100 protein-coding genes, 2 tRNA genes and 1 pseudogene (1 of these 103 running past the window's edge) are annotated in these 115,343 nt (G+C 43.7%); 59 read left to right on the forward strand and 44 right to left on the reverse strand.

From position 1 onward, the window contains the following. Nucleotides 1-262: 262 nt before the first annotated feature. From ACW6QF_RS08410 to ACW6QF_RS08425, 4 genes and pseudogenes are all read right to left on the reverse strand, one after another. Nucleotides 263-1,528: an ATP-binding protein gene (locus ACW6QF_RS08410; protein ID WP_456087469.1), complete on the reverse strand. Its 1,266-nt coding sequence runs from the start codon at nucleotides 1,526-1,528 to the stop codon at nucleotides 263-265. 274 nt (nucleotides 1,529-1,802) lie between these two features. Next, nucleotides 1,803-2,084: pseudogene (locus ACW6QF_RS08415) on the reverse strand (Arm DNA-binding domain-containing protein); the annotation flags it as partial. Between the two features lie 273 nt (nucleotides 2,085-2,357). After that, nucleotides 2,358-2,430: transfer RNA gene (locus tag ACW6QF_RS08420), tRNA-Lys, on the reverse strand. 77 nt (nucleotides 2,431-2,507) lie between these two features. Next, nucleotides 2,508-3,656, reverse strand: coding sequence for an AI-2E family transporter (locus tag ACW6QF_RS08425; protein WP_298553032.1), 1,149 nt, complete (start codon nucleotides 3,654-3,656; stop codon nucleotides 2,508-2,510). A gap of 88 nt (nucleotides 3,657-3,744) precedes the next feature. On the opposite strand from ACW6QF_RS08425, the gene dacB reads away from it, so the two are divergent. After that, complete coding sequence (dacB, locus tag ACW6QF_RS08430) at nucleotides 3,745-5,202, forward strand: D-alanyl-D-alanine carboxypeptidase/D-alanyl-D-alanine endopeptidase (RefSeq protein WP_456087470.1); 1,458 nt, start codon at nucleotides 3,745-3,747, stop codon at nucleotides 5,200-5,202. A gap of 17 nt (nucleotides 5,203-5,219) precedes the next feature. On the opposite strand, the gene ACW6QF_RS08435 is transcribed toward dacB, so the two are convergent. The 14 genes from ACW6QF_RS08435 to ACW6QF_RS08500 all read right to left on the reverse strand — a co-directional run bounded on the left by ACW6QF_RS08435 (nucleotide 5,220) and on the right by ACW6QF_RS08500 (nucleotide 19,138). Further along, nucleotides 5,220-5,933, reverse strand: a complete 714-nt coding sequence (locus ACW6QF_RS08435) for a LytR/AlgR family response regulator transcription factor (protein WP_456087471.1) — start codon at nucleotides 5,931-5,933, stop codon at nucleotides 5,220-5,222. Between the two features lie 42 nt (nucleotides 5,934-5,975). After that, nucleotides 5,976-7,043 (reverse strand): sensor histidine kinase, encoded by a 1,068-nt coding sequence (locus ACW6QF_RS08440; protein WP_456087472.1) that lies wholly within the window; start codon nucleotides 7,041-7,043, stop codon nucleotides 5,976-5,978. 246 nt (nucleotides 7,044-7,289) lie between these two features. Then, a complete protein-coding gene (locus tag ACW6QF_RS08445; protein WP_456087473.1) occupies nucleotides 7,290-8,510 on the reverse strand; it encodes an ABC transporter permease in 1,221 nt (406 codons plus the stop codon). A 108-nt stretch (nucleotides 8,511-8,618) separates the two neighbouring features. Then, on the reverse strand, nucleotides 8,619-9,359 hold the full coding sequence (locus ACW6QF_RS08450) for an ABC transporter ATP-binding protein (RefSeq protein ID WP_456087474.1): 741 nt from the start codon (nucleotides 9,357-9,359) through the stop codon (nucleotides 8,619-8,621). 40 nt (nucleotides 9,360-9,399) lie between these two features. Beyond that, the gene (locus tag ACW6QF_RS08455) at nucleotides 9,400-10,629 is read right to left on the reverse strand and encodes an efflux RND transporter periplasmic adaptor subunit (protein ID WP_456087475.1); all 1,230 of its coding nucleotides are present in this window, start codon (nucleotides 10,627-10,629) and stop codon (nucleotides 9,400-9,402) included. 135 nt (nucleotides 10,630-10,764) lie between these two features. Further along, nucleotides 10,765-12,120 carry a TolC family protein gene (locus ACW6QF_RS08460; protein WP_456087476.1) on the reverse strand — a complete coding sequence of 452 codons (1,356 nt, stop codon included), beginning with the start codon at nucleotides 12,118-12,120 and terminating at the stop codon, nucleotides 10,765-10,767. Between the two features lie 215 nt (nucleotides 12,121-12,335). After that, a complete protein-coding gene (locus tag ACW6QF_RS08465) occupies nucleotides 12,336-12,887 on the reverse strand; it encodes a chromate transporter (RefSeq protein WP_456087477.1) in 552 nt (183 codons plus the stop codon). Nucleotide 12,888: 1 nt separating this feature from the next. After that, nucleotides 12,889-13,419 carry a chromate transporter gene (locus tag ACW6QF_RS08470; RefSeq protein WP_456087478.1) on the reverse strand — a complete coding sequence of 177 codons (531 nt, stop codon included), beginning with the start codon at nucleotides 13,417-13,419 and terminating at the stop codon, nucleotides 12,889-12,891. A 1-nt stretch (nucleotide 13,420) separates the two neighbouring features. Further along, nucleotides 13,421-13,711 (reverse strand): helix-turn-helix domain-containing protein, encoded by a 291-nt coding sequence (locus ACW6QF_RS08475; protein ID WP_456087479.1) that lies wholly within the window; start codon nucleotides 13,709-13,711, stop codon nucleotides 13,421-13,423. Next, nucleotides 13,689-14,036: a type II toxin-antitoxin system RelE/ParE family toxin gene (locus ACW6QF_RS08480; protein WP_456087480.1), complete on the reverse strand. Its 348-nt coding sequence runs from the start codon at nucleotides 14,034-14,036 to the stop codon at nucleotides 13,689-13,691. The genes ACW6QF_RS08475 and ACW6QF_RS08480 overlap by 23 nt, the downstream gene beginning before the upstream one ends. A gap of 50 nt (nucleotides 14,037-14,086) precedes the next feature. Further along, the gene (locus ACW6QF_RS08485; protein WP_456087481.1) at nucleotides 14,087-15,679 is read right to left on the reverse strand and encodes a S41 family peptidase; all 1,593 of its coding nucleotides are present in this window, start codon (nucleotides 15,677-15,679) and stop codon (nucleotides 14,087-14,089) included. A gap of 12 nt (nucleotides 15,680-15,691) precedes the next feature. Then, nucleotides 15,692-16,165, reverse strand: coding sequence for a pantetheine-phosphate adenylyltransferase (gene coaD / locus ACW6QF_RS08490; RefSeq protein WP_298553013.1), 474 nt, complete (start codon nucleotides 16,163-16,165; stop codon nucleotides 15,692-15,694). Beyond that, the gene (locus tag ACW6QF_RS08495; protein ID WP_298553012.1) at nucleotides 16,152-18,017 is read right to left on the reverse strand and encodes a DNA topoisomerase IV subunit B; all 1,866 of its coding nucleotides are present in this window, start codon (nucleotides 18,015-18,017) and stop codon (nucleotides 16,152-16,154) included. The genes coaD and ACW6QF_RS08495 overlap by 14 nt, the downstream gene beginning before the upstream one ends. After that, entirely contained in the window at nucleotides 18,005-19,138 is a 1,134-nt protein-coding gene (locus ACW6QF_RS08500; protein WP_456087482.1) for a hypothetical protein, read from the reverse strand. Before ACW6QF_RS08500 ends, ACW6QF_RS08495 begins: the two co-directional genes overlap by 13 nt. Nucleotides 19,139-19,354: 216 nt before the next feature. Between ACW6QF_RS08500 and ACW6QF_RS08505 the strand changes: the two genes are divergently transcribed. Beyond that, the gene (locus ACW6QF_RS08505; RefSeq protein ID WP_456087483.1) at nucleotides 19,355-19,648 is read left to right on the forward strand and encodes a type II toxin-antitoxin system HigB family toxin; all 294 of its coding nucleotides are present in this window, start codon (nucleotides 19,355-19,357) and stop codon (nucleotides 19,646-19,648) included. 10 nt (nucleotides 19,649-19,658) lie between these two features. Continuing rightward, entirely contained in the window at nucleotides 19,659-20,024 is a 366-nt protein-coding gene (locus tag ACW6QF_RS08510; RefSeq protein WP_301704610.1) for a helix-turn-helix domain-containing protein, read from the forward strand. 155 nt (nucleotides 20,025-20,179) lie between these two features. Here the strand turns inward: ACW6QF_RS08510 and ACW6QF_RS08515 are convergent, their stop codons facing one another. Beyond that, complete coding sequence (locus ACW6QF_RS08515; protein ID WP_456087484.1) at nucleotides 20,180-20,362, reverse strand: hypothetical protein; 183 nt, start codon at nucleotides 20,360-20,362, stop codon at nucleotides 20,180-20,182. 630 nt (nucleotides 20,363-20,992) lie between these two features. Between ACW6QF_RS08515 and ACW6QF_RS08520 the strand changes: the two genes are divergently transcribed. The 31 genes from ACW6QF_RS08520 to ACW6QF_RS08670 all read left to right on the forward strand — a co-directional run bounded on the left by ACW6QF_RS08520 (nucleotide 20,993) and on the right by ACW6QF_RS08670 (nucleotide 45,982). Beyond that, a complete protein-coding gene (locus tag ACW6QF_RS08520) occupies nucleotides 20,993-22,306 on the forward strand; it encodes a UDP-glucose dehydrogenase family protein (protein ID WP_298551926.1) in 1,314 nt (437 codons plus the stop codon). Nucleotides 22,307-22,415: 109 nt separating this feature from the next. Continuing rightward, a complete protein-coding gene (locus tag ACW6QF_RS08525; RefSeq protein ID WP_456087485.1) occupies nucleotides 22,416-22,619 on the forward strand; it encodes a hypothetical protein in 204 nt (67 codons plus the stop codon). Between the two features lie 265 nt (nucleotides 22,620-22,884). Then, the gene (locus ACW6QF_RS08530; RefSeq protein ID WP_456087486.1) at nucleotides 22,885-24,435 is read left to right on the forward strand and encodes an ATP-binding protein; all 1,551 of its coding nucleotides are present in this window, start codon (nucleotides 22,885-22,887) and stop codon (nucleotides 24,433-24,435) included. Next, nucleotides 24,432-25,271 carry a BRO-N domain-containing protein gene (locus ACW6QF_RS08535; RefSeq protein ID WP_456087487.1) on the forward strand — a complete coding sequence of 280 codons (840 nt, stop codon included), beginning with the start codon at nucleotides 24,432-24,434 and terminating at the stop codon, nucleotides 25,269-25,271. The genes ACW6QF_RS08530 and ACW6QF_RS08535 overlap by 4 nt, the downstream gene beginning before the upstream one ends. Before the next feature lie 3 nt (nucleotides 25,272-25,274). Continuing rightward, nucleotides 25,275-26,714, forward strand: a complete 1,440-nt coding sequence (locus tag ACW6QF_RS08540; protein WP_456087488.1) for a lipopolysaccharide biosynthesis protein — start codon at nucleotides 25,275-25,277, stop codon at nucleotides 26,712-26,714. Next, a complete protein-coding gene (locus tag ACW6QF_RS08545) occupies nucleotides 26,711-27,649 on the forward strand; it encodes a hypothetical protein (protein WP_456087489.1) in 939 nt (312 codons plus the stop codon). Before ACW6QF_RS08540 ends, ACW6QF_RS08545 begins: the two co-directional genes overlap by 4 nt. A gap of 2 nt (nucleotides 27,650-27,651) precedes the next feature. Beyond that, nucleotides 27,652-27,972 carry a hypothetical protein gene (locus ACW6QF_RS08550; protein WP_456087490.1) on the forward strand — a complete coding sequence of 107 codons (321 nt, stop codon included), beginning with the start codon at nucleotides 27,652-27,654 and terminating at the stop codon, nucleotides 27,970-27,972. Continuing rightward, the gene (locus ACW6QF_RS08555; protein ID WP_456087491.1) at nucleotides 27,920-28,540 is read left to right on the forward strand and encodes a hypothetical protein; all 621 of its coding nucleotides are present in this window, start codon (nucleotides 27,920-27,922) and stop codon (nucleotides 28,538-28,540) included. Before ACW6QF_RS08550 ends, ACW6QF_RS08555 begins: the two co-directional genes overlap by 53 nt. A gap of 3 nt (nucleotides 28,541-28,543) precedes the next feature. Further along, nucleotides 28,544-29,428 (forward strand): FkbM family methyltransferase, encoded by an 885-nt coding sequence (locus ACW6QF_RS08560; RefSeq protein WP_456087492.1) that lies wholly within the window; start codon nucleotides 28,544-28,546, stop codon nucleotides 29,426-29,428. Nucleotides 29,429-29,438: 10 nt separating this feature from the next. After that, complete coding sequence (locus ACW6QF_RS08565; RefSeq protein WP_456087493.1) at nucleotides 29,439-30,137, forward strand: IspD/TarI family cytidylyltransferase; 699 nt, start codon at nucleotides 29,439-29,441, stop codon at nucleotides 30,135-30,137. Continuing rightward, complete coding sequence (locus ACW6QF_RS08570; RefSeq protein ID WP_456087494.1) at nucleotides 30,127-31,170, forward strand: galactitol-1-phosphate 5-dehydrogenase; 1,044 nt, start codon at nucleotides 30,127-30,129, stop codon at nucleotides 31,168-31,170. Before ACW6QF_RS08565 ends, ACW6QF_RS08570 begins: the two co-directional genes overlap by 11 nt. A gap of 3 nt (nucleotides 31,171-31,173) precedes the next feature. Continuing rightward, nucleotides 31,174-31,842, forward strand: a complete 669-nt coding sequence (locus ACW6QF_RS08575; protein WP_456087495.1) for a ribulose-phosphate 3-epimerase — start codon at nucleotides 31,174-31,176, stop codon at nucleotides 31,840-31,842. 46 nt (nucleotides 31,843-31,888) lie between these two features. Further along, nucleotides 31,889-33,187, forward strand: a complete 1,299-nt coding sequence (locus tag ACW6QF_RS08580) for a CDP-glycerol glycerophosphotransferase family protein (RefSeq protein WP_456087496.1) — start codon at nucleotides 31,889-31,891, stop codon at nucleotides 33,185-33,187. A gap of 3 nt (nucleotides 33,188-33,190) precedes the next feature. Then, nucleotides 33,191-33,595 carry a sugar 3,4-ketoisomerase gene (locus ACW6QF_RS08585; protein ID WP_456087497.1) on the forward strand — a complete coding sequence of 135 codons (405 nt, stop codon included), beginning with the start codon at nucleotides 33,191-33,193 and terminating at the stop codon, nucleotides 33,593-33,595. Then, nucleotides 33,592-34,020 (forward strand): sugar 3,4-ketoisomerase, encoded by a 429-nt coding sequence (locus ACW6QF_RS08590; protein ID WP_456087498.1) that lies wholly within the window; start codon nucleotides 33,592-33,594, stop codon nucleotides 34,018-34,020. Before ACW6QF_RS08585 ends, ACW6QF_RS08590 begins: the two co-directional genes overlap by 4 nt. Continuing rightward, complete coding sequence (locus ACW6QF_RS08595; protein WP_456087499.1) at nucleotides 34,001-34,588, forward strand: acyltransferase; 588 nt, start codon at nucleotides 34,001-34,003, stop codon at nucleotides 34,586-34,588. The genes ACW6QF_RS08590 and ACW6QF_RS08595 overlap by 20 nt, the downstream gene beginning before the upstream one ends. A 2-nt stretch (nucleotides 34,589-34,590) precedes the next feature. Then, on the forward strand, nucleotides 34,591-35,526 hold the full coding sequence (locus ACW6QF_RS08600; RefSeq protein ID WP_456087500.1) for a GNAT family N-acetyltransferase: 936 nt from the start codon (nucleotides 34,591-34,593) through the stop codon (nucleotides 35,524-35,526). Further along, on the forward strand, nucleotides 35,527-36,264 hold the full coding sequence (locus tag ACW6QF_RS08605; protein ID WP_456087501.1) for a class I SAM-dependent methyltransferase: 738 nt from the start codon (nucleotides 35,527-35,529) through the stop codon (nucleotides 36,262-36,264). A 2-nt stretch (nucleotides 36,265-36,266) separates the two neighbouring features. Continuing rightward, nucleotides 36,267-37,367: a DegT/DnrJ/EryC1/StrS family aminotransferase gene (locus tag ACW6QF_RS08610; RefSeq protein ID WP_456087502.1), complete on the forward strand. Its 1,101-nt coding sequence runs from the start codon at nucleotides 36,267-36,269 to the stop codon at nucleotides 37,365-37,367. Continuing rightward, nucleotides 37,364-38,320: a glycosyltransferase family 2 protein gene (locus ACW6QF_RS08615; protein WP_456087503.1), complete on the forward strand. Its 957-nt coding sequence runs from the start codon at nucleotides 37,364-37,366 to the stop codon at nucleotides 38,318-38,320. The genes ACW6QF_RS08610 and ACW6QF_RS08615 overlap by 4 nt, the downstream gene beginning before the upstream one ends. Nucleotides 38,321-38,372: 52 nt before the next feature. Next, nucleotides 38,373-39,104 carry a class I SAM-dependent methyltransferase gene (locus ACW6QF_RS08620; RefSeq protein ID WP_456087504.1) on the forward strand — a complete coding sequence of 244 codons (732 nt, stop codon included), beginning with the start codon at nucleotides 38,373-38,375 and terminating at the stop codon, nucleotides 39,102-39,104. 150 nt (nucleotides 39,105-39,254) lie between these two features. Then, nucleotides 39,255-39,437, forward strand: coding sequence for an AlbA family DNA-binding domain-containing protein (locus ACW6QF_RS08625; RefSeq protein WP_456087505.1), 183 nt, complete (start codon nucleotides 39,255-39,257; stop codon nucleotides 39,435-39,437). Between the two features lie 11 nt (nucleotides 39,438-39,448). Continuing rightward, nucleotides 39,449-39,928 carry a hypothetical protein gene (locus ACW6QF_RS08630; RefSeq protein ID WP_456087506.1) on the forward strand — a complete coding sequence of 160 codons (480 nt, stop codon included), beginning with the start codon at nucleotides 39,449-39,451 and terminating at the stop codon, nucleotides 39,926-39,928. 19 nt (nucleotides 39,929-39,947) lie between these two features. Further along, nucleotides 39,948-40,304 carry a winged helix-turn-helix transcriptional regulator gene (locus ACW6QF_RS08635; RefSeq protein WP_456087507.1) on the forward strand — a complete coding sequence of 119 codons (357 nt, stop codon included), beginning with the start codon at nucleotides 39,948-39,950 and terminating at the stop codon, nucleotides 40,302-40,304. Between the two features lie 116 nt (nucleotides 40,305-40,420). Continuing rightward, entirely contained in the window at nucleotides 40,421-40,717 is a 297-nt protein-coding gene (locus ACW6QF_RS08640; RefSeq protein WP_298551947.1) for a DUF7724 family protein, read from the forward strand. Nucleotides 40,718-40,776: 59 nt separating this feature from the next. After that, nucleotides 40,777-41,079, forward strand: a complete 303-nt coding sequence (locus ACW6QF_RS08645) for a hypothetical protein (RefSeq protein ID WP_298551948.1) — start codon at nucleotides 40,777-40,779, stop codon at nucleotides 41,077-41,079. A 13-nt stretch (nucleotides 41,080-41,092) separates the two neighbouring features. Beyond that, a complete protein-coding gene (locus ACW6QF_RS08650) occupies nucleotides 41,093-41,332 on the forward strand; it encodes a hypothetical protein (RefSeq protein WP_298551950.1) in 240 nt (79 codons plus the stop codon). Nucleotides 41,333-41,358: 26 nt separating this feature from the next. After that, nucleotides 41,359-42,588, forward strand: a complete 1,230-nt coding sequence (locus tag ACW6QF_RS08655; protein WP_456087508.1) for a glycosyltransferase family 4 protein — start codon at nucleotides 41,359-41,361, stop codon at nucleotides 42,586-42,588. Further along, nucleotides 42,585-43,463, forward strand: coding sequence for a UbiA prenyltransferase family protein (locus ACW6QF_RS08660; protein WP_456087509.1), 879 nt, complete (start codon nucleotides 42,585-42,587; stop codon nucleotides 43,461-43,463). The genes ACW6QF_RS08655 and ACW6QF_RS08660 overlap by 4 nt, the downstream gene beginning before the upstream one ends. Next, the gene (locus tag ACW6QF_RS08665) at nucleotides 43,456-44,745 is read left to right on the forward strand and encodes a DUF6080 domain-containing protein (protein WP_456087510.1); all 1,290 of its coding nucleotides are present in this window, start codon (nucleotides 43,456-43,458) and stop codon (nucleotides 44,743-44,745) included. Before ACW6QF_RS08660 ends, ACW6QF_RS08665 begins: the two co-directional genes overlap by 8 nt. Nucleotide 44,746: 1 nt before the next feature. Then, nucleotides 44,747-45,982 carry a hypothetical protein gene (locus tag ACW6QF_RS08670; protein ID WP_456087511.1) on the forward strand — a complete coding sequence of 412 codons (1,236 nt, stop codon included), beginning with the start codon at nucleotides 44,747-44,749 and terminating at the stop codon, nucleotides 45,980-45,982. 138 nt (nucleotides 45,983-46,120) lie between these two features. Here the strand turns inward: ACW6QF_RS08670 and ACW6QF_RS08675 are convergent, their stop codons facing one another. Together ACW6QF_RS08675 and ACW6QF_RS08680 are read right to left on the reverse strand one after the other, a co-directional pair. After that, on the reverse strand, nucleotides 46,121-46,303 hold the full coding sequence (locus ACW6QF_RS08675; protein ID WP_456087512.1) for an STAS-like domain-containing protein: 183 nt from the start codon (nucleotides 46,301-46,303) through the stop codon (nucleotides 46,121-46,123). 20 nt (nucleotides 46,304-46,323) lie between these two features. Beyond that, nucleotides 46,324-46,668, reverse strand: coding sequence for a hypothetical protein (locus ACW6QF_RS08680; RefSeq protein WP_456087513.1), 345 nt, complete (start codon nucleotides 46,666-46,668; stop codon nucleotides 46,324-46,326). A 758-nt stretch (nucleotides 46,669-47,426) separates the two neighbouring features. Between ACW6QF_RS08680 and ACW6QF_RS08685 the strand changes: the two genes are divergently transcribed. Both ACW6QF_RS08685 and ACW6QF_RS08690 read left to right on the forward strand, forming a co-directional pair. Then, nucleotides 47,427-48,188, forward strand: a complete 762-nt coding sequence (locus ACW6QF_RS08685) for a glycosyltransferase family 2 protein (RefSeq protein WP_456087514.1) — start codon at nucleotides 47,427-47,429, stop codon at nucleotides 48,186-48,188. 25 nt (nucleotides 48,189-48,213) lie between these two features. Further along, nucleotides 48,214-50,733, forward strand: a complete 2,520-nt coding sequence (locus ACW6QF_RS08690) for a YfhO family protein (protein WP_456087515.1) — start codon at nucleotides 48,214-48,216, stop codon at nucleotides 50,731-50,733. Nucleotides 50,734-50,860: 127 nt separating this feature from the next. On the opposite strand, the gene ACW6QF_RS08695 is transcribed toward ACW6QF_RS08690, so the two are convergent. Next, nucleotides 50,861-51,859, reverse strand: coding sequence for a glycosyltransferase (locus ACW6QF_RS08695; RefSeq protein ID WP_456087516.1), 999 nt, complete (start codon nucleotides 51,857-51,859; stop codon nucleotides 50,861-50,863). 75 nt (nucleotides 51,860-51,934) lie between these two features. Between ACW6QF_RS08695 and ACW6QF_RS08700 the strand changes: the two genes are divergently transcribed. Further along, on the forward strand, nucleotides 51,935-53,290 hold the full coding sequence (locus tag ACW6QF_RS08700) for a hypothetical protein (RefSeq protein WP_456087517.1): 1,356 nt from the start codon (nucleotides 51,935-51,937) through the stop codon (nucleotides 53,288-53,290). Nucleotides 53,291-53,651: 361 nt separating this feature from the next. Here ACW6QF_RS08700 and ACW6QF_RS08705 read toward each other — a convergent pair whose 3' ends face one another. Continuing rightward, nucleotides 53,652-54,086 (reverse strand): UPF0158 family protein, encoded by a 435-nt coding sequence (locus tag ACW6QF_RS08705; RefSeq protein WP_456087518.1) that lies wholly within the window; start codon nucleotides 54,084-54,086, stop codon nucleotides 53,652-53,654. A 2-nt stretch (nucleotides 54,087-54,088) separates the two neighbouring features. Beyond that, complete coding sequence (locus ACW6QF_RS08710) at nucleotides 54,089-54,667, reverse strand: plasmid pRiA4b ORF-3 family protein (RefSeq protein ID WP_456087519.1); 579 nt, start codon at nucleotides 54,665-54,667, stop codon at nucleotides 54,089-54,091. A 107-nt stretch (nucleotides 54,668-54,774) separates the two neighbouring features. On the opposite strand from ACW6QF_RS08710, the gene ACW6QF_RS08715 reads away from it, so the two are divergent. Then, a complete protein-coding gene (locus tag ACW6QF_RS08715; RefSeq protein WP_298551967.1) occupies nucleotides 54,775-54,945 on the forward strand; it encodes a hypothetical protein in 171 nt (56 codons plus the stop codon). 82 nt (nucleotides 54,946-55,027) lie between these two features. On the opposite strand, the gene ACW6QF_RS08720 is transcribed toward ACW6QF_RS08715, so the two are convergent. From ACW6QF_RS08720 to rpsO, 7 genes are all read right to left on the reverse strand, one after another. Then, nucleotides 55,028-56,602, reverse strand: coding sequence for an NAD(P)/FAD-dependent oxidoreductase (locus ACW6QF_RS08720; protein ID WP_456087520.1), 1,575 nt, complete (start codon nucleotides 56,600-56,602; stop codon nucleotides 55,028-55,030). Nucleotides 56,603-56,606: 4 nt separating this feature from the next. Then, complete coding sequence (locus tag ACW6QF_RS08725) at nucleotides 56,607-57,035, reverse strand: GtrA family protein (protein ID WP_456087521.1); 429 nt, start codon at nucleotides 57,033-57,035, stop codon at nucleotides 56,607-56,609. Next, nucleotides 57,028-58,365 (reverse strand): hypothetical protein, encoded by a 1,338-nt coding sequence (locus ACW6QF_RS08730; protein WP_456087522.1) that lies wholly within the window; start codon nucleotides 58,363-58,365, stop codon nucleotides 57,028-57,030. Before ACW6QF_RS08730 ends, ACW6QF_RS08725 begins: the two co-directional genes overlap by 8 nt. A gap of 239 nt (nucleotides 58,366-58,604) precedes the next feature. Further along, nucleotides 58,605-60,023, reverse strand: coding sequence for an adenosylhomocysteinase (gene ahcY, locus ACW6QF_RS08735; RefSeq protein ID WP_456087523.1), 1,419 nt, complete (start codon nucleotides 60,021-60,023; stop codon nucleotides 58,605-58,607). 45 nt (nucleotides 60,024-60,068) lie between these two features. Continuing rightward, entirely contained in the window at nucleotides 60,069-61,724 is a 1,656-nt protein-coding gene (locus tag ACW6QF_RS08740; RefSeq protein ID WP_456087524.1) for an AMP-binding protein, read from the reverse strand. 12 nt (nucleotides 61,725-61,736) lie between these two features. Next, entirely contained in the window at nucleotides 61,737-62,321 is a 585-nt protein-coding gene (locus ACW6QF_RS08745) for a helix-turn-helix domain-containing protein (protein ID WP_298551980.1), read from the reverse strand. 158 nt (nucleotides 62,322-62,479) lie between these two features. Continuing rightward, the gene (rpsO, locus tag ACW6QF_RS08750) at nucleotides 62,480-62,749 is read right to left on the reverse strand and encodes a 30S ribosomal protein S15 (RefSeq protein WP_456087525.1); all 270 of its coding nucleotides are present in this window, start codon (nucleotides 62,747-62,749) and stop codon (nucleotides 62,480-62,482) included. A 171-nt stretch (nucleotides 62,750-62,920) separates the two neighbouring features. On the opposite strand from rpsO, the gene typA reads away from it, so the two are divergent. Both typA and ACW6QF_RS08760 read left to right on the forward strand, forming a co-directional pair. Then, nucleotides 62,921-64,717 (forward strand): translational GTPase TypA, encoded by a 1,797-nt coding sequence (typA, locus tag ACW6QF_RS08755; protein WP_186929464.1) that lies wholly within the window; start codon nucleotides 62,921-62,923, stop codon nucleotides 64,715-64,717. A 455-nt stretch (nucleotides 64,718-65,172) separates the two neighbouring features. Next, the gene (locus tag ACW6QF_RS08760; RefSeq protein ID WP_456087551.1) at nucleotides 65,173-66,783 is read left to right on the forward strand and encodes a dipeptidase; all 1,611 of its coding nucleotides are present in this window, start codon (nucleotides 65,173-65,175) and stop codon (nucleotides 66,781-66,783) included. A 14-nt stretch (nucleotides 66,784-66,797) separates the two neighbouring features. On the opposite strand, the gene ACW6QF_RS08765 is transcribed toward ACW6QF_RS08760, so the two are convergent. Beyond that, entirely contained in the window at nucleotides 66,798-67,718 is a 921-nt protein-coding gene (locus tag ACW6QF_RS08765; protein WP_456087526.1) for an AraC family transcriptional regulator, read from the reverse strand. Nucleotides 67,719-67,916: 198 nt separating this feature from the next. On the opposite strand from ACW6QF_RS08765, the gene ACW6QF_RS08770 reads away from it, so the two are divergent. Next, nucleotides 67,917-71,075, forward strand: coding sequence for a SusC/RagA family TonB-linked outer membrane protein (locus tag ACW6QF_RS08770; protein WP_456087527.1), 3,159 nt, complete (start codon nucleotides 67,917-67,919; stop codon nucleotides 71,073-71,075). A gap of 12 nt (nucleotides 71,076-71,087) precedes the next feature. Next, a complete protein-coding gene (locus ACW6QF_RS08775) occupies nucleotides 71,088-72,929 on the forward strand; it encodes a RagB/SusD family nutrient uptake outer membrane protein (protein ID WP_456087528.1) in 1,842 nt (613 codons plus the stop codon). A 62-nt stretch (nucleotides 72,930-72,991) separates the two neighbouring features. Here ACW6QF_RS08775 and ACW6QF_RS08780 read toward each other — a convergent pair whose 3' ends face one another. Further along, nucleotides 72,992-74,677 (reverse strand): DUF6057 family protein, encoded by a 1,686-nt coding sequence (locus tag ACW6QF_RS08780; RefSeq protein WP_456087529.1) that lies wholly within the window; start codon nucleotides 74,675-74,677, stop codon nucleotides 72,992-72,994. 13 nt (nucleotides 74,678-74,690) lie between these two features. After that, complete coding sequence (locus ACW6QF_RS08785) at nucleotides 74,691-75,623, reverse strand: hypothetical protein (RefSeq protein ID WP_456087530.1); 933 nt, start codon at nucleotides 75,621-75,623, stop codon at nucleotides 74,691-74,693. A gap of 657 nt (nucleotides 75,624-76,280) precedes the next feature. Here ACW6QF_RS08785 and ACW6QF_RS08790 point away from each other — a divergent pair. Genes ACW6QF_RS08790 through ACW6QF_RS08805 form a run of 4 tightly spaced genes read left to right on the forward strand, consistent with a single transcriptional unit; the run spans nucleotide 76,281 to nucleotide 82,948 of the window. After that, nucleotides 76,281-77,759, forward strand: a complete 1,479-nt coding sequence (locus tag ACW6QF_RS08790; protein ID WP_456087552.1) for a glycoside hydrolase family 28 protein — start codon at nucleotides 76,281-76,283, stop codon at nucleotides 77,757-77,759. An 18-nt stretch (nucleotides 77,760-77,777) separates the two neighbouring features. Beyond that, nucleotides 77,778-78,530 carry a glycosyl hydrolase family 28 protein gene (locus ACW6QF_RS08795; RefSeq protein WP_456087531.1) on the forward strand — a complete coding sequence of 251 codons (753 nt, stop codon included), beginning with the start codon at nucleotides 77,778-77,780 and terminating at the stop codon, nucleotides 78,528-78,530. A gap of 15 nt (nucleotides 78,531-78,545) precedes the next feature. Beyond that, complete coding sequence (locus tag ACW6QF_RS08800) at nucleotides 78,546-81,428, forward strand: glycosyl hydrolase (protein ID WP_456087532.1); 2,883 nt, start codon at nucleotides 78,546-78,548, stop codon at nucleotides 81,426-81,428. Between the two features lie 50 nt (nucleotides 81,429-81,478). Then, on the forward strand, nucleotides 81,479-82,948 hold the full coding sequence (locus ACW6QF_RS08805; protein ID WP_456087533.1) for a glycoside hydrolase family 28 protein: 1,470 nt from the start codon (nucleotides 81,479-81,481) through the stop codon (nucleotides 82,946-82,948). Between the two features lie 249 nt (nucleotides 82,949-83,197). Here the strand turns inward: ACW6QF_RS08805 and ACW6QF_RS08810 are convergent, their stop codons facing one another. From ACW6QF_RS08810 to ACW6QF_RS08830, 5 genes are all read right to left on the reverse strand, one after another. Further along, nucleotides 83,198-83,449 (reverse strand): DUF6722 family protein, encoded by a 252-nt coding sequence (locus ACW6QF_RS08810; RefSeq protein ID WP_456087534.1) that lies wholly within the window; start codon nucleotides 83,447-83,449, stop codon nucleotides 83,198-83,200. Between the two features lie 91 nt (nucleotides 83,450-83,540). Beyond that, on the reverse strand, nucleotides 83,541-85,193 hold the full coding sequence (locus ACW6QF_RS08815; protein ID WP_456087535.1) for a hypothetical protein: 1,653 nt from the start codon (nucleotides 85,191-85,193) through the stop codon (nucleotides 83,541-83,543). Nucleotides 85,194-85,311: 118 nt separating this feature from the next. Further along, nucleotides 85,312-85,968: a hypothetical protein gene (locus tag ACW6QF_RS08820; RefSeq protein WP_298552008.1), complete on the reverse strand. Its 657-nt coding sequence runs from the start codon at nucleotides 85,966-85,968 to the stop codon at nucleotides 85,312-85,314. 111 nt (nucleotides 85,969-86,079) lie between these two features. Then, nucleotides 86,080-87,771 (reverse strand): tetratricopeptide repeat protein, encoded by a 1,692-nt coding sequence (locus ACW6QF_RS08825; RefSeq protein ID WP_298552010.1) that lies wholly within the window; start codon nucleotides 87,769-87,771, stop codon nucleotides 86,080-86,082. 243 nt (nucleotides 87,772-88,014) lie between these two features. Then, on the reverse strand, nucleotides 88,015-89,667 hold the full coding sequence (locus ACW6QF_RS08830) for a trypsin-like peptidase domain-containing protein (protein ID WP_456087536.1): 1,653 nt from the start codon (nucleotides 89,665-89,667) through the stop codon (nucleotides 88,015-88,017). Nucleotides 89,668-89,995: 328 nt separating this feature from the next. On the opposite strand from ACW6QF_RS08830, the gene ACW6QF_RS08835 reads away from it, so the two are divergent. The 3 genes from ACW6QF_RS08835 (at nucleotide 89,996) to ACW6QF_RS08845 (ending at nucleotide 97,593) form a co-directional block, all read left to right on the forward strand. Then, a complete protein-coding gene (locus tag ACW6QF_RS08835) occupies nucleotides 89,996-90,799 on the forward strand; it encodes a KilA-N domain-containing protein (RefSeq protein ID WP_456087537.1) in 804 nt (267 codons plus the stop codon). A gap of 278 nt (nucleotides 90,800-91,077) precedes the next feature. After that, nucleotides 91,078-92,718, forward strand: a complete 1,641-nt coding sequence (locus ACW6QF_RS08840) for a fumarate hydratase (protein ID WP_456087538.1) — start codon at nucleotides 91,078-91,080, stop codon at nucleotides 92,716-92,718. 876 nt (nucleotides 92,719-93,594) lie between these two features. After that, the gene (locus ACW6QF_RS08845; RefSeq protein ID WP_456087539.1) at nucleotides 93,595-97,593 is read left to right on the forward strand and encodes a DUF6383 domain-containing protein; all 3,999 of its coding nucleotides are present in this window, start codon (nucleotides 93,595-93,597) and stop codon (nucleotides 97,591-97,593) included. Between the two features lie 716 nt (nucleotides 97,594-98,309). Here the strand turns inward: ACW6QF_RS08845 and pnp are convergent. Continuing rightward, nucleotides 98,310-100,541 carry a polyribonucleotide nucleotidyltransferase gene (pnp, locus tag ACW6QF_RS08850; RefSeq protein ID WP_298548270.1) on the reverse strand — a complete coding sequence of 744 codons (2,232 nt, stop codon included), beginning with the start codon at nucleotides 100,539-100,541 and terminating at the stop codon, nucleotides 98,310-98,312. Nucleotides 100,542-100,739: 198 nt separating this feature from the next. Between pnp and ACW6QF_RS08855 the strand changes: the two genes are divergently transcribed. From ACW6QF_RS08855 to ACW6QF_RS08865, 3 genes are all read left to right on the forward strand, one after another. Further along, nucleotides 100,740-101,897 (forward strand): DUF4369 domain-containing protein, encoded by a 1,158-nt coding sequence (locus ACW6QF_RS08855; protein WP_456087553.1) that lies wholly within the window; start codon nucleotides 100,740-100,742, stop codon nucleotides 101,895-101,897. A 189-nt stretch (nucleotides 101,898-102,086) separates the two neighbouring features. Then, on the forward strand, nucleotides 102,087-102,557 hold the full coding sequence (gene greA, locus ACW6QF_RS08860; RefSeq protein ID WP_005645641.1) for a transcription elongation factor GreA: 471 nt from the start codon (nucleotides 102,087-102,089) through the stop codon (nucleotides 102,555-102,557). Between the two features lie 12 nt (nucleotides 102,558-102,569). After that, a complete protein-coding gene (locus ACW6QF_RS08865; protein WP_298548274.1) occupies nucleotides 102,570-102,965 on the forward strand; it encodes an HIT family protein in 396 nt (131 codons plus the stop codon). Between the two features lie 222 nt (nucleotides 102,966-103,187). Here the strand turns inward: ACW6QF_RS08865 and ACW6QF_RS08870 are convergent, their stop codons facing one another. From ACW6QF_RS08870 to ACW6QF_RS08880, 3 genes are read right to left on the reverse strand one after another with little or no spacing between them, the layout of a single operon-like run. Then, the gene (locus ACW6QF_RS08870; RefSeq protein ID WP_456087540.1) at nucleotides 103,188-103,919 is read right to left on the reverse strand and encodes a head GIN domain-containing protein; all 732 of its coding nucleotides are present in this window, start codon (nucleotides 103,917-103,919) and stop codon (nucleotides 103,188-103,190) included. Nucleotides 103,920-103,938: 19 nt separating this feature from the next. Then, the gene (locus ACW6QF_RS08875; protein WP_456087541.1) at nucleotides 103,939-105,033 is read right to left on the reverse strand and encodes a PspC domain-containing protein; all 1,095 of its coding nucleotides are present in this window, start codon (nucleotides 105,031-105,033) and stop codon (nucleotides 103,939-103,941) included. Nucleotides 105,034-105,045: 12 nt separating this feature from the next. Further along, nucleotides 105,046-105,372: a PadR family transcriptional regulator gene (locus ACW6QF_RS08880; protein WP_005635619.1), complete on the reverse strand. Its 327-nt coding sequence runs from the start codon at nucleotides 105,370-105,372 to the stop codon at nucleotides 105,046-105,048. A gap of 186 nt (nucleotides 105,373-105,558) precedes the next feature. On the opposite strand from ACW6QF_RS08880, the gene ACW6QF_RS08885 reads away from it, so the two are divergent. The 4 genes from ACW6QF_RS08885 to ACW6QF_RS08900 all read left to right on the forward strand — a co-directional run bounded on the left by ACW6QF_RS08885 (nucleotide 105,559) and on the right by ACW6QF_RS08900 (nucleotide 110,508). Next, nucleotides 105,559-107,394: an AMP-dependent synthetase/ligase gene (locus ACW6QF_RS08885; protein WP_298548285.1), complete on the forward strand. Its 1,836-nt coding sequence runs from the start codon at nucleotides 105,559-105,561 to the stop codon at nucleotides 107,392-107,394. Between the two features lie 76 nt (nucleotides 107,395-107,470). Further along, nucleotides 107,471-108,596 (forward strand): peptide chain release factor 2 gene (gene prfB / locus ACW6QF_RS08890; protein ID WP_456087542.1). Its coding sequence is split into 2 segments (ribosomal slippage): nucleotides 107,471-107,533 and nucleotides 107,535-108,596, totalling 1,125 coding nucleotides; the frame shifts between segments, so codons are not numbered across the junction. Nucleotides 108,597-108,673: 77 nt separating this feature from the next. Continuing rightward, nucleotides 108,674-108,747 (forward strand) — tRNA-Ile (locus ACW6QF_RS08895). A gap of 360 nt (nucleotides 108,748-109,107) precedes the next feature. Then, nucleotides 109,108-110,508, forward strand: a complete 1,401-nt coding sequence (locus ACW6QF_RS08900; RefSeq protein ID WP_456087543.1) for a hypothetical protein — start codon at nucleotides 109,108-109,110, stop codon at nucleotides 110,506-110,508. 135 nt (nucleotides 110,509-110,643) lie between these two features. On the opposite strand, the gene ACW6QF_RS08905 is transcribed toward ACW6QF_RS08900, so the two are convergent. After that, nucleotides 110,644-111,471: a hypothetical protein gene (locus ACW6QF_RS08905; protein WP_456087544.1), complete on the reverse strand. Its 828-nt coding sequence runs from the start codon at nucleotides 111,469-111,471 to the stop codon at nucleotides 110,644-110,646. A 151-nt stretch (nucleotides 111,472-111,622) separates the two neighbouring features. Between ACW6QF_RS08905 and ACW6QF_RS08910 the strand changes: the two genes are divergently transcribed. The 3 genes in view from ACW6QF_RS08910 to ACW6QF_RS08920 are tightly spaced (at most 18 nt apart) and all read left to right on the forward strand, a layout consistent with a single transcriptional unit that may run on beyond the window. Beyond that, nucleotides 111,623-112,819: a DUF4272 domain-containing protein gene (locus ACW6QF_RS08910; protein WP_456087545.1), complete on the forward strand. Its 1,197-nt coding sequence runs from the start codon at nucleotides 111,623-111,625 to the stop codon at nucleotides 112,817-112,819. Nucleotides 112,820-112,837: 18 nt separating this feature from the next. Continuing rightward, nucleotides 112,838-115,123, forward strand: coding sequence for a glycosyl hydrolase (locus tag ACW6QF_RS08915; RefSeq protein ID WP_456087546.1), 2,286 nt, complete (start codon nucleotides 112,838-112,840; stop codon nucleotides 115,121-115,123). A gap of 12 nt (nucleotides 115,124-115,135) precedes the next feature. Then, a protein-coding gene (locus tag ACW6QF_RS08920; RefSeq protein WP_456087547.1) for a hypothetical protein crosses the window boundary here: on the forward strand, nucleotides 115,136-115,343 show its 5' portion. Its footprint extends 758 nt past the window's final position; the window shows 208 of its 966 coding nt (coding positions 1-208); its start codon is at nucleotides 115,136-115,138; the stop codon falls past the right edge of the window.

Genomic DNA, 115,343 nt, shown 5'->3' on the forward strand with positions numbered 1-115,343 from the left:
TGTGAAAGAAACACAAAAAATGTTGAAATCCAATGAAAAATAACTATATTTGAACCGTCTAATCAGACGCACTTAGTGGTATACTTTTCAATTACTAAGTGGAGTACTTTTCAGTTATTATCTACATATCACTATTGACAATCACCGACTTATCTTTTCTTTCATCGGGAAATCCACACGATTTAGCACACGATTATTTCCCATCGTTCTGCCCGTGATTTAACACGATTGTTGTTGAAAATATATTAATTCTTTCTTGTTATTACAAACTTAACAGCCATTTCCATACCGGAACGACTTCAATTGTTTTACCGTTCATTTCTACCACCCGCTCCGTATCACGGGTAATAATCAGCAGTTTCTTGCATTCTAATACTTCGGTAATTTTTAGCAAAGCTTTTACTTCCCTGTCAAACGTGCCGTCGCTATTGTCGAGATTGTAGCATACCTGAATCGCTGTGTAATCATCAGGAATGTAGAAGTCTACTTCAATGCTTTGATTATAGAAATAAACGGCATCATTTCGCCCGTATTTACGCAATAGATTTACGGCTACCATGTTCTCCAACAAAGAAGTGTTTCCGTCCAATAAAAAGAGGTTGAGAATACCGTTATCCGTGAAATAGTACTTCGGTGAAGTTTCCTTATCGACCAATTTACCTGCTATGTTTTGCACGGGATTGATAAGCCAAGCATCTTTGGCGTATTCCATATAATTAATAACGGTCTGTGTTCCTACCTTTGCTCCGGTTGAAGATACGATATTCGCTATGCGGGTAAACGATAAGGGTTGTTTTACGCTTTCAGCCAGTTTCTTGAACATGATACGCAAAGCGAACGTATTATCTACTGTATGACGGGCTGCAATATCTCCCAAATGAATTTTCTGATAAACACTGGTCAGGTAATCCCGTTTGGCAGAAAACTCTGCTCCTTCCGGGAATCCACCAAAGTAGAAATAATCGTTGAATTTTCGTAATATTTCGGCTTTGCCTTCCGTAGATAGGAGATGATTAGCAGTTGCAGGAACATTGTTTGCTGTCAAAAATTCTTTGAAAGAATACGGATAAACATCTACTGGGATATAACGCCCTCCTAAAGTCGTTTGGATATCCTGACTTAACATTTTGGCATTACTTCCCGTGATGTAAACCCGATGTTTGGTGTCAGCCATTCGACGGGCAAATTTTTCCCATCCGGAAACGTTTTGTATCTCATCCAAAAACAGGATAGGCTTCTTTCCGTACATTTCCAGATGAACTTCTAACAGCAGATTCAAATCCTCCGCTTTCATTCCTGTAAGGCGTTCATCTTCAAAATTGATATAAAGTATTTCATCCCACTGCACACCTTGCGCCAGTAGTTGTTGCATCCGTTGATATAGCAGGTAAGACTTTCCCGCTCGCCGGATACCTACAAAAACGTAGTTCCCAAATTCCTCAAAAGTGAAATCGCGAGGAATTACCTTGTATCTTGGGACTTCCAGTTGATTGTCGGCTATAACCGCTTTCAGAATATTCTTGTCCATATCTTCCCGTTTTTATTCTACTAACAGTACAAAGATAGCGTATTTTTATTTTATGTGCAAAACAAAAATGGCAATTTATCATTTTGTTCGCAGAATAAAAAATCTTCTATTCTAAAGTTGGTATCTCTTAAAAAGAAGTTTTACCCTGTGGAAAAGAGCTTTACTCTGGAATTTGTCGCAATAGTCCATCAACAAATCTTTGTTCAAATCATCTTGCATGTAATCTTCATCCAAGCGTAATTCTTTTAACTCTTGTTCGCTATTGTAGAACGGATAAAGGTATAACAACATAACCGTCCATCTCTAATAAAGAGTGGTAATGTTGGTGTACGGAACTGCGGATACTGTCTAACATGGAATTGATACTCACCGCTTCCGCACTTCTTCCTGCTGCCTTTCCTGCGCTGACACTCCAATTAATAGGGTTTATTTCCAATTTGGTGTTGAATTGTGCCACGATTTGGTCGATGGTGATGCGTGCGATAATCGGTGCATTGCCGTTTTTCTTTGCTGCATTTCGTTTTACGAAAAACAAGACCTTAAAAGTACTTCTCATAATCTCAATTTTTTTAGTTACAAAATTACTTTGATTGATTGAAAATGAGATATTTGCAGACCGGACAAATATGGACATCGGTTAGCCAATTTTGGACATTCTGTGACCTGTTTTGCCAAAGATTGGATTGGTCACGAATTGGTCATGAAAGTATGTCTTTTTGTGACCTTTTGGTGTCTTTGGTCACGGACATTATACAAAGAAAAAACTCCTGCAATACCTTGATATTGTAGGAGTTGTCTTCTTTAAGTCTTGTTCTGACTTGTCTTTCAGTGATCCGCCTGGGGTTCGAACCCAGGACCCCATCCTTAAAAGGGATGTGCTCTACCTGCTGAGCTAGCGAATCATCCTGTGCGTTACTTCTGTAATGCGGGTGCAAAGGTAGGGCTTTTTTTTATATATGCAATAGCTGGTGCGGGTTTTTTATTCTTTTGGGGGTGTTTTTTTCTTTTGAACTTTTGATAACTCGTGCTTCTCTACGAGAGATTGGTCTTCTTCCATAAGTATAAAACGTTTATAATAAGAAAGAAAGAGAGTGGTCAGGGGGAGAGCGATGATTAGACCGATAAAACCTAACAAAGTGCCCCAAATGGATAAAGAAAGAAGGATGATAGCCGGATTCAGACCCATTGCCTTTCCCATGATGCGGGGAGTGAGATACAAGTCTTGTATGCACTGCACGATGCAAAGGACAAGAATTCCCGCTCCGAAGATCAGCCAAAAGTTTTCTCCGGTCTCCGCAGATTTGAGGAGACTCAGCAAGATCATCGGGATAATGCCGATTGCTTGCATATAAGGGATAAGGTTGAGGACACCGATGAATAGTCCCAGGATGACGGCCAGCGGGAAGCCGACGATCTTGAATCCGATGGCGAGGAGGATACCGACACATAAGGCAATCAACGACTGCCCGCGGAAATAGCGGTTCATGCTGTATTCGACATCATCGGCCAATCCTTGCACAAAGGGACGGTAACGTTCGGGGATCAGGCGGATCCAACCGTTGGCAATCCGTTCGTAATCCAACAGGATAAAGATGAAATAGAGTAAGATGACGAACACGATCGTAATGCTGAAAAGGATAGAGAAGGTGTTGGTCAGGACTATCCACATTTTAGGAGCGATCTGTTTGACCGCCTTTTCTATGTTTTCCTTGCTCAGAAGCTGTGCCAACTGATCCGGGTCGATATTCTTTTCCAGGTATTCCGCCCATGACTGGGGAATCATCGGGATATGCCCGTAGCCGCTGTTATGTTCCTGCATCAACTCCAAGGTCCGGTTGAACTCCTGGGTGACGGAGGGGACGATTACGACACCCACCAGCGAGATCACCAGAAGGATGGACACGAGAACGGCCAGGATAGACAGCAAGCGACTTTTCAGCTTGACTTTATACTGGAAGAACTTGACGAACGGTTGCATCATATAAGCCAGCAGCCAGGCAATCAGGAAAGGTAACAAAGCATTTCGAAGGACGGCGATCAGATAGATGATGCCGCTGATAACAGCCAGGCCGAACAGAATACGTGCCACCCTGTCGAATGTGAATGGTTTATCAAACAATGGGTTCATATTAAATTCATATCTTTGTGGACAAAGATAATGCAAACCGACTTATCTTCGCCTTTATGGCAAAGATAAAAAAAGTTGAATAGAAAAGATGATACGAAACAAAATAGTGCCGCTTTGCCTGTTGATTTGCTTCCAACTGATGGCGGATGCCCAGACTCCCGCTTCCATTAAACGCCTATTGCAGGCTCCTTATATGCGGGGAGCCTCTTTCTCCTTGATTGTGAAAGATGTGCAGGATGGGAGAACGGTCTACAGTTATGATACGGATCGTTTGCAGTCTCCCGCCTCGGTATTGAAGACGGTCGCCACGGCGACAGCGCTTGAGATATTGGGAGAAGACTACCGCTACCCGACCACGTTGGAATATGACGGGATACTGGAAAACGGCACGTTGAAGGGGAACCTCTATGTAAAAGGCAGTGGCGATCCCTCCCTGGGCTCTTCGCATTTCGCTCCGGGGCAGAACAAGTTCCTGGCTACCTGGATAGCCGCTTTGCAGAAGGCCGGCATCCGGCATATAACCGGTTCTGTAATATCCGACGAGAGTATTTTCGATACGGAAGGCGCCTCCGTTAAATGGCTCCGGGAAGATATGGGGAATTATTACGCTTCAGGAAGTTACGGCCTTTCCATCTTCGACAATATGTATAAGTTATCGTTGCAAACGGGGGCTGCCGGGACGCGGCCAACCTTGAGGGGCACGGAACCGGATATCCCCTTTATCCGGTTTAAAAACTATCTGAAGGCCGCTCCGGTTTCTTCGGACAGCGCCTATATTATCGGTGCTCCGCTCGATGATGTGCGCTACCTGTATGGTGTCCTGCCTGCTAACCGGGAGGCGTATGTCTTGAAAGGAGATATTCCCGATCCTGCCTTGTATTTGGCTCGCTATCTGACGGACCAGCTTCAGCGGAAGGGAATCCGGGTGGATGGCCCTCCTTCCTGTTACCGTATCGAGGCGGAGGAAAACCGGTGGAAGAAGGGAGAGAGGAAAGAGGTTGTTACGACCTATTCGCCCACCCTGCGGGAGATAGCAAGCGTATGTAACCATGTCAGCCATAACCTCTATGCGGATGCTTTGGTCAAAACGGTCGGGTTGCAATACAAACCGCGCAAGAACGAGGTGATCTCTTCGTTCGGCCGTGGCGTGCAGGTCGTGAAAGAATATTGGAAGAAGAAGGGGCTGGATGTCTTTCCGCTCCGGATGAACGATGGCAGCGGCCTTGCTCCGGCAGATAAGGTGTCGGCCGGATTTATGGGAGAGCTGTTGGTCTATATGGCGACGGAATCCGTCGTTTCGGATGCCTTCATTGCCTCTTTGCCGCAAGCCGGGATAGAGGGATCGGTGCGCAATTTCCTGAAAGGATCGAAGTTGCAGGGAAAAGCCCGCCTGAAAAGCGGCGGCATAACGGGTGTCAGGAGCTATGCCGGCTATATCACGAAAGATGGAAAGACGTATGCGGTAGCTGTTTTCTCGAATAACTATTCTTGTCCTATGAGCCGGATGACGGGCGCTTTGGAACAGTTGCTGCTGCAACTTTTTTAATGGACAATTGTCTATTGTCAATTGAAATTGAGTGAACGTTGTGCCAAGAACTCGGTAAACTTTGCCTTGTAGTTGTCGGAGATCGGGATATATTCTTTTCCGAACACGATCCGGTTCCGTTCGATCACCTTGATCTTTTCAGGCTGTACGATAAAGGAACGGTGTACGCGGATAAAGCGGCTTGCCGGCAGCATCTCCTCCAGCGACTTCATGCTCATCAGTGAAAGGATAGGATGCGGTTCATCCTCGACGAATATCTTGACATAGTCTTTCAGCCCTTCGATGTAGAGTATCTTGCGCAGTTCGACCTGTACGAGTTTATATTCCGTCTTGATGAAGATCGAATCGATCTCTGCCGCAGGCGCCTGCATATGCTCGTACCATTGCAATGCCTTGTTGGCCGCCTTGAGGAAATCCGGGTAACTGATCGGTTTCAGCAGATAGTCGAGGGCGTTCACCTTGTAGCTGTCGAGGGCGTACTGTTCGAAAGCCGTCGTAAAGATGATGCGGGTGTCCGCCTCCAGTATCCGTGAGAATTCCATGCCGCTCAGCTCCGGCATCTGGATATCGAGGAAAAGCAACTCTACCGGCTGTGCGCTCAATACGGGCAATGCCTCAAGGGCGCTGTTGAACTTTGCCGTGAGGCGGAGGAACGGAGTCTTGTCCACATAGCTTTCCAGCAGACTGATGGCCAGTGGTTCGTCATCGATGATTGCACATGTTAACGTCATAATTTGTTGTATTGATGTACCGGACAAAAATACAATAAATCCTTATGCCTGCAACTCTAACAGGCAAACATATTCATCCCCTTTTTGCCCGTACGTGAAGATATGATGTGACGGATACAGCAATTCTAACCGCCGGCTGAGGTTTTGCAGTCCTATGCCGGAGCCGCTCTTGTCCTGTCCGTTGTCTTTCGGGAAGTGGCTGTTGCGGATGGAGCAGACGATCCGTGTCCCTTCCTGGTGAATCTTCAGGTCGATAAAAGAGGGCTTGTTGTGGCTCACCCCATGCTTGAAAGCATTCTCGATCAGGGAGATGAAAAGGAGAGGCGCTACTTGGGCTTCAGATGTGGCGGACGATATGTCGGTCGTGAGTTTCACATGTTCCGGCAGGCGGATGCGCATCAGTTCCACATAGTTCCGGATGAAATCGAGTTCCTTCTCCAACAGAACCATCGGCTGGCTGCTGTCGTAGAGCACGTAGCGGAGCAGGCGGCTCAGGTCGTGCACCGCCTCCTGCGCCTTCTCCGGGCTGAAAGCGATCAGGCTGTAGATGTTGTTCAGCGTGTTGAAAAGGAAATGGGGGTTCAACTGGCTTTTCAGGTTCTGCAATTCCGCTTCGGCACGGCTTTTCTCCAACTCCCGGCGCGATGATTCCATCTCGTACCAGCTTCCGGTCATCTTGATGGCGACGCTTAGCCCTGCCACCAACATATACAGCATGGCGTTCACCATGAAGAAACCGACCGTCTCCTGCCATTCCCTTTCCGGCCTCGGATGCTCCCATTCGGGATGCGGGAGCAGTTCGAACATCAGATGGACGGCCCCCATCGAGGCAGCAATCAGTACGACGTTGCATAGCAAGAACTTCCAGGGACGCTTGGCGAACAGGAAATGGTCGATCAGCACGAAATAGTTGGCATAGAACACCAGCATGAATGACAGCGGGACGATCATGGAGCGGACGTAGCTCAGGACCGTCACCGTCTGCGACTCGCGTCCGGTGAAGAAGAACGGCAGCCCGAAGAGGATGGCCCAGGCTGCGATATGGATCAGCTTCCCCATGCCTTTGAAGGGGGGAGCCGGTAATGTGTGCATTGTCTCTGTTGTTTCCATTTATGCAAAGATACTGTTTATTATATATCAGAGAAACATCGGGCATGGAAGAAGTGTTGCTTCTTTGTCGAACGCCAGGCGGCATCGGTCATGGAAGAGGCTCTGCATCGAGCATGCCTCATAGCTATGAGGTATATCGCCTCGTACCTATGAGGTGAGTTGCCTCATATCTTTGAGGTACGTTGCCTCATACCTATGAGGCATACTCGACGCAGAGCGTCTTCTTCCCTCGATGCTTCCCGCCTGCTATTCGTAACGTATCGCCTCTATCGGGTCGAGCTGTGCCGCCTTCTTGGCCGGATACCATCCGAAGAATACACCGGTGACGGTACATACGGCAAACGACAGGACGACGCTCCAGGGCTGGATGTAGATCGGAAAGTGGGCGACCCCGTTCACGACAAGGGCCGCGCCCACTCCAAAGACTACACCTATCAAACCGCCTGTCACACTGATCAGGATGGACTCGATCAGGAACTGTGCCAGGATGTCGATGCCTTTTGCCCCGATACTCATACGGAGGCCGATCTCGCGTGTACGCTCCGTCACGCTGACGTACATGATATTCATGATTCCTATACCGCCTACGAGGAGCGAAATACCCGCCACAGCCGCCAACAGCACGGTCATCATATCCGTAGTGCTTGTCAACATCGTGCTCAACTCCTGCTGACTACGGATGGTAAAATCATCATCGTCACTTTCCTTCAACTTATGGTTGCGGCGGAGTATTTCGGTAATCTCGTCGATGGCCTGGTCGGTGTATTCCTCCTTGAGGGCCGAACAGGTAATGCCTTGCAGATGGGTGATGGCCAGGACCTTTTTCTGAATAGTTGTGTATGGAGCTAAGATTAGGTCGTCCTGGTCCATTCCCATGCTGTTGTATCCTTTGCTTTCCAGCACGCCTACGATGCGGAAAGGCAGTTTCTGAAAACGTATGACCTTGCCTACCGGGTTGCTGCCGTCGGGGAAGAGGTTGTTGACGACGGTCTTGCCGACCACGCATACTTTGGCGGCCGTCTGGATGTCCTGTTCGGTGAACATGTCACCGTCTCCGACTTTGTAGCGCCGTATCTCCAGGTAGTCGGGACTGATGCCGTAGACCGTGGTCGGGGCGTTGTTGGCGCCGTAGATCGCCTGTCCGCTACTGTTGACCGAGGGGGAGACGGCCGAGACAAAGCGTGTTTCGTCCACCATGTCTTCGTAATCCTGTAGTTTCAGGGTTTCCATCGCGGAGGCATCCTGCCGGACACCGCCACGCACGTCGGCGCCCGGGTGTATCATGATCATGTTGGAACCCATCTCGCTGATCTGTGCCTGTATGCTTCGCTTCGAGCCTTGTCCGATGGCAAGCATCGTGATCACGGAGGCCACGCCGATGATGATGCCCAGCATCGTGAGGAAGCCGCGCAGCTTGTTGTTGGCGAGGGCCCGGACGGCTATTTTTATTAGGTTTGTTCCGTTCATTGTTTTTGTTGTTTTATAAGTTACTCTCTAAACACCTTTGCCTCCTTCCGCTTGTATCGGATGATTCCGGTATTCGCATAAAGGGGCACCCACGGAAGGGTGGCAAGATCAATCATCGTTCTTCGGCAGCCGCGCCAAAGCTTCCGCCGCGTTCAGGATATTCCGGTTGACCGTGTCGGAGGTGACATGCCCGTCGCGCAGCGTGATGTTGCGGCTGCTGTATTGGGCGATCTCCGGGTTGTGGGTCACGAATATGATGGTACGTCCCTCGGCATGCAGTTTCTGGAAAAGCACCAGTATCTCGAAGGAGGTACGGGTATCGAGGTTTCCGGTCGCTTCATCGGCGAGGATGACGGCGGGGTCGTTTACCAGTGCCCGGGCGATGGCGACGCGTTGCATCTGTCCGCCGGACATCTGGTTGCTCTTATGCATCAGGCGGTCGCCCAAGCCTACGGCAACCAGCGATTCGACTGCTTTCCGGTGGCGGGCGGAGGCGCTATAGTTCGGATTGTACATCAGGGGAAGCTCCACATTCTCGACCGCAGTGGTCTTGGGGAGCAGGTTGTAGCTCTGAAAGACGAATCCGATCTTGCGGTTGCGCAGGGTGGCGCGGGCGTTCTTGCCCATCGTGCGGACCGATGTACCGTCGAGGTAATATTCCCCGCCGGTCGGTGTGTCGAGGCAACCCAACGTGTTGAGCAGGGTGCTCTTTCCGGAGCCGGATGTCCCCATGATGGTGACAAACTCGCCTTCGTAGATCGTGAAGGAGACGCCACGCAAGGCATGGACCGTTTCGTCTCCGACCTTGAAGTCACGCTTGATGTTTTCTAATTTGATTATCTCTTTCATATTGTTGTACTCCTTGTTTGGAGGGCAGGTAAGCCTGCCCCTACTTGGCACTCTTCTTGTTCTTATTGTTTCCCGGAGGGCCTGGCATGAACGGGCTTCTTTCCGTCTCGGCTTCGGCTGCCGGGGCAATGGAGGCGGCTTCGAAATCGACTGCCAGCTCTTCACCTTCGTTCAGGCCGTCGGTGATCTCGATCATGTTTCCGCTGGTGGAACCGACGGTGACGGCTTTCGGCTTCAGTTCCTGTCCGTTCTTGATCCATACGAGACGTTTCCCGGCAGGGGCTTCCGCACCGGCTTCGGAGACGATGTAACCCAGCTGTGTCAACATCCCGGCATCCGGCACGAAACGGAGCGACTTGGTCGGGACCGTCAGTACGTTGTCGCGTTCCAGCGTGAAGATCGTCACGTTGGCTGTCAGGCGCGGTTTCAGCTTCAGGTCGGGATTGTCGGCCGATATCACGACTTCGTAGGTGACGACCGTCGAGGTCGAGGCAGAAGTGGAACTGCTGCTTTCGCTGTCGCCGAGGCGGATCTGCATGACCGTGCCTTCGAAAATGTCGTTCGGGTAGGCATCGACGGTGAAGGAGACACGTTGCCCGTTTTCCACGTTGCCTATATCGGCTTCGTCCACATCGGCGATCACCTGCATCTTGGTCAGGTCGGCCGCGATGGTGAACAGGGTCGGGGTCTCGAAGCCGGCGGCCACTGTCTGCCCTTCTTCAACGGCGCGGTTGATCACGACGCCGTCGATCGGGCTGGTGATCGTCGCATATTCGAGGTTGCGTTTCACCTTGACCATTGCCGCCTGGTTCTGTTCGTAGGCGGCTTTTGCCTTCTCGTAGTTGTAAGTGGACGTCTCGTAGTCCGCATCGCTGATCAGCTTCTTTTCGAAGAGGATCTTGTTGCGGGCGTAGTTCTTCTGCTGGTATTCGTATTCGCTCTTGCTGCTTGCTAACTGTGCTTCGGCGGAGGCGAGTTCGGCTTTTAGGTTGACCTTGTCCATTTCGGCAATCAGCTGCCCTGCTTTGACCACATCGTTGTAGTCGGCGTACAACTTGTCGATGATGCCGGACACCTGCGTACCGACTTCTACTTCCGTTACCGGTTCGACTGTTCCGGTTGCCGTTACCGTGTTCGAGATGGAACTGCGTCCCACTTTGGCGGTTTCGAGCCGGATGCCGCCTTTCGACGTTTTGCCTGTGAAGAGCCAGATGCCGCCGGCTACGGCCAGTACGCCTACTATACCGATGATTAGTTTCTTCTTGTTCATATATCTTTATCTGTTTTTATTTCTTCTTTGATAGCGGTTCCTTTTGTGGGGTCCCTGCCGGAGTGAACCGGAGCAGGGACCGAAACAAAAAGAGAGTGAATATATTCATTAGCGGTTCACCCCTAATGTCATGTTTCAGAATAAATTGATCTCTTCTCCCTGATAGAAGCGCAACAAGCCTGCGTTCAGTATGGCCGTGTATTTGGCCTGGAGCGTTTCCTGTTGTGCGCTGAGGAGGTTGTTTTTCTCTGTAAGCAGTTCGACCGTGTTTTTCATACCTACGTTGAACTGTTCGCTGACGAGGGAGTAACTTGTTTCGGTACTCTTTAGCTTCTGGGCGGCAGCCACATATTGCTGTTGTGCGCTGTTGGCAGCCAGCCAGAGGCTTTCGATCGTTTTATAGAGTGTCTTTTGGTTGTCCAGCAGGTCCAGTTGGCTGGTCTGCTTTTGCAGCTTGGCCTTGTTGATGGAACTTTTCGTCTGCCGTTTGTCGAAGATCGGGATGCTGAGGGTCAGTCCCAATGAGTTGTTCCAGTTCCGCTTGACCTGTTCGCTGAAGCTGAAGTCGTTGCCGTTGGCATTCGTGCTTCCGATACCTGCGCTGAGGCTTAGAGTCGGGAGGTAGCCTGCGCGTGCCATCTTGATGCCCAGATCCGAAGTTTCCACATTCAGCTTGCCCGCCTCTATTTCGGGGCGCAAGCCGAGGGCGGTGTTGTAGACCTCGTCTTTCGTGGGAAGCGGGATCAGGACGTTGCTGTCGCTCAGTTGCGGCAGGTAGAGGTCCATTTCGATGTCCCCGTCCAGTTCGAGAAGCTGTTTCAGTTGCAACTTATAGTCCTGAAGGGTCGCCCGGGAAGTCACCAGCTGGTAGTTGTCGCTGCTTACCTGCGCTTCCAGTTGGGCGAGGTCGCTTGAGGCGATGCTGCCGACGTTGAACAATTCCTGTCCCCGTTCAAACTCTTTCCGGCTTACTTCAAGTGTCGATTCGTTTACTTTGACGGCTTCGGCCGAATAGAGGATCTGCACATATAGTTGGGTGATGCTTTCCTCGATGGAGTTTTCGCTTTCGTCCACGTTCAGTTCGGCGATGCGGTTGTTCAGCTTCTGCTGCTTGACGGTGTTCACCCGCTTGCTGCCGTTGTACACGGTCCAGTTGGCGTCGATGCCGTAACTGCCGTTGTACGAGGTCTTGCTTTCGCTTGTCGTGATGTTATCGCCGCTGATGATGGTGCCGCTTGCACTGTTCGGACGGTTGACGACGCGCTGGCTGATGTTCCCGCTCAGGGAGGGCAGGAAATCCGCCTTGGCTGTCTTTACGTCTTCTTGGGCACTCTCGGCGCTGATACGGTTCCGCTGGATGGTGATGTTATGCTCCAGTGCATAATCGATGCAATCGCGAAGCGTCCATTGCTTGGGTGCGTCTTCCTCCGCTTTCATCCCGGCGGGCAGGAGAAGCAGGCAGGAGAGGAGTATGGAAGAAATCTGTTTCATGATGCTTTCGTTTTGTAACCTGACAATCTTTTTACCTTTTTACGAAAGCAAAACTACAACAGGATGAAAGCCTATACAATCAGATTAGAAAAAGAGGAGCGTTTCCTCGACAAAGGAGGACTTTCTATCGATGAAAGCCTGACTTGAAATAAGGGTGTTTATTTATAGAAAGCCCTGAATATTGATTGTGAAAGTCCTGACTTTTGCAGTGAGATTTACCAATAGAGAACCATCCCGGCGATTCCTGCCAGGATAATCATCAGGATCGGGTTGATCTTGAACTTCCAGGTGAGGATGAACGCAGCCCCGAAGATCAGGAAACTTTTATAGTCGATGAAGTTCTCGCTATTCATCAATAGCAAAGCCGCCGCCGCAATCAGGCCGACCGTAGCCGGACGAAGGCCGTAGAAAGCGGCCGCTACATATTTGTTGTTCCTGAATTTGGCAAAGGCGTATGAGATGGCCAGCACTAACAGGAAAGAGGGCAGGCAGACGGCAAATGTCGTCAGGCAGGAGCCTAATATGGCTATCGCGGGCGAATAGCCGGCATTGTGGATGGCTGTATATCCGATATAGGTAGCGCTGTTGATCCCGATCGGGCCGGGTGTCATCTGCGAAATGGCGACGATATCCGTAAATTCCTGCGACGAGATCCAACCGTAGCGGTCCACCACGTCCGCCTGTATCAGGGAGAGCATCGCGTAGCCGCCACCGAAACCGAATATCCCGATTTTCAGATATACATAGAATAATTGCAACCAGATCATATCAGTCTTTCTTTATTTTCAGTCCGTAAACAAGTCCTCCTATGATGGCTGCCAGAATGATCCACACGGGAGACATTCCTCCCTGCCAGATCAGTAGTGCGGCAGCGATAGGGATAATCAGTTCTTTGTAACTCATCTTGATCGAACGTGCCGTTGTCAGGCAAGGCACGGCAATCAGGGCGACGACTGCCGGACGCAATCCTTTGAACGCTTTCTCTACCCATACGTTGTCCTGTACCTGCGTGAAGAACAGTGCGATAGCTAAGATGATGAAAAAGGAAGGAAGGATGCTTCCCAAAGCGCACACGACGCCACCCGGCACTTTTTTCAGTTTATATCCTACAAAAATAGAGATGTTCACGGCGAAGATGCCGGGCAAGGACTGGGCTACGGAGAAGAGGTCGATGAAATCTTCTTTCGAAAGCCATCCTCTATCGACCACCTCCCGCTGTATCAGGGGCAGCATCGCATACCCACCCCCGATAGTGAAAGTCCCTATTTTGACGAATGTCAGAAAAAGCGTCCAGTACATTTTATGCAAATTGAATGTCGAAGTTAATTTTACCACCAAGTGCTTCTACTAACTGAACGATGGTGGAGATTGTTAGGTTTCGTCCCTTTTCAATCCTGGAAATTTGTGTTTTATCTTTGCCAACCAGCTTTGCAAGTTGGGCTTGTGTCAGATTTCTACGAATGCGCATTTCTTTAAGCTTGGAGGCAATGATTTCAGCCCTCAATTCTGCTTCAAACTTATCTCGTTCGGGAGTCCCTTTCTCCCCGATGAATTCGTCTAATAATTCGCTATGTGATGTCAACTTTTCCATTGTTGTCAAAATATTTTTTCCTTAACTCTTTTGCATGTTCCAATTCAAAAAGAGGTGTTTTGCCGCTCTTTTTAATGAAACCATGTGTACAAACGATAACTGTTTCAGATGTAGAATCCCAAAATGCAAGCAGTCTATAATATGTTTTGTTATATAGGGTTCTGAATTCCCATATATCTTCGTCCAGCTTTTTGAATAGCTCAGTATCTTTGATATATTGTACTTTGGATATGTTGTATAAAATTTTCAATCTTGCTTTACTATCCAGAGAACGAAGAAAGTCTTTAGCCTCTTGCATATATTTTACATCTTCATAGTATTTCATAATGGCACGGTTTATACAAAGATAAGGTTAATTGTTATATAATGCAACTTTTATCGTCCCAATTCTTTTTCGTACCGCTGTTCGTCGTTGATGAGGCGCAAGGCTTCCTGGAAGCTTTCGTTGTCGTCGTTGATGACTTGGAAGTATTCGGCCATGTCGTACAGGTCGCGTGCGATAAGCGCCTTGATCTGGAGCATGATGAGCGGCTTGGAACGATTGTATTGTTCTTCGTTGAATTCGATCTTGTCGTCTTTGGCCAATGTGACCAGCTCCTGCATCATATCCTCTGTCACGTTGAAGTTCTGCTTGTATTGGGCGAACTTCGGATACTTCTTGTTCAGTTCGGCACGATGGCGGTCCAGATAATTCATGGCGATGCGGTTCACAAGGCTCGCTGCCACGATACTACGGTGATAATCCGTGTAGCGGGACGTGTCGACCGGAATAAATACATCCGGCATGATGCCCCCGCCGCCATAGACGATGCGTTTTGTTTCCAACGTATTGTACTTCATCGAGTCGGGGAAATGGATGCTGTCCGCGCTCATCAGTTCGCCCCGGTTGTAACGGTCGATCAGGTCATGGTTGTATTGCTCCTGGTTACCGTTTACATACGGCTTCTGGATAGAACGGCCTGTCGGGGTGTAATAGCGGGCAACCGTCAGGCGGATCATCGAGCCGTCGGGCATCGGGATCGGTTTCTGTACCAGCCCTTTTCCGAACGTACGGCGACCTACGACGACGCCGCGGTCCCAATCCTGTACCGCACCGGAAAGGATTTCACTGGCGGATGCGGATGTTTCGTCTACTAATACGACCAAACGTCCCTCTTCAAAGCCTCCGCGAGCCGAAGATTTGGCTTCTTCGCGCGGCTGCTTGTTCCCTTCGGTGTACACGATCAGCTTGTCTTTGCCTAAAAACTCGTCGGCCAGGTCGATCGCGATATTCAGATATCCCCCGCCATTTCCCTGCAAATCGAGGATCAGGTTCTTCATGCCCTGTTTCTTCAGTTTCTCCAATGCTTCCCGGAATTCGTCGGCCGATGAAGCGGCGAAGCGGTTCAGCTTGATATATCCGGTCGTTTTATCCGCCATATAAGCGGCATCGAGGCTGTACACCGGAATTTTCCCGCGTGTGATCTTGAACTCGATCAGGTCCGGGACCTTATTGCGCAACACCTTTACCCGTACTTCCGTATTCTTCGGGCCGCGAAGACGCTTCATCACATCGGTATTTTTCATCTTGACGCCTGCAATCAGCGTATCGTCTACCATGATAATACGGTCGCCAGCCATCAGACCTACCTTCTCCGAAGGCCCGCCGGGAATTACCTGGATGACATATAATGTATCCGTCAGCATATTGAATTGGATGCCGATCCCGTCGAAGTTCCCCTGCAACGGCTCTGTCATCTCTTTTGTTTCTTCCGGGTCCGTATATGTAGAGTGAGGGTCCAGCTTCTCCAGCATGCCGACAATCGCATCTTCTACCAACTTCGTCTCGCTTGTAGAATCTACATATAAATTGGAAATGGCATACAAGGCCAACTGAAGCTTGCGGGCATCCGTATTGTTACCACGCTGTGCCGACATCGAAGCGGCAAACACACTCAATATAAGGAGTGGCAGGAAAATTCGTTTCATTGTTCTGTTTTTTTAATATAGGTTTGTCCCTTTCGGCACAAACTGGGAAATATCTTTGCCGTAACGCAGCAGCTCCCGCACAATGCTGGAACTGATATGCGTATGTTCCGGTTCCGTAAAAAGAATAAATGTCTCTATGCCGCTCAACTTACGATTCACGTCGGCTATGCTCTTCTCATATTCGAAATCGTTCACCGTACGGATGCCGCGCAGGATAAAGCCGGCATTCATCTGTTGGGCGAAGTCGACCGTCAGCGAGTCGTACGACATGACCTGTACGCGCGGTTCGTCCTTGTAGAGCTCCCGGATTGCCTCCAGCCGCCTTTCCAGCGAGAAATGAGTCCGCTTCGTGTCGTTGATACCGATCGAGATAATGATCTCATCCACCAGTTCGAGCCCGCGGCTTACCAGTGATGCGTGTCCGATCGTGAAAGGGTCGAACGTTCCGGGGAAAAGAGCGATACGCTTATTTTCAATTGACGACATCTTCTTCTACAACTAAGTTATCGATAATAAAGTTCTGGCGTTCCATGGTATTCTTGCCCATATAGAACTCCAGCATATCTTTGACGAGATCCTCTTTCTTCATCGTGACCGGGTCCAGGCGGATATCCTTTCCGATAAAATGCTTGAACTCGTCCGGAGAAATCTCTCCCAAACCTTTGAATCGGGTGATCTCGGCATTTTTCCCGGCGGCAGCGATCGCGTTTACACGTTCTTCCTCGCTGTAGCAATACCAGGTCTTCTGCTTGTTGCGCACGCGGAACAGCGGTGTTTGCAGGATATACACATGATTCCGCTTGATCAGGTCCGGAAAGAACTGGAGGAAGAAGGTAATCAGCAACAGGCGGATATGCATACCGTCCACATCGGCATCGGTCGCAATGATCACTTTATTGTAACGTAAGCCTTCCAGTCCGTCCTCTATGTTCAATGCGGCCTGTAGCAAGTTGAATTCTTCGTTCTCGTACACGATCTTCTTCGTCAGTCCGAAACTGTTTAACGGTTTACCGCGAAGACTGAATACGGCCTGCAGGTTCGGATCGCGGCTTTTGGTGATGGAACCGCTTGCCGAGTCTCCCTCGGTGATGAAGATGCAGCTGTCTTCCAGATTGTCGCCTTTCGTGTCGTTCAGGTGGATACGGCAGTCGCGCAGCTTCTTGTTGTGCAGGTTTGCCTTCTTCGCCCGTTCGCGGGCCAGCTTTGTCACGCCGGCGATCGCCTTGCGCTCTTTCTCCGATTCCTGGATCTTACGCATCAGGGTATCCGATGTCTCGGCATTCTTGTGCAGGTAGTTATCCAGTTCTTTCTTGATGAAGTCCCCGATGAACTTGCCGACCGAAGGACCGTCCGGACCCATGTCTTTCGAACCTAACTTGGTCTTTGTCTGGCTTTCGAAGACCGGCTCCTCCACCTTGATGCTGATGGCCGCCACCACTCCGGCGCGAATGTCCGAGTATTCGAAGTTCTTGCCGTAATATTCTTTTATGACACGTCCCAATGCTTCGCGGAAGGCGGAAAGGTGGGTACCCCCCTGTGTCGTATGCTGGCCGTTGACGAACGAATAATATTCCTCCCCATACTGGTTGCTATGGGTAATGACTACCTCTATATCTTCTCCTTTCAGATGAATGATCGGGTATAAAGGCTCTGTCGTCATGTTCTCGTTCAACAGGTCTACGAGGCCGTTCCGCGAATGAAATTTCTTACCGTTAAAGACAATGGTCAACCCGGAGTTCAGGAACACGTAATTCTTCAGCAGGCTCTCGATGTATTCGTCTTTATACTGGTAATCCTTGAATATCTCCTTGTCCGGAATAAAATAGGTAAGCGTTCCGTTCGCTTCTTCCGTCGGACAGATCGGAGCGTCATCCGTAACGATCGCCTTGCTATATTCCACCCGCTTGCATTCTCCGTCCCGATAACTGGTGATCAGGAAATAGCTGCTCAGCGCATTTACGGCTTTGATGCCGACCCCGTTCAATCCGACAGATTTTTTAAAGGCCTTGCTGTCGTACTTCGCTCCGGTATTCATCTTACTGGAGACATCGACTACCTTGCCCAACGGAACGCCACGGCCATAGTCGCGTACGGAAACGGTGCCTTCTTCAACGGTCACTTCTATGGTTTTACCATACCCCATCATATATTCGTCGATGGAGTTGTCCAGCACCTCTTTCAGCAATACATAAATACCGTCATCGGCATAACTGCCGTCTCCTAACTTCCCGATATACATACCGGGGCGGCGACGGATATGTTCCATCCAGTCAAGCGTCTTGATGTCATCATCGTTGTACGCTGTCGGCTGTTGCATTGTTGAATTTAGTTCGTCCATTTTTTAATATATGCTCTTCTTGTTTTATGATGTTCGCGTTTGAAATAATCCCACTGTGCCTGTACGGCATTGTTTGTTTCCAGTTCCGGATTGCTTTCCGCATAAACGGCTCCGACACTTTTGTAAACAGGGATCAGATCGTTGAACAGCAACGCGTTCACACCCTTGCTCTGATATTCCGGCAAGACTCCCGTCAGGTATAGGTCGATCACTTTCGGCTTGCTCTTCAAAGCTTTCAGCAGATGAATCCAGCCGAAGGGGAAAAGATGCCCTTTCGCTTTCTGCAAGGCCTTGGACAGATTGGGAAGCGAGATGCCGAAGCCGACCACTTCGTCATCCTCCTCGCGGACGATAAGCGTCACCAGGTCGTAGCGTAGCATCGGAATATACATATTGATGTAGTAATCGATCTGCTTTTGGGTCAAACGGGCGAATCCGTATAGCGGCGCGTACGACTCGTTCAGAGTCTGAAACACCTTCTGTGCGTACGGCATAATCGATTTCGCGTTCTTGAACTTCATCACCTTCAGCCCGTATTTCTTCTTTACGATCTCACCGATACGCAAATGTTTTTCCGGCACGCCGTCCGGGATATAGATTTTAAATTCGTGCCAGTCCTGGTCTTTCGTATATCCCATACGCTCCATTTGTTTCGGATAGTAAGGATAATTGTAGATGGTCGCCATCGTCCCGATCTGGTCGAATCCTTCTATCAACATTCCCTCATGGTCCATATCGGTAAACCCCATCGGCCCTTGCAAAGCTTCCATCCCTTGTCCCTTCGCCCATTTTTCTACGGCGTCGAACAAAGCATCCACTACTTCAACATCGTCAATAAAGTCGACGAACCCGAAGCGTGCATGTTTCTGGTTCCAGGTCTCATTGCTCCGGCGATTGATCATCCCTGCAATACGCCCCACAACTTTCCCGTCTCTGTAGGCCAGAAAATAGATCGCATCACACACTTCGAACGCCGGATTCTTCTTTTTATCCAGCGTCACCATCTCTTCTTCGATCAGGCCGGGCACGTGATATGGGTTGCCTTTATATAATTCGATATTGAATTTTACGAACTTCTTCAGTTCCTTCTTACTGGTAACTTCTTTAATTACTACGCTCATCGGTCATTTAGTTTGAACGGCAAATTTACACAATTAATTCATTTTTAGTGCCGGTTGGCGGGAAGAAAATGTTTGGAGGGACTTTTTGTACGAGCTGTAAATCTGAAAAGTGGGCTTTCTATCGGACGTTTTTTATATTGTGATTGTAAATAACGAAATATTATTTTGAAAAACAGAATTACGTTTTTATCTTTGTAAACGAGAAACGAGTAGGCAATGAAAATATTTACAGAACAGGCACTAAAAGAATATTCAGAAAAGCATCCTGATTCAAGGGGCGCCTTACAAGAATGGGTTGCTATAGTCAAAAAGAGTGACTGGACATGTTTTACTGATGTAAAGAGAGCATTCAATAGTGTGGATAGCGTAGGCAATCAGCATTATGTCTTTAATATCAGAGGTAACAACTATCGTTTAGTTGTTGTTATAAAATTCACTATTAAGTTTGTGTATATACGTTTTATTGGAACTCATAAAGAATATGATAAAATAGATTGTTCAAAAGTTTAAAATGAAATTTATGACGAAGATAGAGAATAAAGTTCAATATGAATGGGCAATAAAAAGAGTAGAGGAACTTCTTCCATTGGTAGATGACAACACTCCGCTCGATGATCCGAATAGTATAGAGTTGGAGCTTTTGTCTAACCTTGTAGCTGATTATTCGGATGAGCATTTTGCGATAGGAGAACCAACGTTGGTTGATGTATTAAAACTGCGTATGTATGAAATGGGACTGACACAAAAAGCATTGTCATCCTTGATTGGTGTTAGCCCATCCAGGCTTAGCGATTATGTTTCAGGGAAATGTGAGCCTACCTTGAAGGTTGCCAGAGAAATGAGTCGAAAATTGAATATTGATGCTAATATTGTATTAGGTGTGTAATTCGGGTTTCTACCTTCCCCCCCCCCTTATTGTGCAATTAAGCTTCCTTCGCAATTAAACATATTTTTTACGCATTACGGTAAAATCCGACTTTTTAGCATTAAAAACGGCCGTTCAGCCATGAAGTGCGCAGTTTTTTGCCATGAACGCGGTCGTCATTGCCGTGAGGTGCCGAGAGTATCCACCATGAAGACGGTCGTCATGGCAACGAAGACGGTCGTCGTGGCTATGAAGACCGTCTTCATGCCGGCAAATCCCCGGATTTGTTTTGCGATATTCGGGTTCGCCACCGTCTTCCCTTTGCTATAGGCGATTCTCCGGGAGTTGAGGTTTTCCAAAATGTCTGTTTTTTATGTCTTTTTTGTAACAAAAAAGCCTTGATCTTCTATTTTCTGCCTGTCTCGTTTTTTTATTGTCAGTATATCGTGGGTTGGAGAATCAAAATGACGGACTTGGTTGAACCGGGATTTTGTCTGAAATAGAAATTGTCTGAAAAGGAGGTTATTGTAAATATTTATTTTACCTCCATGATAGGGTCACTTATAAACTCTGTTATGTCTTTGGCAACAAGATCCCGTTGTGGCTCTTCGGTTTCCTTTATTGACATTCTGCCATCTTTATGCGGGTAAAGCAATACATTCTGAAACGTTAAAAAATATTATCCGCTATACTAATTCCAAATAGATGCCCTACTAATCCGATTTAGACGGGGTGGTAGTGACATTTTGATAAAAACAGAATCCGGATTTATGAATGTGGCAACTGGCTGTTTCGGACTGATTATAGCCGCTGGTGATCCTTAGATCAGACAGATTCGTACAAATAACTCGATTTTAAGATGTGTAATGATTTCAATTTCTTATCTTTGTGGCGTTTTCGTGATTCCCTGTGTGGGAGTGACGAACCTTTGTGTGCCCCAAACCCTGTTTGGCGGCACTGATATATAACATTTATTTGATTATAAAATCATGAAAATAGCTATCGTCGGGACAGGTTATGTGGGACTTGTCACCGGTACTTGTTTCGCAGAAATGGGAACCGAAGTTTTCTGCGTCGACGTAAATGCCGAAAAGATCACAAACCTGAAACAAGGTATCATCCCTATCTACGAGCCCGGCCTTGAAGAGATGGTTCACCGTAACCAGCAAGCCGGCCGTCTCCATTTCACAACCGATTTGACAGAATGCCTGAACGAGGTCGAAGTCCTCTTCAGCGCCGTAGGTACTCCTCCCGACGAAGATGGCAGTGCCGACCTGAAGTATGTGCTCGAAGTGGCCCGTACTGTCGGCCGCAACATGACCAAACATCTCCTTGTCGTGACGAAGAGCACCGTTCCGGTAGGTACAGCCCGTAAGGTTCGTGAGGCGATCCAGGAAGAACTGGATAAACGGGGGGTGTCGATCGAGTTCGATGTCGCTTCGAACCCCGAATTTCTGAAGGAGGGTGCGGCCATCAAGGACTTTATGAGTCCGGACCGTGTGGTCGTAGGTGTCGAATCGGACCGTGCAGAAGAGTTGATGACTCGTTTGTACCGTCCTTTCCTGTTGAATAACTTCCGTGTGATTTTCATGGATGTCCCATCCGCCGAGATGACGAAATATGCAGCCAATGCCATGCTGGCTACCCGCATCAGTTTTATGAACGATATTGCGAACCTGTGTGAGATTGTCGGAGCCGATGTGAATATGGTGCGCAAAGGAATCGGATCGGATGCCCGTATCGGCAACCGTTTCCTGTATGCCGGTATCGGTTATGGTGGTTCCTGTTTTCCCAAGGATATAAAAGCGTTGATCAAAACAGCCAAGTCGAATGGTTACCACATGCGTATCTTAGAAGCGGTCGAAGAGGTCAACGAAGATCAGAAATCCATCTTGTTCCGCAAGTTAGGCGATTATTTCAAGGGGGATCTGAAAGGCAAGCGTATCGCTATGTGGGGCTTGGCTTTCAAGCCGGAAACGGACGATATGCGCGAAGCCCCTTCTCTGGTTCTGATAGATAAATTATTGGCTTCCGGTTGCGAAGTGTATGTCTACGACCCTGTCTCGATGGAAGAAACCCGTCGCCGTTTGGGAGATGCCGTCCACTATGCCAAAGACATCTATGACGCGGTAGTGGATGCCGACGCCCTCCTGCTTGTCACGGAATGGAAAGAGTTCCGCATGCCTTCCTGGTCGGCTGTCAAAAAACTGATGGCAACGCCGCTGATATTGGATGGCCGTAATATTTATGATGTGAAGGAGTTGGAGGAGAATGGGTTTGTTTATCATTGCGTAGGAAGATAACGGATAAGCCGAGCTATCCGGAACAAAAGTATGTATCAGTCGGATAACAATGGTTTATTGTTGTTTGTTATAATAAAAAGGTTTATTAGAAATGAAGTCGAAATTTACTATGGAAGAAGAGAAGACGGTGATTGTAAATGCATTAAAAATTGCAGGTCGTCAAGCCTATGATGTGGCACGTGCACAAGGCCTTCCTGTAACAGTTCTAAGAGGAAATAATGTTTGCCGTATAGAAGCTGAAGGTAAAGTGTCGATTGTTTCTAAAGGTCGTCAGGCAAAATATAAGGTCGTAAAGAGAAAATATAGTCTGTAGTGGCTACTAAAAGGCTCCGAATATTTGCAGGTCCGAATGGTTCGGGAAAGTCTACTTTGTTAAAAGTGGTTTCGGATAAAGGCATTTTTTGTTTGATAATAGTTATTCTGAACCTAAATTATTTGCAACAGTTGAGGCAAATGAGATATCGATTGAAGATTCAGTAGATTTTGTACCTGGTTGGTTTCAATTATATGTATTGGATAAGTTATTATGATGTTGAGGAGTTGGAGGAGAATGGGTTTGTTTATCATTATGTAGGAAGATGACAAAAGAAGAAATCTTGCAACTGATCCGTCAGGGAGAAAGTTTTCGGCTGGAAGCGAAGAAGGCCGAAAAAGAAGTCCCTGTATCTGTATGGGAAAGTTATTCCGCTTTCTGCAATACGGATGGAGGCATCATCTTGCTTGGCGTGTCGGAAGATAAGAAAAATAAAGAGCTTTATGTGTCCGGCGTTGAAGACAGTGGCAAGATTATCCAATCTTTCTGGAACCAGATTAATAATAAACAGAAAGTGAGCGACAACCTGTTGTTTAATCGTCAGGTTTATGCCCTTTCCATTGAAGATAAAGACATTGTAGTTATTGAAGTACCTCGTGCAGACCGTCATTATAAACCTGTTTTTATTAATGACAATCTGTTTGCCGGTACATACCGGAGGAATGCCGATGGCGATTATCACTGCCAGCGAGAAGAGGTGAAGGCGATGCTTCGCGATCAGGCGGATATTACGTTGGATAGCACAATCGTAGAAAATGTCGATTGGCAGGAACTGGATAAAGATACGATTCGTCGTTTCAGGATGCGTTTCCGTAATCTGAAACCCGATCATGTCTGGAATACGTTGGATGATGTCGAGTTCCTATTGAAAGTCGGTGCGCTCAAACGTAGTAGTGACGTTCCTGAGATTCACCCGACTTTAGCCGGTATTCTGATGTTTGGAACGGAAATGTTGATCACCAACGAATATCCGAATTATTTCTTGGACTATCGGGAGATTGAAGACGGGAACCGCTATACGGACCGTGTCTTTTCTGCTTCCGGAGATTGGTCGGGAAACCTTTTTGATTTTTATTTCAGGATCATCGATCGTCTGACATCCGGTTTGAAAGTTCCCTTTCAATTGCGTAACGGATTAGACCGTATTGACGATACGCCTGCTCACGGTGCTGTGCGCGAAGCCTTGGCAAATGCGTTGATCCATGCCGATTATCATGGCAGGCGGGGTGTTGTCATCGAAAAATATAAAGACCGGCTGGTCATTTCCAATCCGGGAGCTTTGCGCATCACGATGGACGAAGCTCTTGAAGGCGGTATCAGTGACCCCCGCAATGCAAGTATCTTCAAGATCTTTGTATTGGTGAATGTGGGTGAGCGTATTGGCAGTGGTTTGCAGAACCTTCGTTATGTTTGGGAACAGATGGGATTGGAAATCCCTGTTCTGCGGGAATCTTTTTCTCCTGACCGGATACGGCTGGATGTCGTTTTGTGGAATGAGGAGAATGCAGATGGAGAAGGTGTGGATCGCTTGGAACTTACCCCCCCAGTCACCCCCCCAGCTACCCCCCCAGCCACCCCCCCAGCCACCCCCCCAGTCGAGAGTGATTTGACGGAACTGGAGGAACGTTTTTTGGCTCTCTTGTCAGCCGAAGCCACTTTGTCCCGCACTCAAATGGCCGAACGTTTGGAAATGGGGCTTGATACAGTCAAAGAATACTTGCGCAAACTACGCGAGAAAGGTTATATTGAACGTCTCGGAGGAAACAGGCGGACGGGGCGTTGGGTGGTAAAAAATAATCAAAAAACAAGACTATGACAAAGAAAGAAGCAATCAAAATCTTTGAGGAAAAGAAAGTACGCACCCTTTGGGATGACGAGACGGAAGAATGGTATTTTTCTGTTGTGGATGTGGTGGGTGTGTTGACGGAAAGCGTGGATGGTCGGAAGTACTGGAACAAGCTCAAACAAAGGCTGAAAGCCGAGGGAAGTGAGTTGGTGACAAATTGTCACCAACTGAAACTACCGGCAGCAGACGGTAAATATTATAAAACCGATGTCGCCACTACTGAACAGTTGTTCCGCCTGATCCAATCCATCCCGTCCCCTAAAGCCGAGCCGTTCAAACTCTGGATGGCGCAGGTTGCCAAAGAACGTTTGGACGAAATGCAGGACCCGGAACTGACGATTGACCGGGCAATGAGGGAGTATAAGGCATTAGGATATTCCGATCATTGGATCAACCAACGTCTGAAAAGCATCGAGATCCGTAAAGATTTGACAGACGAATGGAAACGGCACGGGCTGCAAGAAGGTGTACAATTCGCTACTTTGACAGATATTATCTACAAGACATGGTCCGGTAAAACCTCCAAAGAATACAAACGTTTCAAAGGCCTGAAAAAAGAAAACCTCCGCGATAATATGACGAATACCGAGCTTGCCCTCAATATGTTGGCAGAAGCGGCTACTACGGAGTTGTCCAAAGAAAAAGACCCGCAACAATTTGAAGAACATGCACAAATCGCCCAACAAGGCGGGAAAGCTGCTGATGCCGCTCGCCGACAATTGGAAAGCGACTTGGGGCATTCGGTTATCTCTCCGCTGAATGCGAAAAGTGGATTGAGATTAGAAAAGAAAAAAGACAAAGAATAATAGATGGCAGAACAGACACTGAAAGAAAAGACGGCAAAGGGACTTTTTTGGGGAAGTATCAATGGCGGTATTCAGCAAATTTTGAATGTAGTTTTTGGTATTTTTCTTGCTCGTTTACTTTCTCCTGGTGATTATGGTTTGATTGGAATGTTGGGGATCTTTATGGGAGTAGCAACTGTATTACAAGATAGTGGGTTTAGTACAGCACTAATAAATCGCAAAGGAATTAAACATGAAGACTATAATTCTGTATTTTGGTTTAGCTTTTCTGTTGGATTGATTTGTTATGTAATTTTATTTTTTTGTGCTCCATTGATTGCAGACTTTTTTGGTCATCCTGAATTAACAAATTTATCGCGTGTTCTTTTTCTTTGGTTTTTAATAGGTTCGACCTCTATTGCCCATTCAGCGATGATGACTAAAAAATTGATGGTTAAGGAGCGGACCAAAATAGAAGTTAGTGCAATGATTGCATCAGGAATAGTTGGTGTAGTGTTAGCATATAAAGGGTATGCTTATTGGGGTATTGCAATTCAAACTGTTACAAATGCATTTGTAGGTGCAGTATTACGTTGGTATTATGTAAAATGGAGACCAACTTTTACTTTTGCGTTGAGACCTTTGAAGGAAATGTGTTCTTTTGGAGTAAAAATTTTGTTTACCAGTATTTTTGCTCAAATTAATGCGAATATATTTGCTGTATTATTAGGACGATTCTATAAAGAAGATCAGGTTGGATACTATACTCAGGGTAATAAATGGATGAATATGGGGTATACTTTTATTTGGGGGATGATTGGAAATGTTTCTCTTCCAGTTTTATCAGAAGTGGCTTTGGATGTGAAGCGTCAAAGGCAAGTCTTTCGTAAAATGTTGCGCTTTGTGTCATTTATATCATTTCCTGCAATGTTTGGACTCGCTTTAGTTGCTCCTGAGCTTATTGTTATAGGAGTCTCTGATAAATGGTTACCTTGTGTTCCTGTTATGCAACTATTATGTATATGGGGAGCTGTGACCCCAATAAATAATTTATATATTCATGTTTTATTAAGTCAAGGAAAGTCTAATATATATCTATATAATACAATTGCATTAGGTGTTGTTCAATTGCTTGTAGTTGTCAGTATGTTGTCTTTAGGCATCTATTATATGGTTTTGGCATTTGTTGTTGTTAATGTGTTATGGATATTTATTTGGCATTATTTTGTAAATAAATATGTCGAAATTTCTATTTTAGATGTTGCGAAAGATATTTTATCTTTTTGTCTTATCTCTTTAATTGTATTATGTATTACATATTTTGTTACAAAACTAATATTTAATATATATATGCTTTTTATTGCTAAAGTTCTATTAGCGACGTTTTTATATACTTTTGTTATGTATTTATCGGGTTCTGTAACCTTTAAAGAGTCTTTTACTTTTTTACTAAAAAGAAAATGAATATAGAAGAATACCAAAAAATTAATTGTTCTTTTAGAAAAAAATTGATCTATAAAGTAGGTTTAGATTGTGGTTTTTTTTCGGAATATAATAATATGATATTGGCTATGGCTTATTGCCTGATGCATAAAATACAATTTATTCTGAGTTCTAATAATGCAAATTTTGACAAAGAGAATGGTTGGTGTGGCTTTTTTGAACCTTTTTGTGAGGATGTTGTGACAAATAAAGATCAACATTATAAGACTGTTAATTGGAAATATATGCTTAAGATCCTTCTGAGACAGAAGGATCTTAAGATATTACGTAATATCTTGCCTTACATATCTTTTGGTAAAAAGATATTGTATACACAAGATGTTTTTGGAAGAAGTCGAGATAATGGTTTGTTAAAAAAGAAATTTTATATTGATCCTTTGAAAACTAAGTTGTCATATCAGGAGCTCTGTTCTATTCTTGTAAACTTAACTTGGAAATATAATTTAGATGTAAAAAAAGATGTTCATGATTTGATTTCGTCTTTAGGATTGCCTCCAGAATATCTCGGATTTCATATTCGTGGAGGTGACAAATTTTTAGAACATCAGATTGAACCAATTGAAAGTTATTTTGCTAAAAATAAAACAGAAATTAAAAATGTATTTGTTTTAACTGATGACTTTACTGTGATTTCTGATATTAAAAGAAAATATCCTGACTATTCAGTGTATACTTTATGTGAAGAATCTGAACATGGGTATTTTCATGGAGATTTTATGAATCAAGATGAAGTGTATAAGCGTTATAAATTGATTAGATTGTTTGCATCAATAGATATACTTGCTAATTCAAAATTATTTGTTGGAACATTCAGTTCAAATCCCGGTATGTATATGGGGATGAGGGCTCCTTCTACTTCCAAAAGTATAGATTTTGATAATTGGATAATTTGGTAAATATGAAAACATTAACATTAGTTCCGATAGGGGGATTGGGAAATAGGATTAATGCTATTTGTTCTGTAATTGTTTATTGTCAACAACAACATCGTCAATTGAAAATATATTGGTTTAAAGATCCAACTCTCAATTGTTCTGTTAAAGATTTGTTTTCATTAGATCCAAGATTGAAAAATGTTGAATTGATAGATGGAAACTTTTGGGACTATTATAAAATAGATAGACCACGTAGGCGGAATATATGGTTGCCATATATTTATCAAAAGCATGCTTTTGATAAATATATGGTTGCCATATATTTATCAAAAGCATGCTTTTGATAAAAGAATCTTAGATAAGGACGTTTATAAAGTTGTTTCAAGTAAAGAACTTCCTGATTTTGGAGATTTGGAAATGTATGAACATATCTATATGGTTAATTATTGGCGTTTCTGGACTCATCCTGAGATGTGGAGTGTTATAAAAATAAACTCTTCCATACAAAAAGAAGTCGATTATTTATGTTCTCAGTTGAAAATGGGACGTAAAGTAGGAATACATTTTCGTGGAACAGATAATATTTATTCGAAAGATATTCCTATTGAATATTTTGTTAAGAAAATTAATGAAGAAATAGAAAAATATGGAGAAAATATCTCTTTTTATTTAGCGTCTGATGAAATCAAGGTGAAAGAATATCTAAAAAATCGATTTGAAAATCATATTACTATGATGAATAAACCTGTTTGTAGAAATAGCAAACAGGGAATCGTAGATGCTTTTATAGAAATGAATGTTTTATCTCGAATGGATAAAATATATGCGTCAGCAAGAAGCTCTTTTTCAGAATTAGCTCATTTATTTACTAACAACGAATTTGAGGAATTGAAAAATATTAATAATGTATAAATTATGATGATTGACTTTTTGAAATCAGCTTGGCACTTTTGTTTGATAAATAAGGTGAGAAAAAATAATTATTTTTTAGGAATTCAAAGTCTTAGTTCGGATAAGACTTTGAATGATTTGTATAGAGCTTCTATTTCTTGTTCGATGGAGTTAACTTATTACAGTTCTGAATCTGATTTGATTTATTTAAAAAGTGATAATGTTAATGTAGTTACGGATCGTTCTTACTATATATTGTTGGAAATTTTTTGTCAAAAAATATATGCTTTGCCTCCTTTTATATTGAATCAGAAACATTATGTATTTGATATTGGCATGAATAGAGGATATGCATCTCTTTATTTTGCGAATAATAGAAACTGTTCAAAAGTATTTGGATTTGAGTTAGATCCTGATACTTTTCGTTTCGCATTGAAAAATATAAATTTGAATCCGAATTTAGCTGCAAAAATTGAACCTTTTAATTTTGGACTTTCAAATTGCGAAGGGAATGTCGAGTTTGAATATATCCCAGGCCGAGATGGTCTAGCTTCTTTGGATAGAAATTGTATAAGTAAGTTTAATCATAATGTGAATACTGATATAATAAAAAAGACTGCTTTAGTAAAAAAGGCCTCTGCGGTTTTTGAAGATCTTTTTTGTAAATGTGAAAAGAAGTTATTGAAAATTTTAAAAATAGATTGTGAAGGGGCTGAATATGATATTTTTGATGATTTAAATTCAATTCATTTGTTAGAAGAATTTGACGTTATTATTGGAGAATGTCATAATGGATTTGATGGCTTAAGGGAAAAAATGCGCAATTTTACTTTAATTAATATCCTTTCTGAAGGAGATGGATTGTTTTTGTTTTGTTGCGTAAATAATCGATACAAATATGCTTTTTAATTAATAGTTCATGAATATTGCAATAATATTGTCAGGAGGCATTGGCTATAGAGTAGGAAAAGTAGTGCCTAAGCAATATATTATAGTAAAAGGAAAACCTCTTATTTTTTATTGTTTGGATACTTTTTCTAAAAACTCGAATATAGATTTATTAGTTGTTTGTTTAGCAGATGAGTGGAAAGATTTTTTTAATAATTACGTTAATGTATTGCAAATATCTAAACCTATTGTTTTTTCTACTCCTGGCTCTACTAGACAACATACGATTTATAATGCTTTAAAAGTATTAGAAAGTATGGATTGTAAAAAGGATGATGTTGTAATTATACATGATGCAGCTCGTCCATTAGTGACAGATGTAATTATAAATGATTGTATAGAAGGATGTAAAATGAATGATGGGATTTTGCCCGTAATTCCAGTAAAAGATACGATTTACGAGAGTGAAGATAGTATAAATATTACGAATTTACTTAATCGTAATAAACTATTTGCAGGACAGTCTCCTGAGAGTTTTAAGTTTGGTAAGTATTTAGCTGCTCATTATATGATGAATGATGATGAGATATCTAAAATAAGCGGAAGTACTGAAATAGCTTATAAGTGTGGTCTTAAGATATCATTAATAAGAGGAGATGAAATGAATTTTAAAATTACTACTTTAGATGATTTGTATAATTTTGAAAACATTATAAATAATGAAGGCTAATGTGCTTTTTGCAATAGGTGATTTGCGCTATATTGATGTAGATAAGCCTATCTTAAAAAAAAACGAAGTGTTAGTTAATGTAAAAGCTGCAGGTATTTGTGGTTCTGATGTGCCTCGCGTATTTACTACAGGTACTTACCAATTTCCCACTATTATAGGACATGAGTTTGCAGGTGAGATAGTAGATACATTTTCAAGTAAGGATAAAAAATTAATTAGAAAACGTGTTTCAGTTTTTCCTTTGCTGCCATGTATGGAATGTGATAATTGTAAACGTGCTGATTATGAAACTTGTGATCATTATAGCTATTTAGGATCACGTTGCAATGGAGGATTTGCTGAATATGTTGCGGTTCCAATGTGGAATTTGAGTTTTTTGCCTGATTCTATTAATATTGAAGATGCTGCAATGTTAGAACCGGCTTCTGTTGCTTTCCATGCATTAAGGCGTTCTGGTTTTAAGATAGGTGATAGTATAGCTATTGTTGGTCCGGGGACTATAGGTATGATTATGTCTCAATTAGCATATTTGGCTGGCGCAGAAAAAGTCTTTTTGATTGGGAGGAGTCAGACTAAACTTGATTTTGCAAAAAATATAGGCATTACAGAATATGTTTGTAATTCGGTGTCGGATGATGTGTTGCAATGGATTAGTAAAAATACGAATGGAAAAGGAGTTGATGTTGCTATTGAAGGAACTGGAGCAGAACAATCAATGGATATATGCATCAACATTGTCCGTACATTTGGAACAGTACTTGTGTTAGGTAATCCAATAACGGATATGAATATAAAAAAGAATAGTTATTGGAAATTACTACGTAAACAATTAACATTAATTGGTACATGGAATTCTAATTTTGGTACGTCTAAAACGGATTGGTTACCGGTAATTTCTCTATTGCAAAAAAAACGGTTGAAACTTAACTCTTTAATTACTCATCGTTTCCCTTTAGTTGATCTTATTAAGGGATTAGAAATAATGAAGACTGGTAGTGAATATTTTAATAAGATCATGATAATAAATGATTAAGCTATGAAGGAACGAAAATTATCAGCATCATTGATGTGTGCGAATTTAGTTAACTTAGAAAAAGACATTCGTATATTAGAAGACTTGAATGTTGATTATCTACATATTGATTTAATGGATAGTAGTTTCGTTCCGAATTTAACTTTTGGACCAGATACTGTAAATGCAATTCGTGAGATTTCAAATCTGCCACTTGATATTCATTTGTTAATGAATTATCCTCATGTTATTATTCGATCTTTGAATCTTCATGAAAATGATATAGTTACGATACATAGTGAATGCCGTGAGAGTATTATGGAAAATGTTGCTTTTGTAAAGCAAAAAGGTGCTAAATTTGGGCTTGCTTTAAATCCTGATACAACAATAGAAGAAGTTAAAAAATATTTATATTATACTGATGTTATTTTATTAATGATGATTGTGCCAGGGTTTGCAGGTAGTACTATGATACATGGAATGATGGAAAAGGTTGCTGAAACCAATAAGTATTTATTAGATCATAATTACAATAATATAGAAATAAGTGTGGACGGTAGTGTTAGCATTGAGAAAGCTATAAAGATGAGAAGAATGGGAGCCTCTATATTCATAGGAGGAACATCTGCTATATTTAAAAAAGATAAGCCTCTTAATGTTACTATTAAAGAATTCTATACTTTTGTTAAATAAGAGATTCATGTGAACTATATTTTGATAATAAAACAACAAACTAGTTATGTTACGTTATTTTTACAATAAATATGCTTCAGAAAAAACAAAGAATAGAGTTTCTATTGTGAGAGCATGGATAAGAAGATTACTAACTGATCGTTTTGTGATTAATAATCAACAGAAAAGAAATAATCTTTTACAATTTCAGTTGAAAAATAAAGAACAAATACGTGTCGCTTTTTTTATATTCTCTGAAAGTGAATGGAAATATGGAGACTTATATAACTTATTAAAACAAAATAAGAGGTTTTTATTGTCGATAGTGATTTGTCCCGAATGTAAGAAAGAGCAAATATCATTAGTTGATGAAATGGAAAAGACTTCATCCTTTTTTCAAAAGGAAGGGTATAATGTTATTTCGACATATGACAAAAAAAATAATAGATGGATAGATGTTAAAAAAGAATTTAAACCAGATATTATATTTTGGGGTTTCCCATATCCAGAAATAACGAAAGAAATTTACCGTATAACAAATTATACTAATTCTTTGTCTTGTTATGTCCCCTATTTCTGGGGTACGACAGATGGAAGGTGGGTTTGGGATTTACTTTTTCATAATATGTTGTGGATACTTTTTTGTGAAACGCAGTTTCATAAAGAATTTTATAAAAAGAAGTCAAGGATGCATGGGAATAATGTTTATGTAAGTGGCTATCCTCCATTTGATTTTTTTTTGAAAAATCAGAATGAATTTAAATCTAACTTCAAATGGAAAGTTAATGACAGTCGCTTCCGTAAAGTGATTTGGGCTCCTCATCATATAATATCAGATGGGGGACAATCTACTTTTTTGCGTTATTTTGATGTTATGTTGGAAGTCGCAACGATATATAAAGATAAAATACAATTTGTATTTAAACCTCATCCGTTATTGAAATCTAAGTTATATAATTTGAAAAATTGGGGAAAAGAAAGAACTGATAATTATTATTATTGCTGGGATTCATTGCCTAACACAATGTTATGGGAGGGGGAATATTCAAGTTTATTTAGAGAATCTGATGCATTGTTACATGATTGTGGGTCATTTATGGTTGAATATTTGTTTACTTTAAGGCCTGTATTGTATTTTGCAAGTGAGAATCGATTAAAAACATTAAATGAATTGGCGGTAGAAGCTTATAATTTGCATTATATTGGGAATAGTAAGGATGATATATATAATTTTATAGAACTTGTTGTTCTTAATGGAGAGGATCGCTTGTATCCTCTAAGGAAAGATTTTTGTAAAAAAATATTGCCGCCAAATGAACTAACTGCAGCAGAAAATATTTATAAAAAAATAATTTCTTATATATAATTGATGGAACCAAATTTTGTTAGTTTAATAGATTTACCTGCAATTAGAGATAAGCGTGGAAATTTATCTTTTATAGAAGAGAGGAATCATCTTCCGTTTGCTATTAAACGCGTTTATTGGATATATGATGTTCCAGGTGGCGAAATTCGTGGTGGACATGCGTATAAGCAAAATGAAGAGTTTATTATTGCTTTGTCTGGAAGTTTTGATGTTGTGATTTCAGATGGTGAACAATCTAAAGTTTATCATTTGAATCGTTCCTATAAAGGAGTTTATATACCTAAAATGTATTGGCGAGAGTTGGAAAACTTTTCAACAAATTCAGTGGCTTTTATTGCATCATCAACACTATATGATGAAGCTGATTATATTCGGGATTATGATGAATATAAAAGAATGGTAGAATGAAAAGGACATCGGTTTTTGATTGTACACTTGTTACATTAGATAAACATCATCATGATAATGGAAATTTATCGGTAGTTGAAGGAAATGCTACACTTCCTTTCTCAATACGTCGTGTTTATTATTTGTATGATGTTCCTGGAGGTGAATCCAGAGGGGGGCATGCACACAAAGAACTTTATCAATTGATTGTTGCCGTTAGTGGTAGTTTTGATGTAACATTAGATGATGGTTCTGTAAAAAGAACTTTTTCTTTGAATCGCTCTTATCAAGGACTTTTGGTTGTTCCGGGGATTTGGCGTGAGTTAAATAATTTTTCATCTGGATCGGTTTGCTTGGTTTTGGCTTCGTTACCTTATGATGAGAATGACTATATAAGGGATTATAATAATTTTATTTTGTATAAAAATGATACATCCAACTTCTGATGTTAGATGCTCTTGTGTACCTCCAAATACTAATATTTGGCAGTATTGTGTTGTTTTGCCAAAGGCTATAATTGGCAATAATTGTAATATTTGCGCGCATGTGTTTATCGAAAATGATGTGGTAATTGGAGATAATGTTACGATTAAAAATGGTGTGCAAATTTGGGATGGTGTACATATTGAAGATAATGTTTTTATAGGTCCAAATGTTACTTTTACTAATGATTTTATTCCACGTTCAAAGATTTTCCCTGATTCTTTTTTAAGAACCATCGTGAGATGTGGAGCATCAATAGGAGCTAACGCTACTATTATTGGTGGATGCATTATTGGTGAGAATGCATTAGTTGGAGCGGGTAGTGTAGTCACATCTGATATTCCGGCTGGTACTGTTTGGTATGGTAATCCTGCAAAAATGAAGGGATATATAGATGAAGATAATAAAATTACACATATTGATGTTAATAAAGATAAAATAGGAGGGGGGGGGGTAAAACTTTATATTATAATTTACTATTATTTCCTCTTATATCTGCTGTTGAATGCAGTGTTGCATAGGAGGAAATAAAGATGTTTGAAGTCGTAAGATACAATGTAAGGTTAAAGGCTGCTTGGAATCAGTTTGTTTCTAATTCGAGAAATGGTACATTCCTTTTTTATCGGGATTATATGGATTATCATTCTGATCGTTTTGAGGATTATTCGTTGATGATATATCGTAAAGGAAATCTTTGCGCTCTGTATCCAGCTAATAAAGTTGATAATATATTATATTCTCATCAAGGACTAACATATGGAGGATTATTGTTTTCATTCAAAATATCGGCAGAAGATGTTCTTTTGATATTTCAATATATAAATAGCTTTTTGAAAGATCAAGGAATAGTAAAGGTTATTTATAAAGCGATGCCTTGGATTTATCATATTTGCCCAGCAGAAGAAGATTTGTATGCATTGTTTAGACTGCGAGCAAAATTAATAGGACGTAATTTATCTTCAACAATTTGCCGTTCACATGTATTGAAGTTTACCGAATCTCGTAAAAGTGGTTTAAGAAAAGCAATCAAAAATAATATAATAGTAAAGGAATCTGATGATTTTGATTCTTTTTGGCATATATTATCAGATAACTTGAATCAGAAATATAGTACTTCTCCTGTACATAGTATTGATGAAATAAAATTGTTACATGAGCGATTTCCTGATGAGATCAAATTGTTTGTGGCATTATTAGGACAAAATATAATTGCAGGGACTGTTATTTATGTTACAAGGCAAGTTATTCACACTCAGTATATTTCTGCAAATCCGATAGGAAAAGAACTTGGAGCACTTGATTTATTGTTTGATCATTTGATTAATCATGAATTTCAGTCTTATCCGTATTTTGATTTTGGTCAGTCTACAGAAAATAATGGATCTTTTTTGAATCAGTCTCTTATTTTCCAGAAAGAAGGTTTTGGAGGAAGAGGTGTCGTTTATGATATTTACGAATATGATTTATAGATGGAGCGAGATATAGAAAAGTACATACAGGATTATAGGTCTTCTGATTTTGAAAAAGTGATGGTTCATTATAGAAGAAAGCAAGTTTTACAATCTATTAATAAATATCCTCATTGTCGGATTTTAGAGATCGGTTGTGGTGAACAACCCTTGTTTACTGATATTGCGGATTTTGAGGAATATGTTATAGTAGAACCTGCCTCTTCTTTTTGTGAAAATGCATTTGCCGTTGCTAACGGCAAATCTTGTATAACTGTTATACAAGATTTTTTTGAAAATAGGGTCGAGGATTTATTGAATAGGCAATTTGATTTTATAATAGTAAGTGCATTATTACATGAAGTTGTAGATCCTAAAAGTTTGTTAGATGGCATATATAAGTGCTGTACTGATGAAACAGTAGTTCACATAAATGTGCCAAATAATCAATCTTTTCATATGTTGTTGGCTTATGAATCTGGTATCATACCAAGAGTTGGAGAACTTAGTGATCGCGCAAAGACTTTACAGCAACATACAAGTTTTGATTTGGAGTTATTAAAGAATTATGTAACTGCTAACCAGTTTGAAATATTGGATGAAGGTTCATATTTTATTAAATTGTTTAATCATGGAAAGATGCAACAACTGGTTGATGTTGGGATTTTAGATTCATCTATTTTAGATGGATTGGATCATCTGATAAAATATATGCCGGGTTTAGGAGCTGAGATATTTATTAATGCAAAAAAGAAGTAGCGATGGTGAAATTCTTGGAGTTAAAAAAAATAACAGATAAATATTCGAGTGAAATCCATGAAGCTGTTGCAAAAGTAATAGACTCTGGGTGGTATTTGCAAGGAGAAGCTGTTGCTTCCTTTGAAACGAATTATTCTCGATATATCGGAACTGATTATTGCATAGGTGTAGGTAATGGCTTGGATGCTTTAATTTGGATTTTTAGGGCATACATCGAATTAGGGGTTATGAAGAAGGAAGATGAGATTATTGTCCCAGCGAATACTTTTATCGCTACTATATTAGCGATTACAGAAAATGGATTAGTTCCTGTGCTAGTAGAACCTTCTATAACTACATATCAGATTGATGAAAATCGGATTGAAGCAGCTATAACAGAGAAGACTCGTGCTATCATGGTTGTTCATTTGTATGGACAATGTGCTTATACGGAAGGAATTCGTGTATTATGCGATAAATATCAATTGAAATTGATAGAAGATAATGCACAAGCTCATGGGTGTAAATTTGGAAATAAGCGAACAGGTTCTTTAGGTGATGCTGCTGGTCATAGTTTTTATCCTGGTAAAAACTTGGGGGCGTTAGGTGATGCTGGTGCTGTTACAACAAATGATCAGAAATTGGCAGAAACAATACGTTCATTGGCTAATTATGGATCTTCTCAAAAATATGTATTTCAATTTACAGGTAGGAATAGTCGTTTGGATGAAATACAAGCTGCTGTATTGGATGTGAAACTGAAACATTTGGAGGATGATATTCGTTTACGAAAAGAAGTAGCTCGATATTATGTTGAACAAATTGTTAATCCATTAATAACTACGCCTTGTGTAGTTGATTGGGATGCACATGTTTTTCATATTTTCCCTGTTAGATGTTCACGTAGGAATGAATTGCAAGCCTATTTAGAGGAAAATGGTATACAGACGACTATTCATTATCCAATCCCTCCTCATAAACAGAAATGTTATAAGGAGTGGAATAATTTGTCTTTACCGATTACAGAGCAAATCCATCGAGAAGAACTAAGTTTGCCTATGAGTCCTTGTTTAAGTAAGGAAGAAGTTTCTTATACAGTTGAAAAATTGAATCAATTTTCATGAATGCTGCTATTCGTATATCAGTCTATATTGTTTCTTACAATCAGGAGAAATATATAAGGCAAGCTATAGAATCTGTTTTGAATCAGTCTATATTACCATTTGAACTTTGTATTTTTGATGATCATTCTACAGATAAAACTTGGAGTATCATTCAAGAGTTTGCAGAAAGATATCCATCTATTATAAAGGCTCATCGCCATGAGAGAAATCAAGGTATTTTTAAAAATTTCAATTATGCAGAAAATCATCTTCAGGGAAATGTCATAACGGCTGTTGCAGGAGATGATTATATAATGCCGGGGTATTTTGAAGAGGTTATTAACTGTATAGAAAGAAATAGCCTGAATCCAGATACGGATAGTTTTATTATTATACCTAATATTATTAATCTGATTGGTGGTATAGAAACACGTTATGATAATACCCGTTTTAAAAATGGGAATATATTGTCGCTTAGAATAAGGGGGGTGATCGATGATCGTTATGGCGTAGTCAGCCGTGCCTTGTTTGACAAGACAGCACCTTATATTGAAGATATAGGCGTGCATGCCGATTTTGTTTGGGGAGTGGATCGTTATCTTCAAACAGAGAAAGTGTTGTTTTTAGGTGGATATTATCCTGTTTATCGCATGGGTGTCGGTATTGTCAGTCGCACAAAAGAGGTAGATTTTGCAAAATCAATGATAAAGGCAGTCGATATTATCATCGGTCGTTACGAAAAGGACTTAAAGGTTAAAGATCTTCGTTTTTTGAAGTATTTGCAGGTGAAAAGCAATTATCAAGTTAATAAATCTGTGCGTACCTACTTTTGCCTATGTTGGAATACTTTTTTGAATATTGGTAATTTGGGTAGTTTGAAGAAACATTTAAAATCCTTTTTGTTTTTGCTCCTACCTTATAAATTGAAAGTGTTTTTGGTTAAGTGGAAATTTTTTGAATCGTTGTCGAAATAGATTGTGGAAGAAATATTATCTTTACTATAATTAAGAAAATAGAAATATTATTATGAGTCGTTTGAAATATTTATACCTTAGACAGAGGTTTTATCCAAATTTGTCAAGTGTTTTTATCAATCCTTTTTATTTTACCCGTAGAAACTTGTTGAAACGTTTGCTTAAGATCGCACCTTCTCTTTCAGGACGTCTTTTAGATTTTGGGTGTGGATCCAAACCCTATAGATCATTGTTTACAGAAGTTTCCGAGTATATCGGTGTAGATATCGAAAATGAAGGGCATAATCATGGTACTGAAGATGTGGATTTTTATTATGATGGAATGACCTTGCCTTTTGAAAAAGAAATGTTTGATTCGATTTTATGCAGTGAAGTTTTGGAACATGTTCCAGATATTGATACTACATTAAACGAGTTAAATCGGGTTTTAGTTTTGGGAGGGAAGCTATTGATAACTGTCCCTTTTGTTTGGCCAGAACATGAGTTGCCTTTTGATTTTAGGCGATTTACAGTGAATGGATTGTCACAAATTGTAAAAGATCATGGCTTTGAAATTCAAACAGTGAATACTTCCGGGACATTCATTGAAGTTATTATGCAAATGTGGATAATGTATTTGCATAATGGATTATATACGCAGAACCGTTATCTGAATATTTTGATAAATACAATTTTTATATTCCCTTTTACATTATCGGGTATTATCCTTTCTGCGATATTTCCTAATATAAAGGGACTATATCTTAATGTTACTTTATTGGCAGAAAAGAAAGTCTGTGTTTGATTTTGTTTTAAGGATATGAAGGTCCCTCAGAATGTGTAGGTACTGTCATCTTCCTGATAATCTTGTCGGGTTAGCCCAAATCATCAAGTATGTAAATCCGAATTACAAAATTGTCCAAATGCGGCATAAGCTTTTTGCTGCTGTTGTATAATGAAAGAAAACCAAACCACCGAATTTAAAGAATCCTGGCATGACGAATATGTCCGTTACGTTTCTGCTTTCTGCAATACGGATGGGGGAACGTTGTATATCGGCATTGATGATGAGGGTAGAGTCGTAGGAGTAAAGCAGACCGGGAAATTAATAGAGAAACTCCCGAATTTCATTGTCTAAAGATAGGAATCATGCCTGTTGTCCGATTGTGTGAAGCGGAAGGGAAGGAGTATATTGCAATCGAACTTCAACCGTCAGCTATGCCTATATCGGTTCATGGAGGGTACTATATGCGGAGCGGGAGTGTCACGTCTGAGTTGCAAGGGAACCAGTTGAATATGTTCCTTTCGGCTAAGATGGGATTGGCTTGGGAGAGTGTAGTGGAAGAGGGCTTTACTGCGGATGAAATCGATTTGGAAACGGTGGAACGGTTTAAGTTTTTGGCAAAAGACCGTGTATCTTCAATTGAAAGAGAAATCGATACGGCAGTTTTGATGGAACGGCTGAATTTGCTTGTTGGCGGTCGTTTTAAAAGGGCGGCTATCGTCCTGTTTGGTAAGAATGTGCAAAAATATGTTTTGCAAGCCCGTATTAAAATCGGGAGTATGAAGGTATTCACCGGAGGGAGAAACTGGTTTATCCGTATGAGGCGTTGCGTGAAGCATTGTTGAATGCGATTATCTATATAAATTGATTGCGGATGTCTTTTATAAAGCCGGCTTTATTGAAAGTTGGGGACGGGGAACGCAACGAATTATAGATAAATGTGTGGCAGAGGGTTTGCCGGCTCCTGTTTATGAATATAAAATGGTTTTTTTATATTTGAACTTCTCAAATGAGTGGATAAATGAGTTTACGGAAATGGAGCAGAAAATATATGACTTGATTCGCTTGGAACCTCAAGTTCGTCAATCGGATTTGGCCGTCCGTTTAAATTTGACGGAACAATATGTCCGTAAGATAATAAAACGATTGAAAGATATAGGTTTTATTGAAAGATTCAGAGCGCGTAAGAATGGATATTGGATTGTAAAGCCTGGAGAATGAAAATTGTTATCTAAAACACATCTGAAGAGAAGTTATTATTATTTGCTGCGGCCAAGTTGTTGGATCGGAGGAAAAATTATTATCTTAGTGCTGTCAATAATTAAGAAGATATGGCTATGAAACCTAATATTGTACATCCTGTTCCTGCATTGTTGTCAAGTGCCGGTGAAATGACTTCCTTTTGTTATGGCAACCAAGTCATTCGTTTTCGTACGTCTCCAAAATTGGAACGATATATTTCTGTGAAAGAATGGGAGCATGGATATATTGTGGTGACAGCGAAATATCATGGAATAGGAGAAATTGAAGATTATATCGATCTGATACCGATACTTCGCAATTTGTATATAGATGAAGAGTCGTTTTTGAATCCTATAAAATCAGTGGAGGTTAGTTATGATAAGAATCAGTGACATCGTGCGAAGTGCTTTTATGGTCGTAGGGGGATTATAAAAATTGAAATTAGGAAATTATGGGAAAATTGGCGTTGATATTGTGTTTTATATTATCTGTTTTTCCTGCAGATGCGAACGAGAACAGAAAACATATTCATGTGGTTCGTAAAGGCAGTAAGAAATCTCATAGAGGTAATACTGTTGCAAAAATATGGATAGAGAAAAATGGATTGAAAAATATTGAAGTGGCTTGGTCTGAATTGTCGGCAGGTGAAGAGGCCATGATAGTACAAGCTATTGATAAATATTGGAATGATTTGAATAGTCGTATAGATAAAGTTTTTGCGGGAAAGAAAATCCGTATAATGAAAATAAAATAATGGAGGAGTGGATATGTGTAAATTCAAGGATACAAAATTGGGAATCAAGAAGCTTGATTTTGGTTTGAAGAGAGGTGCAATGGCAGTGTTTCTTACGGATGGGCGTGAGGTGATTGTGCCTGTAGCCATGTTCCCTGAGATAAAGCGTCTTAGTGTGGAACAACGTAAGGATTATATGATTATGGATGACCAATATTTTACATTTGAGGCGATTAGTAAGATTTTCTCGATAAAGGATATATTGCATTGTTGATTATTTAGTACTGCGAATATTAAAGTATGAAAATCATCATTTTGAACACATCCGAACGTACCGGAGGTGCGGCTGTTGCTGCCGGACGTTTAGGCAAGGCTTTAAAACAAGCCGGAATACAGGTCGATAAGCTTGTACGTGATGATACTTGGTTGAACCGTTTCCGATTCTATTGGGAGCGGTTGATTATTTTTTTATGTAACCATTTAAACCGTAAGAATCTGTTTGCGGTTTCCATCGCCAATACCGGAACGGATCTGTCCGGGAATCCTTCGGTAAAAGAAGCTGATATTATCCATCTTCATTGGATTAATCAGGGATTTCTTTCTGTGTCCGATTTGGGGAAATTGGTAGATTCTGGTAAACCAATCGTTTGGACGCTTCACGATCTTTGGCCTGCAACAGCTATATGTCATTATCCTGATGAGTGTGAGAAATATCGATCTAAATGTAGTCAGTGTGCATTACAAGTGGCTAATCCTTTTTTTGATTTGGCAAACTGGACATATAATAGAAAAAAGCAGATAGGGTTGAGTAAGATTCATTTTGTCGGATGTAGCAAATGGATTACGGAGATGGCTCAAAAAAGTTCTTTATTGGAGGGGGCTTCGTTTACATCGATACCAAATCCGATAGATACTTCTGTTTTTAAACCGTTAGTAAAGAATGATTCAAGAGAACGATTTCAACTGCCTAAAGATAAGTTATTACTCTTATTTGCTGCAGCCAGGTTGTCGGATAGGAGGAAAGGTGCTGCTTATTTAATAGAGGCTTGTTCTATTTTAAAACAATACTATACGGATAAAATAGAAATCGTTTTAATGGGGAATGGATCAGAAGAACTGTGTCAGGCGTTGCCTTTTAAGGTAAATTCTTTGGGGTATATTTCAGATACATCAACAATGGTTGCAGCTTATTCTTGTGCAGACTTGTTTGTTATTCCTTCATTGGAAGATAATCTTCCCAATACGATTATGGAATCGATGGCATGTGGAACTCCTTGTGTCGGATTTGAAATTGGCGGTATCCCGGAGATGATCAACCATCGTGTGAATGGGTATGTCGCCAACTATAAGGATTCCAATGACCTTGCCAACGGTATCCAATGGATTTTGGAGCATGAAGATCGGCAGGCTCTTTCGGATGCTTGTGTGAAGAAGGTACAGGAGAATTATACGGAAGAGGAGGTTGCTAAACAATATATCCAATTATACAAAAAGTTATTAGGCCATAAAGGGAAGGTAGAATTGTTATGAGTGAGTTATTGAGAGGAGTAATTTTATTGCTTCGTCCAAAACAATGGGTGAAAAATGGGTTTGTTTTGTTGCCTCTGTTTTTTGGGCATAAGCTGATGGAATATGATCTGTTAGTAAATTCGATTATTGCGTTATTGCTATTTTCTTGTATGTCAAGTGCGATATATTGCTTTAATGATATAGAAGATTTAGAATTTGATAAGGTGCATCCGAAGAAATGTAATCGTCCTTTGGCGAGTGGAGTGATATCTTTGAAATTAGGATGGTTTCTTTTTTTGCTTTTAGCTTTATTTTCCTGTATATCAGCATGCGTTATAAATCAAGGGTTGTTTTTGATATTAGCAATATATTTGATATTGAATTTGTTTTATACATTAAAATTAAAGCAATTTGCGATTATAGATGTATTTATCATAGCTGTAGGTTTTGTTCTTCGTGTGTATGCTGGTAGTGTTGTCACAAATATAGCTTTATCAGAGTGGATTATCTTGATGACTTTTCTATTGGCATTATTTTTAGGTTTTGCAAAACGAAGGGATGATGTTATTATTTTTGAGAAAACTCATATACAATCTCGTAAGAACACGTCTCTGTACAATAAGGACTTTTTAAATTCTGTATTATCTATTGTAACAGCAGTAATAATTGTCGCTTATATGATGTATTGTATGTCTGATGGAGTGATTAATCAAATGGGAAGTCGGAAAGTGTATTTTACATCAGCTTTTGTTATTTTGGGCTTGTTTCGTTATTTGCAGCAGACATTTATTAATGAACAAACGGGATCGCCTACACAAGTTTTGTATTCGGATCATTTTTTACAATTAATACTTATAGGTTGGATATTAACATTTACTTTGATTATTTATGTCTAAAATAAAGTCTATTGCATTGTGTTTATGGAAGGCTTTTATTAGTATAATAAGAGCTACCTTACCACAAAATAGAAATGAAAAAAAGGTTTTTGTATTTTCTTTTGTATTTTATTTGTTTTTGGGATGCTTTTGGTTGTTTCATGTTAATCAGGATGGCGGATTCACTTTATTAGGCTATGATACATACGAATATACAATAGGAGAATTTTTGATTCCTTATAAAGTCTTGTTTTTTAAATTAAGACATCCGTTAATGGCTTTTTGGCTATTTCCGATATCGGTAATTGCTTATTTACCTGAATGGTTGTTAGGGGTGGCTTCGGTTCTGCCTGTATTTACTGTTGCTGCTAATCTGGCGATGGCCTTGTCTACGTCATTGGTCTGGCGTATTTGTAGATTGATTAATCCTTCTTCGTGTTATGGAAATTTGATTTGTACAGGTGTTTATTTTTCTTTTGCTCAGATAATTATCATTTCTTTTGCTGTAGAATCTTTTCCTTTCTCTTCCTTGGCTCTATTATCTTATATTTCTTATGATTGTTTTCACCATAAAAAAACAGATATATATTCGGATAATTTATTTTTTGCGATTATTTCCGGTATTACGATTACAAATGGTTTGAAGTTTGTGTTGGCGCAATTCTTATGGAAAGGAAGGTGTCTTGATTTTGTGAAAAAGATGATTAAGAGTTCTTTTTTGTTCCTTTTTTTAATCGGTATAGCCATTTTTGTAGCAGTTGTACGTTGGGAATTTTTGATTCGTCCTGTTTCTCCCGATGTTCCTTTGATTAGTTTATTATTGGGGGATTCTATGAATTATGTGATACATTATGATTTCTTTCAATGGCTGAAAGTAGTAGGATATAACTTTTTTGTTTCTCCTATATTGTTGTGTGTCGATGCCATTAATTTTGAGGGATTTGACTTTTCAAAAAAGGTTTTGAGAAATTTGTCTATTTGGATTATACCTTTGTCTCTTTTTTATGGTAGCCTTTTGTTATCGTTATGGATAAATCGTAAAAAACAATTGGTTCATGTTTTTCTCTGCTTTTTAGTAGTAGATATGCTAATTCATTTGATTTTAGGTTATGGGCTGAATGAAGGACATATTTTCTCTGCTCATTGGTTGTTTATGTTTCCTATTTTGTTAGCTATGCTGTCAAATTTATTTAGGAGTGCTATTGTCAAAAATATATACTATTTATGTTTGTTCCTTTTTAGTGGAATATTGTTTATCCATAATATGTCATATATTGTAACAGGAATTATAAATATGAATTAATATGAAATGGATATTGAGTTTCTTGCCGATTCTGTTTTTAGGATGTATTAGAAATCAATTGAATGAATATGAAGTTCGGAAAGATTGTTCAGAATCGGAATATTTGTCAGAGATAAAACATTTACAGTCCGTTTTTTTTGAGGAGGATTTGTCTGCTCCTCGTTTTTTTCTATTTGGAATGGGACGGAATGATAAGTTTATTTATAAAAACGGACATTTGTATGATTTGAATGGAGCTATTCTCTATTCTTGGAATATTTTAAGTGAAGATATTCGTCCGAGTAAGTACGAGGTTTGTTTATATTTGGATGGTGGGAAGGATTCTCTCCTTTTAAAAGAGGATCAATTGGGAATATGGATGATACAGGATTCTATAAAATCTCGTATAGGAAGTGATAGTGTAGATCAGGAAATAATCAATTTACCGGATTTTAAAGGGTATCGTTACCCTGAAGTTCTTAAAGTTTTGTTGCATGAGGTTCTCTTTAATGTGAAAGGTGGAGTACCGTATCCCAATGTATTAGTTTATCGTACTCCTTGGTATAGGGATGCTTTTGTTATAGCGATGTGTCTACGTGCAACGAATAACGAGAAATTGATTTTGCCATGGATAAAAAGTTTGGAAGATGTTTATGATTGTAATGTCAAAGAGAAAGAAGCTGATAATTTGGGACAATTATTATACTTGATTTCCTTGTGTCCTAAGGATGAGCGCAATGAAGATTTAATACAAAAGGTGCTTCATGAAGCATCAGGTATTTCAGTTAAGAATGCAACTGAAATACCTGATCAATATATTCAAGGATATACGGATGGGGCCATATTGCCAGTTTATCAGACCTTATTGTTGAAGTATGGAATGGATAATTTGGCAATAAAGGATGATTATCACATTTCTCTATCGGCAGATTATTATACCGACCTATTATGGATGTATAAAGAGAAAGATGTTAGCTTCGTCAAATATGTCGTAAAGAGTATCTATAAGAAAGCTATAAAACGAGATTTTTCATATCCTTATTTAGATTGGGCTAAAGCGCATTATCATTATTCTGTGTTTGCTCCGGTCAGTACTCAGGCTTACCCTCTTTCATGGGAGTATGGTGGTAATAATGCAGATTTGGAGAAAATGCTTGTAATAGACAAAGCTGCTATGAGAAAAAATGTTCTTTATCCACATGCTTGGCATGCGGCTGAGATGTTTCTTTATTTGTTGGAATTTAAAGATACTATATAGCTACTTTTTTTCGGAAAGAAGGATTGAAGCCAAAAGTGAATAGTAGATAAAAAATCGATAACAACAAGGAGAGGCTGAATGTATCAAAATAATTACGACTGCCTCTTAAAAAGACTGGTGAAAATAGCTAATTATCTTTTACCTACTGATATAATCAGTCAGTCGTTCAGCTTGTAATTTTGTTATCTTTGCAAATGAAATCTTCTTTTTAAGTGTTTCAAAACCAAACTCATCGATAAACTTACCAATTGAAACAGTCAAAAACATGGAAGGCAAAGAAAACACATCTTCCATCACATCATAAAGTTTAATTGTACACATAGTATCCTCTTTTTATTTAGTTAAAAATCAAACTCGTCTAAAATTTCTTCTTCCTCCAAATCTCCTAAATATAATTCGAAATATATCAACGTCCCATTAAAATCAAAATTATCAATTTTAACTTCATGCTTTTTTAATAAACGAGCTTTATTACAAATTATTCTTATCGCATCAGCACACGATAATATATTATCCAGGCCTTTTCCTCTATTATGAACCTTAGATTCAACTGTAAAATCAACTTCGATAGACTTTTTCAAAGCATCGCTATCTGATGTTATGGTCGGATCGAAATTTCTGACAGATTTCGATATACTTTTCCCAAAATCACAAATAGCTACATGCAGGACTTGTTTGATATCCATGTAATCCCTTTACATTACGGTTGTTTTTCAGGAGGGAGAGAAGGATAAGGACGCCCCAATCGATACTTTTGCCTTTTAACTGGAACAAGACGTAACGTATGTTGTTTACCTAAATATGTTTTCAAACATATCACTTTCTAAATAATAACGGTATTAAAAATAGGATATACGGTTATAAGTGCGTTACTTTGCCATGTTTTCCAATGAAAATCATCATAAGGGAAGACTGGTGTCGGTTTGTCGATACAAATCCAAATTTTTTGGTGTTCTTGTTACGATAAACACGAACATGGCAAAGCTTTAATTATGAAAAAAGGTGAGAAATGGGAGTGTCACTTGTTGCAGGCGACACTCCCTTGCCGCTTTATATAAAGAGACTCCAAGATAGTACAAACTTCCCGTTAACTGGCCATGTTTTCCATTGTGATTTTTTTGTCTTTTGCTCCCTTGTCGGTATAGGGTTCGGGAGTAATAGGAAGTGTCCGGCTGACCAGCCGCGGATGATTCTGGAGATATATTCCGGAATATAGGTGAATGTGAAGCCGTTTTCGTCTTCAACCAAAAGGCCGGCCAAAAGGGTATAGGCGTCGTAATGCTTAAAACGATTTATCTCTCTGTCTTTCATGTGAAGACCGAATATCTTTGTTATCTTTGCTCGCAAAACAAAAATCCCGCCTCTCACGTGTGACGGTGCGGTTGGGGAGGAATTACTCGCGGAAAATGGATTGTTAAGTTAAATAGAACAGAGTCATAATTATATGCAGTTACAACCTACATTTTCAATTATAACGATTACCTATAACGCCGTGCGCCTGGTGGAGCAGACGTTGCTGAACGTGCTGAGCCAGTCCTATCCGAACATCGAGTATATCGTGATAGACGGAGGTTCGACGGACGGGACGGTGGATATCATTAAACGGTATGAATCAGGGCTGGCTTATTGGGTGAGTGAGCCGGACAAAGGGATATACGATGCCATGAACAAGGGACTTCAAAAGGCAACGGGTGATTATGTCTGGTTTATCAATGCCGGCGATTCTCTCTGTTCGTCCGATACGGTCCAGTCGGTCGTTTCCAAGCTGCAGAAGAGGAAGGCTTTGCCGGATATCATCTATGGGGAGACGAATATCGTGGACGAGGAAAGGCGGTCGTTGGGACTGCGCCGTCTCAGGGCTCCGCGGAAGCTTTCGTGGAAGAGTTTCAGGATGGGAATGTTGGTTTGCCACCAGTCGTTCGTACCGAAACGTGCGATTGCCCCGTTATATGATTTGCAGTATCGCTATTCGGCCGATTTCGACTGGTGTATCCGTTGCATGAAACAGTCTCGTTCGTTTTGCAATACGCATCTCACCCTGTCCGACTTTCTGGATGGCGGTACGAGCACGACGCAAAGAAAAGCATCCTTGCGAGAGAGATATGCGATTATGTGCAAATATTATGGTACTTTTGTTACGGTTTTGCTCCATGGGTGGTTCGCTGTCCGTTTTTATGCGGCGAAATGCTTGAAGGGGCGGGTTTGATAGTATGAATTTTAATGAGACATATATGAAGGATTTGCTAAAGCAGTGGGGGAAACATGTTGTTGCCCTGATCTTGTTTTTGGGACTGGTGATGGTTTATTTTTCACCGGCGGTGTTTGATGGGAAAGTAATCATGCAGGGTGATAATATCAAGGCGACCGGAATGGGATCAAGCCAGATGGAGCAATATGCCAAGACGGCACAGCCAGGTGAGTTCAGTGAATGGTCGGATGCAATGTTCGGAGGGATGCCTTATGTTTCGGGATATGGCCGGCCTGCTCCGAGTATGCCTTCTTATACGATTGTGGATGGATGGTTGAAAAAGGTCGGATACAGTGATGCGGCCATGGTTTTTGTCGGTTTGGTAAGTTTCTATCTGCTGATGTGCGTCATGGGAGTAAACTGGTGGCTCGCGATTGCCGGGGCGTTCGCTTTTGCATTCGCATCCTATAATATCATTATTATTGAGGCGGGGCATATCGTGAAGGCTTATGTGATCGGATATATGCCGGTAACATTGGCAGGGATGGCCTTGCTTTTCAGGCGCTCCTATCTGTGGGGAGCCGTCTTGTTCCTGTTAGGGGTAGCTTTGTCTCTGGCGAACGGACATATCCAGATCACTTATTATCTGGTATTGCTTTGTGTACTGATCTATTTAGGGTATGCGATTAAGAAGATCAGGGAGAAAGCATATGGCGAATGGCTGAAAACTTCCCTGATTATGCTGGCTTGTGTCGTATTGGCTGTATTGCCTAACGCGCAGGGAATGTATTCCAATTGGGATCTGGGACAACATTCCATCCGTGGAGCTTCGGAGCTGACGCCGAAACCGGATGCATCGGGGAAAGTGGAAAAGGCTTCTACCGGTTTGGATAAGGATTATGCTTTTCAATGGAGTTACGGTTGGAAAGAGTTGATGACCGTCTTGGTTCCGAATACCTATGGAGGTAGTTCCGGAGGTACGTTGGACAGTTCTTCCGAGTTATACAAGGAGTTGAAGAAAAACGGGGCCCAAGTGGGGAAAGAAGTACAAACCTATACCTATTGGGGAGATAAGGTATTCACTTCCGGGCCGGTCTATTTCGGGGCTTTGGTCTGCTTCCTGTTCGTCTTGGGAATGTTCGTGATCCGGAACCCGATGAAATGGTGGCTGTTAGCAGGATCGGTGTTCCTGACGTTCCTTGCGTTGGGACGTAATTTCGATTCTTTTAACGACTTGATGTTCCATTATCTGCCTTTGTACAATAAGTTCCGTACGGTCGAGATGGCGTTGGTGATACCGGGATTGGTATTTCCGATCGTCGCTATTTGGGGATTACGGGAAATTTTGGCTGAAAAAGTGGAGGAGGCTCGTTTGAAAAAAGGATTCCTTTGGGCTTTGGGGTTGACCGGAGGACTTTGTGTGATTCTTTGGCTGATGCCTTCCTTGCTGTTGGATTTCCGGTCTGCATACGATGCGCAGTTCCAAAACCAGGTTCCGGAGTGGTATTACACGGCTTTGTTGATGGACCGTGCTTCGCTGGCCTCGGCTGACGCGTTGCGTTCTTTGGTCTTTATCCTGTTGGGAGCCGGGTTGCTTGTCTGGTTCTGGAAAGCGAAAAATAAGAAGACTGCGGCGACTTTCGTAAGTGCAGGGGTGGCGGTACTTATTTTGATCGATCTTTGGACGGTGGACCGCCGTTATTTGAATGACGATAATTTCGTCAAGCAGCAACCGGCGGAGATGTATAAGGAAACGGTTGCCGACAAGGCGATTTTGCAGGATACGGGTTCGACTTTCCGTGTGTTGAACATCAATAATCCGTGGCAGGAAACGAATACTTCCTACTATCATCATTCTATCGGGGGGTATCATGCCGTCAAACTGCGCCGTTACCAGGAGCTGATCGACCATCGGCTGGACGGTGAGTTGCGTGGGATTATCGGTGCTTTGCAGAAGGCACAGACGGCCGAAGACGTGATGTCCGCATTAGCTGCCTGTCCTTCATTGAATATGTTGAATACCCGCTATATCATCTATAACCCGGAACAGCAGCCGTTGAAGAATCCGTATGCATTCGGGAATGCTTGGTTTGTGGATAAGCTGGACATGGTGGAGAATGCGGATGCCGAGATAGAAGCCTTGAATACGATCGATCCGCTGGAAACGGCGGTTGTGGACAAACGTTTCAGGAAAGAGCTGGAAGGATTTGTTCCGCAGAAAGATTCTACCGCAACGATCGTGTTGGAAGAATATCGCCCGAATCGTCTGACCTATAAGAGTAAAGCGGATAAAGAACAATTGGCTGTCTTTTCCGAAGTCTATTACCAGCCGGGTTGGAAGGCAACGGTCGACGGCAAGGAAGTGCCTCATTTCCGTACGGACTGGATTTTGCGCGGTATGCGTGTGCCGGCAGGCGAACATACGATTGTCTTCGAGTTCCGTCCGTCCGGTTATGTGACGGCTGCTTATGTCTCTTCCTATAGCTCGTTCCTGATCCTGTTATTATTGATTGCTGCGATTGGTTGGTCTGGATGGAAATATTGGGAAAAGAGTAAAGAATAATATCGTAGGGGAGTGTGTCAAAACTCCTTTATCACAATTTTTCAGGCACGGATTTCACGGATTTACACGGATAAATTTAATTTCTTTCCGTGTTTTCCGTGTAATCCGTGCCTGAATTATGTTAGTTTTATTTGTAGAACGTCTTCTGGAATGCAGAAAATTCTTCTTTCTTCAGAACCAATCGGTTCCAAGCTGCATCTAAAAAACCGCAACCGTATCCTAACAGCTGGATAAAGGAGGCGATAATCGACAGCAAGCCGATTTTAATGCTTTTATTCTGAATCGAAGAATCCACAAAGATCAGCAAACAGAAAAGTCCGAGCGGCAATAAGCTCCAAGCGCAGAAGAGGCTTCCGACCAGGAAAAAGAGTACTCCTAAAGTAAAGACTGCCGGCAATAGATGCACCAGTTTAAGTGAGTCCGGATATTTCTTGTACAGGTTGATGCGGGCGATGCCGGAGTTATAGACCTGGCGGAAGAACTTGCGCCAATCCGTACGTCTCTTATGATATACCCAGGCCGAGGGAAACAGACATACTTTGTAGCCGTTCTTGAACAGACGGATACTGAAATCGATGTCTTCCCCGAAGCGCATGGGGGAGAAGCCGCCTAACGCTTCGTATGTGCTTTTTCGGATCCCCATGTTGAAACTCCGGGGGTAGAACTTATCCATCTTCTTTTTCCCGCCACGAATGCCGCCTGTCGTAAAAAAGGAGGTCATGGAGTAGTTGATGGCCTTCTGCACGTCCGTAAAACTGTCAGAGGCCTTGTCTGGTCCTCCGAATGCGTCAGCCCCGGTTTCCTTCAGTTCCTTGTTTACAGATTGGATGTAGTCGGGAGGCAGGATACAATCCGAATCGAGAACGATCAGGTAATCGCCTTTGCTTTGCTTTGCCCCATAGTTGCGGGCATTGCCGGGACCACCGTTCGGAATATAAAAATAGGAAACATCCAACTTATCCTTGAAAGCTTCGATTACATGCTGGCAAGTTTCTTTCGAACCGTCTTCGACGATGACGACTTCGAAATTTGTTTCACTTTGCCGCGTGAGGCTGTCCAACAATTCCTCTACCTCGTTAGGACGGTTGTAGACTGGGATGATAAGGGATAAATGGGGTGTTGCCATATTTATTTTCCGATCAATAAGTTTTGTGCAAAAATACATATATCTTTGCATATAATGAATCAATGGTTGATATAGATGAAAAGTTTGACAATAAAAAATATAGGAGCGATAAAAGAGGCTTCGATGGAGTTGAAGAAGGTGAATGTGATCATGGGACCTCAAAGCTCCGGCAAGAGTACGATTTGTAAAATAGCTTCTTTCTGCAAGTGGATGGAGAAGAAATGCTGCTTGTCTCAGACTGTCGAACCTTTTTTGTCTTCCTCTTTTTTCAATGAGCGATTAATTGAATTTCATAAATTGATCGGATATGTGTCGGAAGACAGTTATATTCGATATGAAACAGATACGCTTGTGTTGACCTATGATTTTAAAGAGCCGCCCCGGCTTGAATGGAAAAACAGATGTGGATATCGACGTTCGAAGATCGCTTATATTCCGGGAGAAAGAAATATCGTTTCGGTCATAAACAACTGGTTCGAGGTTCGTTTTAAGAATACGAACATCCTTAGTTTCATGATAGATTGGGATGATTCTCGCAGGAATTACCGGAAAGATAATCCTCTTGATGTCATTAATTTGAATATGAAATATTATTTTGACGATGCGACCGGTCGGGATATTGTGGCAGTCAATGATGCCAAGTCGTTGGATTTGACAAATACTTCCAGCGGATTGCAATCCTTGATCCCGTTGTTGGTGCTGAGCCATTATTTAGTTACTCATTTGGGAGAGATAGATAAGCAAAGCAGTGTGGTGGATGAACAGTCGAAAAACAAAGTGATCCAAAATATATATGAAGAATATTTTGAATTGAAAGAGCTTGAATTACCCACAGAAGGAGGTACTAAAAATATTGTCATCAACACAGGAAATAAAGAACATACGGTTGAAGTAAAAGATAACACGATCATAGTTAAAACGGAGGCAAAAGAAATACGTTTGTTCGAATCTCAGGAAGAAAAGGAAAGATTTGAGTCTGTCATTAGCCAGATGTTCAAAACCCAATCGGCAAATCTTTATATCGAGGAGCCTGAATTGAATTTATTCCCATTAGCGCAGAGGGATTTACTCTATGAATTGGTCAAACTGATATCGATAAGGGAAAATGATTGCCTGACTCTTACGACTCATAGTCCTTATATTTTGTATGCATTGAATAATTGTATGATGGGACATTTAGTGAAAGACCGGATATCGGATGATATACGGAAGGAGATTGATTGCCGTGATTCATGGATTAGTCCTGAGCTGGTATCCGTGTGGGAAATAAAAGATGGGTATTTGAAAGGGGGGGATGGTGAGTTGAACGCTACAATTCAACAGGCTGACGGTTTGGTAGGTGACAATTATTTTGATAGTAACATGAAAGAGGTAATGGACGATTTTTACAAGATGTTGAATTATTACGAGGATGATAGCAACGAGGATTAAGGAGGAATTTCCTGAACATGAGATAAGGTATTTCAACCAAAAAAGCATATATGTTTCCGATTATTGTCTTCTTGGATTATGTTTTTGGAGTTGAAATATTGCGAGTTTAAAAATGCGGTAAAGAATTCTAATAAGGCAATAGATCAAGTTTTGAAGACATATCGTTACTATAAAGACAAAGGTGTGGTGGGGAACAAACATTTGGCTTATCTGCTGTTTTCATTGCCCAAACAGGATAATACGCCATTTAAGAATTTTAAATTGACGCAATCGGAATTGATACAACTAAGAAGAAACAATATAATCGTCAAAGGGGTTAATATGGCTAAAATTAAAGATCAGTATAGGTTGGATGTGTGAATCATTCTGCAAATCTCAATTGTTCCCGTACATACTTCTCCAACTCTTCCTGCTTGAAATCGAACCAGTTTTGCCGATATCGACTGTTGTCGATACGGATTTTGAAATGCTGGAAAGATTTGGGACGGGATATGGCATTCCATAGCTCCTCTTTGAAACGGTCTTTGTCTGGTATGCAGCATTGAATGAATTTTTCCATGATTAGGAATGATTCACGAGACTCTAATGGCTTAATGTGTATGTATTTCTTCCATTTGTTTACTTTTGCGAAAATTTCCTGGTTGAATTCTTCCGTATCTCCATAGATGTACGAGTTTCCTAATATGGATTCCAATTCCAATGTCTCCGGATTGATAAAACAAACCATGCCCATGTCGATCTCTTGGGCAATTTCGGTTATCAACTGATCCGGGATATTGTAGTTTTTGTTTGTCATATTTAAATGTCTTTCAAGTCGCAATTTATATCTTCTTTTTCTTCTGTGCAGAAAAAGCCCGCGTCCCAATTCTCGTCATCATCCAGTCCCAGCCACTCTCTTAATTCTTGGGCCTCTTCGCTGTCAGGCGTTGTCTGGAACACCTGTTTCATATGTGTGTAACCATATATGCCGCCGCAATCTTCCGGTGGGCAGGCCCCTTTACCGGAAATGCAATAAGCGTTTTTGAGCATTTCCTCGGAAATGGATTCCAATGTTATTTCATGTACCCAATCGTCGCCGAAGTCATAGATATATAAGAGCTTTTTTATATTTCCTGAAAATATAGCCGATAGTTTGGTTTTTGAGGCATCATATGTCCTAATATCGAACTCGAAATCATCTTCGGAAGGAATTGCAATACGGAATTTGCCCTGGTATTCTTTCTCTCTGAACTCAAACAAGTGGTAGTCGTACCAACCGAAAACAGTTTGTATCACTTGATGGAATTGCAGGAATGTGAAGTTTTCCGGAACGGAAACCTTGCGCCAAACCGGTGGTTTTGTTATCCCTTTGATCTTAATTTTGAATAGGTATGCCATATATAGTGAGATAATTAAGTACGCAAAGGTAATTCTTTTTGATCGTCCGCATGCTATTTTATCGGATAATCGTGTCGGAAATATGTTTTTCTTGGTTTAAAGTCCAGATGGGATACCGCTTTTGCCCTTCACCTGGAGGCTCTCGCTTCACCTTCCTGTTGATGGATCTCGGAAGCAGCAAGATGAAGTTGCGGATGAAGGCGGACCGGGAAGATGCAAGCATTCCTTTCGGTCCGGATGCCGACTCCTTTTCGAAAGGGACGGTATCCGGATCGTAATGCTATGGGTTACGAGGGCTAAGGCATAGCTTTGTACAAGCTAAAGCATTGGGTTATGCATGCCAAATAATAGCGTTCCTTTTTATTTTTTTGTTTCGTGATATTCTTCTTCCGTATTGACATTCCAAATCGCAGACTTGTCCGTATTCTTTCCAATGACACAGTTGACGGCTTCGATAGCAGTCAACATTGAATGGTCCATATTGTTATAACGATGTTGACCATTACGTCCGATACAATACAGGTTGTCAATCTTGGCAAGAAAGTTTATTACTTTGTCCAATTGATAATAACTGCCAAAATAAGATGGGTAAGCTTTTTTTACCTTAATCTCTACTGACTCACGAACGTCTTTACTATCGATAATGTCGATTTTTTCCAGTTCGCTGATCGCCATTTTTATAAAATCATCTTTTGGCATATTCCACATTTCATCGCCTTCCGTACAGAAATATTCCAAACCGATCCACATCTTATTTTCATAATCGGCAACCATATAAGGAGACCAGTTATTGAAAATCTGCAGGCGCCCGATCTTCACGTCTCTTTCTTGGATGTATATCCAAGTATCAGGGACACGTTCCTGATATGTTTTGATTTTTGTTTTGTTCTTTATTTTGAGTTTGTCGACCAATAATCCAACTGTAATGAAATCACGATAAGGTAATCCTTGGGCAATTTGTTTGATCTCTTCGGGAACATCAATTCCTGATAAAGCAGGGATCAGATCCTTTATTGGCATGGAAGAGAACAGATAATTACATGGAATCGTTTGTGTTTTACCTTCGTGTTCCACATCAACAGCGATGACTTGGTTGTTTTCTATTTGGATACGGGTCACTTTATTTTGTTTGAGAACCTCTCCTCCTTTCTCCTGTATCTCCGAAGCTACTGTTTCCCACAATTGGCCTGGTCCTAATTTAGGATAAATGAACTGTTCGATCAGGGAAGTTTCCGCTTCTTTTTGCTCGATAGACTGTTTAGAAGAAAAAGCTTTTTTAATGACGTGAGTGACTACTTTTAGCAGTGACAAACCTTTAACACGTTGCGCCCCCCAATCTGCTCCTAACTTGGAAGGATGGATACCCCAGACTTTTTCCGTATAATCTTCGAAAAACATCTTATACAGAGGTTGTCCGAAACGGTTTATGTAAAAGTTTTCGAGAGAATCTTCTTTACGTTTGAAAACGGTTGACCAAACATAACCTGTTCCGGCTTTCACCGTACGCCATAATCCCATATTTCGAAATGTCTCAAACTTGAGAGATATAGGATATTCAAAAAAATTCCGGAGATAGAAAATACGGGATACACGTTGGCGAATCAACATGACTCGATCTTCTTTTTCAGGATTAGGTCCTAATGTTGGTATTGGTTTTTTTGTATGAAGTAATAGATCGTCTTTGGCTTCTTTTCCTTGGATCGGCATCATCTTCTGCCACCATTGCATAACGATATCGCTTTTTGAAAAGAACCGGTGACCGCCAATATCAATACGGTTTCCTTTGTATTGGACAGTTTTGGAGATACCTCCTATTTCTTCCGTTTCTTCACATACAACGGGATGGACATCGCTTTTTTCAAGTAGCTCGTAAGCTGCCGTTAGCCCAGCGGGGCCGGCTCCGATGATAACTGCTTGTCTTTTCATTTCTTCCATGATATTAGCTTTGTTTGTTGAATACTAAATATTTTCTTCCTAAAAAGTTCCATAGATATACTAATGCTGCGGTGATTAGTTTGGAGAACATATAGTAGATATGGCATTTTTCCGTAAAAATCCATATCAACAAATCGTTCAAGCCAAGTCCGACTACACCGATTAGTGCAAAAAGGGTGAATTCTATTTGTTTGCTTTTTATGGTCGATTCGAATATCCAAGCTGTGCTGATATAGTAATTGACCAATAGACCGGCCAGGAAAGAGCAGGTCGCAGATGCAATATAATGCAATCCGAAATATTCTGTTAATATGAACAATAGGCCGAAATCAACGATGAAAGCCAGCCCTCCTACAATTGTGTAACGTATTAACTGAATAAGCAGATTGTTGGTTTTATAAACAAATAATCTATTTAATAATTCTTTAATCATGTTTTGTTTGATTGAACTTCTTAATTGCCTTTTCCTTGTCAAATTTCAATAAATAGGTATCCGGGTTTTTCAGATGCATGGCAATCGGGAATAAGTCCGGGTTTTTCTGGATAGCAGGGTATAAATATCGGGCGGTAGAACTGAAGCCCAACTGTTCCAGAACCACATATTCGACATTGGAATCAATAAGTCCTTTGATTAATTCTTTTTCGTTGTCTGTCCAGGCATACATAGTAACAGCTGTTTTGCTGAACATATAGAATAGTTCAGGCTTACGAGAGCAGACAACAGTTGTTGGCGGCACTTGCTTGTGGACTTCCTCCGCGATCTTAAAGAAATTCTGGTAGTTTGCCGGATACGACATAGTGTTGATCGCTCTTAACGATTGTAATTTTGGAAAAGAACAGAATAAGAAAAGCAAAACAAGAATCCAAGGAGAAAACTGTTTGGCTATTTTGAGTTTCCTGATTCCGGCAGATAAAGAAGTATAGATGCCGATCAGAAGTGTTATTTCCAGATATGGGACTAATGGTGTTATGTATCGGTTCCCGCTGGGACTACTAAATATGGAGATAACGCCAAAGGTAGCTAATATATAGAATAAAAACAGATATTTGTATTTTCTGAATTGCCAAATTCCAATGCCGATAAATGTCCACATGACTATGGCTATCAGCCATCCGTACCAAGGTGTAGCACCGTAGTCGCTTGCGATATAAGGCAAGATAGAATCGGGTACAGCTTGAGTGACCAACATACGGAACGTGTCGAAAAAACGGCTGATTATTTCTCCAAAACCTAATGTGCCTTCTTCCGGTCTCCAAGGATTTGACATAGAAATGATATCCATATACCGGCTTTGTCCTAATCCCGCGATCTTATTTCGGATCATCCAAGGGAGCAGGCATATTGCGAAACCTCCGGCGAAACCGAGCATTTGTTTCCATTGACGTGTAAATAGGAAATAACCGAGGATCGCGGCGATAAGGGCGATTCCTTGTGTGCGGATGTGGTAGTTGTATGCGGCCGTAATGATTGCCAGATAAAAGAATGGATCTTTCCAAAATGCTTTTTTCTCATCTATTTTGTAGATGAACCAACAGGCAAGTACGGAGGTGAACAAGAATGACATTTCGCTCATCATCATGGTGGCGAAATGTAAAACTTGATAATTTAATAGTATCGCGGATGCGGCTACAAATGCTATCTGATCAGATAGCTTATTTTTCTTAATTAAGAAAAATAAGAGGATAGCACTACCTAAAAGAAATAATCCGTTTAATACTTTCTGTGGGAAAAAATTTTCCGTAAAAAAACGGACAACAGTCATCAGCAAAGGATAGCCGGGAGGAAAAACGTTGGAGGGAGTGTAAGCAGCTGTTGTAATGTCTGCATACCCGTGTCCCTGTACGATAGAGGTCGCTAACATATAATATGCACAGTTATCCCCGTTCAAGTCCAGTTTGCTGTCGAAGATGTATGAGAACGAAACTATGAATACGATGATTAAACCTGCTATATATATCCCGTTAGACTTTGCTGATGAACTGTTCTTCATTGTAAAAAATATTAATATCTGTAATGTTCAGCCTTATAAGGCCCTTCGACCGGAACCCCGATGTAATCGGCTTGCTTTTGTGTCAAAGTGGACAGTTTGACGCCGATGCGTTCCAGGTGGAGGCGGGCTACTTCTTCGTCCAGGCGTTTCGGCAGGCGGTAGACACCGACTTCGTAAGGCATTGTCCACAAATCCATCTGGGCCAAGACCTGGTTGGTGAAGGAGTTGCTCATGACGAAAGAGGGATGGCCGGTCGCGCAACCCAAGTTTACCAGGCGGCCTTCTGCCAGCAGGAAGATGGAGTTGCCTGTCGGGAACGTGTACTTGTCAACCTGCGGTTTGATGTTGGTGTGCTGGATGTTCGGATAGTTCACTAACTTGTCGACTTGGATTTCGTTGTCGAAATGGCCGATGTTACAAACGATGGCCTGATCTTTCATCTGGGCCATGTGTTCGATGGTGATGATGTCGCAGTTACCGGTGGTCGTAACGAAAACGTTGCCTTCCTTGACGGCTTCTTCCATCGTCGTCACTTCGAAACCTTCCATGGCGGCCTGCAAAGCGCAGATCGGGTCGATCTCCGTGATCAGGACACGGGCTCCGTAAGAGCGCATGGAGTGGGCACAGCCTTTACCTACGTCACCATATCCGGCAACCACTACCACTTTACCGGCGATCATAACATCTGTCGCGCGTTTGATACCGTCGGCCAGTGATTCGCGGCAACCGTACAGGTTATCGAATTTCGATTTTGTAACGGAGTCGTTGACATTGATGGCCGGCACCAACAGCTCGCCTTTTTCCATCATCTGGTACAGACGGTGTACGCCGGTAGTCGTTTCTTCGGAAACACCTTTCATCTCGGCGATCGTGCGGTGCCAACGGGTATTGTCTTCAGCCAGGATGCGGTGTAAGGTATCCAGGATGACCTGTTCTTCGTGATTGCCACCTTTGCGGTTGATCGTCTCGGCGTCGTTTTCTGCCCGGTAACCCATGTGAACCAGCAGGGAAGCGTCGCCACCGTCATCCACAATCATGTGCGGACCTTTGCCGTCGGGGAAACGGAGCGCCATGTCGGTACACCACCAGTATTCTTCCAGCGTTTCACCCTTCCAGGCGAAAACGGGAACACCATCGGCAGCGATGGCTGCGGCGGCATGGTCCTGTGTAGAGAAGATGTTACAACTTGCCCAGCGAACGTCTGCTCCCAACGCAACTAATGTTTCGATTAACACTGCGGTCTGAATCGTCATGTGCAGTGAGCCGGTGATGCGAGCTCCTTTCAGAGGTTTCTGATCGGCGTACTTCTTGCGAAGCGCCATAAGTCCCGGCATTTCGTGTTCGGCGATCTCGATTTCTTTACGACCGAATTCAGCCAAACTCATATCTGCTACTTTATAAGGCAGATTAGTTGGAAATAATTGTGACATAAATTGATACTAAAATGTTAATGCAGCAAAGGTACGAAAAAAACTTTAAACCGGAGTGATTCCCTGGTCGGCCAATAACTTCAGACCTACATCCTTCAGTTTGAACTTCTGGATCTTTCCGCTACCGGTCATGGGGAAGGTGTCGACGAAGAATATATACTTCGGGATCTTATGCCGGGCGATCTTTCCGCGGCAGAAATCCTTGACGATATCTTCCGTCAGGGTAACACCTTCGTGCAGGATGATAAAGGCCCCTACTTCCTCCCCGTATTTCTTGGATGGGACGGCGGCAACCTGTACGTCTTTCACTCCTTCCAGGTGATAGAGGAATTCTTCCAGCTCGCGGGGATAGATATTCTCTCCTCCGCGGATGATCATGTCCTTGATGCGCCCGGTGATGCGGTAGTTGCCGTTTTCGTCCTTCACGCCCAGGTCGCCACTGTGCAGGAAGCCGTCTTTGTCGATGACTTCGGCCGTAGCTGCCGGGTTGTTGTAATACCCTTTCATGGTGTTGTACCCCCGGTTGCACATTTCACCCTGTACGCCTACCGGACATTCTTCGCCCGTTTCCGGATCGATCACGCGGACTTCGGTAAATTCGAAGTCACGGCCTACCGTGTTGTAACGGACTTCCGCCGGATCATCGATGCGCGAATGCGTCATGCCGGGCGATGCTTCCGTCAACCCGTAAACGCTGGTCACGCGCATGAACATTTTTTCTTCCACCTGTTTCATCAGTTCCACGGGGCAAAGGGAGCCCGCCATGATACCGGTGCGGAGGGACGTCAGGTCGAACATGCTGAACATCGGATGGTTGAGCTCGGCGATGAACATGGTCGGCACGCCGTAAAGAGCCGTGCACCGTTCCTTGTGGATGGAGGCGAGTACGACCAACGGATCGAATTTCTCGACCATCACCTGTGTGCAACCATGCGTCAGGACGTTCATGGAAGCGAGCACGACGCCGAAGCAGTGGAACAGAGGCACACAACAGCATAGTTTGTCGTCTGCCGTGAACTTCATGTGTTCGCCCGTCAGCAGCCCGTTGTTGGCAATGTTATAGTGCGTCAGCATGACCCCTTTGGGGAAACCGGTCGTGCCGGAAGTATATTGCATGTTCACGACATCGTGCGGGGTCACCAGCTTTTTGGCTTCCACCAGCGTCTCGTCGCTTACGTTTTCACCTAAAAGCAACAGTTCGGGAGTATTGTACATCCCTCTGTATTTCTCCTGCCCGATGTAAACTACGTTCTTCAGTTTCGGGAAACGTTTGCTCTTCAGGTAGCCGCGTTGCGATTCTTTCAGTTCGGGCAGCATGGTATATATCATGTCGACATAACTGCCGTCAAACACGCCGTCGGTGATGCACATCGTATGGATATCGGCATTTTCTACCAGGAATTCCAGTTCGCTCTGCTTATAGTTCGTATTGACGGTGACGGCCACAGCCCCGATCTTGGCAGCGGCATAGAGGAAGGTGAGCCAGTCCGGGACGTTGGTCGCCCAGATACCGACATGCGTGCCATGTTTGATCCCGATCGAAAGCATCCCTTTCGCCATCCGGTCTACACGTTCGTTGAATTCTTTCCAGGTGAAACGCAGGTCGCGGTCGGAATATACCAGATATTCCTTGTCGGGGGTTGTTTCGGCCCAATGTTCCATCCACTGGCCGAGCGTCCTGTCTTGTAATTGTATTTCCATAGGGACTGTCGATTAATAAGGGGTGTAGATGACTCCGAGTATTTTCGCCGTGTTGTCGGCTGCGGCATGTACATGGTGGGCGACGATGGAATCGTAGTAGATGCTGTCGCCTTCTTCCAGGATATAAGTATTCTTGCCGTAGTTGATTTCGAGGATGCCTTCCAGCACATAGATGAATTCTTCCCCTTCATGTGTGGAGAGAACGAAATCCACTCCTTCTTCAGTCGGGGCGACGTCGATCAGGAAAGGCTCCATATGGCGTCCCGACTTGTCTTGCGACAGGGAATGGTATTCCATGTGCTTGCGTGCCTTGCTGTCGTTGTTGCTGAAACCGATGCCGTTAGAGCCGTTGTTGTCTTTCTTGCGGCTGATGACGGGCCCCAGCTCGGACTGGTCGTCCAGGAAGGTCCCCAGGCGAACGCCTAATACACGGGCGATCTTGATTAACGGGGCGAGAGACGGGAAGTCTATATTGCCCTCGATACGTTCTATTTGTTCGATGCCCAGCCCTGAGCGTTCGGATACTTCCTGGGTAGAAAGTTGCTTGGATTCACGGATGCTTCTGATTTTCGCTCCTATGATTTTGTTGTTTCCCATGAGTATTGTATGTTTATTGTTTATTAAATCTTTTAATTTGTAACAGAACGGCGCAAAATTACATTAAATTTTTATTAAACAAAGGCTTTCGCTAAAAGAAAAAAGGATGATCCCCGTGGAGACCATCCTTTTGTAACTTCCTGCGAAGAAATTGTTTCTTACTTTCTGATGCCAAGCTCTTTGATGATGGCGCGGTATCTTTCGATATCCACCTTGATCAGGTAATCCAGTAAACGACGACGTTTACCTACCAGCATCTTCAGAGCTCTTTCGGAGCTATGGTCTTTGTGATTAACCTTCAGGTGTTCTGTCAAATGTGCGATACGGACTGTGAACAGTGCGATCTGGCTTTCTGCAGAACCTGTGTTGGTCGCAGACTTGCCATACTTTTCGAAAATCTCTTTTTTCTTTGCTGAATCTAAAAACATGATTCTTGTGTACTTTAATAAATTAATACTATGTTATCTAAGCGGGGACAAAGGTAGACATTCCTTTTCGATTGACAAATCTTTTTATGCATCTTTTTTTATTTTGAAGCATCAATGTCATATACTTCTCGCAAATTTATTGTAATTTTGCGGCCAATAAATTAGTTTTCAATGCAAAAGATTAGAAACATCGCGATTATCGCGCACGTAGACCACGGTAAGACAACGCTCGTGGATAAGATGTTATTAGCCGGTAAGCTTTTCCGTGAAGGACAGGCAGAGCCGGATCAGTTCCTGGACAATAACGACCTGGAACGCGAACGAGGGATTACGATCCTTGCCAAAAATGTCTCTATTAATTATAAAGGTTATAAAATCAACATTATCGATACTCCGGGCCACGCCGATTTCGGAGGTGAAGTGGAACGCGTATTGAACATGGCCGACGGTTGCCTGTTGCTGGTCGATGCTTTCGAAGGCCCGATGCCGCAGACCCGCTTCGTGCTTCAGAAGGCTATCCAATTGGGGCTGAAACCGATTGTGGTTATTAATAAGGTAGACAAACCGAATTGCCGCCCGGAAGAGGTGCAGGAGATGGTGTTCGACCTGATGTTCAGTCTCGACGCGACGGAAGAACAGCTCGACTTCCCGACGATCTATGGTTCTGCCAAGCAGGGCTGGATGTCGGAAGACTGGAAAGAGCCGAAGGAAGATATTACCGCTTTGCTGGATGCCATCATCCAGTATATCCCGGAACCGAAGGTGCTGGAAGGTTCTTCACAGATGTTGATCACTTCTCTGGACTATTCCAAATATGTGGGCCGTATCGCCGTGGGCCGTGTGCATCGCGGCGAACTGCGTGAAGGGCAGGACATCATGCTTTGCAAACGTGACGGCTCGATGGTGAAATCGAAGATCAAGGAAATCGACGTGTTCGAAGGGCTGGGACGTACGAAAGTAGAGGCTGTCCAGTCCGGCGACATTTGTGCGATTATCGGTGTGGAAGGTTTTGAAATCGGTGAGACGATTGCCGATGCCAATGATCCGGAACCGCTGCCGACGATCGCCATCGACGAACCGACGATGTCCATGCTGTTCACGATCAACAACTCCCCGTTCTTCGGGAAAGATGGCAAGTTCGTGACATCCCGCCATATCTACGACCGCCTGATGAAAGAACTGGACAAGAACCTCGCCTTGCGCGTCATTCCGACAGACTCTGCCGACTCCTGGCTGGTATATGGACGCGGCGTCCTTCACTTGTCTGTCCTGATCGAGACCATGCGCCGCGAAGGTTACGAGTTGCAGGTAGGTCAGCCGCAGGTTATTATCAAGGAAATCAACGGCGAGAAATGCGAACCGGTCGAACAGTTGACAGTCAACTTGCCGGAAGAATGTTCCAGCCGTATCATCGACATGGTAACCAAACGCAAGGGTGAAATGACGATGATGGAAAGCAAGAACGACCGTATGCATCTGGAGTTCACGATTCCTTCCCGTGGCATTATCGGTTTGAACAATGCTGTCCTGACTGCATCCGCCGGTGAAGCGATCATGGCGCACCGTTTCCTCGAGTATCAACCGTGGAAGGGCGAGATCGAACGCCGTACGAACGGTTCCATCATCGCGATGGAAACAGGTACTGCCTACGCTTATGCCTTGAACAACCTGCAATCCCGCGGGCGTTTCTTTATCGCTCCCCAGGAGGAGGTATATGCCGGCCAGGTAGTTGGCGAGCATACGAAAGATAATGATTTGGTTGTAAACGTAACGAAATCGAAGAAGCTGACGAATATGCGTGCTTCCGGTTCGGATGATAAAGTTTCGCTGGCTCCTCCTACGGTGTTCAGCCTGGAAGATGCCCTTGAATATATTAAAGGTGATGAATATGTGGAAATCACCCCGAACAGCATGCGTATGCGCAAGATCATTCTTGATGAACTCGAACGTAAGCGTCAGGGAAGATAAGAAGTTGTTTTGAAACAAAGAATATATCGAAAAGCCGGGAGTAAATGCTACTCCCGGCTTTTTCTTTAATATATTGTAAAGATTCGCTCGCTTCCGTTATGGAACGATTTTTTCGTACGGTTTTCTCAGTATTTTTTAAAAGCGTGAGAATTTATTCTCACCAGCATGAGAAAAGTTTCTCATCGGCGGGGGAAAAGTTTCTCATCGGTATGGGAAAAGATTCTCATACCGATGAGAAACTGGGTGGACGCAGTGAAGTTGATAAATTTGCAAAGGTATGGGTTCAGCCTGTTTGTAATCTTATATATCTGATCTATTATCAGGGCTTTTTGAGATGAAGCGGAGATTTATGATTCCTATATAATTCTTATTATTAATAAAAAGGCAAGAAGGATTCGGGAAATATGGAATGTCTTATATTTGCCACCCGAAATGATAAGCTTTACAAATAGATGATGAAGGAAAAGGTATATAAGGCAATCGCGTGCCTTTGTTGTGTCGTGACATCCCTCTCGGCTCAGGATCGTGTAGTGGAATTGACAAATCCGGATGAAAGTTGTACAAGTATCGCAGCCGGTAAACTGGCGACGGACGATGGTTCGGTCATGACCTCGCAGACTTGTGACGGAACCTCGCGAACTTGGATGGAAGTTGTGCCTGCACAGAGCTGGCCGGACACGGCAATGGTCGATATCTTCTGGGATATCCGCCATACGGAAAGCAAAAATGACCGCCTCGGAGTTAAGTTGAAAGGCTCTATTCCACAGGTTCTTAATACGTTTGCTTACTTGAACACCGGTTATCCTTGTATGAACGAGAAGCAACTGGCAATGGGAGAAACGACCATCGTCGGACGTAAAGAGTTGCGCAATCCGAAAGGTCTGTTTCATATCGAAGATTTGCAGGGAATCGCCTTGCAACGTTGTAGTACGGCACGTGAAGCTGTCTTGTTGATGGGGCGTCTGGCAGAGCAATATGGTTATTGTGACGGTGGGGAATGCCTGACGGTTGCTGATAAAAAGGAACTTTGGTTTTTTGAGATCACGGGTGCGGGGCCGGAAGATATGGGGGCTTTGTGGGTCGCCCGGCGCATACCGGACGACCATGTGACGGTTTCGGCCAATACGCCTCGTATTTCCGATGTCGATTTCAAGGATGAGGATAATTATATGTATAGCGAAGGGCTGAAAGAGAAAGCTCGCAAGTTAGGGTATTGGGATGGGAAAGAGCCTTTCAAGTTCTGGAAAGTTATCCATGAAACAGGGAAGAAACCTTTTACCGTCCGGGACTTTTTTGTTTTGAAAACGCTGGCTCCTTCTTTGAACTTGAAGGTGGACATGGAGGAGCTTCCTTTGTCGGTCAAGCCTGAACGGAAAGTCTCCCTGGCGGATATGAACCGCCTGCTGCGTGAAACGTATGAAGGTACGGAATGGGATATGACGAAGGACATGATGGTAACGAAGAAGATCAAGGATAAAGACGGGACCGAGCGCGACACGACCTATAAAAGCCCGCTGGCTCAAAACTGGATGACGAACGACATGTTTGAATTCTTGAATGCGCAGCGAGGTGAAAAGAAGATAGAGAAACAGCGGACGATATCGGTTGTCTGGTGTGCTTATTCGTTTGTGATCCAGTGCCGTGACTGGCTGCCGGACGAGGTGGGAGGCGTTTGCTGGTGGTCGGAAGATAATCCGGGCGAAAGTCCCCGTGTCCCGTTATTTGCCGGGATGACGGATGTCCCTGAATGCTTTAAGGTATGCGGGCATAAACGATACCGTCCTGATGCCGCCCTTTGGACTTATCGCCGTACAAACCGTTTGGCACAAGTGAGTTGGGGGCATGGCCGTAAATTGATCGAGCCTGCCATTCTCTCTTTCGAGCAGAAGGCTGTAGACGAAATGCCCCTGATAGAAAACAAGGTGTTGGTCCTTATCCGCGAAGGCAAGAAAGACGAAGCTCAAGCTTATCTTACCCGTTATTCTTTCGATTTTATCTATTCGACTTTGCGCTGTTGGGAGGAAATGGAAGGACAGCTTTGGCATAAGTTCGGCCGGGGTTTCTGATCAAGGAAATCTTTTTAGTGCGAATTCTTCTTGGCTTTTTCCCGTTGCTTTTCGATTTCTTTTCTGTAGGAAAGCGGATTTATGCCGGTTTTACTTCTGAAAAAGTAAGAAAAATAATCAGCCGATTCGAAGTTTAGCTTCATTGCGATGTCTTGGATTGACATTTCCGTACTGCTTAGCAAATCCTTGATTTTACTAAGTTTCAGTTGTAACATATATTGATGAGGAGCTATTCCGGTGTATTGTTTGAATGACTTTCTGAAATTGGAATAGCTCATATTGATAGATCCGGCAATGTCTTCCGGCGTAAATTTGTCGAAAATGTTTTCCCGCATCAAAACGCATGCCTCCTGAATCTTTTGCATGGAAGCCGAGCCGTAATCCTGGTTTTTGCTAATTGAATAGATCAAGCCGATCGTATGCATAGTAATTCCTGCCAAAACAGCTTGGAATCCAGACTTCTGTGCCCTGGCACAGTCAAGCATTTCCCCGAAATGCTTGACTATTTGGTCGTTTATGCCTATATGGAATATAGGATTTGAGCGGTTAACAATTCCATTTAATAATTTTTCGAAATATTCTCCTTGGAATGTAACATAATATTCGTCCCATCCTATATTGGCAATAGGCTGGTAGCTATGCCATTGTCCAGGGAAAATAAAGAAAGCGTCTCCTTTTGATATTTTCTTATCCGAACAGTTGACAGAAGAAAAATTACCTTCTCCTTCGATAATATAGACCAGTGCGAACTCGTCAATAATTCTACCTCGTTCAGGATTAAACGTGTATCCGATCGGATGACCTTTAAGGGGATAGCTGTCTTTGGAATCAATAGATTGAAAACCTATACCGCTGATTGACATTCCCCAGATGTTTTCATCATTATTTGTCGGTAAATACTTTATGACATTATGTTTACTGCGATCGAAGTCCATTTGGTGTTTATTTTGAGTATTTCAGAATAAAATGCTTCTAAGTTTGAAGATTGCCTTTATCTCTGTTTACAAAGATATTAAATTTATTACATCTGTCAAAAACCGAGGGAAAAATATCATTTTTTCATGATTTTAAAGACAACAAAGGCGGATATTTGTGAAAATAAATATCGTTTAACCTAATAAAGTTTGGAGATTATGAGGAATCGAATTCTATTATTGCTATGCTTCCTATGCGTAGGATTGCAGGCATTTGCCCAGATTTCTATTTCAGGAAAAGTGGTTGATGCAGGAGGGCTTGAACTTCCAGGCGTAAATGTGATGGTAAAGGGAACGACTGTCGGAACGTTGACCGATGGTGATGGAAAGTTTATGATTCCTGATGTTCCGGGTGGCAGTAATGCCGTATTGGTCTTTTCTTATGTCGGTTTTCAGACGCAAGAAATAAAGGTGGGTAATGCCAAAAGTCTGACTGTGAAATTACAGGAAGATAATATGGCATTGGATGAGGTTGTGGTTGTTGGTTATGGAACATCCCGTAAAAAAGATTTAGCTGGTTCTATTTCCAGCGTTAAATTGGATGATTCTCCTTTAACACAGTTGGCAAACGTAAATGCTTTAGTCGCTTTGTCAAGCAAGATTCCGGGCTTTAATTATTCCCCGACGACGGATGCTGGTGGTGATAATACGGCTTCAATGACGATTCGTGGTATGAATTCTATTATCACAGGTCCTTCGGAGGCAAGCTTGAACAAACCGTTGTTGGTTGTCGACGGCTCTATCTTTAATGGTAGTATCAATGAAATTTCCATGACTGATGTTGAATCTATTGATGTTCTGAAAGATGCCAGTTCGGCTGCTATCTACGGTTCACGTTCTGCAAATGGTGTCATTATTATTACTACAAAACGTGGCCGGTCTTCTAAGCCGACGGTTAATTTGGATGCTTATTACGGTATTCAGAGTTGGACAAGAAAACCGCAGATGGTTACGGATCAGAACGAATTCTTGAATCGTCGTCGTGAGGCGATGATTGCCGCCGGTTCGATTGATCCGGGCGTAGGTTTGGATGCCGCACAGTTGTTGAATGCTGAGGAATTGGAGGTTTACAATGCTGGTGGTTGGGTTGATTGGATTGATGAGGTATCTCAAAATGCACAGATTCAGAATTATAATCTGAGTATTTCCGGTAATGCTTCGGATAAAGTGAATTATTATCTGTCTGCCGGTTATATGAAACAGGATGGCCTGATTATAGGCGATGACTACAAGAAGTTGACTTTCATGGCTAAAATGGATGCAAAAGTTACTGACTGGTTGACGGTCGGTATGCGTGCTTCTTATTACAACGCCTCTAATCCCGGTCAGATTGCAAATATCCAGTCTGCGACATGGTTGTCTCCTTATAGCCATAAGTATGTACGTTACGATGGCTACACAGACTGGTATGAAAGATATGCAAATGGTAATGTTGCCAGCCCGTTCTGGAGTTCTTCTGAAACTACTTCTTATTTGTGGACAGATCGCGAAAAGAAATACGATAACCTGAATGGAACAGGATTCGTGCAGATCGATTTCCCGTTTGTAAAAGGTCTGAGCTATAAGTTTACCATGAATGCTGTAAAGAATACGAACAATGTCGATATGTTTGTAAATCCTCAATATTTCCTGGATACGAGAAAAGTAGAGGAGTTGGCTGATCCGTATAAATATACGGCAGAGGCAAATGGTAAATCGGAGATTAACCAGACTTATGCGTGGACAATGGATAATGTGTTTACTTATACGAAAGATTTCGGAAAGAACCATTTGGATGCAATGCTCGGTTATACGCGTGACGCAACTCATCAGAATCAGTTGAAAACGGCTTACAGCGGTTTTAAATTGCCGACTGTATTAGGATCGTACGGACAGAATCTGGCAACGACTCAACAGATTAACAAGACATTGAAGGAATGGCAGAATGTCGGTTATATGGCTCGTGTCAATTATAACTATGCAAACAAGTATTATTTGACGGCAAACTTCCGTCGTGACGGTTTCTCTGGATTTGCAAAAGGTAGTAAATGGGCTAACTTCCCAGGTGTGTCTGCTGCTTGGACATTGTCTCAGGAAGATTTTATGCAGAATGTAATTCCGGGATTGAGTTTCTTGAAGTTGAGAGGTTCCTATGGTTTGACCGGTAATCAGAGTATCGAAGCCTATGCTACGTTGGCAACAGTCGCTTCCGGTTATACTTGGTATGATGCATCTACTTTGTATATATATCAAAATTCACTGGCGAATGAGGACTTGACTTGGGCTACTACTAAAACAGGAAACTTCGGTCTTGATTTCGGATTCCTGGACGGACGTATTTCCGGTTCTATCGACGTTTATAAATCAAAGACAAACGATATGTTGCTGAACCGTTCACTGCCTTATATGACCGGTTTCTCGGAAGCAAAGTTTAATGCCGGTGAAGTGATGAACCGCGGTGTCGAAGTGGCATTGAATACAATTAATATAAATGGAGACGGTAAAGATAATTTCCGTTGGGAAAGTGGATTGACTTTCTATCGTAACAAGAATAAGATTGTTCATCTTTTCGGTAAGGATGCTAATGGTAAGGAAGCTAACGATACAGGGAATGCGACAACTAATGGTTACGAAACTGCCCGTGCATTGGTTATCGGCGAGTCGATCAATGCTGCATGGGACCTGAAAATGTTAGGAATCTTCCAGTCTCAGGCTGAAATTGATAACTATGTAGACGCGAATGGTAATAAGATACAGCCGGATGCTGTACCTGGTGACATCAAGTTCCTGGATTATAACGGTGATGGTAAGATCAGCACGGATGACCGTCATTGCATTGGCGATATGGACCCGCTATTCACGATTAATTTGAGCAATACGTTAAGCTGGAAGAACTTCTCTCTGTATTTCAATTTCCGTTGGGATGCTGGCAACAGTTCTCATTTTATCGGTAGTGATCCGTTTGGTAATTACCATAATACGGCAACGACATCAGGCGCTCAGTTGAAAGTTGCTCCATGGAGCGAAAATAATCCGACCAACGATCATCCGCGTTTGGGTTATGTCAATACTTATTCTTATTATTTCTGGTCACAACGTCAGTATTTGAAGTTGAAAGATTTGAGTCTTTCCTATACATTCGACCAGCCGTGGGTAAAGAAAGCTAATATTCAGAATTTGCGTCTTTATCTGAGTGGTACGGATTTGTTCACAATTACCGGCTGGTCTGGTCTGGATCCTGAAACAGGTGGTACGATTGCTGCCGGTCCTGGCAGTAGCCGTTATGGTAGCAAGCCTGCTTATCGGACACTTACAATTGGTGCTAATATAACATTCTAAAAATTGAACGATATGAAAATTAAAAATATATTATTAGGAACGGTTGTTGGCTCTTTGTCCATGTGTGGATTGGTTAGCTGTGACAATGATTTCCTGGAAGAAAAATCATACGAATATACGTCTTCGACTTCGTATAATACACCTGCAGAGTTAGATATGGCAATCGGTTACTTGCATGGTCGCATCCAGTATTTGTTTTTTGGCGTATGGGGTAATCATAACTACTTTATGACAGGAATGGGGCTGGATACTTTTGCTGCAACGGATCAGAATTATATAACAAGTAACTGGAAAACATTTACTCCGGATGAACCGGGATATTCTCGCCACTGGTATGACAATTTGTGCAAAATCATCCAACAATCGAATGTCATTATCGATGCTATCGATACCCGTGATATCAAATGGGATAGCGAGACTCAAAAGAATGAGGTTCGGGCGGAAGCGATCTTTTTCCGTGCGTGGGCTCATCGTTGCTTAGCCGGTATGTACGGTGACACTCCTATTATGTTGGAGCCGGCTCGCTCTGCAAAAGTGGATTACGAGCGTTCCCCCCGTATGGATGTTTGGAAACAGTGTGCAGCGGATTTCGAATGGGCTGCTCAGAATTTGCCATTGACAACAACGAAAGACGGCCGTATCGTGAAAGCGGCTGCAGATCATATGCTGGCCGAAATGTCTATCTGCATCGGTGACTATGATAAAGCGATTGCAGCAGCGAAACGTGTAATCGATGGAACGGATGGTGATTATCAACTGATGACGGAACGTTTCGGAACACGTGCAGGTGAGGCTACAGACCGTTATGGTAATCCTCATAGTTCTTATTGGGATCTGTTCCGTATGGGTAATTTTAATTATCAGGAAGGAAACAAGGAAGCAATCTGGGTAGCTCAATATGATTATGAAGGACGTATCAGCAATACAGGTGGCGGTGGTGTCGTAAGCTGGGGGTCTGCTCCTGCGAAATGTCATATCGAACAGGCTTTTGTTTCCAATTTCTATAATGTGGACAAGAAAAGGACTTTATCAAATGGCGACGTTATTCAGATATTCGGTTGGGGGGCTGTAACCTTTACCAATAGTAAGGCAGACTACGATGCGAATAAGAATAAGTCGAATGTAGCAACCGACTCGACCGGTTACGGTGGCGGTGGAACTTGCCATCCGACCGAATGGTTCTTAGGTGATCTATGGAATAATTGTGGAAGTGATGTCCGTGGCTCTGAAGAAATGATTCAACGCAATCTGTACCAGTCGGGAGGCAAGCCATGGAGGCAGGCTATTGATGAGGCGAAGGCTTTATATGAATCTAAAAAAGCTGCCGGTGATCCGGATGCCGATCTTTATAAAATCACAGCTAATGATACGGTTACTCTTTTCCCGCGTATCTGGAAGTTCGGTACGGATAAGCATGTGGATGGCGACTATCGCCGATATGATCCGGATTGGTATGTAATTCGTCTGGCTGAAACTTATTTATTGTTGGCAGAGGCGTACTTGAATAAGGGCGATAAGGCGAGTGCTGCAGATGCTATCAATGTGGTTCGTACCCGTGCTAAAGCTCCGTTATGTACGGCTGCTGATGTGACAATCGACTATATTCTGGATGAACGTGCCCGTGAATTGTATGGCGAAGAACATCGTGCAGTAACACTCTCTCGTCTGTCGACAAAAGAAAATCCGGTGTTGGTACAGCGTACCCGCAAATATGGATATCGTTTCCCGGCAGCTACAAACGAATTGAAGGATGCAGGTCCCAATATTCAGGATTATCAATGGCAATATCCAATACCATTACAGGTAATCGAAGCTAACTCTGGGGCTAACTTCCCGCAGAATGAAGGTTATTGATTAAATCTATCTGTATAAAAATAGAAAGCCTGGATGCAGAAATGCTTCCGGGCTTTTTTGATTCAGGCGGTACGGACAAATCCGTAATACCAATAGGTGTTCCCATATTTTTGGCGGAGTACATGATCCGTGTTCGGACGTTGTGACATCAATCTGCCAAATTCTTCGAATGCTTGTCTGCAAGCAGGTGTTACAGGATAGTTTTGGGTGGCTTCCAGTTGAGGAAACATAAGATCGACAACTAAAAGGGCTTCCTGGTAATGAGCCGGTATCGGTTCTCTTTGTGGGAAGTATTGCCGGAATAAATTATAGAAGCCTTTCAGATCTTTGCCCAAAAGGACACCGCATAACAGATAGTCGAGGGCTTTGCGGTTGGTCGTATCGGCTTTTACCGCTTGTGTCAGAAGAATAAGGGGAGAAGATGCGTCGATAATAAAATCTTCCTTATATGCTTCTTTGAAAGTTGTTAGGGGCTTGGAGAACCGTTCGGCCCGTTCTTTTATCCATTGGTTATGGCAGGTGGAGGTTTGCAGGATGTCCATATATTTCTGAGCTAGGGGAAGATCCTCGGATTCTATTTGCCAGTCGATCAGCCTTCTGAGCCGGGAGAAAGAAAGACCTTGTGGGGACATGGCATTAGCTTGTGCAAGTTGATGGAGGGCTTCGTGCTTCAGTCCGAGAGCATGGGCGAAAAGACTGTTGAAATTAGCTCCGTCCAATTCGTTTGCCGGAAAATAAATGCGATCTGCCGACTGTACCAGATAGTGGAAGAGTTGTTCCGGCAGGATACCTTTCTCACTAAGGGCAAGCATCAGGTAAGGATGATAATAAGTTTCGCTACTGTTACAGGTATGGATCGTTTGCAGTACCTGGTCCCATTGTTGTTCTTCCGCATACCGTTGTACAGCCAAGCGTTTCTCCCTTTCCCGGTTGGGAGAGTAATAAATGCTGTAACAACTGAATGCGGCTAACAGAAGGGGAAATGCGAAGGAAATATAACGGTTCCCTTTCCGATCGGAGAGGAAAACAGGACAAAGCGGAATCAGGAACAAGGCATAATATACGTAAACATATCGCATTTCATATTCCGGATTAATGAATGTGTACAACTGATTGACAGGAGTGTAATAAATAAAACTTTGCCATAACAGGGGCCATACGGCAACGAGTATCAGGCTTATAGCCGGTAATATAGGGAACCCTTTTTGTTTGAAGAAAATTCGTTCGAATACAAATCCATACAGATACAACAAGAGTAGGCAATTTTCAGGTAAAAGAAGATATAATAATGGAATAGCGATCAATGCACTGATATGGCGTATGACTTTTTTCCGGATGAAAAGATAGAAAATGAGTGCCAAAAGGATCGAGTTGTATTGTAATAATGCGGATAAGTTCCAGGCATATTGATATATACAGAACATAATAACCGGAATTACGATGATCCATCCATGCTGTGTAGCTTTCCATTGCCGCAAGTAGAGGAGAGCAATAGCCACGGTAATCAAAAGCAAACCTGTTTCCACAAAAAGTCCCAATGAGAGCGGATGGTAGAACTGGGACAAAAAGTTAGTTAGCAGGCTGTTCCATCCTGCTGGAGCAAGTAGATACCCTTGCAGGTAGTCATTTGTCGTCAGAAATAATCCACTTGCCTCCTGGTATCGTATATATTCGGGATAGAACATATATTCGATAATGAATACATAAACACTTGATAGGATCAGAAGTATGATGTTCCCTTTTTTCATTTTGTGTACGTTTTTAATCGGTTACGGAATGATCCAGCCGGGATCTGGTGATTGTAACTTTATCTTTGACAAATTCCGGGATGTTGAATGACTTCATCCGGAGGTTGTTCTCATCAGGGTCTTTCTGCGGAAGCAGGAACGGTTTGCCGAAAACTCCGTTCTTATCCAAGTGGGCGATAAAGAAACGGGTATAAAGTCCGTCCAGACGTCGGCTGCTGAATATGATCCATTTTCCGTTTGAAGACCAGGAGTGATAACTTTCTACGTCCGGGCTGTTTAAAATATCGGTATCCACAGGAGGTAAACCTTGTAAAGATATCATTTTCAGATCTGCTTCCTTATGCCAGATCGGGAAAGTCGCATAATCCGATTCGGTGAAAAGCAGATATTGGTTGTCCGGAGAGATACGGGGAAAGGAAACGCTTTTGTTGTTTGCCGTATAGATCGTGTCTATCGTTTCTCCGAAAGAACCGCTGTCCGGATCGAAGGAGACACTGCAAATGGAGTATCTGACCTCTTTCAACATCTTGGGCAATTGTCTGGCTGGAGCCGTACAATAATATAGACGTTTCCCGTCAGGAGCCCACGCTGGAAATGTTTCGAAAGATTCCGGACCGTTAAAACGGGGATCTGTTATGACTGTGTTATGTACCGGATCATATAAGATCAGGTCCGATTCCAGATCGTAGACCTCTATCAGGTTCGGATTCCGGCTATAAAAAGACTGACGCGTGGTATTGGTAGAAAAAATGATATATTTGCCGGATGGATGCCAGTGGGGGTAAGTCCCTTCTTTGGACGATCCGAGTTGCGATAATTGCACTTTGGTGGGCTGGTTATTTTTAATGATGATTGTCCCTCCCGGAGAAGTCCGTGCATGAAACATGAAATCGGTAGGGGAATAATTGCAGAATGAATGGCAATTGACACATCCTTTTTCATTCATATTGCTGGAAATGATAATATCCTCTTTAAAACAGTTTAAGGCTCTTTGGCGTATATCCATTTCGTGCCAGGATTCATAACCGGGTTCGATCAATCGATAGGCAATATATGGGTCGATGGAATCTGTACTAATATAAACCGGAAAAGATTTGTATTGTACACCTTCCGGAAAAGATTCATTCCATACGGATATGGATATATCTATTTGTTTACCAATATTATGATATAGTATGTGCTGCCATTTTTTTAGGGGTATATCGATTTTGTTTTTTCCTTCAATCTTGAATAAAGGTTGGCTACTGTTGGAAAAAACGGCTTTTATATGGGACGCATTTCTGACTGTAAAGTTTAAAGGTGCAATATTGGAAGGTATACTTATTTCTTTGTAATCCGGGAATATATCCGGATAGGTATTTTCGAGTTTGGATGCGACTCTATTTTCGGTGCATCCGGTGTAGAGAAAGAAGGTCAATAAGGAAAGTAATAATTGTTTCATGTCTCATTCTGTTTATGATAGCACTCTGCAAAGATGTATCAAATTTTTAATTATAAATATCAAAAGCATAGATAAAATTAGTGAGAACGTAAATATTTTTGTCCGTTGTGAAAGACACATGGAAACATGGATTAATCTTATTTTTGTAAATACCGTATTATGATGAACAGATACAAATTTTTCTCTCTTTGCCTTGGTATGATGTGTGGACTGCAATTGTCGGCCAAGGATTATTATGTCACGGATTTCGGTGTGAAAGCGGATGGCAAGACGTTGAATACGAACTCCATTCAGAAAGGAATCGACTTTGTGAACGAGCAGGGTGGGGGACGTTTGGTCTTTACTGCGGGCAATTACCAGACTGGGACGATTTACCTGAAATCGAATGTGACGCTTCATCTTGAGGAAGGGGCGGCCCTGCTCGGTTCGACCAATCCCTGGGATTACGAAAAAGATCCGTATATTCGCTGGATGTCTATGATCTTTGCAGTCAAACAGCAGAATATCGGTATAACGGGAAAGGGGACGATCGACGGGCGTGGTTTCCAAACCGCCAACAATATGGTGGACTATATCCAACGGGGTATCTACGAAGATCCTCTGAAACTGGGTCGTCCGAACGAGACGAACCGCCCGCAAAATATCTATTTTCCTGAATGCGAGAATGTGACGATCAAGGATATCACCCTGCGGGATCCGGCAAGCTGGAACCAGACCTACGATCAATGCAAGAATCTGTATGTCGACGGCATACAGGTCGATAGTAAATCTTACTGGAATAATGACGGTATAGATATTGTGGACTGCGACGGCGTCGTGCTGAAAAACTCTTTTATCGATGCGGCGGATGATGCTCTTTGCTTCAAATCTCACGATGCGAACAGCATGTGCCAGAACGTGGTGGTCGAGAACTGTGTAGGCCGTTCGAGCGCCAGTGGATTGAAATTCGGAACAGTCTCCCGTGGCGGTTTTCGTAATTTCAAGGTGAAAAATATCAAGATATACGATACGTATCGTTCGGCCATAACGTTTGCCGCGGTCGACGGTGCTCTGATTGAAAATATTGAGGTGGACGGCGTGCGCTCCATCCATACCGGAAATGTGATCTACCTCCGTATCGGTGACCGTTGGAGTGCAGGGAAGAAACCGGTCATGAAGAATATTACGATCAAGAATGTCTATGCCGAGATCCCGATGGATAAACCGGATGCCGGATATAATTATGAGGGGCCGATCGAAGACCTTCCCCGTAATATTTCACCCGCCAGCATTGTCGGATTGCCTGAATATAAGATTCAGAACGTGACGCTTCAGAATATCGAGATCGTTTCTCCCGGAGGCGGTAATCCCTACTATGCTTACCGGGGACTGACACCGGCAGAATTGGACAGCATCCCTGAAATGGCAACTTCCTATCCGGAGTTTTCGCAGTTTAAGGAATTGCCGGCCTGGGGCTTCTACATCCGTCATGCCGAGGGGATCACTTTTGATAATGTGACTTTTAAGGCTTTGAAAAAAGATTACCATCCGGCAATCGTAACAGATGATGCGGAGGGGGTTACATTCAAGAATGTCCGGTTCATAGAGCCGGAAAGCGAGGGTAAAGAACAAATATTCCCCTATAAAAAGTCGGAAGATTAAAATATAAAGAATAAGAATATGTATAGAAATAAATTATTTGCAAGTGTGATAGGGCTGCTGTTTTTTGTGACGGGGCTTTCGGCGAAGGATTATCAAGTTGCGATGTTTGGGATCAAATCGGACGGGGTGACACTCAATACCCGTTCCATCCAGCGGGCTGTCGATTATATCAGTGAACAGGGAGGCGGCCGGCTTATTTTTTATGTAGGCCGTTATTTGACCGGTTCGATCGAGTTGAAATCGAATGTGACGATCCGTATCGAAGAGGGGGCCGTTTTGGTTGCAGTTCCATCCGTTTATGATTTTAAAGGGGTGGGAGGATATAATGCGATTATTTACGCAGACAAGCAAAAGAATATCGGTATCGGTGGAAAAGGCATTATCGATGGCCGTAGCATCGCCGTGCGGGCAAGTGTGGAAGAGCAATTGCAGAAAGGCCATATTGAAGGAAATATATCCGGTTATGCACCGGCTTTGATCTGTATGGCGGGCTGCGAGGATGTGAAAATCGAACAGGTTACCCTACAGGATGCAGCAAACATCGCCGAAATATATAAGGATTGCCGCAATGTGACAGTCGACAAAGTCGTTGTGAATGCAGGTGCATCGGACCGGAAAGCAATCTTGATTTTCGGCTGTGACGGAGTGAAGATGACGGATTGCTACTTCAATATGACAGGGAATCCGTTGGAGAGTGCCGGGACATCCCGCAACCTGATATTTACAAATTGTATAACACCAGACGGCAATGCTGTCTCAAGCGATCAATAAAAGGAGGAAAAAACGATGCAGAGGAGATCTTTTATCAAACAGAGTGTTTTGTGGACGGCCGGTTGTGCTGTCGGTAGCCGTATGCCGTTGTGGGGGGCTGTCGATGCGACCGGTGAGGGGACGGGGACGGGCTTGCGTCCCGATGAGCTATACAAATTATTTCGTGATCCGCAATCCGTTTACCGCCCGTTTGTCCGTTGGTGGTGGAACGGGGATAAAGTGGAAGCGGACGAGTTGAAACGCGAACTGCACATATTGAAGGAGGCAGGTATCGGAGGGGTGGAGATCAATCCGGTGAAGTTTCCCGGCAATGACACGGACGATTTGGGAAAGAAGTCGCTGCCTTGGCTGAGCGACGAATGGATCGACATGTTGAGGGTGACTTTTGACGAGGCGAAGTCGCTCGATATGACCTGCGACCTGATCGTCGGTTCCGGCTGGCCGTTCGGGGCGGAGTTCCTGACGGGAGACGAACGGGCGGATGTCGTAGTGAATTACTCTGAGAAGCTGAGCGGGCCGATCGATTATGAGGTCTCTCGCGACGGCCTGTACTGTGCGGCCGATCCTGCTATCAGTTCTCCCTTCCTCGGAAAGAAGATGGAGTTAGTATCCTTGCAACTGGTCCCCGAACCGTTTGGCAGTCTTGATCAGGCTATCGACCTGATGGGGAAGGAGGTGGACGGGACGTTCAAGTTCAAAGTGCCCGATGGGAAATATGTCTTGTTTGCCTTGGTCAAGATACGCGGTTTCCTCGAAGTGATCAATGGCGCTCCCGGTGCTACGGGGCCGGTGTTGAACCACTTCAACAAGCCGGCCGTACAGAAATATCTGAATAATATGTCGGACAAGATCCAGAACCGTTTAGGCCCGCTGTCCGGCAATATCCGTTCCCTGTTTACCGACAGCATGGAGCTGGAAGGTTCGAACTGGTCGTATGATATGGCGGAAGAGTTCAAGAGACGCCGGGGATATGACGTGCAACCGTACCTGCCTTTCATCCTGTTTAAGATGGGGAGTATGGGGAATGTGTTGACCTATGAGCCGAAGGTGCAGTTCACACCCGAACTGGACGATACGATCCAGCGTGTACGCTATGACTTCGAATATACGAAAGCCGAACTGTTGCGCGAGCGTTTTACACGGACTTATCTGGACTGGTGCAAGGGGCTGAACGTCAAATCGCGTGCACAAGCCTACGGACGTGGTTTCTTCCCGCTCGAAAGCAGCCTGGATTATGATATTCCCGAATGTGAATCCTGGACGATGACCTGGTTGCGGCACCGTCTGGGCGAGGAAATGTCGGAAGAGGATTATCGTCGGGGCCGTGCCTATACGATGGTCAATAAATATGTATCTTCTGCCGCCCACTTGCGGGGAAAGCGCCTGGTGAGTTGCGAGGAGATGACAAATACCTATACCGTGTTCAATATGACATTGGAGTTGTTGAAAATCGGAGGCGACCAGACGGCTATCTCCGGTGTGACACATTCTATCTTCCATGGTTTCAACTATTCTCCGAAAGAAGCTCCGTTCCCCGGATGGATTCGTTACGGGGCTTACTATAACGAAAATAACAACTGGTGGCCGTATTTCAAATATTATACAGCTTATAAAGGCCGCATGGCTTCCGCCCTGCAACATGGAACCATGTATGCGGATATTGCGATCTTGCATCCGATAGCCGATATGTGGAGCACGTTGGGGATGCAGAACGAGCCGTTCCCCGCCACTACCAATGTGAAATATAAGACATTGGTATGGGAAGCGATCCATAAGAACGGCAGCGGTTGCGACTATGTTTCCGAATCGATCATCCGGGATGCCGAGATGAAAGACGGTTGCCTGTGTTACGGTCCCCGCAAATATAAAACGCTTTTCCTGATCGAGGTGGAGAGCATGGAACCGGCTACCGCGCGTAAATTGTATGATTTTGTGGCCTCAGGCGGTCGTATCTTCTGCATCGAGGCTTATCCGCATAAATCGGTCGGCCTGAAAGATCATGACAAGCACGATAAGGAAGTGCAGGAATGGGTGGAAAAGATGAAGCAGATGGACGGACGTCTCATATTGCTCCAGAAACCGGAAAAAGACTTCGTCGGTTGGTATCAGGGGGTACAGAAAGACTATGGATTGGCACCGTATGTGACGATCGAAAAACCTGATCCTTACCTGATGCAGAACCGTTATCAGGGCGATAACAGGGAAGAAATGTTCTTCTTCAGTTATGCGCACCGCTATAATTCGCATCAGACCCGTATTTCCTTCAGCAACGAGATTGTAAAAGGCCGTCAGGGTTGGGTGTGGGATCTGGAAACGGGCGAACGGTACCGGTTGCCGTTGGATGCCGCCAACAGTTTCCTGTTCGACTTCGGTCCGGCTGATTCTCTCCTGATTGTGTTCGATAAGCAAAAGAGAGGGAATGATTACAAGCCGTTGCCTACTTCCGGTACGGACTTGAAAGACCTGTCTGCCGACTGGGATGTCGAATTTCGTCACAGCCGTGAGAATACGGTGCAAAAGACACATTTCGACAAATTGCAGGATTTGAAAGATACGGACTATGTGAACTTCTGCGGAACGATTGTCTATAGGAAGAAAATCAATGTCTCTTCGCCTGCCGGAACGGTGCTTAACCTCGGATTGGTGCACGGTGTGTCCGAAGTATTCGTGAACGGGCAGAGCTGTGGTGTCAAATGGTATGGTCGCCGTATCCATCCGGTCGCAACCCGATTGAAACAGGGAGAGAATACGGTTGAGGTGCATGTCGTAACCGTTATGGGAAACTATATGAAGACACTGAAGGATAATAAGATCGCTCAGGCGTGGACCCGGAGGCAGGATGTTGTACAGCCGGCGGGGTTGGTCGGACCGGTAACCGCTTATAGAATTAAAAATTAAGAATTAAGAATTAAAAAATTAAGAAGCTGAAATTAAGAAATTGAAGAGTTATGAATGTGATGAGAAAAATAATGATCCTGTGCTTGCTGGCGGGAATGATGATTCCGGTGGGGGCAAAGGATTATCAGATGACTATGTTCGGGATCAAGTCGGACGGGACGACCATGAATACCCGCTCCATACAAAAGGCGATCGACTTTATTTCCGAGAATGGAGGCGGACGTCTGGTATTTACCGTCGGACGTTATCTGACCGGCAGTATTCATCTGAAGTCGAATGTGACAATCCATTTGGGAGAGGGAGCCGTGTTGCTCGGTTCCACCAATCCTTATGATTATGATATGGAACTGAATGCCTGGTACGGCTTGATCCTGGCGAACAAGCAGGATAATATCGGTATCACCGGCAAAGGAGTAATCGATGGGCGCGGACGTGAGCTTGCCAATAACTTCATCAACCAGGTTTATTCTGGGGTGATCAAGGACAAATTGCAGTTGGGACGTGTTGCCAACCGTCCGAAGCTGGTCTATCTTCGCGAATGTAAGAATGTGGAGATAAAAGATGTGACGATGATGAATCCGGCTTTCTGGACGCAGACGTATGACCAGTGCGAGAACTTGTTGATCGACGGCATCACGGTGCATAGCCGTGCTTACTGGAATAACGACGGGATGGATATTGTCGACTGTAACGGCGCATTGATCCAAAACTGTTATGTGGATGCGACAGACGATGCGATCTGCTTGAAATCCCATAGTGCCGATGCCGTTTGCCAGAATATCGAGGTACGCAACAACACGGCCTGTTCAAGTGCCAGCGGTATCAAGTTCGGAACGGCTTCGACGGGGGGCTTCAAGAATATAAAGATTATCAATAATACGGTATTCGACACGTTCCGCTCGGCCATAACGATCCAAGCGGTCGATGGCGGGCAGGTTGAAAATGTGGTAGTGGATAGCCTTCGTTCCATCAATACCGGAAATCCCATCTATTTGGTCGTGGGAGAACGCCGTGAAGGGCGTCGCAGCCGGATGGACAACGTGCATATCTCGAATGTTTATGCCGAAGTCCCGGCAACGAAACCGGATGCCGGTTATGACTACGAAGGGCCGACGGAAGATAATCCGCGTAATGTATCGCCTTCCGGCATTGTCGGTTTGCAGGATAACAAGATTACGAATGTTTCCATAGAGAACGTCGAGATCGTCTATCCGGGCGGTGGCAACCCGTTGTATGCTAAAGTTGGGCTGGATGAACTGGATAAAGTTCCGGAAATGTCGAAGGCGTATCCTGAGTTCTCTCAGCATAAGGAGTTGCCTGCCTGGGGCTTCTATGTACGCCATGCTGATGGGGTCACTTTCAAGAATGTGAAGTTGACTGCTTTGAAGAAAGACTATCGTCCGGCTATCGTCTTGGATGATGTGCACAACGGTACATTTACGAAGATCGAAGTGGTTGAACCGTCTGCCGGAAAGAAGGAAAAGATACACGCTTACAAGTCTACGAAGATTAAAAGATAGAACGCGTATCCGCCGATTCCGCATGTTCCGCCTTATACACTTTTTATATGGAGAAAAGAACATGCGGAATCTGCGGATACCCATAAAAAACGTACATTTTTTCAGAAGAAGATGTACGTTTCCCAAATGAAAAAACTTACGTTTATTTATCCAAAGATCTTAACCAGCGCTTTCCGGCGGGAGTCAGAATGAAAATGAGATAGATTAATCCTAATCCTCCTAAAATACTATATAATAAAACTGCTGCACTCATCGTTTTTCTTTTTTATTTGTTAATAATGTAATAAATGCACCTATGGCTATTACAGTAGCCGCTGTTCCAGATATATATATCACAACTATCTTATCGGGAATAATGTCCAGTGTCGCCGTAATAACGGCTCCCCCGATAATCAACTTGGATATATCCAACAAATACCTTGCAACCTCTTTGGGGATGCTTACACTTTCTTCCTTTACAATCGGAAGCAAATGAAAATTCACATTCTGTTTTCTTTTCATAGCTAATATGTTTAGTTATACGAAAACAAAGGTAGAAAAGATTTCGAACCTTTCCTACCTTTTATGGATTATTTTCGTGATAAAGACGGCTTTAGAAATACCCGTGCGTTTTCACATCTCCATATTTAAGGGCTATCTCCACCCGTTTGACAGTGAATGTATTGTCATCCTCGGACTGGAAACCGATGCGGTTATATCCCTGTTTGAGGATTTTGTCGGGCAGGATAAAGGCATATTCCTTTTCTTCTCCTTCCAGCCCGCGTTCCCTGTCGTACAGGCGGGTGTAGGCCGGCATTTCCTTTTCAACCGCTTCCCCGTTTACCGTCAGCCGGCAGACCGTCGGCCGACTGGTACGGATGAATAGGATTGCTTCTTGCGGATATCCTTCTTCTACCGAATCCCCGATATAGAGATCCGCCTCTTTCCGTTCGCCTTTGCCTATTTTTAACGGAAGGGGGGAATCTGGTTTTATATTGTACTGGACAACTCCGTCGGACAGTGCATATATCTTATTCCTGCCTTTTAAAGTTTCCAACGATCCCAATTCCCGGAGCAGTTCCGGCATCATGATGCGGCAAACCTGGCCGCCGTCTTCCAGATATAGCTTCCCGTCATGTTCGGAATTGAACGCGCCGAAATAGTAGTTGAACAGGTAGATCCCGTCTGCCCCCTGCGAGAGGATGTGGGAACACATACCCCTGTGCATGCCGTGTGACCAGAATTCCCGCGGGCGGTAGCCTCCGTCGTCGATCGAACTATAGAACGGTATGTTGAGGTCCTTCCCCATTTCTTCCCTGAACTTGGCTACCGGCATGGCGGGATCGCCCCTCCAATGGACACCTGTACTGATAAAGTCCAGCAGTCCGAGGCGCAGCCATTCGCGTATATCCAGTCCTTTCATCATGTTTTGTTCGACTGTCGGCGCTACACGTGCGGAGAGCAGGATCTTTCTGCCTTGTTTGGCTGAAATCTCATCCACTTTCTGGCGGATGTCTTTTACCAATTGTGTCATAAGCGGTGCGTTCTGCGGTCCTGTGCCTGACTTGAAGTAAACGATAAAGCGCATGAAATCGAGATCGTATCCATCGATTATGTCGGCGTAATTTTCCAATTGCTCGGAAATGATCGCCAACTTACGATCGCGGACTTCCTTTATGGCAAAGTCAAAAGCTCCGCCGCTGTTATAACCTTGTGTCGTGTCGTTCAGCCAGTATTCCGGATGCTGAATCCAGAAATCGGTGTACCAGATCGGACAACGGGTGGTCGTATCATTGAAATGCAGGTCGTTCATCCGATAGGTGATGAAGGCTTCCATCCCCTTCGCCTTTGCCCTTTTTAAGGTATAAGTGACCAAGTCCGTCCCCTCCTTTTCCAGATTCAGATGGTTCCGGTAGTAATTTCGGAAAGAGTTATATTGGGCCGTGTCGCAGCCGCAATCCAACGTCCCGTTCAGGTCGTCTCCCATCACATGGCCATATTGGGAACGGACATAGAAGAAATCGCTGCCGGAGCACATCATATAGGTCGTGACCTGTGAGTTCGCCACCATATCGACACAGGAGTCCAGGTCGGCAAGCGTCAGCGGACGATACTTGAACCAACGGTTTCCTAACAGGTCGGAACCGTCGTTGTTATGAATGATCCGGAATGTCCGTTCGGGAACCTTTTTTGCATCGGGTACACAGGCAAAGAAAGCCTGTGCACAAAGGATAAGCAGGAAATAGTTGGTTATAAGTGATTTCATTTGTTTTTGCATACGTGTTTTTCTTATTTTCCAAGATGTCCAAAAGTAAGCAAAGTCACAAATATGCAAATGTGTTTTTTGTCGGATTTATTTAGATATTTGGCTAAATGGCGGAAAGTTACAACGTCTCTGCGTATTTGACCAGTTGGAGAACCTGCTGAGGCTCGTCAAAGTCGATCTTATTGCTTTTTATATACGCCTTTATCGGCTCCTGTTGTTCTTTCGGATATAGTTTCAGGAACTGTTTGGGAGTCTGGAAGGTTTTTTCTTTCCCGTTCTTTTTCATCGTGTATCTTTTTTCGACATCGCCAATGATGATCTTCTCCGTTTCGAGTTTATAGGAATGTCCGCTGGCCTGGATACTCGAATACGAATCGACGGAAGCAGTCTCCGAGCGTCCTCCGTATCCGACCTGTTTTCCCTGCGGGCGGGATCGTCCCCTGAAGGTAACGGCCAGATAAGGTTCCTGGCTCAGACGTTCCTGTGCCAGGCCTTTCGAGGCCAACTGGAAAATGCGGTTACCGATTTTCAGCGTCCTTACCATATCCGGTTCGGCAAAGAGCTTGATGTTATTATTATCGTTTTCATCAATAAACATAAAGGCATTCCTTGCCAAGCTGTAGTTGACCTTCACGCCGAACACCCTCCCGTCCTTGTAATAGATCAGGCTTTTCTGGAAGTCGTTGAAGAGGTATTCGGGCTGGCCTTCCTGGGCGGATAGCCCGGAAATCGTGGCGATCAGGGAGATGAGCAAGATATAAATAAGCTTTTTCATGATATCCGACGTTTTAATTCTTACGAAAGATACGTATTGTTTTGGATATAACAAAAAAAGCCGCCTCTTTTTACAGAGACGGCCTTTCGGATATATGGAATAAGTTTGTTATTACTTAACCAAAGCAGCGAATTCGCTGTTAGTTGCATATTTAGCAAATTCCAGGTCGATAGCAGCTTCTTTAGCCATAGCCTTGTCGGCAGCGATAGCAGCTTTCAGGTTGCTGATAACTGCGTTAGCGTCGTTGGTACGAGCAGCTACGATAGCTTTCAGGTAAGAAGTTGTAGCGTCGGGCTTAGCAACTGCGTTCAAAGTCTGAGATGCTTTGCTGTAATCCTTAGTCAGGATCTGAGCCAGAGCAGCGTTGTTAGACTTAACTGAACCGAAAGAGTTGGCAGCCTTAGCCCATTCGCCCTGTTCCAGGTACAGAACACCCAGAGCTTCGCCCAATTCAGCAACGCCTGCTGCGCTACCGAACAACTGCTGAGCCTTAGCCTGGTCACCCTTTGTCAAAGCGATCAAACCTAAGTTCATGTTTGCAGACGGATTCGCTTTTACAGAGTTTGATTTGTTGAACATCTGTTCTGCCTTAGCCAGGTCGCCGGCGCGGAATGCCATCATACCGATGTTGTTCCAAGTGCGGTAGCAGTTAGGATACAGTTCGGAAGCCTTTGTATAGATCGCCATCTTTTCTGCGTCGTTGTTAGTCAGAGTAGCAGCGTACAGGATTTCTTCGATGTTCAGTTCAGAAGGATTGCTCTTAGCCAATGCGCTGATTTCGTCGTCAGACTTACCGATGATTTCGATGTTGGCCGTCAAACGGGAACGACGAAGTTGCGGCAGGATTGTTTCAGCCAGGTCAGAGTAAACGGCAGAGATATTTTTGATTTCTTTTTCTCTTGTTTCAGGATCCTGGTACATAGAGATAACTCTCAGCACGAGGTCTTTATCCTGCAAGTTGGAAGCAGCTACCAATTCTTTGAAGCCTTCCCAGTCCTGAGCAGTGTAACGAGCGTCAACCGGAGCGTCAACTTTCATTTTCTTCAACTCTTTAGCCAGATATTTGCTTGTGTTGCCTTCACGATTTTCAGCCAGGCCGGTATTCAGTTTAACACCACCGTCGGGAGAAGCGTAAGCAGAGATTTCGATTGCCACGTTCTGGTTAGGAGCTTCGTCGGCATTCTTAACAAGTTCTTTCCATTCTTTGATTGCGTCGGAGTTCAACTCTTTGGCACGCAGGTTGGCCTGCTGGATAAGGAACATGATGTTTGCGTCGTGAGCTTCTTTGATGATACGCTGGAATTTGTCTGCTGCGATAGCTGCGTTGGCAGTAGCTGCGTCAGCCAATTCAGATGTAGCGATCACACCTTCGCCGATTTTAACATCCGGCAATTTAACTGTCTTGTTCTTGATCTTTGCGTCGAAAGTCAGATACAATTCAGATTTTTTCATTTCCGGTTTGTAAGTGAAAGCAGATTTCATGGTTACGTTGGCACCTTCTTTCTGCGGGATAACCTGGTTGTTACCCTTTACTTTTTCACCTTGGTAAGTGTAAGAAGTTCCCCATGCTTCACCACCGGCATAACGCAGAACCGGAGTTACAGTTACAACAGCTTTCTTGTTGAACCATTTTGCAGGGAATGTGGCATTGATAGTCACAGGAACTTTGCCTCCGATGGCCTCAAGCGGCTGCGGTTCAGCTTTGATGTACTCTTCAGCTAACGGTTTCAACTTGTTTGAACAAGAAGAAAAAGTCAGAATTGCTGCCAATACGAGGAAAGGCATTAAATACTTTTTGTTCATAATTTGATGTAAGTTTAAAATGTTACTATGTTTATATATTCACTTTCAATTATCCCTTAGCCATCAAAGTGCAAAACTAAAGCATTTTTTTGTTATGAAGAGCAAACAAGAGATAAAATCTTTCTAATTAATACTTATTAATGAATCTTGTCTCCATTTTTTCCTGTCTGATGTCAAAACAGATAGGAAATGAATCCGATGAATCTTGCCGGATTTTACCGGACCCTTATTGTCAAATTTTAATCAAAACAAGGCTTTTTGAGTATAAAGTTTGTTATTATAAACAATCTTCACGATATACACGCCGGCCGGGATCGGACCGATCGGTATGATCGCCTGTTGCCCGGCGATGGAATAATTGCGCACGGGCTTTCCGGTGAGCGATACCAGAGTGAGCGAAGCCCGGCTGACGGGGATTGTAAAGTCGATGCGGATCGTCTGTCGGAACCTGTCGACAGACAGGCTGACATCCGTTGCCGCTTCTATGCGTTCGTTGGCTGTCCCGCCTCCTTCGTTCGGGTCCATTCCGTTGCAGACGGGAGCAGTCACTCCGACAGGATCGAGCCAGTATTTGAGCTGCATGCTGCTATCGATCGGTTCGGTCCAGCTTTTTTGTATGGAGAAAAAGAAGTCTTCGACCGGATTGGCACAGTTGGAAGCGCCGCCTGTCAAGCCTCCGATAACCCGGTTGTCGCTATCTAAAAGGGGAGACCCGGACGAACCTCCGGCCGTACAGCCTGTCGCCCAGCGGGCTACCTTCCAGTGCGAATTCTCATTGAAGTCGGTGGCCTGTATTTTGTAGGTCGCCAGTTCCACGTCCCCTTCGGCGAGGTTAAGCCGCTTGAGCGACCCGCCCGGATGATGGATGCAGGTATAAGGTGCTGTCCCCGCGTCCTGTGCGTTCCAGCCGGCATAATAGGCCCGGTAATCGGCGGGCGGCGTGTCTTGCAATTCCAGTAGTGCCATATCCGTCCATTCGTTCACGGCCCGGAAATGCGCCGAAGCGACGGTCTGGTCGGTGCGTCCGGGTTCAACCGGGCTGCACTGGGGGCTGTTGTAATTGAAGTAACAGACGATCTTGCCCGCCACCTCTTCATAATCCGGGTTTTTGATTTGGAACTGGTTGTTCAGGCAGTGCGAGGCGGTAAGGAGATAAGGTTTCCCGTCGTTTGCCGTGTTGTTGACAAGCGTACCTGTACAGCCGATTTGTCCGTCGATAATCAAAAGCACAACGCTTCGTTCGATGTCGTCGTAGCGGGTTGTCGTATCTTGGTAGCAGGCGATGGTCGGCATACATTGGAAGGCCGTAAAGTCGGGCTGCGGTTCCGATACTCTGAGGTCCCGGTAGCCGTGGTTCACCTCGCCGACCGCGAGTTTGCCGGGGAAAGCGACTTCCGCCGGTTCCTGGTATTCGATGATCAGTCTGTCTCCCCGGATCGGGGCGACGGGCAGAATGCCGCGTTCCGAATTGTTCAGGTGGTTGAACGAGCCTGATACTTCCGATTGGTCGCTATTATAAAGGAATACGCGTGCGCCTTCGGGCAGGTGGTATTCGCTGAACATTATATTGAGGGAGAGCGCTCCTTCGGAACGTATTCCGAGCCGCCAGACCTTTGTCCCGTCGGGCAGGGTGAAACGGACCCCGGAGTTCTCCGGCGTATAGTCCGTCATGAACTTATAGGCAAAACGGAATCCGCTTCTGAGGCCGGTCGCTTCGAGCGAGTCGAGCCGGAGCTGCTCCGCCAGGTCGAACGGGGGCATTGTGATAAACATTTCCTCGGTCAGGCTTTTGGTGGCCGTGAGAGGCAACGGACGTCCTCCATGACTGATCTGTGCCTTGACGGAAACACTAAGAAACAGGCATAACCCGAAGTATATGATAAGATGCTTTGCCATAGTGGCGGCAAATATACGATTTTAAGGAAATAATCGGCTATTTCAGATTCATTTTAAATCGCATTTCCGCCTTGATGCCGGCAGGAAATGTGCAATCCTCTTCGTTAATATCGCCTTATTCTAAAGGCTTTGGGCTGAGTGCCCGATTTTGAGGTAACGAGTTGGCAACCGTGCCTATTACTGTGCCTTTCTGTGGTATGCTTTCAAGTAATTCTTTGGTAACAAAGATATTAGGTTTATCTGAATACAAAGAATTATTCAAAAAAAATATCTCGATTTTAGAAAAAGCATCATATCTTTGTGCCAAGATGTTTTTTAATGAAAGAATATGGCGAAAATCAAAGTTCAAGATACAGAAGTAACTATCATAACATGCAATGATAAAGACTATATATCCTTAACAGACATGGTACGTAACATTGATAACGGACTTGCTCTTATTGAAAAGTGGTTACGTAACAAGAATACCATTGAGTTCTTGGGGATATGGGAAGAAATGTACAATCCTCAATTTAATTCCCCCGAATTCGAGGGAATTAAAAATGAAGCAGGCTTAAATCGTTTTGTCCTTTCCGTAAAACAATGGACGGAAAAGACAAACTCTAAAGGAATTATAGCAAAAGCCGGGCGTTATGGAGGGACATATGCCCATAAAGACATTGCTTTCGAGTTTGCTACATGGGTATCTCCGCAATTTAAGTTGTATCTACTGAAAGAGTTTCAACGTCTAAAAGAGGAAGAGCAGGTTCAACTCGGCTGGACAGCTAAACGTGAACTGTCAAAGATTAACTACCGTATTCATACTGATGCCATCAAGCAGAATCTTATCCCGGCAGAAGTCACTCCATCACAGGCAAGCATTATTTATGCAGAAGAGGCAGATGTACTCAATGTAGCTATGTTTGGAAAGACTGCCAAGATGTGGCGTGAAGAGCATTCTGATCTGAAAGGTAATATCCGGGATTATGCCTCTATCAATGAGCTGATTTGCCTTTCCAACATGGAAAATTTGAATGCTGTGTTCATTGACCAAGGTATTTCACAAGGTGAACGGCTTATTAAATTGAATCAGATTGCCATTCAGCAAATGCATGTGTTGGAAGATAGCGGAAATAGAAAATTGTTGAAATAAAGACGGAAGCTAACATGCCTTTTCTAATGTAGGTTTCCGTTCTCTTGTTACATCATTGCCGTTTCAAATATTCTCTGATTTCCATATCTCTTTTGCTACATGTCGTATTTACCTTTTTGGCCGTTGGCTTCGTCTGTCACCGCAAATGCTTTATTAATAAGCCTGTCAATGCCATTTCTCCCTTTTTATTCGTTTATTCCAGAGATTTTCGCTAAGTTTGCCCGTCCGTTCAAGGATGCGATTCTAAAACCAATATTATAAATTAAAATACAAACGCTATGGCAACAACTCCTTTCAAGTATCAGGCTCCGTTCCCATTGGGCCCGGATACGACAGAGTATTATCTGCTTACAAAAGATTATGTTTCGGTTTCCGAGTTCGAAGGGACTCCGGTTCTGAAAGTCGCGAAAGAAGGTCTTACGGCAATGGCTAATGCCGCTTTTCGTGATGTTTCGTTTATGCTTCGCCGTTCGCACAACGAGCAGGTGGCTAAGATCCTGAGCGATCCGGAAGCAAGTGATAACGACAAATATGTAGCGTTGACTTTCTTGCGTAACGCAGAAGTTGCTGCTAAGGGTGTACTTCCTTTCTGCCAGGATACCGGTACGGCTATCATCCACGGCGAAAAGGGACAGCAGGTGTGGACCGGCTACTGCGACGAAGAGGCGCTTTCGTTGGGTGTCTATAAAACCTATACGGAAGAAAACCTGCGCTATTCGCAGAACGCTCCCCTGAACATGTACGACGAGGTGAACACCAAGTGCAACCTGCCGGCCCAGATCGACATCGAAGCTACGGAAGGCATGGAATATAAATTCCTGTGCGTGACAAAGGGCGGCGGTTCCGCCAACAAGACGTACCTGTACCAGGAAACAAAAGCGATCCTGAACCCCGGCACTTTGGTCCCCTTCATCATCGAAAAGATCAAGACATTGGGTACGGCCGCTTGTCCTCCTTATCATATCGCAGTGGTGATCGGCGGCACTTCTGCCGAGAAGAACCTGCTGACGGTGAAGCTGGCTTCTACGCATTATTATGACGAATTGCCTACGACCGGCAACGAGTATGGCCGTGCTTTCCGGGATATCGAGCTGGAAAAAGAAGTGCTGGCCGAAGTGCACAATATCGGCCTGGGCGCCCAGTTCGGCGGCAAGTATCTGGCACATGATATCCGTATCATCCGCCTGCCGCGCCACGGCGCTTCCTGTCCGGTCGGTTTGGGCGTTAGCTGCTCGGCTGACCGTAACGTGAAATGCAAGATCAACAAAGACGGCATCTGGATCGAGAAGCTGGACAGCCATCCGGGCGAACTGATCCCGGCTGAACTGCGCCAGGCAGGCGAAGGCGACGCTGTCAAGATCGACCTGAACCAGCCGATGGCCGATATTCTGAAAGAACTGGACAAATATCCGGTGTCTACACGCCTGTCGCTCAACGGTACGATCATCGTAGGCCGCGACATCGCTCACGCCAAGTTGAAGGAACGCCTGGACCGCGGTGAAGACCTGCCCCAGTATATCAAGGATCATCCTATCTATTATGCCGGTCCGGCCAAGACTCCTGCCGGTATGGCTTGCGGTTCCATGGGCCCGACGACTGCCGGCCGTATGGACCCGTATGTCGGTCTGTTCCAGAGCCACGGCGGCAGCATGATCATGTTGGCGAAAGGCAACCGTAGCCAGCAGGTGACGGATGCTTGCCAGAAATATGGCGGTTTCTATTTGGGAAGTATCGGCGGCCCGGCTGCTATCCTGGCACAGAACAACATCAAGAGCATCGAATGTGTGGAATATCCCGAACTGGGCATGGAAGCCATCTGGAAGATCGAAGTGGAAGACTTCCCCGCATTCATTCTGGTAGACAACAAAGGCAACGATTTCTTCAAACAGATCAAACCGCGTTGCACTTGCAGCAAGTAAGACGTACTTTACCTTAATATATATAAGAGAGAGGGAGTGAAAAAATCATTCCCTCTTTTTTTATTGTACATCACGGCTCTTTTATTTAAAGCCGTATCGATGATGAAGTCTCCTGCTCGAAGAATTTTAGTTTCAGCCTGGGAAAAGTTTGAAACTAAAGTTTCATATGGTTGCTTGCTTTGAAACTTTAGTTTCACTTAAGGGAAACTTTAGTTTCATCGGTCGAAACTAAAGTTTCAAGCCGTGAAACAAAAGTTTCGACCGTAGAGACTTTTGTTTCGCGGCAGGAAACAATGTCGTTTGTGTCGCCAACCTTCCCTTGATGTTCCCTTCGAAAGACATGGCAAAGGAAAGCATAAAAAAAACTGTCATCCTTTTTATCCCTAAAACCTAAGGGGTATGTTGTATAAATGGTATTCTTTTGTCCTGTAACCCATATGTTTTGGAAAATTATGAATGTTTTTTCTTGTTGATTCGGAAAACCTATTTACCTTTGCAACGATTCCGTAGTGGGCAGCGGCTCACAGGGCGCGGGGTCAATTACATATTGTAAGCATTTTACGAAGATTATTCCAATCTTTAAAATCGGCAAAATTTTAAGCTTAGTGGAATAATGGACAGAAAATGCTTGCGCTGGTTACGTATAAGTTTATCTACCATTTTTATGGGAAGATTGTTATATCGTATAAGGCGCGGGCTTTTGTTCTATTATTACTAAGCGGGTGTTTGCCGATACCTAAAGATTGATAATAGACAACAGACCCGCGTTTTTTTATGCCCGTTCATAATCATTCGCGGGGAGTTGTTTCTCCCCTTCGTAAAATTAGTTGTTGAACTTTTATACACTATTTTATTAACAATTAATTTTTAATGATTATGAACAAAAAGTTTTCTACTCTGGTAGCCGGTTTATTGCTGGCTTCAAGTATTGGAACTGTTAACGCTGATGTTATCGACGGGAACTTTGCCAAATACTTGACTGCTCCGAATGCAGCGAAAGTAGTGAAGGCCGGTACGTATTACCAGCTGTCTACTGCTACATCCGGTGACGTTGTAGCTATGCTTCCGACTGACAATGGCGATTACACGTTGAAAGTGGTCGGTGCTGACGATGCAACAGATGTACGCTACACCTTATGGACAATCGACGTGCAGGGAAATCCGACAGACGGTTATCGCTATTCTTTCCTGAACAAGGGAACGAATATGATTTTGTCTGTTGATCCGGCAACTGCTTTGAAAGCATTGAACAGCAATGCTGTTGCAGATGTAAAAGGGAATATCTCGGTTTGGAAGTGGCAGGATGCTCCTGATCCTGTAAAAGGGTTTGTTTTTGATAATGCACAAGCAGGTCAGTTGGCGCCGGAAGTTCTGACATCTGTGTTTGGTTCTAAAAATGACTCAACAGTGACTTTGGTGGCAGGAACTAATGGTGTGTATGCAGTCAAGTATGCATTGAATAATCCTATTGCAAGTTTGTCTGATTCTCAGTTGAAAGTTGTTCCTGCAAAACCCGAAGCCGTAGTGTTGGGTGCGGACGACTTGAACTCCATGTTGTGGACAACAACACCTGAAGGCAAATTGACATTGACATTTACAGATGATGTAAAAGGTGGCAATCCTGCTGCTGTCAATTTGTTTACGAAGCAGGCTTATAAGGCTGTAACACCGGTTGGTTTCCCGGCAAACTTCACCTATGCAGGTGAATCAGGTAAAGCGGCTTATCCGGATGCAAATAAAGATCTTACAGCTGCTTATGGCAAAATGACGAATGCAGAATATGATTATGCAGAAGCTGCTGCCACTGAAACTTTCGATAAAACTATCCAAGCGTTAATGCCGAAAGCTACATTTACAGACAACCATAAAGCTGTTTGGGCTGCAAAAAATGCAATTGGAACCAATGTTTCTGATTGGGCTACTCAAACAGATAAGAGCGAAATTGCTAAATTAATAGACGCTATTGATTTGGAAAAAGTTAAAGCTGTAAAAGATGTTCCTGGCTTAGATGAAGTAAAAGATGAAGTTCTGAAAAGTGCTTTGGCTGGTGTCAAAACTGCTATGATTAAGTTGGTGTATGCTCATCCGGGAGAATCGTATGGAGTTAAGACTGACGATATCAAGCCTGCTGCTATGGGTGCGTCTGTCGCATTTGACAGATTGGATAAAATCGTTAAAGGTAATACTTTTGACGGCGTAGCTGAAGTTGTTAAGGCTTCTGTAAAAGCAGCTGAAGAAAAGAAAGAAGCTTTGGACAAAGTGATGGATGAAACTAAGGAGGTGTTTGAAACTGAAGCTACTGCTGCCGGTTGGGTGTCTTTGCAAGCTAATCATGGTGAAAATGCAGAAGCTTCTTATTTGGCTGTCGATACTGCATTTTTGACAAGCAAGGCCGGTGACAAACATTTGGCTATGGCTATCAAAAAGTTCAAAGACAAGAATGTACGTCCGGGTAATGAAGACCGTACTCGTATGGATTTGAACGGTCGCTTCAACTTCCAGTTCGTTTGGCATCCTGCTTCCGACTCTATCGTGATTCGTACGGCCGGTTTTGCAAAGAAGGCTGACAAGACTCCGTATTGGTCAATGATGAACAAGACTGACAATCCTTTGGATTTGGGTATGTGGAGAGCTAATGAAGCTGCGAAAGAAGAAAGTAACGGAACAAAGGTTGAAATTAGCGCAAGCAATAAACCGTTCGAACAGAACTTGATCAAGATTGCTGTTTTGGCAGACAACCATCGTGAAGTGACAGTCGGTAGCTCTGAATACACTTCTGTCGGTAATGATCCTGTATCTACCATCAACACAAAAATTACCATCGGCAACAACGGCCTGTACAAGAAGACAACTTTGAAAGAAGGTGTTTACTACTTCAATTTGGTTTCCAACTTACCTTGGAGAAGTTTGGTAAATGGCAAATATATTGTTGCAAACTTCTGTGGCGGATACAACGAGTATGTGAATCCTGAAAAAGACCAGATTTACGGCACGGCTCAGAACTTCGACCACATGCCGCGTACACAGTGGGTTGTTGAACAGAATGCAGGTCCGGTAGCAAGCGAACGTACGATTAACATCTACAACCGTGAATTCCCTGAAAAGAGTGCTAAAAATATACAGCTCTACGAAGGTAACAACGGTACAGTATTCGCAGTGTTTGGTGATTATAAAGTTCCTTTTGTAGCAGATGATACATTAAGTTATAAAGCTGTTGATGCCGAAGTCCTGAAAGAAAACATCGGTTATAAGACGTATAAAGATGATGATTTGATGCACTATCGTTACACGATGGATTACTATAGCGGTATGGGCATTGGCCATAAAGTAAATGTAAGTGCTGTCGAAGCTGATTCTGTTGTATTCGTAAATGCAAAGGTTGATGAAAAGGGAACAGAATTGCAGTTGATTAAGGTAAAAGAAGAAGCATACGGTTATAAGGGTGATGTTGTCGGCCAGTTGAAGAGACAACTTTATAAGATCCGTACATACGATGGTTCCAAGTTGTCTAACAACAACAAATATATCAAACGTGGTGGCGCATCTTGGGATTCTTATGTTTTGACAGATAATGAAAGCGAAGCAGCTCTGTTCTATCTGAAAGAAAACAACCAGCTGACAGTGGACGGTAAAACTATATGCTATTATGCATTGGTTCAAAGAGTGGATTATGATACATGGACTACTTACTATCGTGCCGGTGTTCACGACGGTTCTTTGGAATTCTCCGTAGAGGACGCATGTAGTGAAACTCGTGTTGCTACATTTGCAATAGAACGCGACAATACCCCGTACTACCGTCGTCTCGGTATCACCAACAAAGAAGACGGTTTCGAAGACCTGAAGACTCCTAACGCCAAGATCTTCGATGCGCTCACAGGCGAATATCTGTATGAAGACAATAACAGCGATTATTCCAAAGGAAAGGGAATCCATTTCTTAGGAATCGAAAACAAGAAGGTGAATGTAAAGAACCCGACCCTGTATGTCGATACAGCATACGTTCGTGATGAAACGATGATGCCGCAGTATATGCTTGCAGTAGGCGTGGTAGAACACAAAGGCAAGATGGAATGCCCGATCGATCCGAGCCACAATACGGACGAATACTTGGCAGAACATCCGAACGGCTGTCCTCACGCTGTTGCTACTCAGGATTATAAGGTCGGCCGTTATTTGATCAGCTTCTCTGACTCTGTAGCGTTGGCTAAGAACTCAAGCGATTACCAGTATGACCGTGCTTATACTCGTCTGGGCTTCGTGGAAGCTAAACACATCGGTGATACATTGGTTATCTACCGCAACGGTGTTCCGGGAACAGCTACTGCCGATTCTATCTTCTTGGGCGACAACGAACCGAACAAGCGTACTTGGGCATTGGATGCTGATCCGAGCAAGAACACGAAGGCTGACTCTATCCATGCCGCTCACAAGTATGGTATCAAGAATGCCGTATTCGCATTCCGTCTGGTAGATGATGCTCCTGAAGCTAACTTCTTGATCGAATCTACAGTAGAAGCTCCGAAGGCAACTTGGGGTGGCTGGATCAAGAACCAGAACGGTGTTCCTGTAATCGCTCATTATGAAAACTATAATGAAGCAGCCTTGGATGCTCTTGTATTCAACATCGAACCTTCATCTGAAGAAGCAACCGATAATGAAACAATCGCAACAACCGAGGTGAAAGTTATCGCAGGCGAAGGCCAGGTAACCATCGCTAACGCTGCCGGCAAGAAGGTGGTTATCAGCAACATCTTAGGCCAGGTAGTAGCCAACACGGTTCTGACTTCCGACAACGCTGCAATCGCTGCTCCTCAAGGTGTGGTAGTAGTAGCTGTCGAAGGCGAAGCTGCTGTTAAGGCAATTGTAAAATAAAGGAAGATATTTTATAATCAAATAATTCTAAAATGTTTGGCCGCGTGCCGTGGAAACGGCAATTACCCTGCGACAGGCGAACAGGCGGTCGGATTTAATATTAATAATACTAAAGTATATTGAATTGAAAAGTTCAATGTAGCCGGTAGCCCTGTGAAGGACGAAAGCATACAGAAAACAAGCCCCGGAGGTGATCGACATCTTCGGGGCTTCGTTTTTCCATCTCATTCATTCATATAAGCGCATACAAATTCTGTCAAGTAGCGAAATAATGGCCTGAATTTGTCTCAACGATGGTCATTGGTGGTCGAAATGGACGTGAATGATGTCGAAAATAGCAGAAAAAAGGAGGGATTTGAACTGAAGAAACGATGGAAAAAGCCTCTTTTTTGCGTAGTTGAGCAAACTTTTGGACAGCAGGAGGGAGCATGGATGGAAATATCGGCGGAGGTTAATGGCTTTGTTATCATTGTGCTACGAGTTATGGGGGTGGACGTGGTGGACGTTAAAATGCACTTTTGTAACTTTATATGTAATGGTCATGGGTATTAGGTAGAATAAAACCATTACCATTGTGTATAAAGTATTGAAAACGCATAATAACGTCCACCACGTCCACCCCTTTTTGCCTCCCATCCGAAAAAAACAGCTCCCGTCCCCAAAAATAGGGGACGGGAGCCGTTTGGAATTTATACACGTATGTGTTTTACCGATTCTTAATCCTGGCGTTCGCGGCGAGGACCACGGTCTCCGCGATCCTGACGGGGTCCACGATCTCCACGTTCCGGTCTCGGACCGCGTTCGGGTCTCGGCGGACGTTCTTCGTAACCTTCCGGTTTCGGCAGCAGGACTTTGTGGGATAATTTGAATTTGCCGGTCTTGGCGTCGATGTCTACCAACTTGACGCTGATAGTATCGCCTTCTTTCAAACCGGCCTGTTCAACTGTTTCCAGACGTTTCCAGTCGATTTCGGAAATATGGAGCAAGCCGTCTTTGCCCGGCATGAATTCAACGAACGCGCCGTAAGGCATGATGGAAGAGATCTTTCCTTCGTAGGTTTCACCGATTTCAGGAACAGCGACGATACTTTTGATGGCACGTATAGCCGCATCGATTGTCGCTTTGTTTGTTCCGGAGATTTCGATTTTGCCCACTCCTTCATCTTCTTCAATAGTAATGATGGCACCCGTCTTTTCCTGAATGCCCTGGATGATCTTGCCGCCCGGGCCGATTACCGCACCGATAAATTCTTTGCCGATCGTCATAGTCTCGATTCTCGGAGCGTGAGGCTTCAGATCCGAACGAACTTCCGGCTGGGCTTCTGTGATCTTACCTAAGATGTACATACGGCCTTCTTTTGCCTGTGCCAATGCGTTTTCAAGAATTTCGTATGACAGGCCGTCTACCTTGATATCCATCTGAGTGGCAGTGATACCGTCTTTTGTGCCTGTTACCTTGAAGTCCATATCGCCCAAGTGGTCTTCGTCTCCCAAGATATCGGACAGGATGGCGTAGTTCTGACCTTTGTTTTCGGAGATCAGGCCCATTGCAATACCGGATACCGGCTTCTTCATCGGAACGCCTGCGTCTCTCAACGCCAGCGTACCGGCACATACGGTTGCCATTGAAGAGGAACCGTTAGACTCTAAGATGTCGGAGATCACGCGTACCACGTAAGGATAGTTTGTCGGGATCATCCGTTTCAATGCACGGTGGGCCAGGTTCCCGTGGCCGATTTCACGACGTCCCACACCGCGGGAAGCTTTTGCTTCGCCTGTAGAGAACGGAGGGAAGTTATAATGTAAAAGGAAACGTTCTTTTCCGTGGTTCAGTACGTCGTCGATCATCTTTTCATCGGCTTTTGTACCTAAGGTGACAGTCGAGAGCGACTGTGTTTCGCCACGTGTGAAGATCGCAGAACCGTGAGGGCCGGGCAGACAGTCCGTTTCGATCCAGATCGGACGGATTTCAGTGGTCTTACGGCCATCCAGACGCTTCCCTTCATCCAGGATAGCGCGGCGCATCGCTTCTTTTTCTACATCGTGGTAATAGCGGCCGATCATTTCAGCCTTTTCGTCCGTCAATTCTTCTTCTGAGAACTGGGCTTTATATTCTTCTACGATTGCTTCGAATGCTTCGGCACGCTGATGTTTGTCAGTACCGGATGTTGCAACGGCGTAGGCCTTTGCGTAACATTTTTCGTGTACATCCTTGCGTAGCTCGTCATCATTGACTTCGTGGCAGTATTCGCGTTTGACCAGTTTGCCGCATGCTTCGGACAGTTCGAGCTGTGCCTGGCACTGTACTTTGATCGCTTCGTGTGCAACTTTGATCGCTTCGAGCATTTCCGATTCCTGGACTTCGTCCATTTCGCCTTCCACCATCATGATGTTGTCAAGCGTGGCACCCACCATAATATCAATATCTGCTTTTTCCAATTCAGAGAACGTGGGGTTGACTACGTACTTGCCATCGATACGTGCGACGCGGCATTCGGAGATCGGTCCGTTGAAGGGTATGTCCGATACGGCCAATGCGGCGGAAGCAGCCAGTCCGGCCAGTGCATCCGGCATGTCTTCACCGTCTGCGGAAAATAATATAACATTTACATATACTTCGGCATGGTAATTGTCCGGAAAAAGAGGACGGAGGGCGCGGTCGACCAAACGGGAAGTCAGGATTTCGTAGTCGGAAGCTTTACCTTCTCTTTTTGTAAAACCTCCCGGGAAACGGCCGAATGCCGAGAATTTTTCTTTGTACTCTACTTGTAACGGCATGAAGTCAACACCCGGGTTTGCATCTTTAGCGGCGCAAACAGTAGCCAGCAACATGGTGTTGCCCATACGCACGGTTACCGAACCGTCCGCCTGTTTTGCCAATTTCCCGGTTTCGATGGTGATGGTTCTTCCATCAGCCAATTCGATCGTCTTGTTAATTGGATTAAGCATAATCTTTTCTTATTTTTCTATCTGTAAAAATTGGTGCAAATGTAGTGAAAGTTTATCTGTAAACGTGTGAAAATGAAAATAAAAAACATGAGAAATGCTCTTTTTTATAAAAATAGCGGGAAGATTTAGCGAATAATAGTGCCACAATTGTAAATTAATGTATATTTGCAGCGGATTAAAACAAGAAGTAAAGATATGATGAAACAAATATCCACACGGATGTTGACTGTTTTAGGACTGTGCATGTTCTTATTCTCTGCTTGTAACAACTCCTCGGATTTCACCGTGAAGGGAGTCGTGGCGGGGGCTGACGGTCAGCTTATGTATTTAGAGAATGTCGGTATATCGAATGTGGTTACACTCGATTCCATCAAGTTGGCTCCCGGCGGGAAGTTCAAGTTTACGGAAAAGCGTCCCGAATATCCGGACTTTTATCGTCTGCGTCTGAATAACCAGTTGATCAACTTCGCAGTCGATTCGACCGAAACTATTTCCTTCGTCGCCGATGCCGGTACTTTCGCAACTTCCTATTCGGTGGAAGGATCTGAAAACTCAAAGGCGATAAAGGCGATCACCTTGGCGCAACTGGATGCAAACCAAGCGATCAGCCGCCTGCGGAAGGAATATGAAGATAAGATGATTTCAGATACGACCTACCGTACGAAGGTTTTGGCTGCTGCCGACGCCTATAAAGAAGTCGCCCGGAAGTATATTTATTCGGCGCCGATGTCCACGGCTGCCTATTTTGCTTTGTTCCAGCAGATCGACGGCTTGTTGTTCTTTGATTTGTACGACAGGAATGATGTCAAGGCATACGGGGCGGTTGCAACCAGCTACGATCATACTTATCCGGAAAGTCCGCGTTCGAAGCATTTGTATAATCTGACATTGCAATCCATGAAGGTCTTGCGTGCCCAACGTCCTGTCGACTACAGCAATGTGGAAACAAGGGAAATCTCATTCCTTGATATCGAATTGCCGGATGTTCGGGGCGAAGTGGTAAAACTGTCTTCGGTTGCTCCCGGCAACGTCGTTTTGATAAACTTTACGGCTTATCAGACGGAATGGTCGCCGGCTTTGAATATGGCGCTGGGTGAGTTGTACACGAAATACCATGGCCAGGGGCTTGAGGTTTATCAGGTTTCGTTGGATAGCGATTTCCATTTCTGGAGAAACGGAGCTTCCAATTTGCCGTGGATCACTGTCCGCGACCCGCAGTCTGTTTATTCGCAAGTGGCAGGTTTGTACAATGTAAAGCAATTGCCTGCCCTTTTCATCCTTGACCGCAAAGGGAACTTGGTCAAGCGTGTCGAAGACGTGAAGAAACTGGAAGCAGACGTAAAAGCGGTGCTTTGATTTATGATTTGTAAATCCTAACATGTTGTAAAGCACTTCAAAAGGATTTGCGTTCTTGAAAAGATCGTTTATCTTTGCAAAGTCTAAAAATACAGAGAAAGAGGAGTTCCGGCCAAGCAGTTGGTCGGGATTCTTTTTTTATTGTGCGGTAATCAATAATAACAATTTAAATAAATAGGAGGATTTAGTATGGCAGTGAGCTATATGACGAAAGATGGTTATGATAAGATTTTGGCTGAAATCAATTATCTGGAAACCGTGAAACGTCCGGAAATATCTGCCCAGATTGCAGAGGCCCGTGACAAAGGCGATTTGTCTGAAAATGCTGAGTATGACGCAGCAAAGGAAGCGCAAGGCATTATGGAAGCAAAACTTGCCCAGTTGAAGGGCTTGATCTCTAATGCCCGCCTGATAGACGAAACGCGTGTTCAAACAGACGAAGTCCAGATCCTGAACAAGGTCAAGATCAAGAACACCAAAAACAATGCAGTCATGACGTACACTCTGGTTTCCGACTCGGAAGCAAACCTGAAAGAAGGCAAGATTGCGGTCAGCACTCCGATTGCGCAGGGGCTGATGGGAAAAAAGGTAGGCGACATTGTGGAAATCAAAGTCCCATCCGGTATGATGAGCTTTGAAATTATGGATATATCGATTTAATAATATACCATTATGGCATCTATATTCAGTAGAATTGTGGCAGGTGAGATCCCTTGCCATAAAGTAGCGGAAGACGAAGAGTTTTTCGCTTTTCTGGACATCAACCCGGTAGCTGTCGGCCATACGTTGGTGATTCCGAAAAAAGAGGTCGACTATATTTTCGACATAGAAGATCCCCTGCTCGGACGTATGATGGCATTTGCCAAACGGGTGGCTCGTGCACAGGAAGCTGTTATTCCTTGCAAGCGGGTCGGTTTGGCTGTAATGGGACTGGAAGTTCCCCATGCGCATATTCATTTAATTCCGATCCGGAAGGAGTCGGATATGTATTTTGGCGGAAAGAAAATGGAGATTACTCAGGACGTGCTCGCAGACACTGCCGCACGGATAAAAAATGCCTTTAAATAAATAAGCTAAAGTCTTTTTGATATAAAAACTTTATGTATATTTGTGACCGCTTCTTCCTCTGTATGATAATATTGAGAGGGAGGAAGCGGTTTTTTTGTAAAGATTCATTAGTGGTTTTTACTCATAAATTTGTTAACCTTAGAAGAAAGGCCCCCCTTGTGAAAGGACGGCCTTCTTTTTTTAACACACAATCATCGTTATACGCTATTTTGTTTTGAGTTTTTAATCAACTTTGGTAATGGAACCGCTCCCGACAATGCTCTTTTCCTTTATGTCCGGATTCCCTTTGTACCGGATAGTTCCGCTTCCGGCTATTTTGGTGGATATTGCCTTGTTTGCGGTGATCTCGATATGGGTGCTTCCGGCCGCCTCGCAATTAAGTTCTTCGGTCTCCAGGCCGAACGCTTTGATCTTGCTGCTACCGGCGCTTTTTATATTTATCTTTTCTGTTTTACCGCTCAGTGAGACTGTGCCGCTACCCGCGATTTCGCAATCCAAACGGGTGATGGCAATGGAATCGGCTTTTATGGTTCCTCCTCCTGCGAATTTGATTTCCAGCTTCTTGCCGCTGAGACCTTTGCCTAAGTCGCAATTGCCTCCGCCTGCCATTTCGAACTCTTTCAAGGCGGTCGAGTTGGTTGTCACGATAAAGCGGGTGGGGTTGATTCCGGTATGCTTGTTTTTGGGGCGGACAACCAGCTCTTTGTTATGGGTATTGATATCCAGAATATCCATGATATTTTGGTCTGTCTCGACTTTCAAATAGGGGGCGTCGTCCGATTGCATGTACTTGAGGTTGATGTTCTCTCCCTCGATTTGTATCTCATCGTAATCCCCTATCGGGATTTCCTTGCTTACGACGTTTCCGTCACCGGAAACCTTGTTTATATGGCAAGAGCATAAAAGCCCTGCCATGAGTGCGAATGCCAGTATAAATGAATATGACTTTTTCATGATCGTGCTGTTCAAAGGGTTATATATTGAAGAAATTGTACCAGGGCAATGTGCTCCATCCGTTTATTCCGGTCTGGTAGAAGTAGATGATGCACAGTACAACGGAAACTAACCATAAGATCAGTAGCGTCCATTTTGCCGTGTTGGGCAATGGCTTTGCCTTGAACAGCTGCATACAGATAGCATATGCCAGGGCAAAGATAGGAATACCGATCAGCAGAATGAATCCGATGCATCCCATGATAGCCAGCGAAATCGGCGCTCCGGCTATCAGGTCGGCCCCGAACGGCGACAATTGATACAGGAAGCCTGTACCTCCGGCGATAAGGGCAAAGGTGACGACAACCAGTATAAAAGCAACGAGTAATAATGGCGGCAGCAGGATGGTCCCGATCAGTATGGCCATGAATTTCAGGATGAAACCAACCACGCCGACAAACAAGTCTGCCAGTTTTTGCAGAAAGCTTCTCGGTTTGTCGGAACTCACATAATCATTTACGTTATTGCTGACCTTCTCGAAACCGTCCGTAACCGTTTTGCCTATGTTTTCAAGGGTGACGCTTTGCCCGCGCATCATCAGCTTGTCGGCTGCGGTCCGTGCCAACGGCATTACCAGCCATAATATAAGGTATAGGATAATGATCGGTGCATAAGGAATGAAAAGCAGGATGATCATGGCAAGACGTACGGCCGTCACGTCCCATCCCATATAAGCGGCGATACCGCCGGCTACACCTCCCAATACCCGGTTGTCCGGATCGCGCATCAGCTTTTTCGGACCTCTGGGAATCTCCTCTTCCTGGAAAGAATGCGTTTTTGCTTCTTCGCGGTTGTCTTCTTTTTCTTCTTCGCCTTCAAAAAGTTCTTCCGGCTTGCCCATGCGCTTGATCACTTCTTCGACATGTTCGATCGTGATCACTTCATGGCCCAGCCGAACCCGTTCGTTGAACAGTTCGGAGATACGCATTTCAAAATCGTTCATAATCTCTTCCGAACCCTCTTCCTTGCGGAAGTGGATGCGAAGGTTTGCCAGATATTTATCGAGCAGTTCATAGGCATCTTCGTCAATGTGGAAAACCGTTCCTCCCAAATTAACTGTCAGTGTCTTCTTCATTGTTTTCTGATTTTAATTGTTTCTGATGTGGTTTATTGTATCGTTCAGTTCCTGCCAGGATGTTTCCAGTTCTCCAAGGAATTCTTCTCCCTTCGGGGTGAGCTGGTAATATTTGCGAGGCGGTCCTTGAGTAGATTCTATCCACTGGTAACTTAACAATTCGCTGTTCTTTAGTCTTGTCAACAGAGGATATAGGGTACCTTCCACTACAATCAATTTAGCTTCCTGTAACTTCTGGATAATGTCAGAGGTGTACGCCGGCTCTTTTTTGAGGAGCAATAGGATGCAATATTCCAATGTCCCCTTTCTCATTTGTGATTTTACGTTCTCTGCATTCATTTTATTTTGTTTTACGCTACAAATATATGTATTGCCTGTGTACTATGCAATACATACTACTATGTTTATTCTAATTTAACATTAATATTGCACAAACTGGGCGCTTTTGTGTAAAAAAGAGGCTAATCTCATGACAAATAGAATAGAAAACAGTACTTTTGCACTATCAATTCAAAACAAAGAATTATGATTTACTACCATTATGCCGAGTTGGTTCATCGACAGGCAGAAAAATATGGTTCTCGTACTGCATTGAAATATCGTGATAATGCAACCGGGAAATGGCTTAAAATATCTTGGAAGGAATTCTCTGAAAAAGTGATGCTGACGGCTAAGGCAATGGCCGAATTCGGGATAGGAGTACAGGAGAATATCGGGGTTTATTCACAGAATATGCCGCAATGTTTTTATACGGATTTCGGGGCATACGCGAACCGTGTGGTCTCTATTCCGATGTATGCGACAAATTCTCCGGGGCAGATCGAGTATATAATCAATGATGCCCATATACATACTTTGTTTGTCGGCGAGCAGTTGCAGTATAATAATGCGTTCAAGGTGCAGAAAGAATCTCAATACCTGAAGCGCCTGGTGGTGTTTGATCCGGCTGTCAAGTTGAATCCGGATGACAAGACTTCGATTTATTTTGACGATTTCCTGCGGTTGGGCGATAACGCGCATGCCGAGACAACGGTGAAGATTCGCATGAACGAAGCGGTACCGGAAGACCTGGCTACCATTATCTATACTTCCGGGACGACCGGCGAGTCCAAAGGGGTTATGCTCCATCATTCCAATTATCTGGAAGCCATGCGTATCCATGATATCCGTCTGCCGATGGTAACGGATAAGGATCTTTCCATGTGTTTCTTGCCGCTGACTCATATTTTTGAAAAAGCGTGGTCTTACTATTGCCTGCATAAGGGAGTGGTGATTGCGATCAACCAGGATCCTAAAATGATTCAGAAGACATTGCCGGAGGTACATCCTACATTGATGTGCAACGTCCCCCGCTTCTGGGAGAAGGTATATGCCGGTGTGCATGAGAAGATCAACTCGTCGTCTCCCGCCATGAAGAAAATCTTTTTGAATGCCATCGAGACCGGACGCAAGTATAACCTGGAATATAAGAATAAAGGCATCCCGGCTCCTTGCGGGTTGAAGCTGAAGTTCGAAATGTATAATAAGACCGTTTTCAATTTGCTGAAACGAGTGTTAGGGATCGAACGCGGCCGCTTTTTTCCGGTGGCCGGTGCGCCGCTTTCGGATACGGTCAATGAATTTTTGCAGTCTGTCAATATCCCTATTGTATATGGTTACGGTTTGAGCGAGACGACGGCGACCGTCTGTTTCTATCCTGAAATCGGGTTCCAGTTCGGTTCGATCGGGGAAGTCATGCCGGATGTACAGGTACGGATCGATCCGGAGAATAGTGAAATTCTGGTAAAAGGCAAGACGGTGATGTCCGGTTACTATAATAAACCGGCTGAGAACGAGAAGGCGTTTACGGAAGACGGCTATTTCCGTACGGGAGATGCCGGGCGGATGGAAGGAAACACGTTGTTCTTCACCGAACGCATCAAGGACTTGTATAAAACATCGAACGGCAAATATATCGCTCCGCAAGCGATTGAAATGGTTATGAGCGGTGATCAGTATATCGAACAGATTGCGGTTATCGGTGATCAGCGTAAGTTTGTCAGCGCGTTGATCGTTCCCGCTTATCCGTTATTGGAAAAGTATGCCGAAGAAAAAGGGCTGGCTGCCGGCAGCCGGGAAGAACTTGTCCGGAATAAGGAAATCCTCCGCCTGATCGAGACGCATATAGAGGAAAACCAGAAGAACCTGGCTTCTTATGAGAAGATCAAGCGTTTCACCTTGTTGTCCGAACCTTTTGCGATGGGGTGCGAACTGACGGATACACTCAAGCTCCGCCGTTCGGTCATTTTGCAGAAATACGCGGATCCGATCGAAAAGATGTATGAAGAAGCTTCGAATACATGCGGTAGAAATCCGATTTAGGTGGGGTAGTAGTGACGTTTTGATAGTCAGGAAAATTGAGTATCTTTGCCGGACAAATTAAAAAACAAGAAAATTTATGATCACATCAGACCAACTAAGCAATGTGTTGGAGCGCCAGCAGGCGCTGAGGGGGTATCTTTGACATAGATGGTAAGACCATCCAGTTAGAAGAAGAAGAGTTACGTACCCATGATCCCGGTTTCTGGGAAGATGCCAAACGGGCGGAAGTCCAGATGAAGAAAGTAAAAGAATTGAAAAAGTGGATCGAACTTTACAACGAGGTTCATGCTGCAGCGGAAGAATTGCAGTTGGCTTATGATTATGTAAAAGAAGGAGTCGTCAGTGAAGAAGAGGTCGATGAAGCCTATGGCAACGCCATCCGGTTGGTGGAAAGCCTGGAGTTCCGCAATATGTTGCGGCAGGAAGCCGACCAGATGAGTTGTGTGCTGAAGATCAACTCCGGCGCCGGCGGTACGGAAAGCCAGGACTGGGCCTCGATGCTACTTCGTATGTATACGCGCTGGGCGGAGGCAAACGGATATAAGATTTCCGTCGCCAACTACCAGGAAGGAGATGAGGCAGGTATTAAAACGGCGACTCTCAACATCGAGGGCGATTATGCTTACGGGTATCTGAAAGGAGAGAACGGCGTACATCGCCTGGTTCGTGTGTCTCCTTATAACGCACAAGGCAAGCGAATGACTTCATTTGCTTCTGTCTTTGTAACCCCGCTGGTCGACGATACGATCGAGGTGAAGATCGACCAGGCTGCCATCTCTTGGGATACGTTCCGTTCGGGAGGTGCCGGTGGACAGAACGTGAACAAGGTGGAATCCGGTGTACGTCTGCGCTATCAGTTTAAAGATCCTTATACGGGCGAAGAAGAAGAAATCCTGATCGAGAATACGGAAACCCGTGACCAACCCAAGAACCGCGAGAATGCGATGCGTCAGTTGCGCTCGATCTTGTACGATAAGGAATTACAGCATCGTATGGAAGAGCAGGCGAAGGTGGAAGCCGGAAAGAAAAAGATCGAATGGGGTTCCCAGATCCGCAGCTACGTGTTCGACGACCGCCGTGTGAAAGACCATCGGACGAACTACCAGACATCCGATGTAAACGGGGTCATGGATGGTAAAATCGATGATTTCATCAAGGCTTACCTGATGGAATTCGGCGCAGCGGAATCTGCTGAAAAGTAAGTTTTCTACATTAGCATTTGCATATCTCGATTATAAATCGTAATATTGCACCCGATTTCAGAGCCACGCTCTGAACAGGTCCCATAGCTCAGTTGGTTAGAGCACCTGACTCATAATCAGGGAGTCCTTGGTTCAAGCCCAAGTGGGACCACCTTTATAAATCTCCAATTGTTTAATATATAGATGATTGGAGATTTTATTTTGTCTGAATTGTTCACCAAATTAATTTCCACGAGCGGGGCGGTTAGAAAATTTTCTTAATAATTTGTGATTTTGTTTTGGGGGTTGACTCTGTACGCATACGCAGCATATTCTTTGAGTATGTCTAAATTTCTAACTAAATTTGCAAATAACATCAATGAATTATCTCATGTTGACAAATAGTGTAGATATAGAAACAGAACGCATAAATAGGCTTAAAGTAGTCAAGCATCCCAAACAAAAATACCGTCTGACAGAGGTCGCGAAAGAATGGAAGAAGCTGAATATGAACATTTAAATTGTATAAGCCATGGCAAAAAAGAAAATAGATGATGTAGAATTACTTCTGTCTAAATTTGATAAGAAGCAACTTACGGACTTTATACGCAAGGAATGTGCCAACGACAGCCAGTTCCAAGATCGGTTTCTTGCACTTGGTGCGGGAACACTGTTTAAGCCAAATCCTGCAACTTATACCTTCCGAGTGGAAAATCTGATTGAGGATTACTCTGGAAGACATGGCTACATTGAATACCGTGCCACTTTCGATTTCAATCGTGCCGTTTCCCGTATTCTCGATGAAGCTGACGAGGCAATAAAAAATCGCCAATGGGAGGTGGCTGTTGCAGTGCTGACCGGAATTGCTGCAATCGCTGAAGATATTCTCAACAGTGGAGATGACAGTGCAGGGGAACTGGGGGCAATTGTAAGCGACTGTTTTGAGAAATGGCATATACTATGCACTGATGAGTCTCTTCCTGAAAACATAAGATCAGAGATATTTGAACTTGCACTTTCCAAATTTAATGGAAAAGACCTCAAAGGCTGGGATTGGTGGTGGGATTGGATGGAAATGGCGATTGGCTTTGCAAACACTCCCGAAAAACAGTCGTGTGTGATCAAAGCTCTGGATGCCATCAAGCCTAAAGGCGATGACTGGAGTGCAAGGCATAATGCCGAGACAGCACAGAAATATAAGCTTGAGATTATGTCACGGTGTGGAACTCCGGAAGATCAATTCAAATTCATGTATGACAATGTCTCTAATCCGGATTTTCGCAAGCGGCTAATCCAGATGGCATGGGACAAATCCGACTTTGATGAAGTGCTTCGACTTGCCAAGGATGGAGTTAACCATGATGCAGAATATGAGGGACTTGTCAGCGACTGGCACAAATGGGAATATCAAGTCTATCGCGAGATTGGAGATATAGAAAATACTCTCCAATTGGCAAAATATTTCTTTTTCGGTGGTGGAAGATGGGGAGAAAAAGAATACTCTATGGCAACCATGTATGCTGTGATGAAACAGCTTATTCCAACTGACGGATGGGGAAAGTATTCCGAAACATTGATTAGCGAGACTCAGAATAAAAGAGACGTAGAACGTTTGCTATATATCTATACCCAAGAAAAGATGTGGAACGAATATATGTCTTACCTTCGGAAGAATCCATCCACATACGATATTGACGCCGCTCCCCAAAAAGTGAGGAAACTTTTTAAGGATGAAATAATCAGCCTATATGCATCGGCGATCAGAAGCTTCTTTCAACGTGCGGCTAATCGGGATTCTTATCGTGAAGGTGTCGGATTACTCCGGAATCTCATAAAGTATGGAGGAAAGTCTGAGGCTGAACAGATTGCAACTGAACAGAAATCGAGAACTCCTCGTCGACCAGCGCTGATTGACGAATTGTCGAAATTATAAGTATTCCCAATTATTAACGCTGGTAAAGCGCTAATCTATCTCAGAAATCCGTTATGTTTACATTTAAAGGTACGTTCGAATGGGCAAGTATGGGTGTCTAAAATATCCGCTTTTTTGGTAATTATCGGTCGCTTTTTAATACCGGATCCCCACTTCTTCACCTTCCCATTTGTCACAAGATACGGAAATAGGGAAATTGTTTTCGTTATATTTATAGGTATAGGTAACGGTAGAGATATTTCCTTCTCTGTTTTCGGATGTTATCTTGGTTATATTATTCCGCCGGTTCAGAAACTGGATATTCTCAAAGTCATTTGAGTTGGCATTTCGATAGTACCACCAACCTAAAAAATACATGGGGAATTCTAAATGGCTGATATTGCCGGAAGCGTTATCATATTCGTAGGTATATTTTATCAGCAAGTTGGATTCGTTGTCGAACACTTCCTGTTTGAGCAGTTGCCGGGTGGCAGGATCGAAGGTCAGGAGAGTATACCGGCCGTCTTCCGTTATCAACTTTTCTCCATCAACTGTTTGTTGGTAAATGCCGGCGAAGGTTACTTTGAACGGCAATTCGTTTGCATCGAGTTCAATCTCTTCCCTGTAACCGAAATCTCCTGCCGGTTCTCCCCCTCTGCTGACTTCGTATGTCTTGTCAGAGGTCTTGGCAAAATGAACCCAGGCATGTCCGTCGGCAACATCTTTGGGAGGCGTGTAGGAGATACCGGAAAAGGCTCCGTTTTCATAGTTGAAATGAGCCGCCTGTCCGTCCGGATATTGGAATCCGGCAAACAGATTGTCTGAGTAAACGAAAGAAGCAGTGACCTGCCCGTTTGAAAGAAGGGCACTGGGTCGCCCGTCTATGCCTGTCGGTTTGATGTCGTCATTATCACTGCAGGAAGATAGACATAATCCGGCCATCAACAGGAGGGCGGATGGAAGAGTCGAAAGTAACTTGTTCATACTGATATCTGGTGTTTGTTTCTAATAAAATGATGAATGAGGAGGAAAAAGGGTTGCATCATCCTGGCTATTTTCTTTGCAGATGTATATAATTTGCTATTTTTGTGGGATGCTATCATCATCCGGTGGCTCGGATATAAAAAGTAAGAGAATGGAAAAAGCGAATGTTACCTTGTACACGGTCATCGGAGATCCTAACCGTATCGTGAAAGCAATTCAGGAACGTTTCAAGGAGATGACCGAGGAATTTGTTTGTGGGGATGAAACGGTCGACCTGACTTTGCCGGATGGAACGCATGTCCTCTTCTCGATCAAGCACCGGCAGAACAAGCCGGATTTTATTGCTTCCCATACGTCCGGTATGGCTAATTATTTTTCGCAGGTGGAGACACCGTTGGCCGAACTGAAAGAAAATGTCTTGCGTCAGATACGCGTGTTCAATTGTGTGACGGGTATCACTTTCGATCTGAACGGCGATGAAGACCGGACGAATTATATCCTGAACCGTCTGTTCGAGATTGCCGGAGACGTGAATGGTTTTTTGCTTTATCCGAGTATGCAGATCTTTACCGGTGAAGGAAAACTCCTCTTTTCAGCCAAAGGCGAAAGCCAGTTGACTGAGTTTATCCCGGTCGGGAATGCCGATTTACTGGACGGGAATCGCCCGGAAGAAGCTCCGGCCGATGTGGAAAGGCGTTTGCGTTCGATCGCCCTGCTTGAAGAAAAACAGATCCCTTATATGAAATATTTGCGTAGCGAAGCACTGGAAAGCGAAGTCCGTTTAAGAAGCCGGAAGGAGATGGTGCAACGCGCTGCCGCATTGTTTGCCGTTGCCGTCTATTCGGAAGTCATGCTCTCGGAAGGTTCGGGACGGGAAGAGGCCTTGTTCTATTTTAATAAGATGGAGCAGTTGTACGGGGTTGAATCCTACCTCTCACCGGCTGAAGCCGCTTATATCGATAACACCGATCCGGAAGAGCAGGAGTGCATTCAGTTCGGATGGCGTTACGAGTGTGCAGGTGTCTTGCTTTGGGCGGCAGGCGTTGTGGATGATTTGCCTTATCCGTCCGAGATCATCGATGTCCCTGTCCTGGCCGCTATTTTTTGGCAACATAAAGGCATCGGTGAACTGCTTTCGAAAGGCTTTCCCCGTCCGCAGTCCGAAATATTGGACGCTGCCGATATTACACTTCGGTATGATTGGGCTTGTGTGGAAGCGCGAATTCATGGAAAAGAAGCTCCGGCTTCACTAAATGGGGGCGTTGTTATGGAACGGCATTATGCCTTTAACTGGATTATCGGGGCGAATGGCGGTGCAGACTGGGATGATATCCAACCGAATACATGATATTAAATCTATCACGATATGAATAAACTATGGACTGCAGTACTACTTGTTCTTGGATTTGCATCCTGTTCCTCCAAGCAGGATGAATTGAGGACAGACTTTGAGAATCCACCGGAAGAATATCGTCCGATGCCGTTCTGGCATATCAACGGGCACATGACCCGTGCGGGCATCGAGAAAGAAGTGGGAGAAGCGAAAAGCCTTTCCGGCTTCGGAGGGGTGACGGTTTTGCCTGTCAGCCCCGGTACGCAATGGGGGACAGGTAAACCTTGTCCGGGAACCGAACCCGCTTATTTGAGTGACGAATATTTCGAACGCTATGCCGATATTCTTGATATTTCCGAAAAACAGGGCACGCAGGTTATCCTCTACGACGATATTGATTTTCCAAGCGGTTCGGCTGGCGGACGGTTGCGCATGGAATACCCGCAGTACATCCGTAAATACCTGTCGAAAGAAGAAGTTACGGTGAAAGGGAACCAATCGGTCTGCTGTCAACGAAAAGATACGGCATCTGTCCTGGCTGCCGTTTCCGCTTTGAATGAGCAGACGCGCGAGGTGCTGGACCTGGGGTCTTATATGAATGGTAACACCTTGAAGTGGAAAGCTCCTGCCGGAGAATGGCGCGTGATGTTTTTCAACTGTGGCGTCAGCATGGATTCTTATCACGGGAACCTGGTGGATTATATGCAGCCCGAAGCAGTCTCCCAATTATTGGAAATGACCTATGGCGAATATGATAAGCGTTTCAATCGTTATTTTGGCAATGTGATTACGAAAACTTTCTTTGACGATGTGGGCTTTGTCCATCAGGAGAATGCATGGACGCCTGCCATTACCGGCATTTTTAAGGAGAAATACGGAAAGAACCCGGCGCTGTATTATCCGGCTTTGTTCTACGACATCGGACCTGAGACGGGTGCGGCGCGTATCGCTTTCTTCAATATCCGTTCCGAACTGATGGCGGAAGGGTATGTGAAACAAGTATCGGAATGGTCGGGCAAACGGCGCTTGAGCAGCATGGGGCATCCGCCTGAAAACTACAGCCCTAACTCGGTGGTGGCGAACGGAGATATCTTGAAGTATTACCGGCATGTGCAGATACCGTTGTTGGATGCCATCTTTTTCTATGGTCGTGGATTGAATGGTTTCAAACAAATCAGTTCGGCTGCTGACCGTGGAGATAAGCCGGTTGTGGGAGCCGAGTTGTGCGGCGCTTTTCCTGCGGATATGGACTCGCTGACTTTATACCGCGTAGCTCTTGAAGCGATGGTGCGGGGTGTCAGTTTTGTCGTGCCTCATGGTATGTGGTACACGACGGATGCGGACAAGATTCGTATCCCACCGTTGATCGCTCCTGAAAATCCGTTGCTACGGGATGCGTTACCGAATTATAGTGCCTGTGTGGGCCGTTCCTGTCTCATCCTTCAGGGAGGGCGCCGGGTTTCGGACATTGCTTTGTTGTGGCCGATCACTGCAATTCAGGCTGAAACGTATATTAATAGGGATGCCAATTCCGGCTTGCCGGTGGCAAACTGGTTGCCGGATCACGTCAACCATCATGTATTGAGCGACTTGCTGACCAATAAACTCCGTCGTGATTTCACCTTTGTCCATCCGGAAGATTTGTGCAACGGCAAGATTACGACTGCCGGCAGTGAACTGGTCTTGAATAATGAAACGAATATCCAGCATTACAAAGTCCTTTTAATGCCGGGCGGCGATGTGATTTCGGCCGAAACGATGAAAGCGATCAAGCAATATTATGATAATGGGGGAAAAGTGATCGCCACCTCTTCCCTTCCGAAGCGTGCCGCTGAGTTTGGAAGGGATGAGGAAGTGGCTCGTCTCGTTACCGAGATGTTCGGTATCGACTCGTGTCAGGAAAGCAGTTCGGATAAATTCAATTCCAATGCAAACAAAGGTTGCTTGGCTTTTCTGCCTAATCCGACTCCCGAAACCCTTGCGGATTTGTTTACGCGTTGGGGGCTTCGTGCGGATATTGCTTTCGATGAATCGACTATACCGCCTGCTCAGGTCGGTTTCCTGAATTATATTCATAAACAGAAGAAAGGCCGCGATTTTTATTACATCACCAATACGACCGGAAATACGGTTCACACGACCGTCTCTCTGCGTGGCAAATTCGATCATCTTGAATTCTGGAACCCGCACACCGGTAAAATCGACCCAATTCGAAATGCCAAGTCCGTCAAGCAACCGGATGGCAGTTATGTGACAAACATCAAGCTTTCGCTACCGCAAGTGTCGGGGATGTTTATTGTGGGAAAGAGGAAGGAATAAATAGAATACGATATGAAAGAACGACTGATCTTATTATTTGCCTTGTTTTGGTTACCCTTATTCGTGGTGGCTCAACAAAGGGTTATTGTGGATACCGATATTGATTCGGATGTGGATGATGCGGGTACATTGGTAATGCTCTATACCTTGCATAAGCAACATAAGATAAATCTGCTGGGGACTGTCGTGACAAGCGACGATCCTTTTGCAGCAACTTGTG

This window comes from Parabacteroides sp. (assembly GCF_977054455.1).

Coding starts and splice junctions, on each gene's coding strand:
- ACW6QF_RS08410 (WP_456087469.1), bottom strand. CDS start 1,528: ATGGACAAGAATATTCTGAAAGCGGTTATAGCCGACAATCAACTGGAA.
- ACW6QF_RS08425 (WP_298553032.1), bottom strand. CDS start 3,656: ATGAACCCATTGTTTGATAAACCATTCACATTCGACAGGGTGGCACGT.
- dacB (WP_456087470.1), top strand. CDS start 3,745: ATGATACGAAACAAAATAGTGCCGCTTTGCCTGTTGATTTGCTTCCAA.
- ACW6QF_RS08435 (WP_456087471.1), bottom strand. CDS start 5,933: ATGACGTTAACATGTGCAATCATCGATGACGAACCACTGGCCATCAGT.
- ACW6QF_RS08440 (WP_456087472.1), bottom strand. CDS start 7,043: ATGGAAACAACAGAGACAATGCACACATTACCGGCTCCCCCCTTCAAA.
- ACW6QF_RS08445 (WP_456087473.1), bottom strand. CDS start 8,510: ATGAACGGAACAAACCTAATAAAAATAGCCGTCCGGGCCCTCGCCAAC.
- ACW6QF_RS08450 (WP_456087474.1), bottom strand. CDS start 9,359: ATGAAAGAGATAATCAAATTAGAAAACATCAAGCGTGACTTCAAGGTC.
- ACW6QF_RS08455 (WP_456087475.1), bottom strand. CDS start 10,629: ATGAACAAGAAGAAACTAATCATCGGTATAGTAGGCGTACTGGCCGTA.
- ACW6QF_RS08460 (WP_456087476.1), bottom strand. CDS start 12,120: ATGAAACAGATTTCTTCCATACTCCTCTCCTGCCTGCTTCTCCTGCCC.
- ACW6QF_RS08465 (WP_456087477.1), bottom strand. CDS start 12,887: ATGATCTGGTTGCAATTATTCTATGTATATCTGAAAATCGGGATATTC.
- ACW6QF_RS08470 (WP_456087478.1), bottom strand. CDS start 13,419: ATGTACTGGACGCTTTTTCTGACATTCGTCAAAATAGGGACTTTCACT.
- ACW6QF_RS08475 (WP_456087479.1), bottom strand. CDS start 13,711: ATGGAAAAGTTGACATCACATAGCGAATTATTAGACGAATTCATCGGG.
- ACW6QF_RS08480 (WP_456087480.1), bottom strand. CDS start 14,036: ATGAAATACTATGAAGATGTAAAATATATGCAAGAGGCTAAAGACTTT.
- ACW6QF_RS08485 (WP_456087481.1), bottom strand. CDS start 15,679: ATGAAACGAATTTTCCTGCCACTCCTTATATTGAGTGTGTTTGCCGCT.
- coaD (WP_298553013.1), bottom strand. CDS start 16,165: ATGTCGTCAATTGAAAATAAGCGTATCGCTCTTTTCCCCGGAACGTTC.
- ACW6QF_RS08495 (WP_298553012.1), bottom strand. CDS start 18,017: ATGGACGAACTAAATTCAACAATGCAACAGCCGACAGCGTACAACGAT.
- ACW6QF_RS08500 (WP_456087482.1), bottom strand. CDS start 19,138: ATGAGCGTAGTAATTAAAGAAGTTACCAGTAAGAAGGAACTGAAGAAG.
- ACW6QF_RS08505 (WP_456087483.1), top strand. CDS start 19,355: ATGAAAATATTTACAGAACAGGCACTAAAAGAATATTCAGAAAAGCAT.
- ACW6QF_RS08510 (WP_301704610.1), top strand. CDS start 19,659: ATGACGAAGATAGAGAATAAAGTTCAATATGAATGGGCAATAAAAAGA.
- ACW6QF_RS08520 (WP_298551926.1), top strand. CDS start 20,993: ATGAAAATAGCTATCGTCGGGACAGGTTATGTGGGACTTGTCACCGGT.
- ACW6QF_RS08525 (WP_456087485.1), top strand. CDS start 22,416: ATGGAAGAAGAGAAGACGGTGATTGTAAATGCATTAAAAATTGCAGGT.
- ACW6QF_RS08530 (WP_456087486.1), top strand. CDS start 22,885: ATGACAAAAGAAGAAATCTTGCAACTGATCCGTCAGGGAGAAAGTTTT.
- ACW6QF_RS08535 (WP_456087487.1), top strand. CDS start 24,432: ATGACAAAGAAAGAAGCAATCAAAATCTTTGAGGAAAAGAAAGTACGC.
- ACW6QF_RS08540 (WP_456087488.1), top strand. CDS start 25,275: ATGGCAGAACAGACACTGAAAGAAAAGACGGCAAAGGGACTTTTTTGG.
- ACW6QF_RS08545 (WP_456087489.1), top strand. CDS start 26,711: ATGAATATAGAAGAATACCAAAAAATTAATTGTTCTTTTAGAAAAAAA.
- ACW6QF_RS08550 (WP_456087490.1), top strand. CDS start 27,652: ATGAAAACATTAACATTAGTTCCGATAGGGGGATTGGGAAATAGGATT.
- ACW6QF_RS08555 (WP_456087491.1), top strand. CDS start 27,920: ATGCTTTTGATAAATATATGGTTGCCATATATTTATCAAAAGCATGCT.
- ACW6QF_RS08560 (WP_456087492.1), top strand. CDS start 28,544: ATGATGATTGACTTTTTGAAATCAGCTTGGCACTTTTGTTTGATAAAT.
- ACW6QF_RS08565 (WP_456087493.1), top strand. CDS start 29,439: ATGAATATTGCAATAATATTGTCAGGAGGCATTGGCTATAGAGTAGGA.
- ACW6QF_RS08570 (WP_456087494.1), top strand. CDS start 30,127: ATGAAGGCTAATGTGCTTTTTGCAATAGGTGATTTGCGCTATATTGAT.
- ACW6QF_RS08575 (WP_456087495.1), top strand. CDS start 31,174: ATGAAGGAACGAAAATTATCAGCATCATTGATGTGTGCGAATTTAGTT.
- ACW6QF_RS08580 (WP_456087496.1), top strand. CDS start 31,889: ATGTTACGTTATTTTTACAATAAATATGCTTCAGAAAAAACAAAGAAT.
- ACW6QF_RS08585 (WP_456087497.1), top strand. CDS start 33,191: ATGGAACCAAATTTTGTTAGTTTAATAGATTTACCTGCAATTAGAGAT.
- ACW6QF_RS08590 (WP_456087498.1), top strand. CDS start 33,592: ATGAAAAGGACATCGGTTTTTGATTGTACACTTGTTACATTAGATAAA.
- ACW6QF_RS08595 (WP_456087499.1), top strand. CDS start 34,001: ATGATACATCCAACTTCTGATGTTAGATGCTCTTGTGTACCTCCAAAT.
- ACW6QF_RS08600 (WP_456087500.1), top strand. CDS start 34,591: ATGTTTGAAGTCGTAAGATACAATGTAAGGTTAAAGGCTGCTTGGAAT.
- ACW6QF_RS08605 (WP_456087501.1), top strand. CDS start 35,527: ATGGAGCGAGATATAGAAAAGTACATACAGGATTATAGGTCTTCTGAT.
- ACW6QF_RS08610 (WP_456087502.1), top strand. CDS start 36,267: ATGGTGAAATTCTTGGAGTTAAAAAAAATAACAGATAAATATTCGAGT.
- ACW6QF_RS08615 (WP_456087503.1), top strand. CDS start 37,364: ATGAATGCTGCTATTCGTATATCAGTCTATATTGTTTCTTACAATCAG.
- ACW6QF_RS08620 (WP_456087504.1), top strand. CDS start 38,373: ATGAGTCGTTTGAAATATTTATACCTTAGACAGAGGTTTTATCCAAAT.
- ACW6QF_RS08625 (WP_456087505.1), top strand. CDS start 39,255: ATGAAAGAAAACCAAACCACCGAATTTAAAGAATCCTGGCATGACGAA.
- ACW6QF_RS08630 (WP_456087506.1), top strand. CDS start 39,449: ATGCCTGTTGTCCGATTGTGTGAAGCGGAAGGGAAGGAGTATATTGCA.
- ACW6QF_RS08640 (WP_298551947.1), top strand. CDS start 40,421: ATGAAACCTAATATTGTACATCCTGTTCCTGCATTGTTGTCAAGTGCC.
- ACW6QF_RS08645 (WP_298551948.1), top strand. CDS start 40,777: ATGGGAAAATTGGCGTTGATATTGTGTTTTATATTATCTGTTTTTCCT.
- ACW6QF_RS08650 (WP_298551950.1), top strand. CDS start 41,093: ATGTGTAAATTCAAGGATACAAAATTGGGAATCAAGAAGCTTGATTTT.
- ACW6QF_RS08655 (WP_456087508.1), top strand. CDS start 41,359: ATGAAAATCATCATTTTGAACACATCCGAACGTACCGGAGGTGCGGCT.
- ACW6QF_RS08660 (WP_456087509.1), top strand. CDS start 42,585: ATGAGTGAGTTATTGAGAGGAGTAATTTTATTGCTTCGTCCAAAACAA.
- ACW6QF_RS08665 (WP_456087510.1), top strand. CDS start 43,456: ATGTCTAAAATAAAGTCTATTGCATTGTGTTTATGGAAGGCTTTTATT.
- ACW6QF_RS08670 (WP_456087511.1), top strand. CDS start 44,747: ATGAAATGGATATTGAGTTTCTTGCCGATTCTGTTTTTAGGATGTATT.
- ACW6QF_RS08675 (WP_456087512.1), bottom strand. CDS start 46,303: ATGTGTACAATTAAACTTTATGATGTGATGGAAGATGTGTTTTCTTTG.
- ACW6QF_RS08680 (WP_456087513.1), bottom strand. CDS start 46,668: ATGGATATCAAACAAGTCCTGCATGTAGCTATTTGTGATTTTGGGAAA.
- ACW6QF_RS08685 (WP_456087514.1), top strand. CDS start 47,427: ATGCAGTTACAACCTACATTTTCAATTATAACGATTACCTATAACGCC.
- ACW6QF_RS08690 (WP_456087515.1), top strand. CDS start 48,214: ATGAAGGATTTGCTAAAGCAGTGGGGGAAACATGTTGTTGCCCTGATC.
- ACW6QF_RS08695 (WP_456087516.1), bottom strand. CDS start 51,859: ATGGCAACACCCCATTTATCCCTTATCATCCCAGTCTACAACCGTCCT.
- ACW6QF_RS08700 (WP_456087517.1), top strand. CDS start 51,935: ATGAAAAGTTTGACAATAAAAAATATAGGAGCGATAAAAGAGGCTTCG.
- ACW6QF_RS08705 (WP_456087518.1), bottom strand. CDS start 54,086: ATGACAAACAAAAACTACAATATCCCGGATCAGTTGATAACCGAAATT.
- ACW6QF_RS08710 (WP_456087519.1), bottom strand. CDS start 54,667: ATGGCATACCTATTCAAAATTAAGATCAAAGGGATAACAAAACCACCG.
- ACW6QF_RS08715 (WP_298551967.1), top strand. CDS start 54,775: ATGGGATACCGCTTTTGCCCTTCACCTGGAGGCTCTCGCTTCACCTTC.
- ACW6QF_RS08720 (WP_456087520.1), bottom strand. CDS start 56,602: ATGGAAGAAATGAAAAGACAAGCAGTTATCATCGGAGCCGGCCCCGCT.
- ACW6QF_RS08725 (WP_456087521.1), bottom strand. CDS start 57,035: ATGATTAAAGAATTATTAAATAGATTATTTGTTTATAAAACCAACAAT.
- ACW6QF_RS08730 (WP_456087522.1), bottom strand. CDS start 58,365: ATGACTGTTGTCCGTTTTTTTACGGAAAATTTTTTCCCACAGAAAGTA.
- ahcY (WP_456087523.1), bottom strand. CDS start 60,023: ATGTCACAATTATTTCCAACTAATCTGCCTTATAAAGTAGCAGATATG.
- ACW6QF_RS08740 (WP_456087524.1), bottom strand. CDS start 61,724: ATGGAAATACAATTACAAGACAGGACGCTCGGCCAGTGGATGGAACAT.
- ACW6QF_RS08745 (WP_298551980.1), bottom strand. CDS start 62,321: ATGGGAAACAACAAAATCATAGGAGCGAAAATCAGAAGCATCCGTGAA.
- rpsO (WP_456087525.1), bottom strand. CDS start 62,749: ATGTTTTTAGATTCAGCAAAGAAAAAAGAGATTTTCGAAAAGTATGGC.
- typA (WP_186929464.1), top strand. CDS start 62,921: ATGCAAAAGATTAGAAACATCGCGATTATCGCGCACGTAGACCACGGT.
- ACW6QF_RS08760 (WP_456087551.1), top strand. CDS start 65,173: ATGAAGGAAAAGGTATATAAGGCAATCGCGTGCCTTTGTTGTGTCGTG.
- ACW6QF_RS08765 (WP_456087526.1), bottom strand. CDS start 67,718: ATGGACTTCGATCGCAGTAAACATAATGTCATAAAGTATTTACCGACA.
- ACW6QF_RS08770 (WP_456087527.1), top strand. CDS start 67,917: ATGAGGAATCGAATTCTATTATTGCTATGCTTCCTATGCGTAGGATTG.
- ACW6QF_RS08775 (WP_456087528.1), top strand. CDS start 71,088: ATGAAAATTAAAAATATATTATTAGGAACGGTTGTTGGCTCTTTGTCC.
- ACW6QF_RS08780 (WP_456087529.1), bottom strand. CDS start 74,677: ATGAAAAAAGGGAACATCATACTTCTGATCCTATCAAGTGTTTATGTA.
- ACW6QF_RS08785 (WP_456087530.1), bottom strand. CDS start 75,623: ATGAATGAAAAAGGATGTGTCAATTGCCATTCATTCTGCAATTATTCC.
- ACW6QF_RS08790 (WP_456087552.1), top strand. CDS start 76,281: ATGAACAGATACAAATTTTTCTCTCTTTGCCTTGGTATGATGTGTGGA.
- ACW6QF_RS08795 (WP_456087531.1), top strand. CDS start 77,778: ATGTATAGAAATAAATTATTTGCAAGTGTGATAGGGCTGCTGTTTTTT.
- ACW6QF_RS08800 (WP_456087532.1), top strand. CDS start 78,546: ATGCAGAGGAGATCTTTTATCAAACAGAGTGTTTTGTGGACGGCCGGT.
- ACW6QF_RS08805 (WP_456087533.1), top strand. CDS start 81,479: ATGAATGTGATGAGAAAAATAATGATCCTGTGCTTGCTGGCGGGAATG.
- ACW6QF_RS08810 (WP_456087534.1), bottom strand. CDS start 83,449: ATGAAAAGAAAACAGAATGTGAATTTTCATTTGCTTCCGATTGTAAAG.
- ACW6QF_RS08815 (WP_456087535.1), bottom strand. CDS start 85,193: ATGAAATCACTTATAACCAACTATTTCCTGCTTATCCTTTGTGCACAG.
- ACW6QF_RS08820 (WP_298552008.1), bottom strand. CDS start 85,968: ATGAAAAAGCTTATTTATATCTTGCTCATCTCCCTGATCGCCACGATT.
- ACW6QF_RS08825 (WP_298552010.1), bottom strand. CDS start 87,771: ATGAACAAAAAGTATTTAATGCCTTTCCTCGTATTGGCAGCAATTCTG.
- ACW6QF_RS08830 (WP_456087536.1), bottom strand. CDS start 89,667: ATGGCAAAGCATCTTATCATATACTTCGGGTTATGCCTGTTTCTTAGT.
- ACW6QF_RS08835 (WP_456087537.1), top strand. CDS start 89,996: ATGGCGAAAATCAAAGTTCAAGATACAGAAGTAACTATCATAACATGC.
- ACW6QF_RS08840 (WP_456087538.1), top strand. CDS start 91,078: ATGGCAACAACTCCTTTCAAGTATCAGGCTCCGTTCCCATTGGGCCCG.
- ACW6QF_RS08845 (WP_456087539.1), top strand. CDS start 93,595: ATGAACAAAAAGTTTTCTACTCTGGTAGCCGGTTTATTGCTGGCTTCA.
- pnp (WP_298548270.1), bottom strand. CDS start 100,541: ATGCTTAATCCAATTAACAAGACGATCGAATTGGCTGATGGAAGAACC.
- ACW6QF_RS08855 (WP_456087553.1), top strand. CDS start 100,740: ATGAAACAAATATCCACACGGATGTTGACTGTTTTAGGACTGTGCATG.
- greA (WP_005645641.1), top strand. CDS start 102,087: ATGGCAGTGAGCTATATGACGAAAGATGGTTATGATAAGATTTTGGCT.
- ACW6QF_RS08865 (WP_298548274.1), top strand. CDS start 102,570: ATGGCATCTATATTCAGTAGAATTGTGGCAGGTGAGATCCCTTGCCAT.
- ACW6QF_RS08870 (WP_456087540.1), bottom strand. CDS start 103,919: ATGAAAAAGTCATATTCATTTATACTGGCATTCGCACTCATGGCAGGG.
- ACW6QF_RS08875 (WP_456087541.1), bottom strand. CDS start 105,033: ATGAAGAAGACACTGACAGTTAATTTGGGAGGAACGGTTTTCCACATT.
- ACW6QF_RS08880 (WP_005635619.1), bottom strand. CDS start 105,372: ATGAATGCAGAGAACGTAAAATCACAAATGAGAAAGGGGACATTGGAA.
- ACW6QF_RS08885 (WP_298548285.1), top strand. CDS start 105,559: ATGATTTACTACCATTATGCCGAGTTGGTTCATCGACAGGCAGAAAAA.
- ACW6QF_RS08900 (WP_456087543.1), top strand. CDS start 109,108: ATGGCAAAAAAGAAAATAGATGATGTAGAATTACTTCTGTCTAAATTT.
- ACW6QF_RS08905 (WP_456087544.1), bottom strand. CDS start 111,471: ATGAACAAGTTACTTTCGACTCTTCCATCCGCCCTCCTGTTGATGGCC.
- ACW6QF_RS08910 (WP_456087545.1), top strand. CDS start 111,623: ATGGAAAAAGCGAATGTTACCTTGTACACGGTCATCGGAGATCCTAAC.
- ACW6QF_RS08915 (WP_456087546.1), top strand. CDS start 112,838: ATGAATAAACTATGGACTGCAGTACTACTTGTTCTTGGATTTGCATCC.